Genomic DNA, 115,041 nt, shown 5'->3' on the forward strand with positions numbered 1-115,041 from the left:
GTGCGCCCGAAGAAATACCGCTCCTATCGAGGCGCTGTCGGCAAAGTGGCAGCGAATGTGCTGGAGCGCAATTTTGTCGCGCAACGGCCGAACCAGAAGTGGGTAACCGACGTTACCGAGTTCAAGGTAGCTCAACAGAAGCTCTACCTATCGCCCGTGATGGATTTGTACAACGGTGAAATCGTGGCCTACGAAATGGCCAGTCGCCCGTGCTATAGCCTGGTTGGGAACATGCTCGGCAAAGCGCTCGATTGCCTGGGAGAGAAGCCGAAGCTTGTGCTGCATTCGGATCAAGGGTGGCATTACCAGCAAGCCCAGTACCGCCGTGTGCTCAGCGAGCGCGGTGTAAAACAGGGCATGTCTCGAAAAGGCAATTGCCTGGACAACGCGGCTATGGAAAGCTTCTTCGGCACGCTCAAATCCGAGTTTTTCTACCTGAAGCGTTTCACGAACATTGATGAGCTGAGAGCGGGTCTGGATGAGTACATTCACTACTACAACCATGATCGCATCAAGCTCAGGCTCAATGGCCTGAGCCCTGTGGAGTACAGGACTCGGGCTGCAGCTTAAAACTGTCCAACTTTTGGGGGGCAGTCCAGAGACCGCGCAGCTCTTCAGGTTGCGCTTTGCCAATTTCCAGAAGTAGACGCCCGTCCTGTGGCAGGAGCTGTCATGCTCAACGTCTAAAAGCTGGCGCGGTCCCGGTGGGAGCCGGCTTGCCGGCGATGGGCCGCGAAGCGGCCCCAGGCTATCGCCGGCCTCAGGTCAGAACACGTTCAACGGATAATCGACGATCACCCGCAGTTCGTCGTTATCGCTGTTGCTGTCGATCGACGCATAGCCCTGGCCGCCGCGATGTACGGCATAGCGCACCAGTACCGACAGGTCCTTGAAGTCGCCTTCCTGGAACACGTACTTCACATCCAGGTCACGTTCCCAGTGCTGGGCGTTCTTGCCGTCGGCGCGGTAGTAGTCGTAGTGGGTGTTGTTCTGGTCAGCCTTGGACAGGTCCGCCTCGCCGCGCGAGTACGACACGCTAGTGGTCAGGCCAGGCATGCCAAGGCCGGCGAAATCATAACCGTACTGCAGCTTCCACGAACGCTCGTTGGGCGCGTTGAAGTCCGAGTACATGCGCGAGTTGTCCAGGTACACACTATCGCCCAGATTGATGTAGTCGAACGGCGTGTCGCCATTGACCCGCTGGTAGGCAGCAGTAACGCTGTGGTAGCCGGCGTTGACGGTGAAGTGCACGCTGTAGGTGTTGTTGTCGATCTTGCCCAGCAGCGCCTGGCCGGTGTCCTGGGTGTGGTAGAAGTGCACGCCCGGGTTGAGGCTGACCAGGTCGTTGACCACATAGATGTAGTCGAAATCAGCGTAGTACTGGTTCCAGATGTCCTTCAGCTCAGCGGCATAAAGGTTGGCCGTGATGTTCTCGCTACCGCTCCACGACGCGCCCGCCCAGTTCAGATGCTTGCTTTTGTCCTGCTCATCCAGCAAGCCGTAGTAGGTGTCGATGCGGCGGTGGCCGCTCTGGTTGTACGGCTTGGTGAAACTGACCTGGCCGCCTTCGAGCAGCAGGCCGTCGACGCTGGTGTTGGTCAGGCTGACGCCACGGAAGGTTTGCGGCAGCATGCGGGTTTCGCCACCGGCGATCACCGGGTTGGTCAGGAACAGGTCACCGGCTTTGAGTTCTGTGTCGAAGGCCTTGAGCTTGACCGCCGCGCCTGCGGTGGAGAACGCGTGGGGGGCAGCGCCCAGTTCACCGTTGTCCTTCACGTGCTTGGGCAGGATGCTGGTGCCGGCATGGCCGCCACCGCCATCGAGCTTAACGCCCAGCATGGCGTGCGCATCGAGGCCAAAGCCGACTACGCCGGGCGTGTAGCCCGATTCGAAGCGGACAACCGCGCCCTGGCCCCACTCGCGGGTGTCGCGCACGCCGCGGTTGTGGTTGTCGCGGTTGAAGTAGGCATTGCGAAAATGCAGGTTGAATGACGACCCTTCGATGAAGCCATCAGCCTTGTCTTCATCTGCCTGGGCGGCGAAGGGAATCGTTGCAGTCAATGCAATGAACAACGGGGTAAAACGAAACGCGGAAGGCACCGGTACTAGCTCCTTTGGTCTGACGGTGGGGCAGTTTTTATTTTTGAATGTGCAACTTTCTTGTTAGAGAAATAACGGCCGGGCTGATCGTCAACGCACATAAAAAAAGCCGCTGATCGGCAGCGGCTTTAAAAGGCTAACATATCGGCGCCGGGGGTGCCCATGGTGTAGCCGGGGGGAAACGGGAGCGGCAGTGGTGCGCGATCAGCCTTCGGCATTGGCGTCGCTGTGAACCCGGGAGGCTGTCTGTTCTGCATCTTTGCCTGCGTCGACCTTGTGCGCGACAGCCTCTTGGGCTTGCTGGTGCACAGCGGCCAGCGCTGCATTACGGGCGACGAAAGCCGGGGATTCTTCGGCCATGGCCAGGGGCGACAACAACAGGGAAGACAGAACGAAAACGCTGGCAATACCCATACTGTTGGACATGTTGAAACTACCTTCTTGCGCTGCAAGTGCTAATGGAGACAGGGCTAAAGTTAGTCGCTTCATGGCCTTGGAAACAGCGCCTGGCGCGATAAGCACTGTTGCGCAAAAGGTAACTATCCCTGCAAAAACCGTCACCCCTTCGCCGCGAAAGCCTGCAGTTTGACAGCGTTGAGAGGTTGGAGCGGGGGAGCTGGCAGCCCCACGCGATCGTGGTCGATTCATGCCTCTGGGTCCTCTAGCCCGTAAGAAGATTCTGAATCTGAAACCAGATGCTTCAAGAGTGCGGCCATGAGGAATTATCCTACGCGCTCTGTCGGATGGCGTCTGATAGTCGGGGAAATGCTTCAGCGATAACTTCGCTGTTCGCCACAACGGCGAGCGGCCGTGAGAAGCCGCAGCTGTATCCAGGATGCCATTTTTCATGGCAGCCGTGCGTGTGCGGGCTTCGGTCCGGGCCGCGGTTCCTGGACGCGGTCTTCTCACCTCGCGTACGGCTGCCACCCAATCCGTGAGAAGAACAAGGTGGTCGCTTTCCAGTAGCATCTTCAGGAAAGTCATCATGAAAAAAATCGTTCCCGATCCACCGATCGCATTCCCGATCCCTTACATCACAATAATCGCCGGCCTCCCCGCCGAGGACGCCAAGGCTCACGCTGCCACGCTGATGGACTGCTTCTGCAAAACCAGCCAGCTCTACCTCGACACCGAAGCCGAAGACCATCGCTACGCGCTGCTGGAAAACCTCGGCATCCTCACTGAACTGCTGCGTGTCCTTGTCGCCCATATGGCGATGCAGGAGATCAACCGTGAGTGATGAACTGAAATTGCGCAGCACAGCCGGTAAGGAAACATTCCTCGGGTTGTACGCCATCCAGCCGGGCATACCGCTCAATCATGCGTTCGATGAGCTGTCGGTCTTGCTCGGTTGTATCCGGCATTTGAGCGAGGAAGCCGAGATGGAGGGCAACATGATCGCTGGCAGTGCGGCACGCATTCTCAGTGCCATGGCCAAAGCATTGATCAACGACATGGAAATGGGCATGAACCGCAGCGCCTAAGCGGTTGTGGGGCCGCTTTGCGGCCCATCGCCGGCAAGCCCGGCACCCACTTGGATTGCACTGGCCTCTAGAAATTGGGCAAGACGGGCGCTTGCACAGGTAAAGCGCAGGCTTGTCAGAAGCCGATGAAGGCGTAGTACTGCGAAGGCGTGTCGCCGGCCTGCAAACCCTGCGCCTGCAGGCTGGCCAGCAGGGCTGCGTCCTGAACGTGCAAGGCCCACGGCGCACCGTGCGGTGCCGGTATATCCGCCAGCGCTGCAGCCAAGGCCCCCATGTCTGGAAGGTAGGCCGTGAAACCATTGCCCTTGAGCGCGCTGGTGGTCATGCCCAAGGCCTGGCACACGGCAACCTTGGCCGCGATGTCATCGCGATCTGCCTGCCGCGACGCCTGCACCAGTGCCTGCAGCGCCGGGTCCACCGGCAATGAACCATGAATCAGCTCAGGCCCTTGCTCCCAAGCCTCGGGCGGGCAGTCCTTGTTCTCTGGCCGGAGTGGAATGTGCGGGTTGATTTCCACCGGGTAGATGCGGCAAACCAGCGGCCGGCTCTCGTAGATGGTGCACAGGTCGTTTTCGTCCAGGTTGCGGCAGCGCCCAGGGTTGAACGCGGCAAAGGTCACCGAAACCCGCACCTCGCTGTCGCCGCAAGGCACCGGGTGCGAGCGGCGCAGCACATGCTCACGCTGGTCTGCCGGCATCCCTGGGCCGTCCTCCACAAAGGCTTCGATCAGCACCACCACCTGGCCGCCGGAGGCCGCCCACTGGCGCGCCTCGGCCAAGGTCAGTGGCACATGGTGGCCGGTGCAGCACTGGCCACAGCCGGTACAGGCAAAACGCAAAGAGTCGTTCACTTGGCGCCCAGGTTCCATTCGCTGACGAAGGCCCGCTGCTGCTGGCGGTCGTACAGGCACAGCTCGGAGCCGGTGCGTCGCTGCATGTGCTTTTGTGGATACACCCCTTCGATGACCAGGGCGCTGAAGCCCACCTGGTCATCGAACTCCGCAGGTTTGCCGCGGGCGTGGGCATCCTTGAACTGGCTGGCGGCCAGGCAGGCCTTGAGCATCTGCTGGCGTTGTTCGTTCCAGGCCTGGCTGCTGGAGGCCTGGGCAACACCGCTGAAAACGGCGCAGGCGATCAGGAGAGAGCTGAAAAACTTCATACGCTATACCGTGAAACGTTCGAGGGTGGCGAAGTATGACCGACTCATCCCTGGCAACAGGCCAGGGAGTTTGTCGCTGGATATGACAGCACGGCCTTCATCGTTCGGCAAACACTACCGTGCGCGCCGCCACCACCAGGCAATCGGTCAGCTCCGGGGAGGAGAACTTGGTGAGGATGGCATTGGCCCCGGCCAGCCTGGCCTTCTCGGCACTCATCGCGCTGTCCAGCGAGGTGTGCAGCAGCACGTAAAGGTGCTGGAAGTCCGGTGTTTCACGCAGCGTGCGGGTGAAGGCATAGCCGTCCATCTCCGACATCTCGATGTCGGACACGATGATGTTTATCTCCTGCGCAGTACCTTGCAGCTCCAGCAGCACGTTGATCGCATCCTTGGCACTGCGGGCGGTGTGGCAGTCGATGCCCAGGTTACGCAGGGTGTGCACCGACTGCTGCAGCGCCACTTGGCTGTCGTCCACCACCAGGATGTTGGCGGCGGCCAGCAGGCTGGCGTCTTCTTCGTTCAGTTTGCCCGGAGCAGGCTCCGGCTCCGGCGGGGCGATGGCGTGGATCACCTTTTCGATGTCCAGCACCTGCACCAAGGTGTTGTCGACGCGGGTCACGCCGGTGATGAACGAGCGGTTGCCCGAGCCAAAGGGCGGCGGTTTGATGTCGGTACTCAGGCAGTGGACGATGCGGCTCACTGCCTGCACATGCAGGCCCTGGCGCGAGCGGCTGATCTCGGTGACGATCAGGCAGCCACCGTCGGGGTCGGCCAGTGGGCGTTCACCGATGGCCCGCGACAGGTCGATCACCGACAGCGGGTTGCCGCGCAGGGTCGCCACGCCTTTCACGTGGGGGTGCGATTCGGGCAACTTGGTCAGCGACGGGCAAGGGATGATCTCGCTGACCTTGAGCAGGTTGATTGCCATCAGCTTGCCGCTGCGCAGGGTGAACAGCAGCAGGGACAACGCGTCCGCGCGGGCATTTTGCGTGGCCATGGTGACCTTCATGGAAGACAGGGGATAACCGGTTATCGGCCTGTTCGGGCCAGGCTTTAACTTGGCGGTAGCCTTCGCTGGCCCTATCGCCGGCTTGCCGGCGATGGCCGCGCAGCGGCCCCTAGCGCTCGCGCAAGGCTTCCTTGGCCCGGTTCAGCGGCTTGATCAGGTAATCGAGAATGGTTTTCTCACCGGTGCGGATATCCACCGTGGCAATCATCCCCGGCACGATCGCAAAGCGCTTGCCGGCCTTGTTCTGCAGGCTGTCCTGCTCGGTACGGATAAACACCCGGTAGTAATAGATTTCCGGCTTCACCTCATCCTGCAGGGTGTCCGGCGAGATGCCCACCACCTTGCCTTCCAACCCGCCATACACCGAATAGTCATAGGCACTGATCTTCACCTTGGCCGCCTGGTCGGGGTGGATGAAGGCGATGTCGCGGGGGGCGATGCGCGTCTCGATCAGCAAGCGTTCGTCCATCGGCACGATCTTCATCACCTGCCCACCAGGCTGTACCACCCCGCCCAGGGTGTTGACCTCTATGTCCTTGACGATGCCCCGCACCGGCGAGCGCAAGGTCAGGCGTGACAGCGAATCGCTGCGCCCGCGGATCACTTCCGAGAGGCTGTCGGCTTCGGCGCTGGCCTTGGCCAGTTCTTCGCGGGCGCGTACCAGATAATCGGAGCGCGCTTCATTGGCCTTGAGCTCGAGTTCCGAGCGCTGGCGGTTGAGGCGGATCACTTCGACCCGGCTGGAGGCCCCCATCTTGGCGAGGTTCTCGGTAATCTGCAGTTCGCTGCGCACCAGCCGCAGCGAGTCCTCGATACCCGCCAGGGTCTGCTCCAGGCCGCGGCGGCGGGTCTGGTACAGCGCGGTTTCGGCGTCGATCAGCTCCGGCGAGTCGCGCAGGCTGTCAGGGAAAACCAGCGGCTTGCCGGTGACCTCGGCGCGCAAGCGGGCAACGCTGGCGGTGGCCGCACGGTACTTGGCCTCACTTTCACCGACACTGGAGGCCGTCTTGGTCGGGTCGAGCTGGGCCAGCACCTGGCCGCGCTCGACCAGATCGCCTTCGGCCACGTTCATCTCGGCGACGATGCCGCCCTCGAACGACTGGATCACTTGCTCGCGCGAGCTGGGGATCACCTTGCCGGTGCCGGTAGAGACTTCGGTGACCTCGAACCAGGCAGCCCAGGCCAGGAACGCGGCCAGCATCAGTGCGCACACGGTGATCACGCGGCCGGCGCGCAGCACGGCCTGATCGTCCTGGCCATCGAGGTAGGACGCGGGGAGTTCATGGTTGCTCATGCCTGCGCTCCTTGCAGTTTGGCCAGGGCGGCGTCACGGCTGTCGTCGATGACGATGCGCCCGCCTTCGAGCACGATGATCCGCTCCACCCGTTGCAGCACGCTCAACCGGTGGGTGGCGATCACCAAGGTGCGGCCTTGGCAGAAGCGGTCGAGGTTATCGAGCAGCTTGCGTTCGGTCGTGTCGTCCAGCGAGGCGGTGGGTTCATCCAGCAGCAGTACCTGCGGCTGGCGCACCAGCAAACGTGCCAGCACCAATGCCTGGCGCTGCCCGCCGGACAGGCCCAAGCCGCCTTCCAGAATCAGGTGGTCCATACCTTTGGGCAGGCGGCGCACGAACTCCAAGGCGCCCGTGGCGGCCAGCGCGGCCACCAGCTCCTGGTCACTGGCCTGGCCGGCGCCGAGGGTGAGGTTCTCACGCAGGGTGCCGTGGAACAGCCGCGCATACTGCGCCAGCAAGCCAACGTCCCGGCGCAGGTCGGCCGGGTCCAGGTGGGCCAGGGCAATGCCGTCGAGCGTGACCTCGCCTTGCACCAGGTCCATGGCACCGCCCAGCGCCTGCAACAGCGTCGACTTGCCGGCGCCATTGCGCCCCAGCACGGCGATGCGTTCGCCCGGCCGGATGTCCAGCTGGCCGATGTTCAGCACCGGTGGTGCCTCGGGGTCGTAGCGGAAGTTGGCCTGGCGCAGCCGGTACTCCCCGCGGATGGCCGGCAGGTGTACCCGGGCTTCGCCTTCGGGGTGATCGACCGGCGCCTGCATCAGTTTGTCCAGGCCCTGTAGCGCCACCTTGGCTTGTTGCCAGCGGGTCAGCACATGGGTGAGCTGCGCCAGCGGCGCCATCATCCGCGAGGACAGCATCGAGGCGGCCACCAGGCTACCGGTGGTGAGGTCGCCGGCAATCACCATCGGCGCGCCGATGACGATGACCACGGCAAACACCGCGCCTTGCACGTTCTGGGTCCAGGTCACCAGGCCGTTGGTCAGGGTGCGTAGATGCAGGTTGGTGTGCGCGCAGGCTGCGTTGTACTGGTTCCACTGGCGCTCGAAGCGCGCTTCGGCCTGCAGTGCCTTGATTTCATCCAGGCCCTGAACGCTTTCCACCAGCATGGCGTTGCGCAGGGACGATTCGCGCATCGAGGCATTGGCCAGGCGTGCCAGCCGGCGCTGCGCCAGCAAACCAGGCAGGAGCATGGCCAGCAGCGCCAGCAGCGGGATGAACACCAGCACGCCGCCGATCAGCCAGAACACGAACAGGAACAACAGGAAGAACGGCAGGTCGGCCAGCGCGGTGGCGGTGCTGGAGGTGATCAGGTCGCGGATCGACTCCAGCTCGCGCAGTTGCGAAATGAACGAGCCGGTGGATTTCGGCCGCGCCGAGTTGCGCAGGCGCAGGGCATGGCCGTAGACCAGGTCCGACACGCGCAGGTCGGCGCGTTTGCCGAGCAGGTCGGTAACCTTCAGGCGCAGCAGGCGCATGCTGAAATCGAACACCAGCGCCAGCACCACACCGCCAAACAGCACGTACAGGGTGGGCAGCGATTCGGCGGGGATCACCCGGTCATACACCTGCATCGAGAACAGCACGCCGGCCAGGGCCAGCACGTTGGCCACCAGCGAGGCGACCATCACCTGCCCGTACGGGCGCAGGTCGCGCAGCACGATGCGGGCGAACCAATGGCGGTCGTACGGGGCGGTGTAGTCGTCGGTACGTACGTCGCGCAAAGGCCGTGCCGGGCGCATCAGTGCCACGCGGTTGATGCGCCCTTCGAGCGCTTCGCGGGGCAGGCGCGAGGTGAGGCCCTGGTCGCCGGCGAACACCACGGCCAGCTGGTTGTCCTCGGTCACGGCTTCGACCACAGCCAGCTGGCCATCGTTGAGTTCGAGCACCAGGGGGGTACGCCATTGCCGCAGGGCTTTGGCATCGAAGCGCACGAAGCGCAGGGACAGGCCGGCCTGGCGCGCCATGTGGCGCAGAATTTCATCCAGCGGCCGGGCATCTTCGACGGCCGCCAGGCGGATGCGCTGGGGCGATACATCCAACCGGTAGTGGTGGGCGACCTGCAGCATGACTTCAAGCCAAGGGCCAAGGTCCGGCCGATGGACGACAGCTGGCTCCGGGTTTTGCTGCTGCGTGGCTTGGCTCAGGTTGAGCGTATCGTTCATGGCTCGATCTCCACCCCTTGCAGGTTGCGCCCTTCAAGGCCCAAGGCCATGCGCAGGGCGCCGGTGTTGTACAGGCAGTCGACATCCAGGCGCAGCAGGTCGGAACGGGTGCCGGCAAGTTCGAAGCGCGACTGGTAGATTTCCTGCTCGGCATTGAGCAGGTCGAGCAGCGGCCGTGTGCCCAGGTCCAGGTATTGCCGGCCGTAGAGCATGCGTGCCTCCTTGATGCTGGCCTGGCGCGCCTGGAGCGAACTCAGCCGGCGGCCCAGCCCCGAGGTTTGCGCCATGGCTTCGGCCAGGCCGCGACGGGCCTGCAGGCGTGCCGCGTCTTCGGCGGAGTCGGCAGCGGTCAGGGCATACCCGGCCGCGCGGCTGCGGGCGCTGATGGCACCGCCTTGGTAGATCGGCACTTCGAGGTTCAGGTAAATGCCCGCCTGGGTGCGGTCGAGGCGGTTGTTGTCGCGGTCGTAGTCGTTGTCCAGGTAGTGGTTGACCTGCGGCTGCAGCGACAGCGTCGGGTAGGCCTCGGCCTTGGCCTGTGCCAGTTCGGCTTGGGATTGTGCGCGCAGGGCCAGGGCCATGAGCACTGCAGGCAGGCGGTCATCACCTTGCGGTGGGCGCTTGCAGGCCTGGTCGAGTTCGGGGGGCGTTTCTTCGGCAAGGGCCGGCGGTGAAACGCGGCCGAGCAGGGCGGCGAGGGTAGAGCGCCAGCGCTGGTACTGGGCCTGATACTCCTCGAGGGTCGCGCGCGCGCCTTCCACCCGGGACTCGGCCTGGACCACGTCGGAGCGCGTACTGGCGCCCATGTCGCTGCGCTGGCGCGCCATGCCGGCAATCGCGTTGACGCCGTTGATCTGCTCACGGGCAATCACCATGAGCTGCTCGTAGCGGCGGGTTTCGATCCAGGCGTAGGCGGTATCGCGGGCCAGGTCGTCGATGACCAGCAGGATGTTGGCCTGGGCCCGGGCGGCAGCGGCTTTGGCGGCGTCGACGGCGCTGTCGACCTTGCCGAAATCGTAGAGCATCTGCTTGAGCGACAGGTTCAGCGCCTGGCTGCTGCGGTCGCCGCCATACCCGCTGTCATAGCCGGTGCGGATACCGCCGGAAAGCTGCGGGTAGTAACCGGCGCGCGCCACGTTGATGCCTTCGCCTTGCTTGTACAGGTTGCCGACGGCTTCAGCGATGCTGGGGTGCCACTGCGCAGCGGCCAGCACCGCCTCGGCCAGCCCGAGCCGATCGCCATGGGTGGCGGCCTGGCCTGCCGCGGGGCGGGCAGGGATGGCATCGGGGGCATCGCGTAGCAGTGACGGGCCGATGGTGCGTAGCGAGGGGTCTATGTCATCGGCTGCCTGCGCAACCGGGTTCCAAATCAATGCCAGGAGCGCGACGGCTCCCGGCAACAGCGGTGACAGCGGACTGCTTCGCTTCACATAATTCCCTTACTGCTGATCGTCCTTGCCGCCGGGCATGGCGCCCGGCGGGTTACTGCGGCCTCAGACGACATGGATGCCGTTCTGCACCCACAGGTGGTGGCTCGGATCCTCCTGGGCCGTGTATTGGTTATAGTCGATGCCGTCGGCGCTCTGGCTGCCGGTCAGGCTCCAGTTATCGGTCATGTGCACCGAATCCTTGTCGTCACCTTTGATCAGCAGGGTGCTGCTGCCGCTTTCGGTGACGGCCACCACATCCGCCAGGCTCAGCGTCAGGGCCACTGCGCTGGTGTCGTTGAGGTCGATGATTTCGATGTCGTGGACACGCTCGGCCAGAGAGCTCAGGTCGATGCTGGCATCGCCGCCGCCCCACAGCAGGGTGTCGGTACCACTGCCGCCGTCGACGCTGGCGAAGGCCTGGTCGACCACCACGAGGGTGTCGTCGCCGGCCCCGCCTTGCAGGCTGATGTGCCCGCCCTGGCTGCCATCGAGGTGGTCATTGCCATCGCTGCCGGCAATCACCTCGGTCGATGCGGCCGTGGCCACACTGGCCAAGGCCGCCCCCTCGTCACCGCTTTCAGCCAGCAGCGAGGTGGTCGCGGTAAACCCGGTGGCGTTGTCCAGGTTGATGGTCAGCGTTGCGGTATCGGTGGTGCCGTTGGGGTGCGTCAGTTCGTAGGTGAAGGTGTCCTGTTGGCCGATCACTGCCGAGGTCAGGCCCTCCTTGAGGGTATAGGTGTAGCTGCCGTCAGCGTTCACCAGAAGCGTACCGTAGGTGCCGGCCACGCTCACGCCGTTGTAACCGGGGATGGCGTAAGTGTTGGCCGCTACCAGCACGCTGAGCACGGTCAGCGTCGAACCGAGGTTGTCGGCTCCGCCCCCGGCAGTGTCGGTCAGCAGGTTGCCGGTCACGGGGGTGTAGCCGCTGACCACGAACTCGTTGGTGTACGTGGTGGTGGTGTTGAGGCTGGTGGTGATCGAGCTGGCCAGGCCAATGCCACCTGCGCTGACACGGATCTCGTAGGTACCGGCGCCCTGGTTCTGGAAGGTGTAGGCCGAACCGCCGCCGAGCAGGCTGACCAGCGACCCACCGGGCACAGACTGCACGAGGACGTACTGGCCGGTAGCCGTGTTGAGTTTGTAAAGGCCGAGGGTGGTGCCGTTGAGCAGGCCCAGCAGGTTGGCGGAGTTGAGTACCACTTGCAGGTTGGCGGTGGTGTCAGCGGCAACGGTGGTGGTGTAGGCCGCCTGCCGCGAGCCGATCAGCGGCAGGGACAGTGTGCCCAGTGTGGCGCTGGCGGTGTCCACCCGGTTCGCCAGGCTGATGTTGGTGCTGTCGATGTCGTTGACGGCATCGACCACCGTGGCGGGCGCGCTGAGGTTGCTGTCGCTCCAGACCTCCGTGGCTTGCGGGCTGTCGATTCGCACATACAGGTTGGCGACATCGGTCAGGCCGTTGCCGTGCACCAGTTGATAGCTGAACACGTCCACCTTGCCGACGCTGGCGGGGGTGCCGTTGGGCGTGTAGGTGTAGCTGCCATCGGCGCGGATCACCAAGGTGCCATACAGGCCCTGCACTTCGGTGGCGCTGCCGGCGGTGACGTAGCTGCCGTTCTTGAGCACTTGCAGCACGGCACTGCTGTCCGGGCCACGGGCATCGGTGGTGCCGTCGACCCCGGGGTCGGTGATGACGTTGCCGGTAGTGGGGGTACCGGTGCCGGTGAACTGGGTCAGGCTGGTGGTTTCGATGTCCAGCGTGGTGGTCACGTTGGTCACCAGGCCGATCCCGCCACTGGCGACGGTCAGCCGGTACTCACCGGCTTGCAGCTCGCCGATGTCGACGCGCACCCCTTGGCCCAAAGGCAGCAGGACCAGGTCCAGCAGGCCTTGGCTGTTACCGGTCGCCACCGTGACCCAGGCCCCGGCAGCATTTTTTACCTGCAAGGTGAAGGTGGTGTTGTCGAGCAGGGCCAGGGCACTGCTTGTGGTCAGCGTCAAGGTAGGGTCAACCGTGGTGCCGGCCCCGACCGTCCAGGTGTAAGTCTTGCTGAAGCCCGCCAGCAGGGTGGTGAAACTGTCGGTGTAGGTCTGCGTGGCGACAACCGGTGCCAGGTTGACGGTGGCGCTCGCCAGGTTGTCGCTGGCGATCACCGGTGCATTGGCGTCGACGTCCGGCGCGGTGATGGTGACGTTGCCGGAGACGTTGTTGCGGGGGTCGGTGAGCGACACCGACAGGCTCTGGCCGTTGTCCTGGGCAGGTGTCAGGGTGACGGAGAAGGTGCCGTCGGGCTGCACCGTGCCGGTTTGCAGGACGGTGCCGTTGGCGCTGCGCACCGTGACCGTGGCGCCAGCCTCGCCGCTGCCGGTCAGCGTGCTGCCGTCGGCGCTGATCACCAGGTTGCTGGCCAGCGCTGGCGGGGTGAGGTCTGGAGCGGTCAGTGCGGTGCCGGTCGAAGCGTTGCCGCTGGCGTCGGTCAAGGTGACCGTCAGGGCCTGGTTGTCGATCTGCGCCGCCGCCAGGCTGACCACGAACAGGCCGTTGCTGCCGACTGTGGCGGTGCCGAGCACGGTGCCTGCCGCGTCGCGCACGGTGACGGTGCTGCCGATCTGGCCAGAGCCGCTGACCGTGGTGCCGTTGGCGTTGATGGCGGCCACTGGCGCCGCGGGTGGCGTGGTGTCGGGTGCTGTGACGCTGGCGCTGCCGGACTGGTTGCCGGCGGCATCGGACTGGCGCACGGTGAGCAACTGCCCGTCGTTCTGCGTGGTGGAGAGGTTGACGGTGAAGCTGCCATTGGGTTGCACCACCGCGCTGCCCAGCGGCCCGCCCGGGCCGGTGACGGTGACTGTCGCGCCGGGCTCGCCGACACCGGTCAGCACGGTGCCTGCGCCGCCCACGGCCAGGTTGGTCGGTGCCGCCGGCGCCTGAGTGTCCGGCGCGGTATAGCTGGTGCTGCCCGAGGCATTCGCTGCCGCGTCGACCTGCGTCACACCGAGTACCTGGCCGTTGAGCTGCGCGCTGGCCAGGTTGATGCTGAACACGCCGCCCGCGTTGACCACGCCGGTGCCGAGCACATTGCCATTGGCATCGCGCACGGTGACTGTGGCATTGGCTTCACCAGTGCCGGTCAGCACCAGGCCATTGGCGGACAGCGCAGTGACCACCGGGTTGGCCGGCGGCGTGCTGTCTGCCGCCTGCACGAACACCGGTTGCGACTCAGTGCCCGCCACCGCCTCGGCAGTGACCGACAGCGATTGGCCATTCAACTGGGCGCTGTCGAGTTGCAGACTGAAGTCGCCGTTGCCGTCCGCTGTACCAGTACCGATCACATTGCCCTCACTGTCATAGACAGTGATGGACGCCCCGCTGGTGGCGTTACCCGTGAGGGTCAGGCCGTCAGGGTCCAGCACCACGTTGGTCGGGGGCGCTGAGGGTGGAACATCCGGGGTGAGGTAGGTCTGTACTGGCGAGGGGTTGGTACCGTCGTTTTGGATCACTTCCAATGTGACGTCTGCGCCAGGTGCGGGGTCGAGGCCGATGGAGAAGTTGCCATTGGCATCGACCACGCCGGTGCCGATCACAGCGCCTTCCAGGCTGACCGTCACTGTAGCGTTGGGCTCGCCGCGCCCGGTGAGCACGTCGTAGTCGGCATTGATGGCCAGATTGGTCACCGGTGCAGGCGGCGACGTGTCGCCAGCCTGGTAAGTGGCTGGCAGCGAAGCGTTGCCCGCCTCATCAAGGGCGACCACGGTCAGCAATTGGCCGTTGTCCTGCGCCGGGCTCAACGTCACGCTGAAGGTGCCGTCTTGGTTGGCCTGGATGGTGCCGAGAATGGTGTTGTCCGGGCCGCGCACGGTGATGATGCTGTCGGGTTCGGCACTACCGGTCAGCAGCGTGCCCGTCGTGTCCAGCGCCAGGCCGGTGGGTTGCCCCGGTGGCACCAGGTCCGGGGCGGTCACTTCGAGTGGCGCGCTGGGGTTGCCGGTGGCGTCCTGAGCGACCACGGTCAGTACCTGGCCGTCGATCTGTGGGGTGGTGAGGTCAAGCACGAAGGTGCCATCAGGGTCGATCACGCCCTGGCCGACCATGTCGCCACGGTCGTTCATCACGGTGATGCGCGCCCCTGCTTCGCCGCTACCGGTGAGCTGGGTGCCGCTGTCGTTGAGCACCGCGACCACCGTGGCCGGCGGCGTGGTGTCGGCTGCGGTGGCCGAGCTGATGGGCGATACGTTGTCGCTGTCGTCTGTCAGGGTTACCTGAACCGTCTGGCCGTTGAGCTGCGCCGAGCTGAGGTCGACCACGAAGGTACCGTCGGCCCCCACGGTGGCGGTGCCGATTTCAGTGGTACCCAGGTACACCCGTACCGTGGTGCCCGCTTCGCCGACGCCGCTTAGCTGATCGCCTGCAGCATTGAAGCGCAGTTCGGTCGCCGCTGCAGGGGGCGTGAGGTCGGGGGCATCGACGGTGACCGGCGCGCTGATGTTGCCGGGTGGGTCGGCCTGCTGTACCGACAGCACTTGCTGGTTGATCTGGGCGGGCGACAGTTCTACAGAGAAGCTGCCGTCGGTGAGCACAATGGTCGTACCGAGCACTACGCCTGCGGCATTGGTCACCGTGACGGTGGCGCCTGGTTCACCCTGGCCGGTGACCACGCTGCCATCGGCATTGATGGCCACCTCTGTGAGGATGGCCGGCGGCGTGAAGTCGGGCGTTTGCAAGGTGGCGACCGCCGACACGTTGCCGGCTGCGTCGGCCTGGCTGAGGCTGAGCAGTTCGGCGTTGCCCAGTGCCGGGTTGAGCGTGACGGTGAAATTACCGCTGGCATCGACCACTGCCGTGCCGATTTCGTCGCCCTGGGCGTTGGTCACACTCACCTGTGCGCCGGGCTCGCCGCGGCCGGTGAGGGTAACCCCGTCGCTGGAAATCGCAAGCTCGGTGGGGGCGGCTGGAGGGGTGGTATCGGCTGCGGTGATGGGGCTGGGGTCGGACTGGTTGCCGGCGGCATCGGTCAGTACCACCTGCACCTGCTGGCCGTTGGCTTGTGGCGCGCTGAGCGTGACCTGGAAGGTACCGTCGGCGCGGACCACTGCGCTGCCCAGTGTACTGCCATCGGCAGCCAGCACTTTGACGGTGCTGCCGGCCTCGCCGGTACCGTTGAGCATGCTGCCGCCGCCGGCGAATGCCAGGTTGCCAGCTGCATCGGGTGCCACGCGGTCGGGCGCAGTCAGGCTGACACTGTCGGACTCGTTGCCCGCGGCGTCGGTCTGCTGTGCACTGAGCTGCTCGCCATTGATCTGGGCGGTACTCAGGCCAATGCTGAAATTACCATCGGCACCGACAACCGCGGTGCCCAGGTCGACACCGCCTTCGCCGAGCACGGTCACCGTGGCGCCCGGCTCACCTCGGCCGGTGAGCGTCAGGCCATCGGCGCTCAGCACCAGGTTGGTCAGCGCTTGTGGAGCGGTGGTGTCCGGCGCCTGCAGGGTCGCAGGCAACGAAGCACTGCCATCGGTGCCCACGGCACTGACCTGCAAGACTTCACCGTTGGCCTGAACGCTGTCGAGGTTGACCGTGAAGCTGCCGTCATTGCCCACTGGCGCAGTACCCAACAGCACGCCGTCAGGGCCATACACACTGACGGTGCTGCCAGGGGATCCATTGCCGGTAACCACCAGGCCGTCGGCTGAGAGCGTCAGGTTGTCCGGAATGTCCGGTGCCAGGTCGCCCGGCGCGGTCACGGTCTGTGCCGGCGAGGTGTTCTGCGCGGCATCGGACTGGGTCACGCTGAGGTTTTCGCCGGCTATCGCTGCAGGGCTGAGCGCGACGGTGAAATGGCCATCGCTGCCGACCGTGGCGGTCCCCAGCGAGGTGCCGTCGGGCGCGCGCACGGTGACCGTGGCGCCGGCTTCGCCAGTACCTGTCAGGCTGGCGCCGTCGGCAGCGACGGCCAGGTTGGCGACGGCGGTGGGTGGTGTGGTATCGGCTGCGGTGTAAGGCGCGGCAGGCGACACGTTGCCTGCGGCATCGGTGGCCGTAACCTGCAAGGTCTGGCCGTTGGTTTGGGCGCTGCTCAGGGTGACCTGGAAGGTGCCATTGCTGCTGGCCACGGCGGTACCCAGGACATTGCCTGCGGCATCACGCACGGTAACGGTGCTGCCTGCTTCGGCGCTGCCGCTCAGTTGCACGCCACTGCTGGCCAGGGCGAGGTCGGTTGGCGCCGCGGGTGGGGTGAGGTCCGGCGCTGTTACCGCAACGGGCGGCGAGGTGTTGTTGCCCGCGTCGGTCTGGGTCACGCTCAAGTTCTGGGCGTTGAGTTGCGCGCTGGTCAGGGTGAGGGTGAAGCTGCCGTTGGCGACCACCTGGCCGGTGCCAATGATGGTGCCATCGGGGCCGCGTACCGTCACGCTGGCACCCGCTTCACCCAAGCCGGTGAGGGTCAGGCCATTGTTGTTGAGCACCACATTGGTCAGCGGGGCTGGTGCGGTGAGGTCGGGTGTATCGAGGGTGACAGCAGGCGAGGTGTTGCCAGCTGCATCCAGCTGGCTCACACCGATCGCCTGGCCGGTTGCCTGTGGCGTATCGAATGTGACCGTGAAACGTCCATCAGCACCCACGGTCGCGGTGCCGACCACGGTGCCGGCGGCGTTGCGCACCTGCACGGTGGCGCCGGCTTCGCCACTGCCTGACAGCTGCCTGCCATCGGCGCTGAGCACGGGGTTGCCGACCGCCGCCGGGGGCGTGCGGTCCGGTGTTGCCAGGTTCGCCGGGCCAGACACATTGCCAGCGGCATCGCTGAGGGTGACCTGCAAGGCGCTGCCGGTGGTTTGCGCACTTGGCAGGGTGATCTGGAACTCGCCGCTCTGGTTGACGGTGCCGGTGGCCAGTACCGCGCCACTGGCATCGCGCACTGTCACCGTGGCGCCCGCCTCACCCTGGCCGCTGACGACGGTTGCCGCGCTGTTCAGGCTCAGGCCGGCGGGCGCATCAGGTGCTTGCAGGTCAGGCGCCTGCAAGGTTGCGGCCAGCGAGCTATTGCCCGCCGCGTCGCTCTGGGTGACGGTGAGGTTCTGGCCGTTGGCTTGCTGGGGTGTCAGTGTGACGCTGAACAAGCCGTTGCTGCCAACGATGGCGGTGCCCAGTTCGGTGCCTTGGGCATCGACCACGCGCACGGTCGCACCCACCTCGCCCTGGCCGGTGAGGGTACTGCCGCTGCCGTCGAGGGCAAGCTGGGTGGGGGCATCCGGGGCGGTATTGTCTTCGGCCACGATCGTGGCCGGTACGGAAGGTTTACCGCCGGCTGAAAGGCGTGCGCTGACCTGCAGGGTCTGGGCATTGAGCTGGGCGTCGCTGAAGAACACGCGGAAGATGCCGTCGCTGCCGACCGTCGCGGTGCCCAGCGTGGTGCCGCCGGAGGTCACGGTGATCAGCGAGCCCACGGTGCCTTGGCCGGTCAGGAGGAAGCCGTCGGCACTGATGGTCAGCGCCGTGGGTGTGGCGACCTCGGTGCCGTCTGGCCCGTCCACGTTTACTGGGGTCTCGTTGCCAGCGTCGTCCCGGACCACCACCTGCACGGTGTCGCCGGCAACCAGAGGTGGGTCGACTTCGACCACGAAGGTGCCGTCCGGCCCGGCGGTTGCGGTGCCCAGTTCAGTGGGGCCGTCGCGAACGATGATGGTGGCGCCGGGTTCGGCAGTACCCCCGATGGTCCCGCCATCCGGGCTGATCGTGATGTCGGTGGCCGCATCAGGCGGTGTGGTGTCCGGCGCGGTAACGGTCGATGCGCCAGAGTCGTTGCCGGCCCCGTCGCTGACCACCACGGTCAGGGTCTCGCCATTGGTGAGCGGGGTATCAAGCGGCACGCTGAAGCTGCCGTCACCGTTCACTGCAACGGTGGTGGAATTGCCACTGGGGTCGGTCACCGTGACCGTGCTGGCCCCGGGGGCGTTGCCGGTCACCGTGGTGCCATCCGGGCTGACGTCTACATCGGTCGGCAGCGCAGGCGGCGTGAGGTCCGGCGCAGTGGCCTGGGCAGCGAGGGAGGTGTTGCCGGCAGCATCGGTGAGGGTCACCTCGAGGCTCTGCCCATCCAGTTGCGCTGGCGACAGCGGCACGCTGAAGTTGCCGCCCACCGGCACCACGACCGTGCCCAGCAGGTCGCCGTTGGCATTGCGCACTTCAACGGTGGAGCCGACCTCACCGTTGCCTTGCAGCGTTGTGCCATCGGCACTGACTTGCACGCCGGTCGGGGTGGCTGGGCCGGTTGAATCGTCGGCGGTGAAGGTGGCCGATGGCGAGGTATTGCCCTGATCGTCGACAAGCACCACCGACAGAACTTCGCCGTTGGTCTGGGCAGGGGCGAGGGTGACGGTGAAGCTGCCGTCGGGTTGCACTTGGGCATCGCCCAGCAATTGCCCGCCAGCATCGCGCACTTCTACGGTGGCGCCTGGCTCACCTTGCCCGCTCAACACACTGCCATCGGCGCTCAGCCCCAGGCCTTGTGCAGGTTGCGGTGCTTCCAGGTCGTTGGCGGTGACGGTGCCGGCAGTGGAGGTGTTGCCCGCAGCGTCCGCCTGGGTGACGGACAGCGTCTGGCCGTTGAGCTGCGGTGGGTCGAGGGTCACCCGGAAGCTACCGTCGGCCTCCACCACGGCAGTGCCCACTACTGCGCCGCCGGTGCCGATGACGCGCACCTGCGCGCCGGGCTCGCCGCTACCGGTGAGCACGCTGCCATCGGCGGAAAGGGCCAGGCCGGTGGGGGTGTCGGGCGCCTGATTGTCCGGGGCTGGCAGGTCGACCGCTGCAGACACGTTACCGGTTGGGTCGCGTTGCTCCACGGTCAAGGCCTGGCCATTGGTCTGCGGCGGGGCAAGGGTGAGCTCGAAGGTACCGTCGCCGGCCACCTCGACGCTGCCCAGTACAGTACCGTCGGGGCTGCGCACGATCACGGTGGCACCTGGTTCGCCAGTGCCGCTGACGGTGGTGCCGCTGTCGTCGATGCTCGGGTTGCCGACGACTTGCGGTGGGGTACTGTCGGGCGCGGTGAAGTCGACCGGCCCGGCACTGTTGCCCAGATTGTCGGTGGCCTCCACGGTCAGGCTCTGGCCGTTGCGCTGTGGCGGGTCGAGGGTGACATCGAAGCGCCCGTCGGCGCCGACTGTCGCGGTGCCCAGTACGGTGCCGTCCTCCGCCCGCACCGTGACGATCGAGCCGCTCTGGCCCTGGCCGGTGAGGTGCAGGCCTGTGCTGTCGATGGCCAGCGCGGAAGGCTGCAACGGGCCGTCCAGATCCGGCGCGGCCAGGGTTGCGGTCGATGTGTTGCCGGCAGCGTCACTCAGCGCCACGTCGAGCATCTGGCCATTGGTTTGGGCCGGTGTCAGGGTGACGGTGAAGACGCCGTTCGCACCCACCACTGCCGTGCCGAGCACTGTGCCCTCGGCATCGCTGACCTGCACGGTGGCCCCGGGTTCACCGCGGCCGGTGAGGGTGACGCCATCGGCGCTCAGGTCCAGGTCACTGGCAAGGTTGGGCGCGGTGATGTCCGGTGCGCCGACCTGGGTCGGCAGCGAGCTGTTGCCGTCAGCGTCCAGGGCCACCACATCGAGCAGTTCGCCGTTGGCTTGAGGGGGGGTCAGGCCGATGGTGAAGGTGCCGTCATTGCCCGCTTGCACGCTGCCCAGCACATTGCCTTGGGCATCGCGCACTTCGACAAAGCTGCCTGCAGGCGCCGTGCCGCTGACGGACGAGCCATCGGGGGCCACCACCAGCCCGGCCGGGCCTTCCGGTACGGGCGTCTGCGGCACGGTGATGCTCAGCTCAGGCGATGCATTGCCGGCAGCGTCGGTTTGCACCAGCACGATGCTTTCGCCCGCCACCACCGGAGCATCCAGTTCGACCAGGAAGGTGCCATTGGCTGCCACCGTGCCACTGCCGATCACATTGCCGTCGGCATCCAGCACTTGCACGGTGGCACCCGCTTCACCGCGGCCCGCGATCACGACACTGCCGGCGCCCACTATCACGCCGGTGATCAGTGCCGGGGGCGTGATGTCCGGGGCGGTATACGCCAGTGGTGCGGAGCTGTTGCCAGCGGCATCTGTGACCGTGATGGCCAAAGGTTGGCCGTTGGCCTGGGCAGGGTCGAGGGTGAGGCTGAAGCGGCCATCCGGCCCGGCGATAGCGCTGCCGATCAGGTCGCCGGAGCTGTCGCGCACTTCTACCCGTGCACCGGGTTCGGCGCTGCCGGTCAGCGTTTGGCCGTCGGTGAGCGTCAGCCCGGTCGGTTGCCCAGGGGCTACCAGGTCCGGTGCCGTCAGCGGGCTTGTCGGTGATACGTTGCCAGCGGCATCGGTCAAGGTCACTTGCAGCGACGAGCCATCGGTCACGGGCGTGGTCAGTTGCAGGGTGAAGGTGCCATCAGGCTGCACCGTCCCGGTGCCCACGACCTGCCCCTGGTCGTTCGTTACGGTTACCGTTGCACCTGCTTCACCGCGCCCCGATACGGTACGGCCATCGCCGCTGATGATCAGGTCAGTGGCGGGCGCCGGCGCAGTGGTGTCACCCCCGCCGGTATCGATGTCCGGCGCGTTGACGGTGCCGGCAGTGGAGGTGTTGCCGGCGGCGTCACTGGCAGTGACTTGCAGCGCCTGCCCCTCGGTTTGTGGGGGTTGCAGGGTGACGTTGAACAGGCCGTCGGCACCTGCCACGGCGGTACCCAGCAGGGTGCCGTCAGCGGCACGCACTTGCACGGTGGACCCGGGTTCGGCACGGCCGCTGACGATCCTGCCATCGGCGCTGACAGCCAGGTCGGCCGGTTGCGCGGGCGGGGTGGTGTCAGGCGGGTTGCTAACCCCGTCATCGGGTGCGTTGATGGCTGCGGCAGGTGAGGTGTTGCCGGCAGCGTCACTGGCAGTGACTTGCAGCGCCTGTCCATCGGTTTGTGGGGGTTGCAGGGTAATGCTGAACGAGCCGTCGGCGCCTGCCACGGCGGTACCCAGCACGGTGCCGTCAGCGGCACGCACTTGCACGGTGGACCCGGGTTCGGCACGGCCGGTGAGTGTGGTTCCCTGCTCGTTCACGGCCAGTTCGGTGGGCGCCACGGGGGCGGTTGCATCCGGCGCGGTCACGTTGCCCGGCTGCGAGATGTTGCCAGCCGCGTCGGTCAAACTGACGTCCAGGCTTTCGCCATTGACCTGGGGTGGGTTCAAGGTGACGGTGAAGGTGCCGTCGGCGTCCACGGTACCGGTGCCCAACAGGTTGCCAGCGGCATCACGCACGTTCACCGTGGCGCCCGCTTCGCCGCGGCCGGTGAGGCGCAAGCCATCGGGCGATACCAGCAGGTCGATCGGTGTGGCGGGTGGCGTGGTGTCACCTGGGGCGGAGCCGCCGCTGCTACCGCCACCACCGCCGCTGCCTGCGGCGGCGGCAGCGCCGCCAACGCCCAGCAGGCTCAACCCGGCAATCGCCCAGGTTGGGGTTTCGCTGCCCGCGACGCCGATGCCGGCGACCAGGTCATCGAGCGAGTCGACTTCCTGGAAGGTGAAACCGGTGAAGGCTTCGGCATCGTAGTTGGCGTACCACAGGGTGCCGTCTTCGCCGACGAAGACCATGTCACTGCCCACACCTGCCTGGTCCACGGCAAAGAAGTTGCCGACGGTGACCTTTTCCCCAGACTTGAGGGTGACGATCAGGTCCTGACCGCGCCGGGTCACGGTTGCCACCTGGTCCGGCGCAACGGGCATCTGCACCACGCCTGGGCTGTTGAGCGTGATATTGCCCCAGGCATTCTGGGTGGCGACGGTGGTTTGCTTATCGGCAACGACGATATTGTCCATGGAGGCTCCCTGCTGATTGCGGTACACAGGGTCGGCGTAAGCGATCCTGCTGGCGCAACCGCTTGTGCAGTAGCACGCAGCCCGGTCGTCTAACGGTCCTGTTACCGGTGGTAAGGGAGATATAGCAGCCCAACGGAAAGCAACCAGAGGCTTTCTGGGTTAATCCTTTTGTACGAAACGCGTCTAGCGCAGGCCCAAGCGCCGCGCCAGGCGGTTCAAGTTGGCGCGGTCCAGGCCGAGCTCGCGGGCGGCGGCGGCCCAGTTGTCCTGATGGCGCTGCAGGCAGGCATCGATCACCTGGCGTTGGTAGCCGTCGACAGCCTCGCGCAAGCCACCTTCGGCCAGCGCCGGCGCCGGCAAGGGCGCCGGGGCGGGGGCCTGTACCACGCCCGCCTCGGTACGCAGGTCCAGGTCACTGGCTTGCAGTGTGAGAATACGTGGCCGGTCCGGGTGCTGGCCCAGTGCCTTGAGGGCTGAGCGGCCGATCAGGTGTTCCAGTTCGCGCACGTTGCCGGGCCAGCCGTAAGCCAGGAGCGACGATTGCGCGTCGTTGCTCAGGCGCAGGCTGTTCAGGCCCAGGCGTGATCGATTCTGTTCGAGGAAGTACCCCGCCAACAGCAGCACATCACGCCCACGCTCGCGTAGGGGTGGAACCTGCAGCGGGTACACGCTCAGGCGGTGGTAGAAGTCGGCGCGGTAGTTGCCGTTGCGCACCTCGGCGGCAAGGTCGCGATTGGTCGCTGCGATCAGGCGCACATCGACTGTGTGTTCGCGGTCTGAGCCCAGACGCTGCAGTTGCCCGCTTTGCAGTACCCGCAGCAGCTTCGCCTGCACCGCCAGCGGCAGTTCGCCCACTTCGTCGAGAAACAGCGTGCCGCCATTGGCCAGTTCGAACTTGCCGCGGCGCTCACCGTGGGCGCCGGTGAAGGCCCCGCGTACATGGCCGAACAGTTCACTTTCCACCAGCGTGTCGGGCAGCGCGGCGCAGTTGAGGCTGATCAGTGGCTTGTGGGCACGGTGGCTGGCCTGGTGCAGGGCCTGGGCCACCAGTTCCTTGCCCACCCCGGTTTCACCGGTGATCAGCACCGTCAGGTCGCTGCCGCCGACCAGGCGTATTTCGTCCAGCAGGCGCCTGTGCGCCGGGCTTTGGCCAATCAGCTCTTTGCCCTGGCCGCTGGCCTGGCGGTAGATCTCGGCGCGCTGGTGCTCATCCTCGGCGCGCAGGGCCAGGTGTTCGATGCGTTCGGCCACCGTGACCGTGGCGGCTGCCAGGCTGGCGAAAGCCTGCAGGGCATCCAGCTCCAGGCTCTGGAACTGGCCAGGGGTGAGGGCATCGAGCGTCACCAGGCCCCAGGGGCGCTCGTCGACCATCAGCGGGCAGCCCATGCAGTCATGCACGTGAAGGTCGACGTCGTGGGCATTGACCAGCCCGTCATAGGGGTCGGGCAACTGGGAATCGCTGGGGAAGCGCGTGGGCTCGGCGCGGCTGAGCAGCACCTGGAAGCGCGGATGCTCGCTCACTTTGAAGCGCCGGCCCAGGGTATCGGCAGACAGCCCGTCGACCGCCAGTGGCACCAGCCATTCGCCATCCAGCCGCAACAGCGCAGCGGCATCGCAGGGTAGCAGGCCGCGCATGGCTTGCAGCAGGCGGCGGTAGCGTTCCTGGTCGGGCAGGTCGCGGGACAGGTCGCTGACCAAGGGGAGCAGGGCGGTGAGCAACGGCTTTGCGGTCATAAGGACTCCTGTTGGTCTAAATGACTATACTCCGCGGCTGGTCTTTTTGACATCAAATAGTATAAGTGCTTGATCTTTATGGAATTAAAGTTTGGCACGAATACTGATACTGCACATGCAACCTTTCCAAGCCCCTGGTTCAGGAGTCGTTGCAAATGCTCAATGCCGAACAACGTGCAATCATCAAAGCCACCGTCCCGCTGCTGGAAACCGGTGGAGAAGCGCTGACTACCCACTTCTACCAGTTGATGCTCAGCGAGTACCCGCAGGTGCGCCCACTGTTCAACCAGGCCCATCAGGCCAGTGGCGACCAGCCGCGCGCCCTGGCCAATGGCGTGCTGATGTACGCCCGGCACATCGACCAGCTGGAACAGCTCGGCGGCCTGGTCGGCCAGATCATCAACAAGCACGTCGCCTTGCAGATCCTGCCGGAGCACTATCCGATCGTTGGCAGCTGCCTGTTGCGGGCCATCGAGGAAGTACTCGGTAAGGACATCGCCACTGCCGAGGTGATCGCTGCCTGGGGCGCGGCCTACGGGCAGTTGGCCGAGATCCTCATCGGCGCCGAGGAAGGCCTCTACAAACAGAAGGAAGAGGCCGTCGGTGGCTGGCGCGGTACCCGCGAATTCCGCTTGGTGCGCCGCGAGCAGGAAAGCAGCGAGATCGTTTCGTTCTACTTCGCCCCCGTGGACGGCAAACCGGTGCTCAAGGCTGAACCGGGCCAGTACATCGGCTTGCAATTGTTCATCGACGGCGCCGAGCAGCGTCGCAATTATTCGCTCTCGGCGTTGTGCGATGGCAAGCAATACCGCATCAGCGTCAAGCGTGAGGCGGGCGGCAAGGTGTCCAATTACCTGCATCATGAAATGATGGTCGGTGACACACTGCAACTGTTTCCGCCGTCCGGCGACTTCACCCTTGCCAGCAGTGACAAGCCGCTGGTGCTGATCAGTGGTGGGGTGGGCATCACGCCGACCCTGGCGATGCTGGAGGCGGCCCTTCAGACCCAGCGCCCGGTGCACTTCATCCACTGTGCACGCAATGGTGCGGTGCATGCCTTCAGCGAGTGGGTGGATGGGCTGGCCAAGCAGCATCCTCAACTCAAGCGCTTCTATTGCTATGCCGAGGATGATGGGTCGCGTGATGCCAATGCGGTTGGGCTGTTGAGCCAGGAGCTGTTGGCTGAATGGATGCCGAGTGAGCGTGATGTGGAGGCGTATTTCCTTGGGCCCAAGGGCTTCATGGCGGTGATCAAGCGCTACCTGGAAGCGCTGGGCGTGCCGCCGCAGCAGAGCCGCTATGAGTTCTTCGGGCCAGCGGCAGCCTTGGAATGATGTATTGACCGTGCTGCCCCCATCGCCGGCAAGCCGGCTCCCCCCAGGCACGCTGCTGGTCTCAGGGCCGGCGGCGTATCGTCGATTTCTCCTATAAAGGAAAGATGAACCACGCCGGCCATCTTTCATCCTTAATCGTCCTTTAATCACTGTATCCTTCACTCCCGGGTGTCGAGGGGCTTGCCTCTGCGCGGCATCCGGGCAGCAGCTTTTTTACCGGCCGGCGTTGAACCGACGGCACGCCCGCCGGTCTCAAGCCCACTCCGGATAGCCCTCGCAGTGCTGTCTTGCCGCTTCCTCGACACGCTAACGGTCAGACCTGCGTGTAGAATCGCGCCAGGCAGGTGGACCACGCTGCCCCTATCCATCGAAGGAACCGGCAATGAACGAACAAACATCGCGCCTGAATCGGGAACGGCGCTTTCTGGTGCTACTGGGGGTGATCTGTCTCGCCCTGATCGGTGGCGCTTTGTACATGCAGGTGGTGCTCGGCGAAGCGCCCTGCCCGCTGTGCATCCTGCAACGCTATGCCCTGCTGTTCATCGCCGTGTTTGCCTTCATCGCCGCCGCGATGCCCGGCCGGCGCAGCCTCACGCTGTTCGAGGGGCTGGTGGTGCTTAGCGCCATTGGCGGAATCGTTGCGGCCGGCAACCATGTGTATATACTCGCCAACCCCATGGTCAGTTGCGGTATCGACACCCTGCAGCCGATCGTCGACGACCTGCCGCTGGCCAAGCTCTGGCCGCTCGCCTTCCAGGTCGACGGGTTCTGCAGCACGCCATACCCGCCGATCCTCGGCTTGTCCCTGGCGCAATGGGCACTGATGGCGTTCGTGCTGACGGCCATCCTGGTACCGCTGGGCATCTATCGCAACAGGCGCCAGCCTTAGACATAAGTCCCGATTTTGCTGTGGTCTTTTGCACCCACAGAGAAGAGGGAAAAGTCGCCCACCGCTTGATCCAGATCAACCACAAAGCCTTGCAGGACGCGGGTTTGAGGCCTATCAAGCGGGGTGCGACAAACTGTCGCGAAGTTGAATTTCCAACCACTATTGTTACGCATTCTGTAAAAGACTGTTGCTCAATAAGTCATAGTCAAGGGTTGGCGACCTCACTACAATCGCCCCCAATTTCCGTTCGGCACTGCTTGCGAGTCGCAGGATTGAAGGAAGCCCCAGCGCTTTCTTTTGCTGACTTCGTCAAGTTTCGCCCAGCGGCGATACCGGGCGGATACCCCTCCGCGTTTTCCCGCACCAAACGGACTTGGTCTGAAGTACAGGCCTGTTGCCTACGAAACCATAAGCACCGCTAACACGCTTGAGCCAAGGTCCTGCAGTCGGGCCCCAGGCAGGAGCGTATTCGGGCGCGAAATGCCTCACTTGGCAGGACGAAGTGTTGGCTACCAAAACACAAATTGCATTGAAGCAAGCTGATCTAGAGGTCGTGAGATGAGTAAAAAGCGTTACCCCAGACTGTTTGGCATATTGCCCTTTTTAGGCATGCTTTTACTCAGCGGGTGCAACTGGACCCTGCTCGACCCGAAAGGTCAGGTCGGCATTGAGCAAAAGAACCTCATCCTCATCGCTACCGGCCTGATGCTGCTGGTGGTGATCCCGGTCATCATCATGACCGTGGCGTTCGCCTGGAAGTACCGTGCTTCCAACAAGGCGGCCACCTACACCCCAGATTGGTCGCACTCGACCAAGATCGAGGCTGCGGTGTGGATCATCCCGATCCTGATCATCATTGCCCTGGGTTATGTCACCTACAAGTCCACCCACAAGCTGGACCCCTACCGTCCACTGGATTCGGACGTGAAGCCGATTCAGATCGACGTGGTCGCACTGGACTGGAAGTGGCTGTTCATCTACCCGGAACAAGGCATCGCCACGGTCAACAAGATCGTCTTCCCGGCTAACACCCCGGTCAACTTCCGCGTCACCTCCGACGCCGTGATGAACTCGTTCTTCATCCCGGGCCTGGGCGGTCAGATCTACGCCATGGCCGGCATGACCACCAAGCTGCACCTGATCGCCAACGAAAACGGCGTGTTTGACGGTATCAGCGCCAACTACAGCGGTGCTGGCTTCACCGGCATGAAATTCAAGGCCACTGCAACCTCCCAGGAAGACTTCGACAAGTGGGTCGCCGAGGTCAAGCAGTCGCCGAAGAAGCTGGACAAGGCCGAATACGACGCCTTGGCCAAACCAAGCGAAAACAACCCAGTCGCGCTGTATAGCGAGGCCTCGCCTGACCAGTTCCAGATCATCGTCGACAAGTACGAAGGCATGAACCGCGGTCGTCCGAGCCACGAAGAAGCAGGCAGCAAAGATCTGGCCACTACCAAGGGTGTGGAATCGAGTATGCAACCAGCTGCCGGTGCAGAGGAGTAAGAGATGTTCGGTAAATTAAGCCTGGAGGCGATACCCTATCACGAGCCGATAGTCATGGTGACGCTTGCCATGATCGCGCTCGGTGGTATCGCTGTCGTCGGTCTTATCACCTATTTCCGCAAGTGGACCTACTTGTGGACCGAGTGGCTGACCACGGTCGACCACAAGAAAATCGGGGTGATGTACATCATCGTCGCGATGGTCATGCTGCTGCGCGGCTTTGCCGACGCCATCATGATGCGTACCCAGCTGGCTGCTGCTACCGGCGGCTCCGAAGGCTACCTGCCGCCTGAACACTATGACCAGATCTTCACCGCTCACGGTGTGATCATGATCATCTTCATGGCGATGCCGTTCTTCACCGGCCTGATGAACCTGGCGGTTCCTCTGCAGATCGGTGCACGTGACGTTGCCTTCCCGTTCCTGAACTCCCTGAGCTTCTACCTGCTGCTGGCAGGCGTGCTGCTGGTCAACATCTCGCTGGGCGTTGGTGAATTCGCCAAGACCGGCTGGGTTGCCTATCCGCCGCTCGCGGGCATTCAGTACAGCCCTGGGGTGGGTGTCGATTACTATATCTGGGCGCTACAGCTATCCGGATTGGGTACGACGCTTACCGGTGTGAACTTCCTCGTCACCGTGATGAAGATGCGCGCACCTGGCATGAAACTGATGGACATGCCGATCTTCACCTGGACCTGCACCTGGGCCAACGTGCTGATCGTCGCTTCCTTCCCGATCCTGACCGCTGCACTGGCACTGCTGACTGTTGACCGTTATCTGGACTTCCACATCTTCACCAACGAGCTTGGTGGGAACCCGATGATGTACGTCAACCTGTTCTGGGCGTGGGGTCACCCTGAGGTTTACATCCTGATCCTGCCGGCCTTCGGCGTGTTCTCGGAAGTGACTTCGACCTTCTCCGGCAAGCGTCTGTTCGGCCACCACTCGATGATCTACGCATCGGGCGCGATCGCCATCCTGGGCTTCGCCGTATGGCTGCACCACTTCTTCACCATGGGTGCCGGCGCCAGCGTCAACACCTTCTTCGGCCTGGCGACGATGCTGATCTCCATTCCGACCGGTGTGAAGTTGTTCAACTGGCTGTTCACCATGTACCAGGGCCGTGTGCGCTTCACCGCACCGATGATGTGGACCCTGGGCTTCATGATCACCTTCTCCATCGGTGGCATGACCGGCGTTCTGCTGGCTGTTCCAGGTGCTGACTTCGTGCTGCACAACAGCCTGTTCGTGATCGCCCACTTCCACAACGTGATCATCGGTGGTGCGGTATTCGGCTACATTGCCGGCTTCGCCTTCTGGTTCCCGAAAGCCTTCGGCTTCACCCTGAACGAGAAGTGGGGCAAAGCTGCCTTCTGGTTCTGGATCTCGGGCTTCTACGTAGCGTTCATGCCGCTGTACGCCCTGGGCTTCATGGGCATGACCCGTCGTCTGAACCACTCCGACAACCCGCTGTGGGAACCCTACCTGTACGTTGCCGTCGCCGGCGCCGTGCTGATCCTGTTCGGTATCGCTTGCCAGCTGATCCAGATCTACGTTTCGGTCCGCGACCGCAACCAGAACCTGGACGTGACCGGCGACCCATGGGGCGGCCGTACCCTGGAATGGTCGACTTCGTCGCCACCTCCGTTCTACAACTTCGCTCACATGCCTGAGAAAGTTGGTCTGGACTGCTGGCACGAAGCCAAGGAAGCCGGTGTTGCGTACAAGGCTCCGGCCAAGTACGAAGCCATCCACATGCCGAGCAACACTGCTACCGGCTTGTTCATGGGCCTGTTCCTGACCGTCTTCGGCTTCGCCTTCATCTGGCACATCTGGTGGCTGGTGGGTGCGAGCCTGGTTGCGACCATCGCTGTCTTCGTTCGCCACGCTGCGCGTGACGACCAGGGCTACATGGTTCCGGCCGAAGAAGTGGCGCGCATCGAAGGCGAGCGCATGAAAGCGCTGGCCAAAGCAGGTGCTCTGCCTGCCGGCGCACGTGTCGAATCGTTTGAGCGGGTGTAATCAATGTCCAGTCAAGTAATCCACGGCGATGCTCATGGTCACGACCATGGGCACGACGATCACCACCACGACTCGGGCCAGATGACCGTACTCGGTTTCTGGCTGTACCTGATGACCGACTGCATCCTGTTTGCGTCGCTCTTCGCCACCTACGCGGTGCTGTCCGGCAGTTTTGCCGGCGGCCCGTCGGGTCATGACATCTTCCAGCTCGATTTCGTAGCTGTAGAAACACTGTTCCTGCTGCTGTCCTCGATCACCTTCGGCTTCGCCATGCTGAAGATGTTCGACGGCAAGAAAGCAGGCGTGCTGGGCTGGTTGGCAGTGACCTTCCTGTTCGGTGCTGCGTTCATCGCGATGGAAATCTACGAGTTCCATCACCTGATCGTTGAGGGCTACGGCCCGCAGCGCAGTGGCTTCCTGTCGGGCTTCTTCGCCCTGGTAGGCACCCACGGCCTGCACGTGACCGCCGGCCTGATCTGGATGGCAATCATGATGTACCAGATCAACAAGCACGGCATCACGCCGACCGCCAAGACCCGCATGAGCTGCCTGAGCCTGTTCTGGCACTTCCTGGACGTGGTCTGGATCTGCGTATTCACCGTCGTCTACCTGCTGGGGGTTCTGTAATGGCTAACGCACACGACACTCATCACGAAGGTAACCACGGTAGCGTGAAGTCCTACATGATCGGCTTTGTACTGTCGATCATCCTGACCGCGATCCCGTTCGGCCTGGTGATGTACCCGAGCCTGCCGAAGAACCTGACCGTCCTGATCGTGGTGGCCATGGCCGTCATCCAGGTGGTAGTGCACCTCGTGTACTTCCTGCACATGGACCGCTCGAAAGAGCAGCGTTCCAACGTGTCGACGTTCCTGTTCACCACCATGGTGATTGCACTGCTGGTCGGCCTGTCGCTGTGGATCATGTTCAGCATCCACTACGAAATGATGGCCAAGTGAGGTAAGACTGCATGTCCGTTAAGCACTTTATCCAAATCACCAAACCGGGGATCATTTTCGGTAACGTGCTTTCCGTGGCAGGCGGTTTCTTCCTTGCCTCGAAGGGCCATGTAGACTTCGCCCTGTTCCTGGCGGTGGTAATAGGTACGTCCCTGGTGGTTGCGTCCGGTTGCGTGTTCAACAACTGCATCGACCGCGACATCGATATCAAGATGGAACGCACCAAGAACCGCGTCATGGTCCAGGGCGGCATGTCGCTGACCCTCGCGCTGGTCTACGCCACCCTCCTCGGGGTGGCGGGCTTCAGCCTGCTGTATGTCCAGGCCAACCCGCTGTCGGCGTTCTGCGCGCTGATCGGGTTCATCGTCTACGTCGGTTTCTACAGCCTCTGGCTGAAGCGCAAATCGGTGCACGGCACCTTGGTCGGCAGCCTGTCCGGTGCCATGCCTCCGGTGATCGGCTACTGCGCCGTCAGCAACAGCTTCGACCTGGCGGCAGTGACCCTGCTGGTGATGTTCAGCCTGTGGCAGATGCCGCACAGCTTCGCGATCGCCATCTTCCGCTTCAAGGATTACAGCGCTGCCAACATTCCGGTCCTGCCGGTGGCGCGCGGTATTCTTGCGGCCAAGAAGCAGATCGTGCTGTACGTGCTGGCCTTCGTGCTCGCTACCCTGATGCTCACCCTCGGCGGTTACGCCGGCCTCGGCTACCTGGCCGTGGCAGCAGCCATGGGCCTGTACTGGCTGTACATGGCCTGGGGTGGTTACAAGGCCGAGGACGACAGCAAGTGGGCCCGCAAGGTATTTGGCTTCTCCATCCTCACCGTCACCGCCCTGAGCGTGATGATGTCGGTGGACAGCCAGACTGCCGCGGACGTGCTGATGACCTACGCGCGCTGATACAGTCGCCTGCAACATCAAAAACCCTGGCCTTGGTGCCAGGGTTTTTTTATGGGTGTCAGTCAGTGCTGGCCTCTTTGGGGGGCAAACGGCAACCGTGTGAGTGGCTTTAGCTTGGAAGAGGGCAGTGCAAACAATGAAATCCTGGTAATTCAAAGAATAAGCCTGAAAAGTTCTAAGTAATCAGGAAATTATCCTTTACACATACGCCTGCTCGGCACTATCTTCTGAATCAGGCCGCCGCAGCGGCCAGCGTCGCTCGGACGGTTCCGGGCGCTTACGTTTCGTAGAGGAAACCATGGCCGACCAAGGTTCGCCGCGCCGCTTCGCGCGCATCGATCGTCTCCCCCCGTATGTCTTCAACATCACTGCCGAGCTCAAGATGGCTGCCCGCCGCCGTGGTGAGGACATCATCGACCTGAGCATGGGCAACCCTGATGGCGCGACGCCGCCGCACATCGTCGAGAAGCTGGTACAGGTTGCCCAGCGTGAAGACACCCACGGCTATTCCACCTCTCGCGGCATCCCGCGCCTGCGTCGGGCGATTTCCAACTGGTACAAGCAGCGCTACGAGGTCGACATCGACCCGGACAGCGAAGCCATCGTCACCATCGGCTCCAAGGAGGGCCTGGCCCACCTGATGCTCGCCACGCTCGATCAAGGCGACACGGTGCTGGTGCCCAACCCGAGCTACCCGATCCACATCTACGGCGCAGTGATCGCCGGTGCCCAGGTGCGTTCGGTACCGCTGGTGCCCGGTGTCGACTTCTTCAACGAGCTGGAGCGGGCGATCCGCGAGTCCATCCCCAAGCCGAAGATGATGATCCTGGGCTTCCCGTCCAACCCTACTGCCCAGTGCGTAGAGCTGGACTTCTTCGAGCGCGTGGTGGCCTTGGCCAAGCAGTACGACGTGCTGGTGGTGCACGACCTGGCCTACGCCGATATCGTCTACGACGGCTGGAAGGCGCCCTCGATCATGCAGGTGCCGGGGGCCAAGGACATTGCGGTGGAATTCTTCACCTTGTCCAAGAGCTACAACATGGCTGGCTGGCGGATCGGCTTCATGGTGGGCAACCCTGAGTTGGTCAGCGCCCTGGCGCGGATCAAGAGCTACCACGACTACGGCACCTTCACCCCGCTGCAGGTGGCGGCCATCGCCGCGCTGGAAGGCGACCAGCAATGCGTGCGCGACATCGCCGAACAGTACCGCCAGCGCCGCAACCTGCTGGTCAAAGGCCTGCACGAGCTGGGCTGGATGGTCGAGAACCCCAAGGCGTCGATGTATGTCTGGGCCAAGATCCCCGAGCAGTACGCCCACCTGGGGTCGCTGGAGTTTGCCAAGAAGCTGCTGGCTGAAGCCAAGGTGTGTGTCTCGCCGGGTATCGGTTTTGGCGATTACGGTGATGACCACGTGCGCTTCGCCCTGATCGAGAACCAGGACCGGATTCGCCAGGCGATCCGGGGCATCCGGCAGATGTTCCGGGCTGATGGCCTGAGCCGCAAATAGCGCAGTTTCAGGGGCCGCGATGCGGCCCCTGATGTTTGCCGGATCGGCGGCAAACTATTTTTCATTGCCCCTCTTCTCAGCCGACCTGGCTTCGATTACAAATGGCGCCGCGGGCCAGCCCCGATAACAATAACCTTCCCCTTCCGTGCCATCATGTCCGAATACAACCCTTGCCTTGACTGCGGCGCCTGCTGCGGGTACTTCCGTGTGTCCTTCTTCTGGGGCGAATGCCAGTCAGCCGGTGGCCTTGTGCCCGATGACCTGGTGGTGCAGATCAACCCAACCCGGGTAGCCATGATCGGCACCGATGCCAAGCCCTGCCGTTGCGTCAGCCTCAAGGGCGAAATCGGCAGCGAAGTGGCGTGCACCATCTACGCCAACCGTTCCAGCCCTTGCCGTGAGTTTGAAGCATCGTGGGAGGGCGGCGTGCACAACCCCAGTTGCGACGATGCACGTGCTGCTTATGGCTTGCCACCGCTGACGCCACCGGGGGCCAATGAGCCGCATTGGCCGGATGATGGGGCCGAGGTGGCTTGAGCCCTTTGCGGCGGCCTGCGGCGTAACTGCCGCAGGCCGTTGTAAGAAGTTTCTGAATCTGAAACCAAATGCTTCAGAAAGACGGGCTTGGCGAATTATCTTACGAGCCCTGTCGGATGCCGTCTGATAGGCAAGCCTGTACCTCATAGGTAACTTTTCGCGGTCGCTGTGGTTTTGCGACCGGGTGTGAGAAGCCTGTAGTTTGAGATCGCTTGCCAGATATGGCAGCTGTGCGCGTGCAGGCTTCGGTCTGGCCGTGGTGATCTCGGACACGGTCTTCTCACCTCGCGCATGGCTGCCACCCAATCTGTGAGAAGGATGTGAGTGGTTGCTTCTGAAGCCTCTACCGAGAGAAGTGACTATGAAAAAGCTCGTTCCCGATCCCCCCGACAGCTGCCCCATTCCCTACATCACGATAATCGCCGACCTTTCCCTTGAAGACGCCAAGGCTCACGCCGCCGCGCTCATGGATAGCCTTTCGAGCACCATCGAGCTCTACCTCAGCACCGTGGGCGAAGACCAACGCAGGGTGGTGCTGGACAACATGGGCATCCTCACCGATCTTCTGCGGGCCCTTTTCAGCCACATGACCACGCTGGAGAGGGAGCATGAGTGATGACCTCAAAGCGCGAACCACGGCGGGTCGAGAGACCTTTCTCGGGCTGTATGCCATCCAGCCGGGCGTGCCGCTCGATCACGCGTTTGACGAACTTTCTGTTCTGCTTGGCTGCATTCGGCATTTGAGTGAGGAAGCGGAGATGGAGGGAAACCTCGTTGCCGGCAGCGCCGCGCGCATCCTGAGTGCCATGGCCAAGGCGCTGATCAATGACATGGAGGTGGGGTTGAACCGCGGTGCCTGAAGCGTGTTGGCCAAGGGTGCTGCAGCGCTCTTGAGAGTGGGCGCCGCCCGCGCGGCGCTCAGTCTCCAGCACAGGCTGATACGCCAAGCATGCCCCAGCCCTCCCACATGACGTTAAACTGTCATCTCCCCAGCAATGGACAGGAGATGCGGCGTGACCCCACCCCGAAGTTTCCCCACCGACCTCTGCCTCGACAGCCCGCGTCTGCAGCTGCGCCCGATGCGCCACGCCGATGCCCAGCAATGGCTGACGATCATGGCCGACCCCGAGGTCATGCGTTACTGGCACCATGCCCCCTGGCAGGACCTGGCCGAGGCACAAAGCGCCTTGGCTGCCGACCGGGAGGCCTATGCCAATGGTGACCAGCTCAAGCTGGGCATGTACCGCCGTGACACTGGCGAGCTGATTGGCATGGTCCAGCTGTTCAACATCGACGACACCTCCCGCCGTGGCGAGATTGGCTACTGCCTGGCCAGCGCGGTGCAGGGCAGGGGGTACATGGACGAGGCGCTGACCTGCTTCATCGACTACCTCGCCCATACCCTGCACATGCGTCGCCTGGAGGCAGAGATCGACCCCCGCAACAATGGTTCGGCACGCACGCTGGAACGTCAGGGTTTCGTCCTTGAAGGCACATTGCGCGCACGCTGGTGCGTGGCGGGTGAGTTGTCCGACTCGGGCATTTACGGGTTGTTGCTCGAGCCACCTGTTGCATGACGGCTTTCTACGTCACGTTCAGCCTTGCCCTGTATTTGCTCGGCCTGTGTTTCGATGGCGCGCTGATGAGCGCCGGCAGGCACATGCCGGCCTTGCAGATGTTGCTGTACGGGCCTTGGGGTGTTCCGTTCGGTCTGTTCCAGTGGTTTGCCAACCCGCTGCTGGCAGTCGCAGTCCTTGCCCATCGGCGTTTTCGGCGTTTGGCGCTGGTCGCCGGGTTGGCCGCGCTGTACCTGGCGGCGAGCAGTTTTGGCATCGAACGGCTGCCGGATAACATCAGCTACGCGTTTCAGGACCGCATTGGCTTTGGTGCGGGTTTTTACCTTTGGCTGGCATCTATCGTGGTGTTCTGCGCCGGGCAGGCATGGCATGTCTGGAAGGCGCAAGGCGCACAAGACATGCCGGGTTGGCGCTGGCTGGACGTTGCGTTGATTGCAGCACTGGCACTGGCGGTGTATGCCGCCACGCAAATGCCGTCGCTGCGTTTTGTGCCGGGCAAGGTACTGATGCCTCCCGAGCAGCCGCAGGCGTTTTGAAATTGACCAGGAGAGGGTGATGAACAAGCAGTTTTTGATGGGGTTGGGCTTGGCTTGCTGCATGCCTGTGGCGATGGCCGAGGACAACTCGCCGAGCTACACCCAGTGCATGGACAAGGCTTCCAGTACGGTGGCGATGAGCAGTTGCATCCAGGCCGAGACCCAGCTGCAGGACGCGCGGTTGAACCGGGCTTACAAACAACTGATGGGCAAGCTCGAGGCGGGGCCTAAGAAGCGCTTGCGCGATGTTCAGCGCCAGTGGATCGCTTACCGGGATGGCAACTGCAAATTCCACGTGCAAGCCAGCGGCGGCACGATGGCCCAGCTGGAGGGCGGGATGTGCATGATGGACATGACCCGCGAGCGGGCGGCAGAACTGGAGCGGGTGCTAAGCCCCGGGCAATGATGTCGCTCCTGCGGGCCCCATCGCTGGCAAGCCAGCACACATGGATTGCGCCGGCTTTTAGAAATGCCTAGAAGCTGACGCGGTCCCTGTGGCCGGCTTGCCGGCGATGGGCCGCAAAGCGGCCCTAGCGATGGCGAGCCTTGAGGTACTCGCGCACCTCCACAGCATCCCCTGCAAACTCGATCCGCTGCGCCTTGGCATCACGCTGGTAGGCATACATCGGGTCGTAGTATTCCTTCAGCAACCCCTCGATCCACCCCCGGTGTAAATCGATACCCCCGGTGCGCTGCTGCTCATCCAGCGCCAGGCGCATGATCTCTGACAGGCGCTGACAGCGCTCGCCACCCAGGCGCTTGTGGATGTTGCTCATGCTTTGTAACAGGCGCTCAGCGAACAGCCGGCGCCCGAGTTCTTCGCCATGGAGCGCGACGAATTCGGCGCACAGGTTAACCACGTAGTCGCGCAGAATGCGTTCCACACGGTTTTCGAAGCTGTCCTCCAGCCATACCAATGGGTACTGCTGCATACCCTGGTACAGCTCCAGCGGCACGGTGCAGCTCCCGACGATACGGCCCTCGTCCTCCAGCACGAATTGCTCGATACCGCGGGCGCGTTTTTTCAGCACGTCGATGGCCAGCTTGTTCTCGAAATCGATCTGCGCCGGCTGCCCGGTGGCACGTTTGCCGAAGCTCGAACCTCGATGGTTGGCATGCCCTTCAAGGTCGATCACGTTGCTCAGCTGGTGCAGCACATCGGTCTTGCCAGTGCCGGTCAGGCCGCCGAGCAGAACGAAATCGCATTGCTCCACGGCCTGCTGGGTTGTTTCCAGCAGGAACGTGCGCAGGGCTTTATAGCCACCCTTGATACGCGGGTAGGCGATGCCCGCTTCGTCGCGCAGCCACTGCTGAACGATCAGCGAGCGCAGGCCGCCGCGGGCGCAGTAGAGGTAGCCATCGGGGTGGGCCTTGGCAAAGCTGGCCCAGGCGTGCAGGCGCTCGCGCTTGAGGGTGCCGCTGACCAGTTGATGGCCAAGGGTGATGGCGGCGGCCTGGCCCTGCTGCTTGTAGCAGGTACCGACCTTTTGCCGCTCCTGGTCGGTCATCAGCGGCAGATTGACCACGCCGGGGAAGGCGCCCTTGGCAAATTCGACGGGCGCACGCATGTCCATCATCGGTACATCGTTGAGGAACAACTGGCGGAAGTCGGTGCAGTCGTGGCGCATCAGTTCACCTCGACTGCGTGGCTCTGTCGCTCAGCCAGCAGGCCGATCGGCGCAAGGTCCAGGCCCAGTTCTGCGGCGACGGCAAGGAACGCCTGCTCGCCTTCGGGGGTGACCGCCACCAGCAGGCCGCCACTGGTTTGCGGGTCGCACAGCAGGTGCTTCTGATCGTCGGTCAGCGCACCGATCTTGTGCCCGTAGCTGTCGAAGTTGCGCAGGGTACCGCCGGGGATGCAGCCCTCGGCCATGTAGTGCTCGATGCCCGGCAGGCGCGGAACGGCGGCGTAGTCCAGGTGTGCGGTCAGCCCGCTGCCCTCGGCCAATTCGACCAGGTGGCCGAGCAGGCCGAAACCGGTCACGTCGGTCATCGCCTTGACACCGTCGAGCTTGCCAAAGCGGCTGCCGGGGGTGTTGAGCGTGCACATCCAGTCGCGGGCCAGGCCCTGGTCCTGTTCGCGCAGCTTGGCCTTTTTCTCGGCGGTGGTGAGGATGCCGATGCCCAAGGGCTTGGTCAGGTACAGGCGGCAACCCACTGTCGCGGTGTCATTGCGCTTGAGGTGGCGCTTGCTGACCACGCCGGTGACAGCCAGGCCGAAGATCGGCTCGGGGGCATCGATCGAATGCCCGCCGGCCAGGGGGATGCCGGCTTCGGCGCACACGGCGCGGCCACCGCGAATCACCTCGCGCGCCACTTCGGGCGGCAGCACGTTGACCGGCCAGCCGAGGATGGCGATGGCCATCAACGGGTCGCCGCCCATGGCGTAGATGTCGCTGATGGCGTTGGTGGCGGCGATGCGGCCGAAGTCGTAGGGGTCATCGACGATGGGCATGAAGAAGTCGGTGGTGGAAACCACGCCACGCTCTTCATCCAGGGCGTACACGGAGGCATCATCGCGCGATGCGTTGCCGACCCACAGGTTCTGGTCCTGGGCCTGGACGCCACTTTCGGCCAGGATCACATCCAGCACCTTGGGGGAGATCTTGCAGCCACAGCCAGCACCATGGCTGTATTGGGTCAGGCGAATCGGCTCGCTCATTACGCACCTCATTTTTCGTGATGGGCGATTGTAGCAAAGCTGGCCTTTGCGTCCGTGCCACTTATAATCCATCTCCGTCTGCCTATCGCTGGCACTTTCCCCGCTATTGAACCGGAGAATCCCATGCTCAAACGCCCTCTGGCGCTCGCCGCCGGCCTCGTGATGTCCTGCTGTGCCGTTGTAGCGCAGGCCGCTGACACCTTGCGAGTCAGTGCCATTCCCGACGAAGCGCCGACCGAGCTGCTGCGCAAGTTCGAGCCGCTGGGCAAATACCTGTCCCAGCAACTGGGCATGCAGGTGAAGTTCGTGCCGGTGGCCGACTACCCGGCAGTGGTTGAATCGCTGGCCAGCGACCGTCTGGACCTCGCCTGGCTGGGTGGTTTCACCTTCGTTCAGGTGCACCTCAAAGACCCGACCGCCACGCCTCTGGTGCAGCGTGAGCAGGATGCCCAATTCACCTCCAAGTTCATCACCGCCAACCCGCAGGTGAAGAGCCTGGCCGACCTCAAGGGCAAGTCCTTCGCCTTCGGTTCGATTTCGTCCACCTCTGGCAGCCTGATGCCGCGCTACTTCATGCTCAAGCAAGACAACATCAAGCCTGAGGGCTACTTCAGCCGCGTCGCCTACTCCGGAGCCCACGACGCAACCGTGGCCTGGGTCCAGGCCGGCAAGGTCGATGCTGGCGTGCTCAACGCCAGCGTCTGGCAGAAGCTGGTCGATGCCGGCAAGGTCGATACCAGCAAGGTCAAGGTGTTTGCGACCACCCCGACCTACTATGACTACAACTGGACCGTGCGCGGCAACATGGACCCAGCGCTCAAAGACAAGATCAAGCAAGCCTTCCTCGCCCTGGACCCTTCGAACCCGGAGCACAAGAAGATCCTCGACCTGCAGGCCGCCAGCCGTTTCATCGAAACCAAGCCTGAGAACTATCAGGGCACCGAGCAGGCGGCACGTGAGGCCGGCCTGCTCAAGTGACTATCACGCTGCTCGACGCGGGGCTGCGTCACGGCCAGGTTCGCGCGCTTGACTCGGTGTCTGTGCGTATCACCCAGGGTGAGCGTGTTGCGATCATCGGCCCTTCAGGGGCCGGCAAATCCAGCCTCCTGCACCTGATGGCCACGGCCGTACAGCCCAGCGCAGGGCGCCTGGATTTGTTGGGTGAGCAGCCTTGGGCGTTGTCGGCAAAGGCTCGCCAGCGGCTGCGCGCCAGGGTCGGCCTGGTACATCAGGCGCCGCCCTTGCCGCCTCGCCAGCGGGTGGTGACTGCGGTGCTGGCCGGGCGTCTGGGGCAGTGGGGTACGTTACGTTCGTTGCTCAACCTCGTGTACCCCACCGATGTGCAGGGGGCACGCCAGGTGCTGGCCGAACTGGGCTTGGCGGAAAAGCTGTTCGTCCAGTGCGGGCAGCTTTCCGGGGGCCAGTTGCAGCGCGTCGGCATTGCGCGCGCGCTGTATCAGCGGCCCGAGGTACTGCTGACCGATGAGCCGGTGTCAGCGATGGACCCCGTGCTGGCCGAGCACAGTCTGGCCCTGCTCAACCGCCATGCTCAAGCTCACGGCGTGACGCTGGTAGCCAGCCTGCATGCAGTGGACCTGGCCTTGGCGCATTTCCCGCGGGTTATCGGCATTCGTGAGGGCAGGGTGGCGTTCGACTGCTCTGCCGAGGCTGTGACCGAGCAGATGCTCGATGCGCTTTACGCCAACGAGCAGTTGGGGTCGCCACTGCCCCAGGCGCCGACCTTGGCTGTGCAGATTCCGCGATGCTGAAGGCCAGCGCCCGGGATCCGGCATTGGTGCCGCGCCTGTTCGTCGCCCTGGTTGCGCTGGCCCTGCTGTGGCCTGGGGCGCAGTTGAGCGAGCTGAACCCGGGTGTGCTGCTGCAAGCGGAAAACCGCCAGCAGATCGCCAGCTTCACCAGCGCCTTCTGGCCGCCGGCGCATGATGGCGAGTTCCTCAAATTGCTCTACGAGGCGACCCTGCAGACGTTGGCGGTGGCCACTGCCGGCATGGTGCTTGCGCTGCTGCTGGCAGTCCCGGCCAGCTTGCTGGCCAGCCGCGCCTTGTCGTTGCGCGCAGCCTCTCGCGGCGGCCGTTCCGGCGCTTGGTCCCGCCTGCTCAGGATGCCGGTGCGGGGGCTGTTGATTTTCCTGCGCAGTGTCCCCGAGGTCGTCTGGGCGTTGCTGTTCGTGCGCGCGGTAGGGCTGGGGCCAACGGCGGGGGTGCTGGCCATCGCCATCACCTACAGCGGCATGCTCGGTAAGGTCTATGCCGAAATTTTCGAGTCGGTCGACCAGCGCCCGGCGCATGCCCTGCTGCAAGCGGGCAGTGGCCGGCTGACCGCCTTCTTCTACGGCATCCTGCCCAGTGCTGGGACCGAGCTTGTGTCGTATACCGTTTACCGCTGGGAGTGCGCGGTGCGCGCCTCGGTGGTGATGGGTTTCGTGGGTGCGGGGGGGCTGGGCCAGCAGATCGACCTGTCGATGCGCATGTTCGCAGGCGGTGAGGTGGCGAGCATGCTGCTCGCCTTCTTTGGCCTGGTGCTGCTGGCGGACCTGCTCAGCCGCTTCCTGCGGGGGCGGTTGGCATGAGCCGCGTGATCAATCTGCTGGTGATGGCTGCCCTGGTTGGCGCGGTAGTCGCCTCGTTCAGCTACCTGGACCTGGACCTGCAGGCGCTGGTGGGTAACGGCGGGCTGGGGCAGATGGCCGAGTATGCCGGGCGTTTTCTGCAGCCGGACGTTACCCCCGAACATTTGCAAGCGGTGGCGCGCGGTGCCCTGGAAACCCTGGCCATGTCCGGGCTGGGTACGCTGCTGGCAATGGTGCTGGGCATGCTGTTGGCATTGCCCGCCGCGGGGCGTTTCGGTTGGCCGCTGCAGGCTTCGGCGCGCCTGCTGCTCAATGCCCTGCGGGCCATTCCCGAGCTGGTATGGGCGGCGCTGATGGTACTGGCCGCAGGGCTTGGCCCCAATGCCGGGACGCTTGCACTGGCACTGCACACGGCAGGTGTGCTTGGCCGGTTGTACGCCGAGGCATTGGAAAATACCCCGGCCGAGCCGGCGGCGGCGATCCGCCTGCAAGGTGGCGGGCAACTGGCGGCGTTCTGCTTCGGCACCTTGCCCAACCTGTGGCCGCAGTTGCTGGCTTACAGCCTGTACCGCTGGGAAAACAACATCCGTATGGCCAGTGTGCTTGGCCTCGTTGGCGCAGGGGGGCTGGGGCAGATGCTCTACACCACGCTGAGCCTGTTCCAGGAGGCCCAGGCTAGCACGGTGATCCTGGCCATGCTGGTCCTGGTGCTGTTGGTGGACGTATTCAGTGATGTCATGCGCCAGCGTTATGTGCGGGCCTGAACGCCTCAGCGCCTAACTCCCCGCACTGCGCTTCACGTTGCATCGACTCCAGGTTGCGCTCGATGGTCTCGCAAATGGCGTCCATCTGGATCTGGTGTTCACTGAAGCGGAACGGGCTCTGCAGGTCGGTGCCGATCCGCTCGATGGCGAGCAGCATGAACCCCACCACGGTAGACGCCAGTGGCGTGAACCAGCCCAGCGACTCGACCAGGCCCACTGGCACGATCAGGCAGAACACCGAGATGAACAGCCGCGGAAAGTACACGTAAGGGTAGGGCAGCGGCGTGTTGGCGATACGCTCCATGCCGCCTTGGGCGTTGGACAGGTCCACCAGCGTCGATTCCAGCCGCGCCAGGCGGATGCTGTCCAGCCGCCCGGCCTTGTATTCGCGGGCGAGCAGGGCCGCCGAGCCACTGAGGATATCGTTGGCGAAATTGTTCGAACGGTTGCGCCGCTCGAACTCTCCTGGGGGAATGAACGCCATCAGTTCGTCTGGGCAGGCTTCGCCTTTGAGGTGTGCTGCCAGGCAGTTCACATAAGCGATATGCCGGCGCAACAAGGTGGCCTTGACCGGGTTCAGGCCGTCGTCGGTGTCGTCGATCAGCGTCAGCGTCTGCCGGGCGAAGCTGCGTGAACTGTTCACCAGCGCGCCCCACAAGGTACGCGCCTCCCACCAGCGGTTGTAGGCGCTGCTGTTGCGAAAACTCACCAGCACCACCAGTGCCGAACCCAGCAGTGTCAGCGGGATCAATGGCAGGGTGAATTTGCTGTTCAAGAACAGCATGAAATCGATGGTGACCAGCACGTCCCAGATCAGCAGCCAGAACAGCGACCAGCCGATGTAGCCGAAGGTCTTCACCACCAGGCGATACTTGCGGGCGATGATCTCTTTCACGCGGGGAACCTCGAAAGGGGGATGCAGGATCGGACGTCGAGGGTCGAAGAAGGTTCGCGGGTGGGTGTTGCAAGACGTTTTGATCTCGCCAGCGCGACCCTTTTGCCCTCCTGCGCCTGCCGTGGCAGGCCCCTTTGCATGAGTCGTGCTGGCCTGAGTTCAGGTTCAATTCAAGGTTTGGCGGCGACCGCGACATACCCTTTGATTGCGGCAGGCGCGGTCTTGGGCTTGGTTTTATCGGCCAGGTACTGGAAGCGGCGCCATTCCTTGTCGATTTCGCTATACGACATGAACACGCTGACACGCTCTTTGTCGGCCAGGTCCGGCCGGCTGCGCGCATCGATTTCATCTTTGGCGATGAAAGCGACATTGATCCCAACAACCTTGCCGTCGTCGGCGAACACCGGGCCACCGGACATGCCTTTGACCATCGGGCCGTCGTGCACCGAATAGAACACGCTGCCTGGCGTGCCCTGCAGACGTACCAGCGAAGCCAAGGTGTGGCCCTTGCCCTGCACGGGCATCATCAGGCTGTTGAAGCCGACCGCTGTCACAGACTCGCCTGGCACGTACTGCCGCCAGAGCGGCACCTGCGCCGCCTTGTGCTTGAAGAACACCACATCACCCAGGCCTTCATGGACCACGTTGCGCAGGAAGGGGGTGTGCTTGGCGGTTACTGCGTAGTCTTCGTTCCACTGGATGGCGGTGGCCATCAGCAGCATCGGCAGCGGAGCACCGGAGGTGACCACGAACGCCTGATCGTAGACTGGGTCCGACACGTAGGACGTTGGCACTCCATTGCACCCACTGAGCAGCATCATTGCTGCCAGGCAAGGCACAGTTGATTTCATGATTGGCACAGATATCGAGAAATGGGAGCGCGACTATGGCGAAGTGCTATTACGCCATCAATACTTTCTGTGTATATCCGACGAATGACATCTTAGGTGGGGGCAAAGGTGCTGGCCAATAGATTCCAGGCATGGCTGGAGAGCCCGTGGCCATTGGGGTGGCGTCAAAAGTGCGGGTTGAAAAGGGCTTGCATTCAAAAGTGAAATGGCCTCAGCTCGTTGAGCTGGATTGAGCTGGATTGAGCTGGATTGAGCTGGATTGAGCTGGATTGAGCTGGATTGAGCTGGATTGAGCTGGATCGAGCTGGATTGAGCTGGATTGAGCTAGATTGAACTGCATTAAGCTGCATTGAGCTGTGATTAGCTGCATTTCGACGTTGCTTGGGCGGAAGACGACGCACTGGCCCAGGAGCTTTCTGGTCAAACCGCAGGCATAAAAAAACCGACCATAAGGTCGGTTTTTTCCGGATTTTGGTGCCCGAGGGAGACTCGAACCATTGCCTGCATGCTCCGTAACGAAGGGTTTAGTCGGTGATTAATCAAGACCCTACTCACAATCCTACTCACTTCATGCCGAGGCTTCGGTCCCTTCAAGTCCTAAGACGCCCTAAGCGGCTCATCAGGTCAAGTCGGGGGGGATTTTCTGTCTCGCATTGCTGTGTTATAGCCGTCTCTTCATTGGCTGAGGTGAACCTCCCACATATTCAAGTAGTATCGGTGCAAAATCACGTCGTCTTGGGTGGATGGCCATATAACTGCTGGTCACGGTTAGGAAGCAGGAATATTTTTAGCCTGAAGAGCTGAGTCAGCAGCAAGGACTTCCTCTTTAAGTTTTTCGTGCCACAAGCGGATCACTTCAATTTTTAAATCGGATTGTTCATTTGGAAAGGCTTCAAGCAATGCGATAGTTGAGATGGCCATCGATAAACTGGTGCATTGAATTGGCTCGATCAACCCCTCGTTTGAAGGCCCTGTTAACAGAAGATCTTTTTTTGATATCGAGGTTCCAAGCTTGTAGCCAATACTGTCAATGCCGGCGTGCACATACTGACAAGCAAAGTTGAAATGGTTTTTCAAGTAGCTTAACCCAACGAATTTTTCTATTTCGTAAAATTTGCTATCTACCTTATCGGTTGTAGGCTTGCCAAGAGCTTTTGTCGCCCACCCGAAACTCTGGGAGAAATAAGGCTCATATTTTTCGATTACTTCCTTTCTTTCTGCTTCAAATCTGGAAAGTTGCTCGTTAGAGAAAGCCTCGAATTGCAATTCATTATTGGAGTTATAGTGCGTGGCTACTTTAAGTCGGGAGATGTTTTGATAGTCCTTGAATCGTGTTGCTAGATCTTCGTCCCCTTCACTTATGAACTTAGTGATCACCGAGGTTTCATGTAGTGTTCGCCACCGCGAAAATGCACCATCTGCAAAGCCACCATGTAGGAGGTGGGATATTTCGTTTCCTACCTGGACGCATCGCGCGTGAAGCCTTGTGGCTATATTGAACTTATTAGTTTGTGCGCTTGGTTTTATTGAGAAGTTAGATCTTGCCTCGTCAACGATTTCCATGGAAATATACAGGAGGCTATCAAGCCTCTTTAATGGGAGTTGCCATGTGTCAAAAAGTCGGTGCCGAAATTTTCTCAAATCGTCGTAATGATCTTCAAGTATATTGTCTTTCTCTGTGTCCAGGGACATAAACCACTGATGAGCATAAGCATCATCAATATTTATCGCGGCTTTGTCGCTACTCATTGTTAGTACAGCTTCTCGGTCTGCATCTTCAGGCGTTTGATCAATAGGGTCGGAGGTCGTGTTACCTTCCATATTGGAATTTTCCATTTCGTAACATCCTGATTTTTATCGGAAAGATACAACGAGCGTGACTCGTAACCCTTGTGCGGCAAGGTCCAAGATTGTTGTATTTTTTATACCCCGCCTGCAGCACCTTCCGTTCGCAATACATTGGAGCATCATGATTGCTTGAACAAGCTAGTAAGATGCCGCCGAGGCGGTGATTTTATAAAGTCAATCAGTGTGCTTCTTATAAAGATACTCGACTCCTATGCCTCTGCCGGCAACGCTATTTATACCCCTCTCAATTCCGTGCTTAGTAATGCCGAATCTAGAAGCGTCGACACGGTTTTCTGAAGATTTGAGTTTTTGTATGTCTTTTTTCAACTGTGTTATTAGCTGTTGCGATTCTTTATCTTTTGACTGAAGGCTTTCTAGTTTGGCAAAGGTCAAGTCTACGTCTTTTGTAGCTTGCTCTAGTTCGGCTGTAACTCGATCGTGGGCTTCGATTAAGCGGCGGTTTTCATCTTCTGCATCCTTCAGTACACGGCTCAAATCTTTTGCGAAAAGTCCCATTTCGTCTGCACTGCCCGCAAGTCCGGAGAATAATCGCAGAAATATGGCTATTTGGGCATTATCTGAAAAATCTGGATACCTTACAGTATGATCTATTTCGCTCCAGCCTTCCTGGAAAATGGTTCTGACTTGTATCTCCGCGTGATAAGTAAATTTGGCGGGCTGAATTTTGACGATATAGTGAATTGATCGATAACCTCCATCATGCTCTTTCGTCAAGGCTCCACGATCGGAAATTAGCTGATGTGGCTCCTCGCCAGCGCGTACATACGCAATCACGTTTTCGGTCAGCTCCCAATAATCTCGAACGCTCTCGTCTATCTGGGCGCATTCGTCTTTAAATAGATGAAGTGCCCGAACGCCGATTAGATCTGTGACGACATTTAGATAGTTGTGGGGAGTTATATTTTTCCATTTCGCTTGCGGCTTGTTCTCAAGGTTTTTTCTGATAATTTTTTTTAAAAGATGGTCAGGGTTTTTTACGCGCCAGCGAACAGAATGAACTTTATCGAACGTCTGGATGGTCGAAGCGATCATCTTAGCTGCTGAAGTTAGGGAAGGCTGGAGCTTTACGTAATGTTCGTAAATGGCTGATAGATTTTCAATGCTGCAGCCTGACTTTAGAAATTCTGACTCGGTAACGTTTGCTGTTTCGAGTAGTGTTTTTTGATCCATACCGTTCTCCTGGAGTGTGATGGCGCTCTGCTATGGCTGATCATATCTTCGGGTGGGGCCAACTGTCTGCAATATTTCCGGAGGGCCAATGGATTTCTGGGATTAGGGTCTCAGTTGCATGAGCAAGGCACTCGGAGTCCAGGTCAATGCACAGGCATAACAGTCGCAGTCAACACGACGGGAAAGCTCGCTTACCACGCCTCCCGGGGAGGTCCTTTTCTTAGAAAAATATAAAGGCCGCGGTAGCGCAACTGAATTCCGGCCCTGGCCCACTGCGAGCTGTGGCGGCTGATCGGGCATTTCATTGGTAGCAGCGGGGTGCAAACCGATGAAAACCCACCGGGCGAGGCATAGCCTTATTACTGAAGCGCTCAGTGGTTGATTGCCTAATAGCCTCAGAAGCTGCATATGGGCCTTGGGGTGTCCTCAATTTTGAGTACACCCCTAAATATGCCTAATGCCCTGTATGTAAAGTGATCCAGGGTCACTTTTAAGCCTTGTCCTGCGCCACGATCGATGCCGAGATGATTGCCCCGCCCCAGCGGCGATGACCGATACAGATCGGCACGGGTAGGCCGCTGGCTGTGGTGTTCTTGGCACTGCCAAAGGCGTAGCTCGCCAGGTTCTCGGGCGAGCCGCTGTGGCTTAGCCCGCCGGCCTGTGGGCTCAGCATCTGAAGAACCCCTCCCGCCACGTTGGCAATGCCGGCGCCCATCAGGCCGGCAGCAAGGCCGCCTGAGGCGAATGAAGCGGCGACGATCAGCGCTGCGCCAAGAACCGTCTGCAATAATCCGCCCCGCTTGCTGCCATGAATGACGGGGACAAACCAGAGCTCCCTGGCCCCGCCCAGGTCAAGTTCGCCTTCGCTGATGTTCTTCCCATTCTTGAAGATTGCGAAGCGCAGCCCCTTCGTTTCAGAATCCGCCAGGTCACGGGCGAAGCCTGGGTAGTTGGCATCCAGGGCCTTGGTGGCCTCTCGAGCGTCGCCACGATCCAGCACGAAGTGGTGGTGCTTGCCATACTTCTTGCCCAAAAAGCCGCCCAAGCGGATTTTGGTGTTTGGTGCGTAGTCGATCACGGCCGCAGTCATCACACGGCCTCCTGTGGCATAGCCAGGTGCACGCCCAAGCGCCGAGCGAGCATCTCGCGGCACTGCAACGCTTCCAGGCGAATGGAGGCCTCTCGGGCAGGGTCAGGGTTCCAGTTGGGCGCATAGCTCGACCTGGACGCAAGAGCGCCGCGCAGGGTGCCACGCAACAAATCAGCGGATATGCGTGCCTCCTCCTCGGTAAAGAACACGCCATCGAGCTTGACCCTTTGGCCGGCCTGTACATGCTCGACTTCCCACAACAGGTAACAGGGGCCGCCTTTGTCCAGGGTGAAGGTGGCCACGTCGCAGGCTCGGGCGAAACGCTCTTGAAAGGTAGGTGGATCTGGTTGGATGATCACTGCAGGTAGCCTCCAGGTGTTAACTCGTGGGTGTTAAAGCGTTAACTTTTCGAGGTTAAAGGTGTTAACTCGGTTAACACTCAATGAGAGGCTGAACTGACCTCTACGCCGCTATGTACGTGGCTTTCAGCCTCATGCATGTTCGGCATGGTGTTAACGTCGGATTAACATTTTTTGTTAAAGGGGGAAAAAATCTGTACGTGGGGTCGATAGCGGTCTAGGTCAGCGGACCTTCCAAACTTTCGACCCGCCCCCCCCCTCAGTAGGTCGGCGCGGTGTACGGCGGCGCCGACCGGATCTGCTCCAGCGCTTCTGCTGCGCTCAGGCCGCTGGCCAACAGTCGATCGATCTCTTTGCTCAACCGCTCACGCTCCTCCATCTGGCGCAACAGGGCGCGGCTGTGGGCGATCTGGTTAAGGGCTCGTTGAACTGGCTTGGGTAGATGGGTATGGCTCATGGTCTTCTCCGTTGTGAATGAAAAGGCCCGCGGGTGCGGGCCAGTGCCGGATCACCCCAGAAAGGAAAGAAGGGCTCCGACTGCTGCGGTTAGGGGCTACGTGGCACTCACAGCTAACCCACGCTTGCGCTTACGGAGTCGGCGCACCGGTCAGCGTCACCAGGCGGGTGGCCGTAGGAGCGAACACCGCCAGGCCGGCGCGCAGCTCGGCCAGAATGGTCACCAGGTTGCGGCGGAAGTTGTCACCGTCGTGGCGGCTGGCCTCGACAGTTACCTGCTGGCGGTCCAACAGCGCGGCGGTGGTGGTGTCGAGGATCAGCGCTTTGCCCTGCGGCATGCCATTGGTGACGACAACTGGTGTACCCCACAGGCTGGGCGGCGCGGGATCGCGTGGCGTGCCGATCACATACTGGCCATCACCATCCTCGGCTCGCTCGCTCTCGATTGCGAACCAGTCACGCGGGTTCATCACGATAACGTTCGGATTCCAGCCTTCGGCCTTGAGGTCAGTGAGCGCGGCGCCGATGCGGTCAACTGGCTGGCCGGTGGTGATCCCTGCGTCGGTGGCCTGGGCGTTGAAGCCGAGGATCTCGCCATCGCCGCCAGCGCCGGTAATCAGTTCAGCCTCCAGCTTCTGACGCACACCCACGCCCAGCAGCAGATCCAATTGGCCACTGAGCTGATCGTTGTCCTGCAGCACCTGCAGGCTTGCTGGAATCCAGGTGGCGATGGTGGCGATCTCAGCGCGCACGGGTTTACCCGCTACTTCACCCTCGGCCTTCTCGTCGCCTTCTTTCTTCTGGTAGGCCGCACCGTTCAGGTAACCATCGAGACGTACGAATTCGTAGGTGGCGCTGGTCACAGGGATGACTGGCAGAACGTCGAGCAAGGTGAGGCGCGGCTGGGGAATGCCACGGATGCCAGCACCGTCACGCTGTGGTGCGGTTGGATAGCTAGTGGAATCGGCACCGCCTTTGTTCGGGTTGGTGATCGCCGCGCGGATGCCCACCTCGCAATTGATTTGGCCGGTGGATTTCTGGCGGCCATTGCGCATTTCGCCCACGCCATCTGCTTCAAGAACGCTAGCGGTGACGACGTTGCGATCAGTGACGCCACCAGGGCCCGCGCTGCCGTGGCGACCAGAAGCGAGCTTCTGCTCAGTTTCGAGCAAACGGGCGCTGAGCTCGGCCTGTTTGGTGTTGAAGCCGTCTTTGAACTCGGTGATCTGCGCACCGATCTTGGTGATGGCTTGATTCAGCTGGGTCATGTCCTGCTGATAGGGATCTGGCATGGGGTTCTCCGGGGTGTGTAAACGATGCCGTCTACCCTATGCGCGCACGCACACCCCGGTCAGCGGTTAACTTCGACGCCCTCAGTCGGTATCCGTCGCAAAGCGCACTATGTCGGCTATTTTGTAGAACCTACGGTTGCCCCGGCGCACGAACGGCAGGGGTGAACGCCCCTCAGCAGCCAGGCGGCGCAAGTAGCTGGGTGCATAACCCAGCAGGTCCGCCGTGGCTGGCTCGGGCACCAGGCCACCAATCAGCGGCGTGATGCCGGCCTGGGCTAGCCGCTCGGTAACGTCCTGTTCAACGTCCACCATGATTTACATGCTCCTCTGTGATGCATCCGGGATTTCGCTAGAGGCCGCGTGGTCTGTGGCCTGTGTCGGATTTTGTGAAATTGCGTATCTCGGGTATGTCTCGCCTGTGAGTGCGCTCAACCCGAGCCCGTCTAAATGGTCGTGCCAGCGCTCCAGGGCTTGACGCTTGAGGGCTTCGGCGGTGGTGTGGATGTAGGTCGCGTCCATGTTGCGCAGGGCGTGGTTCACCAGCATCTCGCCCACCAGGTAATCCACGCCCAGGTCCATCCAGCAGGTGCGGGCGACCTTGCGCACGTCGTGGCTGGTCCACTGGCGGTCGCTCAGTTCGGCAAACACCTGGCTGGCTGCCGTGGCGCTTAATGGTCCGCGCCGATTGGCTGGGAACAGGTAGGCGCCGTGGTAGCCCAACGCGGCCTGCTGGGCCTGATAGCGACTCAACAGTGCGCACGCCTGGCGGGTCAGCGGCAGGGTGTGGTTCTGCTTGGTCTTGGTGTCGTCAGCGGGGATGAACCACTGGCCGGCCTGCAGATCGACATTGCGCCACAGTGCGCTGCGCGTCTCGCCCAGGCGGGTACCGTGGCACAGCATCATCAGCGCCAGCATGGCTTCACCGGGGCGCGTCTCGTTCCAGTCCCAAGTGGCCAGCTTGGCCAGCAGATCGGGCAAGTCTCGCTCCCGCAGCCGTGACGACTTCGGCTTGATCCGCACTCCGACGAAGTCCCCGAAGCGCAGCGAGCCCATGGGGTTCTGCTCGATCATCCCGAGCCGGTGTGCCTTGCGCATGGCCACCGCCAGCACGTTGAACACCAGGCGCACGAATGACAGGGCATAGCGCTCTTGTAGTGGCCACATCAGGCGTTGGTCGAGCGTGGACTTGCTGACCTCGGCCAGCAGCAGGTCATGCAGCCGTGGCGCCAGGTGGCAGGTGATGGCCGACTTCGCCCCGACCTTGCGCTTGGCCGATAGGTTGCGGTCGCGCAGCATGCGATCCAGGTACCAGTCCAGCAGCTCACCGGTACGGCTCCAGGTGCTGGTCAGCGAGGTGGCCTCGGCGTCTGCGGCGCGGCGCCCCAGGATGGCCGGCAGCGCGGTCAGCATTGCCTTGGTAGTCAAGCTGGGGAAGTCGCCGGCCTTGCCCCATTTCCCCCTGATAACAACGTGCCAGGCACCCCGGGCACGGTCGACAGTGGAATAGCGGAATCGCAGCTCGGGGTAACGCGGGTCACGCAATTGGCGCACCGGCTGGCCGGCCTGCTTGCGAATCTCGGCGTCGGTGAAGGTGATGTGTTTGGTGGTCATGCTTGCTCCTCAAACCGAGGGGGGTGTTGCACCGAACGGGGCCAGATGATCCGAATCAGACCAAATGAGCCGATTCGGATCAGGGCGCCACCGTGTAGAAAGCAACACACCGTGGCGTTTCCTACACAGTGGCGAACGTCGTCGGGCCATCCGATAAGGTGGGGAAATCCCGTGTTTCGCCAAAGCGGGAGTTCACGCCCACCTCGCCGAGCGCTCGCCGATTGCTCGTTTAGATGTCCTCTGGGCATCGTCACGGGCCCACCCCCGCACCTGGCCAGCGAACACGAACATCCGCCAAGGCCTCGTCGCGGGTGATCGGCTCGCTGATCATCGTGAACGGCCGGCACCCCGGTACCAGCACCGTCCAGTTGCAGCGGCGCTCCAGGCCGTCGTTCGCAGCCAGTTCTGCCAGCAGCGCCAGCCGGTTAGCTTTGACGTATTTGCGCACATCGTCGGTCAGCTTCGAGGCGGGGGAGATCCGCACCCGCATACCTTGCTTCTTTGCGGAAAATCCACGTTCCAGCAGGTAGTCGAGCGCGGCCATCACAGGTCCTCCGCGTCATCATCCAGCGATGAAAACGACGCGCCACCCGGCAGCGGTTCTTTATGCTGATCCTCCCACTCGTGCCCATTTTCGTTACTCGTGCCCACTCCGGGGGATGGGCACGAGTGGGATTCTGAGGGCACGAGTGGTTGAAAGGGCGCGAATGAGCCACCCACTTGGGGTAATGACCAGAAGGACTTCACATCCTTTTTGTTGCCGGTTCTGGCAGTGACAACAGACAGCTTTTCCCTGGCCCGGCGAATCTGCTTTTCGGTGTAGCCATTACGCCTCATCAGGGCCTTTGCTTCATTACTTTCGAGGGGGTTGTCCTTTAAGATCCGATACAGACAGTCGCTGGGATCATCCAGGTCTTGTGCCTCCTCATCACTGGATGCCTCCGCTTCTCCCAGGATCTCCCGGGCGCTACCTTCGATGGCTGCGCCCCACACCACGCGAGTGGCTTCGATCCCATCTCCGATGTCGCATGGCTCGACGGTATAGGAGACACCTCCCTCGTCAGCGCCGATGTTCGACTTCGCTCGCGCCAGCACACGTTGGTCGGAGTCTTCCTGCTTGGCGGCTACCAGTACCGTGCGCGCCAGCGCCGAGAACGCTTGCGAGCCAATGACTCGATCAGCAGGCGACGAGCCAGCGCCACCCTTGGCGAAGTGGGAAATTCCCACCACGGCGCAAAGGTTCTGTTCGGCGAAGTCCACTACGCCTTGCAGCGCCCGGCGCACGTCATTGGCCTTGTGCATGTCGCCCTTCACTGCGCTGACGATGGGGTCGAGCATCAGAAGCGACACACCGCCAATCTCGCTGGCCGTCTCACGCAAACGGACAATGTCGTTGGCTGGGTCGAATGGATCGGCGTCGCCTCTGGCGTTGGTGAGCCCCTGGATGATGTAGACCCGGCTCATGTCAGCGCCCGCAGCGGTTAAGCGGGGGATCAGCGTATCGGCTGGATCATCCTCACTCGACCAGATGAGTGCATTACCCGGCTCGCTACAGCGGCTGCCATCGGGCCAGCGTCCACCAGTGGTGATGGTGGCGATCAGACCGATCAGCAGCGTGGTCTTCCCGGTACCGCCAGCGCCAGCGAGAATGTGCAGCTTTCCTTTGGCCAGCCAGCCAGGCCACAGCCAGCGGATGGGAACGGCCTTGATTGTCGACGCCTTAACCGCATTGACGCGCCATAGGGGGGTTACGTTTTCACGATTGATGGGGCTAAGAGGCTCGGTCCATTCTTGTGCAAAGCGATCTGTAGTCATTTGACCCCCAGGCGCTGCTTGGCGAGGTTGAAGCGCACCAGGTCGTCATCTGCCAAGCTCCCTTGCTGCTGGAGTGATTGGCCGATCCGAAACACCATGCGCTCATGTTCAACTGCAGCCTTACTTGGCCCGCGTCGTGGTTGCTTGTCGCCGGGGAACAAGTCCCGCAACTCCAGACCAATTGCTGAGACAATCTCTTTAGTTGTGCAGCCGGCCCAGCACTTGAGCAAGAGGACGCCATCCGAAGTTTCACTAATCGCCAAGCTCGGTTTTTTGTCATCGTGTGCAGGGCAGCAGGCTTTCCACTTATCGGCGCCAGCGGACTTAACTTTGTCTAATCGGTTGAGCAATTTATCCAGGCAAGCCGATCCCGTCGGCGCAAATGCACCGTTTTGAATTTTCATGATCATGCCCTCGGGAGTTTGGCTTGCAGGTGGTACTCGGCAGCTGCTTGTGTATCGACTAAGTTGCTGATGAGAGTACCCATGCTTTCAAGCATCCAGCCGACGCTAGCCACAGCGTGATCGCTCAAACCGGTTTCGCCATTCGAAGCAGTACACGCAAGCAAATTGCCTATGCCAGATATGCCGTGCGCCAGTGTGCAGGCGTATTCCTTCGTTGAGTCGGCAGTTTTCCGAAGCTCATCGACCGACATTTCTTTGATTGCTTCATGCTTGGGAAGAAGGCCGTTCCAATTGATCAAGCTCATTGGGCACCCCCGGATTTGATCTCCCCATGTGAGGCGCCTAGGTGACGGTGCTTCCAAAGGAAGTTACCGCTGAAGAAGATGATCTGTCCCAGATGCCGCGCAATGTCACACATTGGCCCTTCCTCATGGCTTGAGCACATCGGATAGAGCAGCGCGTAGAGCTTGTGGAACTCGTCTCGAGCGAAGTTCATCGAGCACATGTCGCGGGCATCGATCAATGCCTCTGGCAGAACTTCGCCTTCAAGGGGCGAGATACTTGGGAAGCAGTTCATTGCACACCCCCTTGGGCTTCGAGGGCGCGAGCTTGGTCCATGTGGTGGTTGTAGCGCTTCAAGCGGACGGACAAGGATGAGTTTGCGCGGAGAGCGCAGAGGGCCATCTTGCGGTGGGCAAGGGCGCGGATTTTGGACGGAATGAGGGTGGTCATCGGTTCAGCTCCTAACGTTGAGGAACTGCCACGGATCGTCGCCAAACGATTTAGGGTGGCAGCTGTGCGCAGGTTGGCGAACCGGGACGTTAGGCACCCGGCAGACCCGAAGGTCTCCCGCGCACAGCCGCCATAAACAGGATGTGCGGGCACAAAAAAAGCGCCTGCAATCATCAAGGGGGCGCTTGTGCGCCTAACAGTAATCGGGTCGCCAAACCCGGTCGCTGAATTTGCAGCGACTCGTGGACGATACAGCGAGTGCTGAATGGGTGCAAGTCCTACTCGTGCCCATTTTTTCCACTCGTGCCCATCCCTGTGCATGGGCACGAGTGAGAAATATGGGCACGAGTAAGGAGAAAGGGCATCAGTGGAGGCAGGGCGGGTCATCACGCCACCTCGCCACGGCTGGCTGCGATCTGCTCATCACACCAGGTGTGAATCTCGGCCTCGATCCACACGACGCACTTCGGGCCGAGCGTGACTTGCTTGGGGAAAGCGCCAGCCGCGATACGGCGGTAAATCTCGGTGCAGGACAGGCCGGTGATCGACTCTACGTCCTGGCGCTTGATGAAGCGGCGAGCGGGTGGGGTGATGTTGGTAGGGATAGCCATCGTCTGCGCCTCCTTGGGCGTGGTTGGATGGCTATGGATTTAATAGGTAACCAAACTAGTTTTCGATCCAAATTCCTACCATAAAAATGTTCCGGAATTTACTGGGAGTGAATTTATTCCGGATGTTTTGGTTAGCCAAAATCTTCCGCAGCAAAAGGCTTCAAGCCATCTATCAAGGTGCTTAGGTCTGAGGCTAGTGGTTTCACGGTTTTTCGCAGACGGTCTTCGCCGAACGTATCAGCGGAGATTGCATTTGCCATCACCCGGTCCGGGATGTGGTTGTCAGTCTCCAAAGACCACAAGTAAAGGTCTAGGTAAGGCAACAAACCGTAATCACCCCACCAGTCAAATGCTGGTTTTTTTGGGGTGCCTGCACCTTTCGGGGAATTGGTTCTTTCTGATTTCAGCCACTCTTTGAATGATTTGAGAATGGCAGCGTCCGGTGCGTTAAGGTCAACGGTGATTGCTGGGCTATGCCACTTCTCGTTAATTTTCCTATCGATTTTTATCTCGACATGTGGCGTGCGTGAGAAAAGATCGTATTTGTCTTCCCTGGACAGTAGCTCCGTCAATGTGAGGCTTTGACTTTCCTCGTCTGACTCTAAGTCGATCTCGTTTTCTGGATATGCAGACAGTTCCTCATTTTCAAGGTAATCCCATAGGGTTAGGCTTGAACTGTCCGCTTCTCCATCTTCAACCGAAAATTGATCAGATATTTTTTGGCGCAGCATGTCGTAAAGCGTGAGCGGCTTTATGGCTCGTTGATCAGCAAGGTCGTCATTGGAAATAGAGCGGCGTGCTGCATCCCAATAGAAGTTTCCAGGCAGGTAGCAATTGATGGGGTTGTCGCGAACTTGATTGAGAACGTCCACCATGTCGAGAATGTACATAGCTTCCGTAGAGCCTGATTTTCTCAGCTCTCGAAGCTTTGGTATAACCGCTGAATAATCAAGTTTGAGCATGGGCAGCATTGGGAGCATGGTTGCTCGTAACTGAATGTGAAACAACCAGTCTTTCGCCGAAAACTCAGATGTCGCCTTGTAGTTGTTCAAGTCGAACCAGGTCGGTAAATCTTTTACGTTGTCAATCTTAGCCATGTCTGATGCCTTGTCTGAAGGTTAGGCTGATCGGCCTATGCAGATAACGTTTCCATTCGCGCACAGTGCGTCGATCGCGTCAGCCCATGCCTGCATCATCACGCGGCGTTGATCTAGGTAGTGTGCATGGTTGTAGGTGTCGCGGATCGAGTCTTGATCGCCATGGGCCAGTTGCCGCTCGATCCAGTCGCGGTTGTAGCCTCGGGTGTTCAGGCTGGTACTCAGCAGATGGCGGAAACCGTGGCCAGTCTGGCGCCCCTCGTAACCCATCGAGGAAAGTGCCTTGTTCACCGTGTTCTCGCTCATTGGCCTGGCGCGGTTGTTGCGCCCAGGGAAGGCGAGGGGGTAGGTGCCGGTCAGTTCATGCAGGGCACGCAGCAGGACCACGGCCTGGCGTGGGAGCGGGACGATGTGAGGGCGTCGTGCCTTCATTCGCGCTGCTGGGATAGTCCAGGTCGCTGACTCCAGGTCGAACTCGTCCCAGGGCGCCAGCCGCAGCTCACCGGGTCGCACTGCTGTCAGCAGTAACAGGCGAATGGCGATCTTGCTGGTGATATCACACTGGGCCGCGTCCAGTTTCTCCAGCAGCTCGGGCAGTTCGCCTTCTGATACGTGCGGATGGTGGCGAGTGCGCGGGGCGTGCGCGGCTACCACGTCCAGATCGGTGGCGGGGTTGCCGGGTACCACGCCCTTGGCCAAGCCGAAACGGAATATCTGGCTCAGCCACTGGCGAACCTTGCGGGCGACGTTGAATGCCTCGCGCCGCTCGATCTTGCGCACCAGGTCAACCAGCTCAGGGCGTTGCACTTCGGCAGCGGGCCGTTTGCCAATCACCGGGAATATGTCCGACTCCAGATACTGCTTCGCCTTCGATGCGGTGGCTGGCGCCCATCGTGGCTGGTTGTAGTCGTACCATTCCCGCGCTAGCACTTCGAGCGTCAGGACCTGGGCGGCGGCAGCGGCCTTTTCCTGCTGTTTATGTGCACTTGGGTCTATGTCCTGTGCCAGCAACTTTCGCGCAGCATCCCGGCGCTCGCGGGCTTGGGCAAGTGTGACGGCGGGGTAGGCGCCCAGGCCCAGCATCTTGGCCTTGCCCTCGAAACGGTAGCGAAGGCGCCAGAGCTTCCCGCCAGCGGTCGTCACCTCAAGGCAAAGGCCCTGCGCGTCAGCGAGGCGATAGAGCTTGTCGCGGGGTTTGGCGGTGCGGATGGCGGTATCTGTGAGCGCCACGGCTATTCCCTTGCAGTGCCGAACCGCGCCGGATTGCGGTCGGTGTGTGAGTAGGATTTTGGACCGAACTCGTCCTACTCACAAATCTACTCACATACTTTGGGGCTTACAAGGGAATCACTGGGAACAATAGGCACAAAAAAACCGGCTCAGTGGCCGGTTTCTCTGGTGTTCCGGGTCTGGTAGGGACCGCTTGGAACTATGTGATGGTGCCCCGAGGGAGACTCGAACTCCCACTCCTTTCGAAAACGGATTTTGAATCCGCCGCGTCTACCAATTCCGCCATCAGGGCGTGTGGCGCGCAGTATAGAGAGCTACCTCTGGTCGGTCAATCGGCTTTCATGGTCAATTTTCACACATTGGGCTAAACTTCCCGGCCCTGCCGAACCCGAACATCATCATGCGTGTCGCCGATTTTTCCTTCGAACTCCCCGATTCCCTGATCGCCCGCCACCCGCTGGCCGAGCGCCATGGCAGCCGACTGCTGGTCCTCGATGGGCCGAGCGGGGCGCTGGCGCACAAACAATTCACCGATCTGCTCGACTACCTGCGCCCCGGCGACCTGATGGTGTTCAACAACACCCGGGTCATCCCGGCGCGGCTGTTTGGCCAGAAAGCCTCCGGCGGCAAGCTGGAAATGCTGGTCGAGCGGGTACTGGACAGCCACCGCGTGCTCGCCCATGTGCGCGCCAGCAAGGCCCCCAAAGAAGGGGCGGTGATCCTCATCGACGGCGGTGGCGAGGCCGAGATGGTTGCCCGCCACGACACGCTGTTCGAACTGCGCTTCACCGAAGAGGTGCTGCCGTTGCTCGAACGTGTCGGGCACATGCCGCTGCCGCCTTACATCGACCGCCCGGACGAGGGCGCCGACCGTGAGCGCTACCAGACCGTGTACGCCGAACGCGCTGGTGCCGTCGCCGCACCGACCGCGGGCCTGCACTTCGACGAAGCGCTGCTGGACAAGATCGCCGCCATGGGCGTGGAGCGTGCCTTCGTCACCCTGCATGTCGGCGCGGGCACCTTCCAGCCGGTGCGGGTCGACAAGATCGAAGACCACCACATGCATAAAGAGTGGCTCGAAGTGAGCCAGGATGTGGTCGATGCCATCGAGGCCTGCCGGGCCCGGGGTGGCCGTGTGGTCGCGGTCGGCACCACCAGCGTGCGCTCGCTGGAAAGCGCTGCGCGCGATGGCGTGCTCAAGGCCTTCAGCGGCGATACCGATATTTTCATCTACCCAGGCCGGCCGTTCCATGTGGTCGATGCCTTGGTCACCAACTTCCACCTGCCGGAGTCCACGCTGCTGATGCTGGTCTCGGCATTCGCCGGTTACCCCGAGACCATGGCTGCCTACACGGCGGCGGTCGAGCAGGGGTACCGCTTCTTCAGTTACGGTGATGCCATGTTCATCACCCGCAATCCGGCGCCACGCGGCCCAGAGGATCAAGCATGAGTCGCACCTGTCGAATGTCCTTCGAACTGCTGGCCACCGACGGCAAGGCCCGTCGTGGCCGCCTGACGTTCCCCCGTGGCACGGTCGAGACCCCGGCGTTCATGCCGGTGGGCACCTATGGCACGGTCAAGGGCATGCTGCCACGTGACATCGAGGCCATTGGGGCCGAGATCATCCTCGGCAACACCTTCCACCTGTGGCTGCGCCCGGGCACCGAGGTGATCAAGAAGCACAACGGCCTGCACGATTTCATGCAGTGGAAAGGCCCGATCCTGACCGATTCGGGTGGTTTCCAGGTGTTCAGCCTGGGCGCCATGCGCAAGATCAAGGAGGAGGGCGTGACCTTCGCCTCCCCAGTGGACGGCTCCAAGGTGTTCATGGGCCCTGAAGAGTCCATGCAGGTGCAGCGCGACCTGGGTTCGGACATCGTGATGATCTTCGACGAGTGCACACCGTACCCTGCAGAGCACGATGTGGCGCGCACCTCCATGGAGCTGTCGCTGCGTTGGGCGCAACGCTCGAAGAACGCCCACGGGGACAACACCGCGGCGCTGTTCGGCATCGTTCAGGGCGGCATGTACCAGGACTTGCGCATGCGCTCGCTGGAAGCGCTGGTCAATATCGACTTCGACGGCCTGGCCATCGGTGGTCTGTCGGTGGGCGAGCCCAAGCACGAAATGATCAAGGTGCTGGATTACCTGCCGGATCAGATGCCTGCTGACAAACCTCGTTACCTTATGGGGGTAGGCAAACCTGAAGATCTCGTTGAGGGTGTGCGCCGCGGCGTCGACATGTTCGACTGCGTGATGCCGACGCGTAATGCGCGCAACGGCCATCTGTTCGTCGATACAGGGGTGATCAAGATCCGCAACGCGTTCCATCGCCACGATGATTCGCCGCTGGATCCGACCTGTGATTGCTACACCTGCACAAACTTCTCCCGCGCCTATCTCCATCATCTGGACAAGTGCGGCGAAATGTTGAGCAGCATGCTGAATACCATCCACAACTTGCGCCATTACCAGCGCTTGATGGCCGGTTTACGCGAGGCTATTCAACAGGGTAAATTGGCCGCCTTCGTCGACGCCTTCTATGCCAAGCGCGGGCTACCTGTGCCGCCTTTGGACTGATTGTTCGCACCATCTAATTAAAACTTACGCAACTGGAGTGCCCAATGAGCTTCTTGATCCCCGCCGCCTATGCGGACGCTGCTGCACCCGCCGCTGGCCCAGCCGGCACCGGCTTCGAGTGGATTTTCCTGGTCGGTTTCCTGGTCATCTTCTACCTGATGATCTGGCGCCCGCAGGCCAAGCGTGCCAAAGAGCAGAAGAACCTGCTGAGCAACTTGCAAAAAGGTGATGAAGTTGTCACCAACGGCGGCATCGCTGGCAAGATCGTCAAGGTTTCCGATGATTTCGTGGTGCTGGAAGTGTCCGACACGGTCGAGCTGAAGTTCCAGAAGGGCGCCATTGCCGCGACCCTGCCAAAAGGTACGCTCAAGGCTATCTGAGTTACCGGTTTTTTTTCCAGTCGGGGCGCGCAACGCGCCCCGCGTCTTGAACGGGCGGCGTGATGCTGAACAAATACCCTCTGTGGAAATACGCACTGATCGTGATGGTACTGGCGATCGGTTTTATTTATTCCGCTCCCAACCTCTACCCGGATGACCCGGCGGTGCAGATCAGCGGTGCCAGCTCGGCGCTGCAGGTCAACCAGGCCGACCTCGACCGCGTCAGCAAGGCGCTGACCGAAGCCGGTATCACCGTCAAAGGTGCGAGCCTGGGTGAGAAGGGCAGCGCGCTGGTGCGCCTGAGCAACCAGGAAGACCAGTTGCCAGCCAAGGATGTAGTGCGCAAGGCGCTGGGCGATGATTATGTCGTGGCCCTGAACCTGGCCCAAACCACTCCGCAATGGCTGCGTAACCTGGGTGCAAGCCCGATGAAGCTGGGCCTGGACCTGTCCGGTGGTGTGCACTTCCTGCTGGAAGTGGACATGGACAAGGCCATGAGCGCCCGCCTGAAAGTCTACGAAGGCGAGGTCAAGACCTTGCTGCGCAAAGAGCGCGTCCGCTACCGCAGCCTGCCTCAGCAGGATGGCGGCATCATGCTGGGCTTCGCCGACGATGCAACCCGCGAACAGGCACGTGCCCTGATCCGCAAGAATTTCAGTGATTTCGACCTGACCACCAGCGAACGTAATGAAACCGCTGTGCTGCGTCTGGCGCTGACTCAGGCGAAAGTCGCCGAGATCCGCGAGTACTCGATCAAGCAGAACCTCACCACCGTGCGCAACCGCGTCAACGAGCTGGGCGTCGCCGAGCCGCTGGTTCAGCGCCAGGGCGCCAACCGCATCGTGGTCGAACTGCCAGGTGTGCAGGACACTGCCGAAGCCAAGCGTATCCTCGGCAAGACCGCCAACCTGGAGTTCCGCTTCGGCGCCGAGCCGGGTGCGTCCAGGGCCACTACCGAGGTCTTCGAGTTCCGTGAGGGCGGCCGCTCCGCTCAGGTCGAGCGTGGCCTGATCATCACCGGTGACCAGGTTACCGACGCCCAGGCCAGCTTCGACGAGCATGGCCGGCCGCAGGTGAACATTCGCCTGGACGGCCACGGTGGCGAGCTGATGAGCCGCGCGACCCGCAGCAATGTCGGGCGCAGCATGGCGGTGATCTTCATCGAGCAGAAGCCGGTGACCCGCTACGTCAAGCAGACTGTCAACGGCGTCGAGAAGGACGTGCCGGTACAGAGCTTCGTGGAAGAGAAGAAGATCATCAGCCTGGCGACCATCCAGTCGCCGCTGGGCAGCCAGTTCCGCATCACCGGCCTGAACGGGCAGGGCGAATCGTCCGAGCTGGCTCTGCTGCTGCGTGCTGGTGGCCTGGCCGCGCCGATGTACTTCGCTGAAGAACGTACCATCGGCCCGAGCCTGGGTGCCGACAACATCACCAAAGGTATCAATGCGTCGCTGTGGGGCATGCTGTTCGTCTCGCTGTTCATCATCGCCATCTACCGCGCGTTCGGCGTGCTGGCGACCATCGCCCTGGCGGGCAACATGGTCTTGCTGCTGGCGTTGATGTCGCTGTTGGGGGCTACCCTGACCTTGCCAGGCATCGCCGGTATCGTGCTGACCATGGGTATGGCCGTCGACGCCAACGTACTGATCTTCTCGCGTATCCGTGAAGAGCTCGCTGCCGGCATGTCGGTGCAGCGCGCGATTCATGAAGGCTTCAACCGCGCGTATTCGGCGATCGTCGATGCCAACCTGACCACCTTGCTGGTCGGCGGCATCCTCTTTGCCATGGGTACCGGCCCGGTCAAGGGCTTTGCGGTCACCATGTCCCTCGGGATTTTCACCTCGATGTTCACCGCCATCATGATGACCCGTGCGCTGGTCAACCTGACCTGTGGCGGGCGTGACATCAAGAAGCTGTGGGTTTGAGGGGGCGACGATGAAAACCATCAATTTCATGGGTGTGCGCAAGGTCGCGTTCGCCATAACCGTGCTCCTTACCGTGCTGGCACTGTTCAGCTGGTGGCAGAAGGGCCTGAACTTCGGCCTGGACTTCACCGGCGGTACGCTGATCGAGCTGACCTACGAGCGCCCGGCCGACCTCAAGGCGGTGCGTGCCGAGCTGGTCGAATCCGGTTTCCACGAGGCTGTGGTGCAGAGCTTCGGCGCTACCACCGACCTGCTGGTGCGTATGCCTGGCGATGATCCGATGCTGGGTAACAAGGTGGCCGAAGCCCTGCAGAAGGTTGGCGGTGACAACCCGGCGACGGTCAAGCGCGTCGAGTTCGTTGGCCCGCAAGTGGGTGAAGAGCTGCGCGACCAGGGTGGCCTCGGCATGCTCCTGGCGCTGGGCGGCATCCTCATCTACCTGGCTTTCCGCTTCCAGTGGAAGTTCGCCGTGGGCGCGATCATTTCGCTGATCCACGACGTGGTGGTGACGCTGGGTATCCTGTCGTTCTTCCAGATCACCTTCGACCTGACGGTACTGGCGGCGGTGCTGGCGATCATTGGTTACTCGCTCAACGACACCATCGTGGTGTTCGACCGGGTGCGTGAGAACTTCCGCGTGATGCGCAAGGCCTCGCTGATCGAGAACATCAATATCTCGACCACGCAAACCTTGCTGCGCACGGTGGCCACTTCCGTTTCGACCCTGCTGGCAATCGCTGCGCTGCTGTTCTTCGGCGGTGACAACCTGTTCGGCTTCTCCCTGGCCCTGTTCATCGGTGTTATGGCGGGTACCTACTCCTCGATCTACATCGCCAACGTGGTGCTGATCTGGCTGAACCTGAACAGCGAAGACCTCATTCCGCCGGCCAAGACCGACGGTGTGGATGACCGCCCCTAAGGCTTAGCCCTACGCCGTTCGGCGATCGAAAAGGCGCGAGTGTTGAACTCGCGCCTTTTTTTTTGCTCCAAGGCTGGGAGCAGGCGGGTTTACCCCGCGGGTATGAATCAGGAGGTTCAATGTGAACAAATCAATGCTGGTGGGTGCGGTACTGGGTGCTGTCGGTGTGACTGCCGGAGGTGCTGTGGCGACCTACAGCTTGGTGAACAAAGGCCCCGAATACGCCCAGGTCACCGACGTGCAGCCGATCAAGCAGCAGGTGAAAACCCCTCGCGAAGTGTGCAAGGACGTGGCCGTGACGCGTCAGGCGCCAGTCAAGGATCAGCATCAGATCGCCGGTACCGTGGTAGGCGCCCTGGCGGGCGGCTTGCTGGGCAATCAGATCGGTGGCGGCACCGGCAAGAAGATCGCCACCGTGGCCGGTGCTGTCGGTGGTGGCTATGCCGGTAACAAGGTGCAGGAGGGCATGCAGCAGCGTGACACCTATACCACCACGCAAACCCGTTGCAACACGGTCAATGATGTCAGTGAGAAGGTCGTTGGGTACACCGTGACCTATTCAATCGATGGCCAGGTGGGCAGGGTGAAGATGGATCGCGAGCCGGGCTCGACCATCCCGCTGGACAAGAACGGCAAGCTGATCCTGAGTGACGCCGGGCAGCAATAAGATTGCAGGCACAAAAAAAGCACCTCGCGGTGCTTTTTTTGTGCCTGCAATCTGCGCTTAGCGCTTCATGTGCTCTGGCAGGTGCGGCTGGATAGCGGTCAGCACGGCCTTGAAGCACTTGATGTTGCCGGCAACGATGTGGCCTTTGTCGAGGAAGTCGTGGCCACCGTTGAAGTCGCTCACCAGGCCGCCCGCTTCCTGGATCAGCAGCACGCCTGCTGCCATGTCCCACTCGGACAGGCCCGACTCCCAGAAGGCGTCGAAGCGGCCAGCCGCCACGTAGGCCAGGTCCAGGCTGGCGGAGCCGGCGCGGCGGATGCCGGCGGTCTGGCCAGTCAGGGCGCGGAACATGCCCAGGTAGTTGTCCATGTCAGCCATCTGGTTGTCACGGAACGGGAAGCCGGTGCCCAGCAGGGCGCCGTCCAGGCTGGTGCGCGAGCTGACGCGCAGGCGGCGGCCATTGAGCTGGGCGCCACGGCCACGGCTGGCGGTGAATTCTTCCTGGCGTACCGGGTCGACGATCACGGCGTGCTCGAGGCGGCCACGGTATTTGCAGGCGATGCTGACGGCGAAGTGCGGGATGCCACGCAGGAAGTTGGTGGTGCCGTCCAGTGGGTCGATGACCCAAAGGTAGTCTTTGCCTTCTTCGCCGGAGCCCGCGTGCAGGCCGGTTTCCTCACCCTGGATGGAGTGGTTCGGATAAGCCTTGCGCAGGGCGTTGACGATGCTCTGCTCGGCGGCGCGATCAACCTCGGAAACGTAGTCCTTAGCCTCTTTCTCGTCCACCTTGATGCTATCCAGGCGTTCGATGGAGCGGAAAATCAGTTCACTGGCGCTGCGAGCGGCGCGCAGGGCGATATTCAGCATAGGCTGCATGGGCGGGTCACCTGGAGATGTTAAAGAAGAAAGCCGAACATTCTAGCAGAAAAGTTTGGCGGCAGAAGTGTCACATTTGCTTTCATAGCGTTACGCTGGTCGGTTCTGTAAGATCGGATCCCCCAAAACCCGCATCTGTGAGCACAACACCTTGCTGCAAAATATTCGTGTTGTTCTGGTCAATACCAGCCACCCCGGCAACATCGGCGGCGCTGCGCGAGCCATGAAAAACATGGGCTTGTCGCGTCTGGTGCTGGTGCAGCCAAAAGAATTCCCCGCCGCGGACGCCAGTGCGCGGGCCTCCGGTGCCGACGATGTGCTGGCCGGTGCCCAGGTGGTCGACAGCCTCGAGCAGGCACTGGTCGGCTGCAGCCTGGTCATGGGCACCAGCGCCCGTGAGCGCAGTATTCCCTGGCCGTTGATCGACCCCCGTGAATGCGGGGCCAGGGCCGTGGAGCATGCCGTCGGGGGAGAGGAGATCGCCTTGGTGTTCGGGCGTGAGCACGCCGGCCTGACCAACGAAGAACTGCAGCGATGTCACTTCCACGTGCACATTCCCTCGAACCCCGACTTCAGCTCGCTGAATCTGGCCGCAGCGGTCCAGGTGCTCTCTTATGAGGTGCGCATGGCCTGGCTGGCGGTTGAAGGCACGGCGCAGAAAGTCGAAAAGGTCGACGCCAGCGAGCTGGCGACCATGGACGAAATGGAGCTGTTCTATGAACACCTGGAGAAAACCCTGGTGGACATCGGCTTCCTTGACCCCGCAAAGCCCAAGCACCTGATGGCGCGCCTGCGCCGGCTGTATGGGCGCAGCTCGGTGGAGCGTCCGGAGATGAGCATTTTGCGCGGTATCCTCACCGAGACCCAGAAGGTCGCGCGGGGCGAGCCGCATAAAAGGAAGGACTGACAGATGTTCGAACGTCTGCGTGAAGATATTCAAAGCGTTTTCCATCGGGACCCGGCGGCGCGCAATGCCTTCGAGGTGCTGACCTGCTACCCGGGCATGCATGCCATCTGGCTGCATCGCCTGGGCAATGCCTTGTGGAGGCGCGATTTCAAGTGGCTGGCTCGCCTGGTGTCGAATTTCGGCCGCTGGATGACCGGTATCGAGATCCATCCCGGCGCCACCATCGGCAGGCGCTTCTTCATCGATCACGGCATGGGTATCGTGATCGGCGAAACCGCCGAGATCGGTGACGACGTCACGCTTTACCAGGGCGTGACCCTGGGTGGCACCAGCTGGAACAAAGGCAAGCGCCATCCGACCTTGGAAAACGGCGTGGTGGTGGGTGCAGGGGCCAAGGTGCTCGGCCCGTTCACCGTCGGTGCCGGGGCCAAGATCGGCTCCAACGCGGTGGTGACCAAGGCGGTGCCGGCAGGTGCCACGGCGGTCGGCATCCCGGGGCGGATCATCGTCAAGCGCGAAGACAGCGAAGTCGAGGCCAAACGCAAGGCCATGGCTGAAAAGATCGGCTTCGATGCCTACGGCGTCAGTGGCGACATGCCTGACCCGGTGGCGCGCGCCATCGGCCAGATGCTCGACCACCTGCAGGCTGTCGACGAGCGCCTGGAAGGGATGTGCGGCGCGCTGACCAAGATGGGCAGTGACTACTGCGCCAAGGAGCTGCCGGCCCTTCCTGAAGACGACTTCAGCGAGACTGCGGCAGCGGCCCCACGCGACGCTCGGTCGCATTGATCGCGCCACAGTGACGGCAGGTTGGCATAAGGGGGCGTGTGCTCACGCCCCTTTGCTGCTACAATCGCGCCCGCCTCCCAGATGCAAACCCGACTAAAGCAGTAGGTCTAATAGTTGACTTAAATGCTCGGGAATCGCATACTCGCTCACATCCTGTAACTCTCGTGGTATCCATTTAGCCATGCGACTGACTACCAAAGGCCGATACGCCGTGACAGCCATGCTTGACCTGGCGTTGCACGCGCAGCATGGGCCTGTGTCTTTGGCCGACATTTCCGAGCGCCAGGGCATTTCCCTCTCTTATCTGGAGCAGCTGTTCGCCAAGCTGCGCCGCAGCAGCCTGGTATCCAGCGTGCGCGGCCCGGGCGGTGGTTACCAGCTGTCTCGTGGCATGGAAACCATCCAGGTGGCCCAGGTCATCGACGCGGTCAACGAATCGGTCGATGCCACCCGTTGCCAGGGGCTTGGGGATTGTCATGCCGGTGACACCTGCCTGACCCACCACTTGTGGTGCGACCTCAGCCAGCAGATCCACGAATTCCTCAGCGGCATCAGCCTGGCTGACCTCGTCATGCGCCGTGAGGTGCAGGAAGTCGCCCAGCGCCAGGACCTGCGTCGTGTCGCAGGCCGTTCTGCCCAGCTGGACAAGATTGAGACGTCCGCCGTCGACTGACCTTTAACAGTGACGAGCGACGCCACCGCCTGATAGGAGATACTCAATGAAGTTGCCGATCTACCTCGATTACTCCGCGACCACCCCGGTCGATCCCCGTGTCGCCCAGAAGATGGCCGACTGCCTGCTGGTCGACGGTAACTTCGGTAACCCGGCTTCGCGCTCCCACGTGTTCGGCTGGAAAGCCGAGGAAGCGGTCGAAAACGGCCGTCGCCAGGTTGCTGAGCTGATCAACGCCGACCCCCGCGAGATCGTCTGGACCAGCGGTGCAACCGAGTCCGACAACCTCGCCCTCAAAGGCGTGGCGCACTTCTATCAGACCAAGGGCAAGCACATCATCACCTCCAAGATCGAGCACAAGGCGGTCCTGGACACCGCTCGCCAGCTCGAGCGTGAAGGTTTCGAAGTCACTTACCTGGAGCCCGGTGAAGACGGCATCGTCACCCCGGCCCAGGTCGAAGCGGTGCTGCGCGACGACACCATTCTGGTCTCGCTGATGCACGTCAACAACGAAGTCGGCTCGATCAACGACATCGCCGCCATCGGTGAACTGACCCGCTCGCGCGGCGTGCTGTTCCACGTTGACGCCGCCCAGTCGGCCGGCAAGGTCGAAATCGACCTGCAGAAGCTGAAAGTCGACCTGATGTCGTTCTCCGCGCACAAGGTCTACGGCCCGAAGGGCATTGGCGCGCTGTATGTCAGCCGCAAGCCTCGCGTGCGTCTGGAAGCGATCATTCACGGCGGTGGCCATGAGCGCGGCATGCGTTCGGGCACCCTGCCGACCCACCAGATCGTCGGCATGGGCGAAGCATTCGCCATCGCCAAGCAGGAAATGGCCGCGGAAAACCAGCGCATCAAGGCCCTGAGCGACCGCTTCTTCAAGCAGGTCTCGGACCTCGAAGAGCTGTATGTCAACGGCAGCCAGACTGCCCGCGTACCGCACAACCTGAACCTGAGCTTCAACTATGTCGAAGGCGAGTCGCTGCTGATGTCGCTCAAGGACATCGCGGTATCGTCCGGTTCGGCTTGCACCTCCGCTTCGCTCGAGCCGTCGTATGTACTGCGCGCTCTGGGCCGCAACGACGAGCTGGCGCACAGCTCGATCCGCTTCTCCTTCGGCCGCTTCACCACCGAGGAAGAAGTCGACTACGCCGCGCAGAAAGTCTGCGAGGCTGTAAACAAACTGCGTGAGCTGTCGCCGCTGTGGGACATGTACAAAGACGGCGTTGACATCTCCAAGATCGAGTGGGCCGCCCACTAAGCAGTCGCCAGTAAGAGCGGCTCCCTGATGAGGAAGGAATTGCACCATGGCATACAGTGAAAAGGTCATCGACCACTACGAAAACCCACGTAACGTCGGCAAGATGAATGCCGAGGACCCGGATGTCGGTACCGGCATGGTCGGCGCCCCGGCGTGCGGTGACGTGATGCGTCTGCAGATCAAGGTCAACGAGCAAGGCATCATCGAAGATGCCAAGTTCAAGACGTACGGCTGCGGTTCGGCCATCGCTTCCAGCTCCCTCGCCACCGAGTGGATGAAGGGCAAGACCCTGGACGAAGCCGAAACCATCAAGAACACCCAGCTGGCGGAAGAACTGGCGTTGCCGCCGGTCAAGATCCACTGCTCGGTACTCGCCGAAGATGCCATCAAGGCAGCCGTTCGCGATTACAAGCAGAAGAAAGGCTTGATCTAAGTCGCCTGTTGCGAAGTACCGACGTTGAGGAATAAGTACCGATGGCTATCAGCATGACAGAAGCCGCCGCCAACCACGTGCGGCGTTCCCTCGAAGGGCGCGGCAAGGGCGAGGGCATCCGCCTGGGCGTGCGCACCACCGGTTGCTCGGGCCTGGCCTACGTGCTGGAGTTCGTCGATGAACTGGCGGACGAGGACACCGTGTTCGAAAACCATGGCGTCAAGGTGATCATCGATCCCAAGAGCCTGGTTTACCTTGACGGCACTGAGCTGGACTTCGTCAAGGAAGGGTTGAACGAAGGCTTCAAGTTCAACAACCCCAACGTACGCGGTGAGTGTGGCTGCGGCGAAAGCTTCAACGTCTGAGGCTGGCTGTGGGTACTCCTTGTCATTTCGCTCTGTTCGACCTCCAGCCGTGCTTCCGGTTGGACCTCGACAAGCTGGCCACTCGCTATCGCGAGCTGGCCCGCGAGGTTCATCCTGACCGCTTCGCCGACGCTTCCGAGCGAGAGCAGCGGGTAGCGCTGGAAAAATCCGCCGCCCTCAACGACGCCTACCAGACGTTGCGCAGTGCCCCGCGCCGTGCCCGCTATTTGCTGGCCATCGGTGGCCACGAGGTGCCTCAGGAAGTCACGGTCCACGACCCTGACTTCCTGCTGCAGCAGATGCAGTGGCGCGAGGAACTCGAAGAGCTGCAGGACGAAGCCGACCTCGACGGTGTCGCCGTGTTCAAGAAGCGCCTGAAGGCTGCCCAGGACACGCTCAACGAGGATTTCGCCGCCTGCTGGGATGTGCCTGCCGAGCGCGACAAGGCCGAGCGCCTGATGCGCCGCATGCAGTTCCTCGACAAGCTCGCCCAGGAAGTGCGCCAACTAGAAGAGCGCCTCGACGATTAACCCGGCGTTGCCCGTGATGACGCCTAAGGTATTCAGATAAGCATGGCCCTACTGCAGATCGCCGAACCCGGTCAAACCCCCCAGCCGCACCAGCGTCGCCTGGCGGTGGGCATTGACCTGGGTACTACCAATTCTCTGGTCGCTGCCGTGCGCAGCGGTCGCAGCGAACCCCTGCCCGATGCGCAGGGCAACGTCATTCTGCCCTCCGCAGTGCGCTATCTGGCTGGCCACAATGAGGTTGGCCTGGCAGCGCGAGAAGCTGCCGCCAGCGACCCACTGAACACCGTGCTTTCGGTCAAGCGCCTGATGGGGCGTGGCCTGGCCGACGTCAAGCAACTCGGTGAGCAGCTGCCGTATCGCTTCATTGGCGGCGAGTCGCACATGCCGTTCATCGAGACTGTCCAGGGGCCCAAGAGCCCGGTGGAAGTATCCGCCGATATCCTCAAGGTGCTGCGCGAGCGCGCCGAAGCGACCTTGGGTGGCGAGTTGGTGGGCGCGGTGATCACCGTGCCGGCTTATTTCGACGACGCCCAACGCCAGGCGACCAAGGATGCCGCCAAACTGGCTGGCCTCAACGTGCTGCGCCTGCTCAATGAGCCGACCGCCGCTGCCGTTGCCTATGGCCTGGACCAGAATGCCGAAGGCCTGGTGGCCATCTATGACTTGGGCGGCGGTACGTTCGATATTTCCATCCTGCGCCTGACCGCAGGTGTGTTCGAAGTGCTTGCCACCGGTGGTGACACGGCCCTTGGCGGGGACGACTTCGATCACGCCATTGCCAGCTGGATCATCGAGCAGGCCGGGCTGTCCGCCGACCTCGACCCGGCTACCCAGCGCCAGCTGCTTCAGGCTGCCTGCGCCGCCAAGGAAGCCCTGACCGACGCCGACCTGGTCAGCGTCAGCCATGGCGCCTGGCAGGGCGAGCTCAGCCGCGCCGCTTTCGAAGCCATGATCGAACCGCTGATTGCCCGTAGCCTCAAGGCCTGCCGCCGCGCCGTGCGCGACAGTGGCGTCGAACTGGAGGAGGTGGGTGCGGTGGTCATGGTCGGTGGTTCGACCCGCGTACCGCGTGTCCGTGAAGCGGTAGGCACGCTGTTCGGCCGTACCCCGCTGACCTCGATCGACCCCGACCAGGTGGTCGCCATCGGCGCCGCCATTCAGGCTGACACCCTGGCCGGCAACCGCCGCGAAGGCGGTGAGCTGCTGCTGCTCGACGTCATTCCGCTGTCCCTTGGTCTTGAGACCATGGGCGGGCTGATGGAAAAGGTGATCCCGCGCAATACCACCATCCCAGTGGCCCGCGCGCAGGAATTCACGACGTACAAAGATGGCCAGTCGGCCATGATGATTCACGTTCTGCAGGGTGAGCGCGAGCTGATTAGCGACTGCCGTTCGCTGGCGCGCTTCGAGCTGCGTGGTATTCCGGCCATGGTTGCCGGCGCGGCGAAAATCCGCGTGACCTTCCAGGTCGATGCCGATGGTTTGCTCAGCGTCGCGGCGCGTGAGCTGGGCTCTGGCGTAGAGGCAAGCATCCAGGTCAAACCATCCTACGGCCTGACCGACGGCGAGATCGCGCGCATGCTCAAGGACTCCTTCGAGCATGCCGGCTCCGACAAACAGGCGCGTCAGCTTCGTGAACACCAGGTTGACGGCGAGCGCCTGCTTGAAGCTGTGCAGGGCGCCCTGGACGCTGATGGCGAGCGACTGCTCAGCCGTGAAGAGCGCGAAGCCATCGAATTCCAGATGCAAGAACTACGTGATTTGCTGAACGGCACCGATGGCCCTGCCATCGAGCAACAGACCAAGCGTCTGTCGCAGGTGACCGATGCATTTGCCGCCCGTCGCCTTGATTCGACGGTCAAAGCCGCACTGGCCGGGCGCAACCTGAATGAGATCGAGGAGTAACCGATGCCGCTGGTGACATTCCTGCCGCATGAGAAGTTCTGCCCAGAGGGGCTGAGCGTGGAGGTCGAGCCCGGGACCAATATCCTGGAGCTGGCCCACGACCATCACATCGAGATGGAAAGCGCTTGCGGTGGCGTGAAGGCCTGCACCACCTGCCACTGCATCGTGCGCAAGGGTTTCGATTCGCTTGAAGAAGCCGACGAACTCGAAGAGGACATGCTGGACAAGGCCTGGGGCCTGGAGGCGCAATCGCGTCTCGGCTGCCAGGTGGTCGTCGGTGATCAGGACCTGACCATCGAGATCCCGAAATATTCGCTCAACCACGCTGCCGAAGCGCCCCACTGAGGATTTTTCAATGAGTCTGAAATGGGTTGATGTACTTGAGATCGCTATCCAGCTTGCAGAAAGCAAGCCGGACGTCGATCCTCGTTATGTGAATTTCGTCGATCTGCATCGCTGGGTGCTGGCCTTGCCGGAATTCAGCGACGATCCGTCACGCGGCGGTGAGAAAGTGCTCGAGGCCATCCAGGCGGCCTGGATAGACGAAGCCGACTAAGCGTGACGCTGCAGGTTAGGCAATCCCCTGGAACCCGCGTATAATTCGCGGGTTTAATTTTTCGCAACACTCATATTCTGGAGTTTTCCATGGCTGTTCAACGTACTTTCTCGATCATCAAGCCTGACGCAGTTGCCAAAAACGTCATCGGCAAGATCACCACTCGCTTTGAAGAAGCCGGCCTGAAAATCGTTGCTTCGAAAATCAAGCAACTGTCCAAAGCCGAAGCCGAAGGTTTCTACGCTGAGCACCGCGAGCGCGGCTTCTTCGGTGACCTGGTTGCCTTCATGACTTCCGGCCCGGTTGTCGTTCAGGTTCTGGAAGGCGAAAACGCCATCGCGCTGAACCGTGAGCTGATGGGCGCTACCAACCCTAAAGAAGCTGCTGCCGGCACCATCCGTGCTGACTTCGCCGAGTCGATCGACGCCAACGCCGTTCACGGTTCGGACTCCGAAGCTGCTGCTGCTCGCGAAATCGCTTACTTCTTCGCTGCTACCGAGGTAACCACTCGCTAAGCGAAAGCTTACGGGTGAGGGTGAATCCATGACGACATCTACTGGCAAAATCAACCTGTTGGGCCTGACCCAGCCGGAAATGGAACAATTCTTCGACTCTATCGGGGAGAAGCGCTTCCGTGCCGGCCAGGTGATGAAATGGATTCACCATTTTGGCGTCGATGATTTCGCCGCCATGACGAACGTCGGCAAGGCCTTGCGCGAAAAGCTCGAGGCCGTTGCCGAAATTCGTCCTCCGGAAGTGGTCAGTGAAGACATTTCCGCAGACGGCACCCGTAAATGGGTGATCCGCGTTGCTTCCGGCAGCTGCGTCGAGACCGTCTACATCCCAACCGACGATCGCGGCACGCTCTGCGTGTCGTCGCAAGCCGGCTGTGCCCTGGACTGCAGTTTCTGCTCCACCGGCAAGCAAGGCTTCAACAGCAACCTCACCGCCGCCGAAGTGATCGGCCAGGTGTGGCTTGCCAACAAATCCTTCGGGACCGTCCCGGCCAAGATCGACCGCGCCATTACCAACGTGGTCATGATGGGCATGGGCGAGCCTCTGCTGAATTTCGACAATGTCATCGCTGCCATGAAGATCATGATGGATGATCTGGGCTATGGCATTTCCAAGCGTCGCGTCACCTTGTCCACCTCCGGGGTGGTACCGATGATCGACGAACTGGCCAAGCACATCGACGTGTCCCTGGCCCTGTCGCTGCATGCGCCAAACGACGCGCTGCGCAACCAGCTGGTGCCGATCAACAAGAAGTACCCGCTGAAGATGCTGCTGGAGTCGTGCATGGGCTATATGGCCACCTTGGGTGGCAAGCGCGTGCTGACGGTCGAGTACACCCTGCTCAAGGACGTCAACGACCAGCCAGAGCATGCCGCGCAGATGATCGAACTGCTGCGCGATGTACCGTGCAAGATCAACCTGATCCCGTTCAACCCGTTCCCCCATTCCGGTTACGAGCGCCCTAGCAACAACGCTATCCGCCGCTTCCAGGACCTGCTGCACCATGGTGGCTTCAACGTCACCACCCGTACCACCCGTGGCGATGACATCGATGCCGCCTGTGGCCAGCTGGTCGGCCAGGTCAATGACCGTACCCGCCGCAGCGAGCGCTACATCGCCGTACGTCAGCTGTCTGCCGACGCCGAGCTGCAAGACAGCGCTGTGCGCCACTGAGTCCGGGCCCGCCATGAGCCTGCGCGCCGCGCTGTCGATCCTTGCACTTTCGCTGCTGGCCGGCTGCGTGTCGGGTGGTGCGAGCGACCCACTGGCCACGCACCAGGGGCGAGTGGAGGCGGGGCGCGCTTATGTGCAGCTCGGGCTTGGTTATCTGCAACAAGGTTTGACCGAGCAGGCCAAGGCGCCGTTGGCCAGGGCACTGGCGCTGGATGCCAAGGATGCCGATGCGCACGCGGCGTTGGCGCTGGTGTTTCAGGCCCAAGGTGAAGCTCCGCTGGCCGAGCAACACTTCCAGAAAGCGTTGTCGGCACGCCCCGGTGACACGCGAATTCGCAACAATTACGGCAGTTTCCTATATGCTCAGCAGCGTTTCGCCGAAGCCGAGCAGATGTTTCGCCTCGCCAGCGCCGATACCCTGTATCCTGAACGTTCGCGCGTTTACGAGAACCTCGGCCTGACAGCCCTGAAGCTCGGCGACCGTGACCAGGCGCAGGCGTACCTGGGCAAGGCTCTGCAACTCAATCAGCGGCAACCCAGGGCGTTGCTGGAAATGGCTGAGTTGTCCTACGAAAACAGGCATTATGTGCCGGCCCGGGGTTTCTACGATCGTTTCAGCCAGTTGAGCGATCACAATGCCCGTAGTCTCCTGCTGGGCAGCCGTCTTGCCCGGGTGTTCGACGAGCAGGGCACACAGGCCGAACTGGGCCAGCAACTACAACGACTTTATCCCGGTACGCCGGAATATCAGCAATACCTGTCGGAGCAACGATGAAAGCCGCGCATCCCGAAGTAGCAGCAGCGACTGGCCAGAACCCCGGTGAATTGTTGCGCCAGGCCCGCGAAAGACGGGAGTGGTCGCAAGCCGAGGTGGCCCGCAAGCTCAACCTCACCGTCAGTTCGCTGAACCACGTGGAAACCGGTGCCTTCGACAAGTTGCCAGGGCATACCTTCGCCCGTGGCTATATCCGTGCCTATGCCAAGCTGATGGACATGGACCAGGCGCCGCTGGTCGAGGCCTTCGACCAGTACACCGGCACCCATGCCAAGGGCAGCGACGTGCACTCACTGGGCCGCATCGAAGAGCCGGTGCGCCTTTCGCACAACATTCTGCGCGGCGTCAGCCTGTTGCTGCTGCTTGTGGTGGTCGGTGGCAGCTTCCTGTGGTGGCAGGACCAGGGCAGCCTGCGCGGCAAGGACCTGGCCAAGATTGCCCTGGAGCACGTCGAGGTCGAAAGCGCCGACGGTACCACCCAGATCCACCCGCTGGACGAGCCTGAAGACCAGGCCGTTACCTTGGGCCAGCAGGGCGAAAGCGCGCCGCTGCCGCTGGAGCAGGCAGCTGCCGAGCCGGTGGCCGGGGCCGCCCCCGAGGCCGCCAGTGCCGCCGCCCCTGACGCCGCAGCACCCGCACCGGCCCAGCAGGCACCTGCCCAAGCTGCAGCGCCAGCGCCGACAACGGCAGCCGCACCGGCTGCATCGGCCTCGCCAACCGCACCCGTAGCCCAGGCCGCCCCCGTTGCGCCCGAGGCCAGCGTGCCGGCCAGTACCGCCGAGCCTGCCGCCGTACCTGCCGGCAGCGCCAAGGTAGCCATCCAGTTCACCGCCGATTGCTGGACCCAGGTGTCCGATGGCAACGGCAAGGTGCTGTTCAGCGCCATCAAGCGCAAGGGCGACAACCTCGAGTTGACCGGCAAGCCGCCGTTCGCGGTACGCCTGGGCTTTGCCCGCGGCGCCCAGGTCAGCTACAACGGCCAAGCCGTCGATGTCGCCCCGTTCACCAGTGGCGAAACCGCTCGCCTGAAGTTGGGACAGTAAGTCATGCACGGCGAATCTCCGATCAAACGTCGCGAATCCCGCAAAATCTGGGTCGGCAATGTACCGGTGGGTGGTGATGCCCCCATTGCGGTGCAGAGCATGACCAACACCGACACCAATGATGTCGCCGCCACAGTGGGCCAGATCCAGCGCCTGGTCGATGCCGGTGTCGACATCGTCCGTGTTTCGGTGCCGGACATGGACGCCGCCGAGGCGTTCGGCAAAATCAAGCAACTGGTCAGCGTACCGCTGGTCGCTGACATCCACTTCGACTACAAGATCGCGTTGCGCGTGGCCGAACTGGGCGTCGACTGCCTGCGTATCAACCCGGGCAACATCGGCCGTGAGGACCGTGTTCGTGCTGTGGTCGATGCTGCTCGTGACCGTGGCATTCCGATCCGTATCGGTGTCAACGCAGGCTCCCTGGAAAAGGACCTGCAGAAGAAATACGGCGAGCCGACCCCGGCGGCGTTGGTCGAATCGGCCCTGCGCCATGTGGAGCACCTCGATCGCCTGGATTTCCAGGACTTCAAGGTCAGCGTCAAGGCCTCCGACGTGTTCATGGCCGTCGACGCCTATCGCTTGCTGGCCAAGCAGATCATCCAGCCGCTGCACCTGGGCATCACCGAGGCCGGTGGGCTGCGCTCCGGCACGGTGAAATCCGCCGTCGGCCTCGGTATGCTGCTGGCCGAAGGCATCGGCGATACCATCCGCATTTCGCTGGCGGCCGACCCGGTCGAGGAAGTGAAGGTCGGCTACGACATCCTCAAGTCGCTGCACCTGCGTTCGCGTGGCATCAACTTCATCGCCTGCCCGAGCTGCTCGCGGCAGAACTTCGATGTGGTCAAGACCATGAACGAACTGGAAGGGCGCCTGGAAGACCTGCTGGTACCGCTGGATGTGGCGGTGATCGGTTGTGTGGTCAACGGCCCTGGCGAAGCGAAGGAAGCCCACGTTGGCCTGACCGGCGGCACGCCCAACCTGATTTACATCGATGGCAAGCCGGCGCAGAAACTGACCAATGACAACCTGGTCGATGAGCTGGAAAAGCTCATCCGCCAGAAAGCGGCCGAAAAGGTCGAGGCCGACGCGGCGCTGATCGCCCGCGGCTGACACACAGATTCGTAAGGACTTTTCGTGAGCAAATCGCTGCAAGCCATCCGTGGCATGAACGACATCCTGCCAGAGCAGTCGCCGCTGTGGCGCTACTTCGAAGGCACCGTCGCCGGGCTGCTGGACACCTATGGGTACAGCCAGATCCGCACGCCGATCGTCGAGTTCACCGAGCTGTTCAAGCGCTCCATCGGTGAAGTCACCGACATCGTCGAAAAAGAGATGTACACCTTCGAGGACCGCAACGGCGATTCGCTGACCCTGCGCCCCGAAGGCACGGCTGCCTGCGTACGTGCCGTGCTCGAGCACGGCATCACCGGCAACGGCCAGGTGCAGAAACTGTGGTACATCGGCCAGATGTTCCGCCACGAGCGCCCGCAGAAGGGCCGCTACCGCCAGTTCCACCAGATTGGCGTCGAGGTGTTCAACCTGGACGGCCCGGACATCGATGCCGAGCTGATCATGCTGACCTGGCGTTTGTGGGGCCTGCTGGGCATCCAGGATGCGGTCAAGCTCGAGCTGAACAGCCTGGGCACCAGCGAGGCCCGCGCCCGCTACCGTGACGCGCTGGTCGAGTTCCTCTCGGCGCGCCTGGAGCAACTCGACGAAGACAGCCAGCGCCGCCTCAAGAGCAATCCGCTGCGCATCCTCGACAGCAAAAACCCTGATACTCAGGCGGTGCTGGTCGGCGCGCCGAAGCTGGAAGACTACCTCGACGAAGACTCCCGGGTGCACTTCGAGGGCCTCAAGGCCCGTCTGGATGCTGCCGGTATTCCGTTCGTGATCAACACCAAGCTGGTGCGTGGCCTGGACTACTACAGCAAGACCGTGTTCGAGTGGGTCACCGACAAGCTTGGCGCCCAGGGCACTGTCTGCGCAGGCGGCCGCTACGATGGCCTGGTAGAGCAGATGGGTGGAAAGCCGACCACCGGCGTTGGTTTCGCCATGGGTATCGAGCGCCTGATCCTGCTGCTGGAGACCCTGGGCAAGGTCCCGGAATCCATCAACCGCCAGATCGATGTGTACCTGTGCGCCTTTGGCGAACAGGCGGAGCTGGCTGGCCTGCGCTTGTCCGAAAGCCTGCGCGACCGTCTGCCGGGCCTGCGCCTGGCGGTCAACGCCGGTGGCGGCAGCTTCAAGAGCCAGTTCAAGAAAGCTGACAAGAGCGGCGCGTTGTTTGCCCTGATCCTGGGTGACGACGAGCTGGCCAAGCAAGAGATTGGCCTCAAGCCCCTGCGTGGTCAGGGCGAACAACAGAACATTGCCTGGGATGCTCTGGCTGAGCACCTGGAAACCGCGATCGCTCAGGCGTAACGCGGTTCAACAAGCGAATAGGCGAAAAGGAGTATTGGGGTGTCGAGTACCGATGATGATGACCTGGCAGGGTTCAAGGACTGGTGGAGCCGCAACGGCAAGCCACTGCTGACCGGTGCACTGCTGGCGGGCGTGGTGGTTTTGGGTTGGAACGCGTGGCACAAGTACCAGGACAACCAGTCGCAAGGCGCATCGCAGCTGTATCAGGCCCTGCTTGAAACCAGCCTGACGCCGAGCGGGCAGCCGGACGCGGCCAAGGTCGCTGAGTTGGCCGGCAAGCTCAAGAGCGAGTTTGGTGGTACCGCCTACGCCCAGTACGGCAGCCTGTTCGTGGCCAAGGTCGCGGTCGAGAGCGGCAAGCTCGACGACGCCGCTGCCGAGCTGAAGAATGTGCTCGACAAGCCTGCTGACGACACCCTGGGCGAAATTTCGCGCCAGCGCCTGGCACGCGTGCTCGCGGCTCAGAACAAGGCCGAAGATGCGCTCAAGCTGCTCGACGGTGACGCTGACAAGGCGTTTCTGGCCAGCCGTGAAGAATTGAAGGGCGACCTGCTGGTGCAGTTGGGTCGTGCCGACGATGCTCACAGCGCTTATGAAAAAGCCAAGGCCGCGCTGTCCGATGAGGCGGCGGTCGGTGGCTTGCAACTGAAGCTGGATGACTTGGCCAAAGGGGACGCGTGACGTGATCGGTTGGAAACAAGCAGCAGTGCTGACCCTGGCCGTACTGGCCGCAGGGTGCAGCAGCAACAGCAAGAAGGAACTGCCTCCGGCCGAGCTGACCAAGTTCACCGAAGAAGTGGTACTGAAAAAACAGTGGAGCCGTTCGATCGGTGACGGCCAGGGCGAGACTTACAATACCCTGGTACCCGCCATCGAGAACGACCGCATCTACGCCAGCGACGTCAATGGCGAAGTCTTCGCCCTCGACCGCATCACGGGCGACGTCGTGTGGAAGAAGGACCTGGAGCTGCCGGTTTCCGGCGCCGTCGGCGTTGGCTATGGCCTGGTCATGCTCGGCACGCTCAAGGGTGAAGTGATTGCCCTGGACTCCAGCACCGGTGAAGAGCGCTGGCGCTCCCGCGTCACCAGTGAAGTGCTGGCGCCGCCTGCCAACAACGGTGACGTTGTGGTGGTGCAGACCCAGGACGACCGCCTGATCGGGCTCGATGCCGCTACCGGCGACCGCCGCTGGATCTACGAGAGCACTCCGGCTGTCCTGACCCTGCGGGGCACCGGTGCGCCGATCGTCACCAACCGTCTGGCCGTCGCCGGCCTTTCCACCGGTAAAGTGGTGGCGGTCGACATCAACAACGGCGTGCCAGTGTGGGAGAGCCGTGTGGCCATCCCGCAGGGCCGTTCCGAGCTGGACCGTGTGGTCGACATCGACGGCGGCCTGCTGCTGTCCGGTGGCACGCTGTACGTCAGCACCTACCAGGGCCGCGTAGCGGGCCTGGACCTGGAGAGCGGCCGTGTGCTGTGGCAGCGTGATGCGTCGAGCTACGTGGGTGTCGCCCAAGGTTTCGGCAACGTCTATGTCAGCGAGGCCTCAGGCAGTGTCGAAGGTGTCGACGAGCGCTCTTCCAGCGCCCTGTGGACCAACGACTCGATGGCCCGCCGTCAATTGTCGGCGCCGGAAGTGTTCTCCAGTTACGTGGCTGTAGGTGACTTCGAAGGTTACCTGCACCTGCTCAGCCAGGTCGACGGCCGTTTCGTCGGCCGTGAGCGTATCGACAGCGATGGCCTGCGCGCCCGGCCCCTGGTGGTCGGCGACACCATCTATGTCTTTGGCAACAGCGGCAAGCTCGAGGCACTGACCATCCGCTGAAGCTATGCTCAAGACCACGACAGGTCTTGAGTTGCGGCGTAGGACACGCCGCCCGAACTCCGGCCGCTGCCTTGCAGCGGCCTTTGCATTTTCAAGAATTCAAGAGTGGAGAGCCGCATGGTTCCCGTAATCGCCCTGGTGGGACGGCCGAACGTCGGCAAATCCACCATGTTCAACCGCCTGACCAAAACCCGCGATGCCATCGTGGGTGACCTGTCGGGTCTGACCCGTGACCGCCAGTATGGTGATGCCAGCTGGCAGGGTCGCTCCTTCATCCTGATCGACACCGGTGGTATCACCGGTGACGAAGTGGGCATGGACGAGAAGATGGCCGAGCAGTCGTTGATGGCTATCGAAGAAGCCGACTACGTGCTGTTCCTGGTCGACGCCCGCGCCGGTATGACTGCCGCCGACCAGATGATCGCCGAGCACCTGCGCAAGCGGAACAAGTCGGCCATCCTGGTGGCCAACAAGATCGACAACATCGACGCCGACGTCGCCCGCGCCGAGTTTTCGCCGCTGGGTATGGGCAATGCCATTCCGGTGGCGGGCTCCCAGGGCCGTGGCATCAATCAGCTGATGGAGTCGGTGCTGGGCCACATTCCTCGCGATGCGGAGGAAGAAGCCCTCGACCAGGAGGTTGCCGAAGGCGAGGAAGCGGTACGCATCCCCGGCCCGAGCGAAAAGGATGGCATCAAGATCGCCATCATCGGCCGCCCCAACGTGGGCAAGTCGACCCTGGTCAACCGCATGCTCGGCGAAGAGCGCGTGGTGGTCTACGACCAGCCGGGTACCACCCGTGACAGTATCTATATCCCGTTCGAGCGCGATAACGAGAAGTACACCTTCATCGACACCGCGGGTGTACGCAAGCGCGGCAAGATCCACGAGGAAGTCGAAAAGTTCTCGGTGGTGAAGACGCTGCAGGCGATCAAGGACGCCAACGTGGTGATCTTCGTCATGGATGCCCGCGAGGGGGTGGTCGACCACGACCTCAACCTGCTGGGCTTCGCCCTGGAGGCGGGCCGCGCCATCGTCATCGCCCTGAACAAGTGGGACGGCATGGAGCCGGGTGAGCGCGACTACGTCAAGACCGAGCTGGAGCGCCGGCTGTTCTTCGTCGACTTTGCCGACATCCACTTCATCTCGGCGCTGCACGGCACCGGCGTGGGTCACCTGTACAAGTCGGTGCAGGCCGCGTTCAAATCGGCGGTCACCCGCTGGCCAACCAGCCGTCTGACGCAGATCCTCGAAGACGCCGTCAGTGAGCACCAGCCTCCGCTGGTCAATGGCCGCCGCATCAAGCTGCGCTATGCCCACCTCGGGGGTGCCAACCCGCCGCTGATCGTGATCCACGGCAACCAGACCGAGAAGATCCCCAAGTCGTACTCGCGTTACCTGGAAAACACCTACCGCCGCGTGCTGAAACTGGTCGGTACGCCGATCCGCATCGAGTACAAGGGCGGTGAGAACCCGTACGAGGGCAAGAAGAACACCCTCACCGACCGCCAGGTCAACAAGAAGCGCCGCTTGATGTCGCACCACAAGAAGGCCGAGAAGAAGCGCCGCGACAAGCGCTGACAAGCGGCAGACTTCAAGTCGCAAGCCACAAGAATGAGCGGACGCTGATACATGTCGCTTTTTCTTGTGGCTTGGAGCTTGTAGCTTATAGCTCTCCGTCCCGCAGGAAAGAGGGCTCCATGATCCGCAGCAAACTGCCGAACGTCGGCACGACCATCTTCACCACCATGTCCCAGCTCGCTGTGCAGACGGGCGCGCTCAACCTGTCCCAGGGCTTCCCTGACTTCAATGGCCCGCAGGCCCTGCTCGATGCAGTGGGCCGGCACGTGGCTGCCGGGCACAACCAGTATTCGCCAATGACCGGCCTGCCGGCCTTGCGCCAGCAGGTGGCTGCCAAGGTGGCGCGGCTGTACGGCGCACAGGTGGATGCCGACCAGGAAGTGACCATCACCCCCGGTGCCACCGAGGCGATTTTCTGTGCCATCCAGGCAGTGGTGCATGCGGGTGACGAGGTGATTGTCTTCGACCCGTGTTACGACAGCTATGAGCCTTCGGTGGCGCTGGCCGGTGGTCGCTGCGTGCATGTGCAACTGAGCGACGGCGACTTCCGTATCGACTGGCAGAAGTTCAGCGATGCCCTGAGCCCGCGCACCCGCATGGTCATCCTCAATTCGCCGCACAACCCCAGTGGCGCGCTGATCACCCGCGAAGACCTTGAGCAGTTGGCAACGCTGGTTGCCGAGCGCGATATCTACCTGATCAGCGACGAAGTCTACGAGCACCTGGTTTACGACGGCGTCCGCCACGCCAGCGTGCTGGCCCACGAACAGCTGTATCAACGTGCCTTTGTGGTCAGCTCGTTCGGCAAGACTTACCACGTCACTGGCTGGAAGACCGGCTACGTGATCGCGCCTGCGGCGTTGAGTGCAGAGCTGCGCAAGGTGCACCAGTACGTCAACTTCTGTGGCGTGACGCCGCTGCAGTGCGCCCTGGCCGACTTCATGGCCGAGCACCCCGAGCATATCGACGAGTTGCCGGCCTTCTACCAGGGCAAACGTGACGTGTTCTGCGGTTTGCTGGAGGGTTCGCGTTTCAACTTTACCCGCACGGCGGGCACTTATTTCCAGCTGGTGGACTATTCGCAGATCCGGCCAGACCTGAACGACGTCGACATGGCCCTTTGGCTCACCCGTGAACACGGCGTTGCGACCATTCCGGTGTCGGTGTTCTACCAGCGACCCATCCCCGAGCAACGCCTGATACGCCTGTGCTTTGCCAAACGTGAGGAGACGCTGCGTCAGGCAGCGGAAAAACTATGCGCGATCTGAGTGCACTGCCCAACCTGAAAATCGCCTTGGTGCAAACGGCCCTGGCCTGGCACGACCGCGAGGCCAATTACGCTCATTTCGCGGTTTTGCTCGATCAGGCTGGAGATGCCGACCTGGTGATCCTCCCCGAGATGTTCACCACGGGTTTTTCCATGGAATCGGAAAGCCTGGCCGAGCCTGAGAACGGCCCGACCTACAAATGGCTCAAGGCGCAGGCCAAGCGCATCAACGCCGTGGTTACCGGCAGCGTGATCATCCAGGCCGCCGATGGCAGCCACCGCAACCGCTTGCTGTGGGCGCGGCCGGACGGCGAGATCCTGTTCTACGACAAGCGCCACCTGTTCCGCATGGCCGGTGAACACAAGCATTACACCCCGGGTGAGCGTCAGGTGCAGTTCGAGATCAAGGGCTGGCGGGTACGCCCGCTGATCTGCTACGACCTGCGGTTCCCCGTGTGGAGCCGCGATGCCCAGGATACCGACCTGCTGTTGTACACCGCGAACTGGCCGGCCGCGCGCCGCCAGCACTGGAACCGGCTGCTGCCGGCGCGGGGTATCGAAAACCTGTGCTTTGTGGCCGCGGTGAACCGGGTGGGCACCGATGGCAAGGGTTTCGCGTATTCAGGCGACAGCCAGGTGCTGGATTTTCAGGGTGAAAGCCTGCTCAGCGCGGGTGAGGCTGATGGCGTGTTCACGGTGGTGCTGCGGGCAGCGGAGCTCGCCAACTACCGCACCCGCTTCCCGGCCAACCTGGATGCCGATACCTTCGAGCTGCACTGAGTCTGCACGGCCAATCGCCGGCAAGCCGGCTCCCACCGGTGCGGCGCAGGCTTCAAGATAGTGGACTGCCCCAAGACATTGGATTGCTGTCCAACTTCTTGGAGGCAGTCCACATTAGAGTGGGAGCCGGCTTGCCGGCGATGGGGCCGGTGCTGGCGGCATCAACCCCTGATCAGTAAACATCCCGCCGATAACGCCCATCTTCGATCAACTGCTCGACAACCGCTTCGCCGAGCATGCCTTTGAGCACCGCATCGACACCGGCCGCCATCCCTTGCAGGCTGCCGCAGACATACACATAAGCCCCATCGGCAACCCAGCGCTTGAACGCTTCGGCCTGCTGCAGCAATACATCCTGTACATACACCTTCTCGGCCTGATCGCGCGAGAACGCCAGGTCCAGCCGCGCCAGGTCGCCGTTAGCCAGCCAGCCTTGCAGCTCATCGCCACAGAGCAGGTCATGCGCGCGGTTACGCTCGCCGAACAACAGCCAGTTGCGCTGCTCGCCGGCATTGACCCGCGCCCGCAGCAGGCTGCGCAGGCCCGCAATGCCAGTGCCGTTGCCGATCAGGATCATCGGCGCGGCGCCTTCGGGCAAATGGAAACCACTGTTGCGGCGCAGGCGCAGGCCAAGGGTGCCAGCGACTGGCAGGTATTCGGTCAGCCAGCCAGAGCCCAGGCCAAGGGTGCCATCGGGGTGACGCTCTTGGCGTACGATCAGTTCCAGCACACCATCGCTGGCGATCGAGGCGATGGAATATTCGCGGCTGCCGATCGGTACCAGCGCATCGATCAGGGCTTGTGGCTGCAAGCCGATCAGGTGCTCCCGCTGGGTGGGTAGCTGGCGGCCTGCCAGGGCCTGTGCGAGGGTTTCGTTCAGGCCGTGAAGCTGCACGGTAGCGTTGGCGTCGACGGCCAGGCCGCTGAGGAATGCCTCCACGCGTGGCTGGCCATTGAGCGGCAGAATTTCAACCAGGTCACCGGCCTCCCAGCTGGCGGGCGCTTCGCAGCGCAGGCCGATCAGGTAGACCGGTTGCCCTTGGCTGCCAGGGTTGAGCCGTTCGCGGCTGACCAAGGTCCAGTTGCCGAAACTTGGCGGTTGCCAGGCAGCGACGGGCTGGGCGCCAGTCAGCTGCGCCAGCTCCTGTTGCCATTGTTGCAGGGCCGCCTGGTCGGCGTTGTCCACCTCCACCGGGCTGAACGCCGTGCTGGCACCGCGCTCGCCGAGCCATGCCTGCAGGCGCCGGGCAAAGCCGCAGAAGTGCGGGTACTGGCGATCACCGAGCGCCAGCACGGCATAGCTGAGGCCGTTCAGTGCCCAAGGCTGGCCCAGCACCTTGCGCTCGAAGGCTCGGGCGCTGTCAGGCGCCTCGCCGTCACCGAACGTACTGACGACGAACAGCGCGCGGCGCGTCTGGCGCAGGTCCTCTTCGCCCAGATCGGCAAGCGCACGTACTTGCACCGGCAAGCCTGCCGCCTGCAGCTGGCCGGCGCTCTGCCAGGCCAATTGCTCGGCGAAACCGCTCTGGCTGGCAAAGCCGATCAACCAGCTGTCGCCGCTGCTGGCAGTGCTGTCGACACTGCCACGGGCGGCGCGGACCTGGCGTTTTTTGCGGCGGCGATCGAGGTACAGCAGCCAACCGGTGACGAAGAACAGCGGCATGGTCAGGCTGGCGAGGGTGACGATGATCCGCCCCGGCAGGCCGAAGTATTCACCCACGTGCAAGGCATAGACACTTTGCAACAGCTGGGCCTTGAAGGACTTTTCGCTGTAGCGGTCGTGGCTTTTCACCTGGCCGGTGGCCGGGTCCAGGGTCAGGGTATCGAAGGCGCGTGGGTGCGCAGCGCTGTCGAGCAGGTAGAACAGGCTGGCGGGCTGGCCCCCAGCAGGCGGCAGACGCAGGTTATACATGGCAAGGCGTGGGCCGGCAGCGTTTTTCAGGCTGGCCCAGATGGCGTCGTAGTCGACCACCAGCGGCGGCGCGTTCTTGTCCACCTTCTGCGGCCCATGGCGGCCACGGCCTTCGCCGCGCTTGTGCTGCTGCCCTGCGGCAGGGGCGTCGGCCAGCAGCCTGTTCAGGCCTTCGCGGTACCATTCGTAGGACCAAAACAGCCCGGTCAGCGCGAACAGAAGGTAGAACAGCAGGCACCAGGTGCCTGCAACGGCGTGCAGGTCCCAATTGAAGGCGCGGCCTTTTTTGGCCCATTCCAAGGTCAGCCAGGTGCGCCAGTTCAGGGCTTTGCGCGGCCAGCGCAGGTACAGGCCGGAGAGGCAGAAAAACACCAGCATCAGGGTGCAGGCGCCCGTGATTTGCCGGCCCGTGTCACCCATGGCGAGGAACCGGTGCAGGGTGAGCATCAGTTTGAAGAAGTCTTGCCCTGCGGCCTGGCCCTTGAGCTCACCGGTATAGGGGTCGGCATAGCGCAGCTCACCGCGGCGCTCGCCCGGTGGTGGTGTGAAGAACACCCGTGCGGCGTTGCCTTCGCGTACATCTACCCACAGCATCGACACTTTGTCGCCTTGAGCGGCCTCGACCCGGCGCACCAGCTCAGCCGGAGGCAGCACACCCTCGGCGCGGACCTCGACGTTCAAGACCTCGGCGTTGAAGGCACGCAGGAGTTCTTCCTGGAACGAATAGAGGGCCCCGGTAATGCCCATCAAGGCCAGCACCAGGCCGGCGGTGATGCCAAAGAACCAGTGCAATTGAAACAGTGTCTTCTTCACCACATCGATCACCTTGTATTGCTGCCGCGCCTGGCGCGGCGTGCATTATGCCTTGATACGCAAAAGCCCCGCTCACAGGAATGAACGGGGCTCCGGGCTGTTGCTTCAGAAGTGGACGCTGGTGGTCAGCAATGCGGTCCGGCCCGCCGCCTGGTTGGCGAAGTGGGTGGAAAACGCCTTGTCGTAGTACACCTCATTGGTGAGGTTCTGCACGTTCAGTTGCAGGTCGATGTGCTTGGTCAGCTTGTAGGCGGCCATGGCGTCGTAACGTACATAGCTGTCGACCATGGTGGTGTTGGCCACGTTGCCGTAGACGTCATCCACATAGAACGCGCCGCCGCCGACCGTCAGTTTCGGGGTGATCGAGTATGTGGTCCACAGGCTGGCGCTGTTGTTCGGCGTGTTGGGCAACTGGTTGCCGTCGTTGGCCTTGCCCAGCGGGCCGCCGTCGACCTGGCGGGCCTGCAGGTAGGTGTAGCCGGCGAACACTTGCCACTTGTCGGTAAGCTTGCCGCTGGCCGACAGTTCGATGCCTTGCACACGGGTTTCGCCGACGTTTTCGTAGGTGGTGGTGTCCACCTGCACACGGGCGTTTTCCTTTTCGGTGCGGAACAACGCGGCGGCCAGGGACAGGCGCTCGTCGAGCAGATCCCACTTGGTGCCGATTTCGTAGTTGGTGGTTTCTTCCGGCTCCATGTCGCTGGCCAGGATGTTGCCACCACGGTCGGTGGTGCCCGACAGCGGGTTGCCTTCGGTTCCCTCGCCGAGCATCGCCCCGGGCGGGGTGGCGGAAGTGGCATAGGAAACGTAGATGCTGCCGTTCTCAGCCGGTTTCCAGACCAGGCCCAGCTGGCCGGTGAAGAACTCGCTGGTGTCGCGGCCTTTGGTCTGAACGCCGTTCTTGTTCACCACTGTCGCGCCCGAGGCATCGTACGTGCGGAACTTGGTATCAAAGTGGTCGTAACGCAGGCCCATGTTCAACAGCCACTCAGGCGTCAGTTCCAGCGTGTCGAAGGCGTAGATTGCACGGGTCTTGCTGCTGGTTTTGGTGCCGGCGTAGTTGCGCGAGATAGTGCCATCCCAGACATCGTCGGGGTTCGGGTCGCTCAGCGATGTACAGCTGCCACCATTGCTCGGGCCGGTGCAGGTGAGCTTGCTGTTTGGCGACACCGCGTAGCTCTGGCGGTCCGAGTCCTCCTTGCTGAACTCGACCCCTGTGGAGAAGCTGTTCTTGAAACCGCCCACGAAGAACTCACCGAACAGGTCGGTCTGGTTGGTGGTGGTGGCCGTGTTGCCCACACGGGTGTTGGCACGCCGCCATACGCCGTTGTTGTTGACGTTGCCAATGCTGTCGTCTGGCTGGGTCAGGATGTAGTCCTGCATGCTGTTGCCATGACGCAGGGTGTTCTTGATGGTCAACGATTCGCTCAGGTCGTGTTCCACGGCGATAGTGGCGATGTCCACACGGGTCTTGCGGAAGTCGCGACCGGTCAGGCCATAGAAGTTGCCGCTGTCGCCGCCGTCGATCGGCTTGCTCGGGTGCGCCGAGGTACGTGCGCCGCTGCCTCCGGTCGGGATGCTGTACGGGATGCCCGAATCCGGCAGGTCGTCGCTTTCCAGGTGGTAGTAGTCGAGGTTGACGCGGGTTGGCGTGCCCAGGCCGAAGGCCAGGGAGGGGGCGATACCCCAGCGGTCATAGTTGACCTTGTCACGGCCGGCGACGTTGCTCTCGTGGGTCATCAGGTTGAGCCGGCCGGCAGCGGTGTCGCTGAACTGGTAGTTGCCGTCGAAGGTGTAGCGTTGGGTCTGGTCGCTGCCCCAGGTCCAGGCACCGTCCAGGGAGTTGCCCAGGTGTGCACGCTTGCTCACCAGGTTGATGGTGCCGCCTGCCGCGCCGCGGCCACCGATGGCCGAGTTGGGGCCTTTGGCCACTTCCACCGATTCGATGGCGAAGATTTCACGGGTTTGCGCGCCGGTGTCGCGGACACCGTCCAGGTAGGTGTCACCCTGGGCGTCGAAACCACGAATGAACGGGCGGTCGCCTTGCGGGTTGCCGCCTTCGCCTGCACCAAAGGTGATGCCCGGTACAGTGCGCAGGGCATCCTGCAGGCTCAAGGCGTTGGTGTCCTTGATGACTTGCTGGGGGATGACGGTAACCGAGCGCGGGGTGTCCACCAACGGTGCGGTGTACTTCTGCGAGGAGGCCTTCTCGACCTTGTAATCGGTGCTGGCCTGTTCGGCCTTGCCGTTGACGCTGGTGGCATCGAGGGTAATGGCGCTGCTGGTAGCGGGATCGGCGGCGTAGGCGGACGAAGCGCTCAGGGCGACGCCGATGGCGGACACGATCAGGCGTGGCGAACTCACTGCAGATGGCACGTATTGACGCATTGTTATGGACCTTCCCCAAGGTGTGAAGGCCGCGGATCATAATGCAAGTGATTGTAGGTCACAATTGAGAGTCGTTACCATTCACTGCGAATTTACAATCTTTACAAATTTTCTTTACGGTTCAAGGAAGCTGAAACGTCTCGGGTGAAGAAAGGGCTTGTGTGGCGTAAAAGGGAATCAATATCATTGACTTCTTTACAATTCGTTACGGTGCTGCCGCCATGCTGCTTCATATTCCCGGCCTGTTCGACGCCGACGAGCTTGCCCGCATTCGCGCGGCACTGGAGCAGGCTGATTGGGCCGATGGCAAGGTCACGGCCGGCTATCAGTCGGCCAAGGCCAAGCACAACTTGCAACTGCCAGAAGGCCACGCGCTGGCGAAGGAAATCGGTAGCGCGCTGATCGACCGCCTGTGGAAAACGCCGCGGTTCATGTCGGCGGCGCTGCCGCATAAAGTCTTCCCGCCGCTGATCAACTGCTACCGTGAGGGTGGCAACTTCGGCTTCCACATCGACAATGCCCTGCGCCAGCCCAAAGGCAGCCCGGAGCGGGTGCGCACTGACCTGTCCTCTACGCTTTTTCTCAGCGATCCGGACAGCTATGACGGTGGCGAGTTGGTGATTCAACACACCTATGGCGAGCAACAGGTCAAGCTGGCGGCCGGTGACCTGGTGCTGTACCCGGGCACGAGCCTGCACAAGGTCAACCCGGTGACGCGCGGCGTGCGTTATGCGGCGTTCTTCTGGACCCAGAGCCTGGTGCGGGAGGACAGCCAGCGTGCGTTGCTGTTCGAGATGGACAATGCCATCCAGCAACTGACTGCCGATGTGCCGGAGCACCCCTCGTTGCTGCAATTGACTGGCACCTACCATAACCTGCTGCGCCGCTGGGCAGAGGTCTGAGCCGTGTCCTATCCGTTGCGCCGTGAAGAAGTGGTGGATGTCGCCGGCCTGAAGGCCATGCTTGAAGATAGCCCGGGCAAAGCCGCCCAGGCCATTCTCGCGGCGGCAGGGCAGGGCGTGATCGAGGCGCAGTTGCTGCTCGGGCAGATCCTGCTCGACGGCCGCGGCATCGAAGCGGATGCCGGAGTGGCCCGGCGCTGGTTCGGTATTGCCGCCCAGGGTGGCAGCGCCATGGCGCACAATATGCTCGGGCGGTGCCTGGAGCATGGTTGGGGTGGCGAGGTAAATGTGGCGCAGGCTGCGGTTCACTATGCCCGCGCGGCCGATGCCGGGCTGGATTGGGGCCTGTATAACCTGGGCAACCTGCTGGCTACCGGGCGTGGGGTGCCGGCCAATCAGGCGCAGGCATTGATGTGCTACGAGAAGGCTGCGCAGCTGGGGCATGCCAAGTCGATGAACCTGTATGGGCGTTACCTGGAGCAGGGTATCGCTACGGCGCCAAGTCCGGTGCGGGCGGTGCGCTGGTATCGGCGATCGGCCGAGGCGGGGGATTTTCGTGGGATGTTCAGTTTGGCGATGGTGCTGGCCGAGCGTGGCCAGATGGCCGAAGTGGGGCCATGGCTGGAGCGGGCGCGGGTTGAGGGCAACCTGAATTTTTTGCGCAGTGCGTTGGTGACCTTGCAGGCGGCTGGGCCAGGGTTGATGGCCTTTGCGGCGCGGTATGCCGCTGAGATAGAACAGCGCCAGGTGTGATGGTGTCGGCGATGGGGCGAAGCCAGGCACCAATGAAAACGGGGCCTTTCGGCCCCGTTCTGCATTACAGGTAGTAGGCCTTCAGCGGCGGGAAGCCGTTGAATTCCACTGCGCTGTAGCTGGTGGTGTAGGCACCGGTCGATAGCCAGTAGAGGCGGTCACCGATCGCCAGGTTCAGCGGCAGGCCGTACTTGTAGTGCTCGTACATGATGTCGGCGCTGTCGCAGGTCGGGCCGGCGATGACCACTTCTTCCATCTCGCCTTTCTTTTCGGTCCAGATCGGGAACTTGATGGACTCGTCCATGGTTTCGATCAGGCCGGAGAATTTGCCCACATCGGTGTACACCCAGCGCTCGACAGCGGTACGCGATTTGCGCGCAACCAGCACGACTTCGCTGACCAGGATACCGGCGTTGGCGATCAGCGAGCGGCCTGGCTCAAGGATGATTTCCGGCAGGTCGTCACCGAAGTCTTCCTTCAGGAAGCGGATGATCTCTTCAGCGTAGGTTTCCAGGCTGTTGGTGCGGGTGATGTAGTTGGCCGGGAAGCCGCCACCCATGTTGATCAGCTTCAGCTCGATGCCGTCTTCTTCCTTCAGGCGCTCGAAGATCACTTTGACCTTGGCGATCGCGGCGTCCCACACACTGATGTCGCGCTGTTGCGAACCCACGTGGAAGGAAATGCCGTATGGCACCAGGCCCAGGTCGCGGGCCAGGATCAGCAGGTCCATGGCCATGTCGGTCTGGCAGCCGAACTTGCGCGACAGCGGCCAGTCGGCGGTGGTGGAACCTTCAGTCAGGATGCGTACGTAGACCTTGGAGCCCGGGGCGGCCTTGGCGATGTTGCGCAGGTCGGCTTCTGAATCGGTGGCGTACAGGCGCACACCTTTTTCAAAGAAGTAACGGATGTCCTTGGACTTCTTGATGGTGTTGCCGTAGCTGATGCGGTCGGCGCTGACGCCACGGCCCATGACCTTGTCCAGCTCATAGATCGAGGCGATGTCGAAGCTCGAGCCTTTCTCTTTGAGCAGGTCGATGATCTCGACCGCCGGGTTGGCCTTGACCGCGTAGTAGACCTTGGCGAACTCGAAACCGGCGCGCAGGTCGTCGTAGGCCTGGCTGATCATCTGGGTATCGATGAGTACGAACGGGGTTTCCTGCTTGTCGGCGAACGCCTTCATTTTCTGGAAGGTGTCACGCGCGAAATAGTCTTCGACCTGGATCGACATGCTCAGGGACTCCATGGGCAAACTGAAAAGATAAGTGGCTGCAAACTGAACGTCCTCCGTATCCCCACTTTGGTTCGCCTACTCAGTACTTGAGCCGGATGGATCGTTTCCAGCATGGACGTTCGGCGCGCACTTTAGGGCGTGAAGAACCCAAGATCAACAGGCAATCGGGGCGTGTCGACCCACGATCGACGCGCTGCCACTTGAATAACCGACTCGTGTGACCAGCAGATGTTCCCTGAACCCTGGCAGGCGTAAAAAATTGTGGAATAGACCGTCTTTGGCCCATTTCGGGCAAGCCCGTTTCCATAGGCTTGGCGGGCTTTCTGCAAAGTGGCCTGGCCTGCAAAAAAAAGCGGAGGTGTTCATATTAATGGCCACGGTCATGGCTATTGCAGTGCCTGAAATTCCCCATAAATTTTTTGTTACCGACTGGCGGATTTCCTGCGTTTTATGAGGTGCACTACTAATTTTCGCCATTGGCTACGGACCGAAGATGGTCAACCTGAGATTGGCGGCGGGGGTGAAGCACTTCTTTGACAAGCCTTTGGGCAGGGCGGTTTAGGTTTCCGATGTCACTATTCCCCCAATCGCCGGCAAGCCGGCGATTGGGGCACGAAGCGCCCCCTTCGATCAGGAAACCGCCGCCTCGGCCGGTGACACGATGCTGGTCTTGGCCCCGCGCGATCTCCCCGAGCTCAGGTAAGCCGCGATCGACTCCTGCGTCACCTCGCCCAGGAACACCTGCTCGGCATCCAGCACCGGCAACCACGCGCGGTTGAACTCGTACATCCGCGACAGCAGGATGCGCAGGTGCTCATCGTGCGAAGCCGTTGCATTGAACTGGCGCAGGAAGTCTGCACAGGTACCTTGCTGGCGGTGCATGTCGCGCCGGCGTACATACCCCAGTGCCTTGTTCTGCGCATCGGTGACCACCACATAGCGGCGATCGTGCTCGTCCAGCAGCTCCAGCGCATCGCCCACCGGCGTTTGTGGGCTCACCGAAGGGGCGTTGTCCGCCGCATCTTCGGCGCGCACCAGCAACAGGCGTTTCAAGGTGCTGTCCTGGCCGACGAAGTTGCTGACGAAGTCATCGACCGGGTGGGCCAGCAAGGTGTCCGGGTGGTCCAGCTGCAGCAACTTGCCGGCGCGGAAGATGGCAATCTTGTCGGCCAGCTTGATCGCTTCGTCGATGTCGTGGCTGACCATGATCACGGTCTTGTTCAGCGCCCGCTGCATCTCGAAGAACTCGTTCTGGATCATTTCGCGGTTGATCGGGTCGACGGCGCCGAACGGCTCGTCCATCAACAGCACCGGCGCGTCTGCGGCCAGCGCACGGATCACCCCGATGCGCTGTTGCTGGCCACCGGACAGTTCACGCGGGTAGCGTTGCAGATACTGCTTGGGCTCGAGCTTGATCATGTGCATCAGCTCGCGGGCGCGGTCGTGGCACTTTTGCTTGTCCCAGCCGAGCAGGCGCGGGACCACAGTGATGTTTTCCTCGATGGTCATGTTGGGGAACAGGCCGATCTGCTGGATCACATAGCCGATGTGGCGGCGCAAGGTCACTTCGTCCAGGCCGTTGGTGTCTTCGCCATTGATGAACACCTGCCCGGAGGTTGGCGTGATCAGGCGGTTGATCATCTTCAGCGTGGTGCTCTTGCCACAGCCCGAGGGGCCGAGGAACACGCAGATTTCGCCTTCGTTGACGGTCAGGCTGACCGCCTCGACGGCTTTGACGTCCTTGCCGTTGACGTTGAAGGTTTTGCTGAGGTTCTTGAGTTCGATCATGAGCGCAGTCCTTCTGGAGTCAGGGCACGTTGCAGGGTTTGCAGGAGCAGGTCGGCGATGATTGCCAGCAGGCTGACCAGTACGGCGCCAACCAGCAGCATCGACATGTCGCTGCGGCTGATGGAGGTGAGGATGAGCACGCCCAGGCCACCGGCACCGATGGTCGCGGCGATGGTCATCACGCCGATGTTCATCACCACGGCAGTGCGCACGCCGGCGAGGATGACGGGTACGGCAATCGGTAGCTCGACCATGCGCAGGCGCTGGCCGAAGGTCATGCCGATACCGCGCGCGGCCTCACGGATGCCGGGCTCGACGTTGGTCAGGGCCAGGTAGGTGTTGCGCAGGATGGGCAGCAGTGAATAAAGGAACACCGCGGTGATCGCAGGCAATGGCCCCAGGCCCTGGCCGAACTTGGAGTAGAACGGCAGCAGCAGGCCGAACAGGGCAATCGACGGGATGGTCAGCAGCACTGTGGCACTGGCCTGCAGTGGGCCGGCCACCACCGGGAAGCGGGTCATCAGGATGCCCAGCGGCACGCCGACCAGGATTGCCAGGCCAACGGCAATGCCGACCAGCATGATGTGCTGCCAGGTCAGTTGCAGCACCAGGGCCCAGTCGAGGTGGGCGAACGTATCGAGCAGGCTCATGGCTGCACCTCCTTGAGTGGGTGCTCACGCAGGAATGCTGCCGCCACGGCCGTCGGGCTCTGGTGTTCGACGTCGACCTTGGCATTGAGCTGGCGCATGGTCTGGTCATCGAGCTGCTCGGCCAGTGGCTTGAGCAGGGCGACCAGTTGCGGGTTGGCGTCGAGCACGGCCTTGCGCACCACCGGGGCAGCGGTGTAGTCGGGGAAGTAGTGCTTGTCGTCTTCCAGCAGCTTGAGGTTGAACGCACTCAGGCGGCCGTCCGTGGTGTAGACCAGGCCTGCGAACACCTGGTTGTTGTGCATGGCGGTATAGACCAGGCCGGCATCCATCTGCCTGATGTTGGCACGGCCGACTTGCAGGTCGTACATCTCCTTCAGGCCGACCAGGCCGTCGGGGCGGTTGGCGAACTCGGTGTCCAGGGCGATCAGGTGGTTGCGCTCGCGTTCGTCGCGCAGCACCTGATTGAGGTCACTGATCGTGTTGATCTGTGGGTAGGCCTCGGCGACCTGTTCAGGCAGGCCCAGGGCGTAGGTGTTGCTGAACTTGGTCGGGGTCAGCCAGATCAGGTCTTTCTTGGCGTCCAGCGCCTTGACCTTGGCGTAGGTGGCTTCGGCACTGGGCATGCGCTCCTCGATGTGGTTGTAGGACACCAGCGACACGCCGGTGTACTCCCACATCAAGTCCAGCTGGCCAGTCTCCTGGGCCTGGCGCGCGAGGCTGCTGCCAAGGCCGCCGGTGACGCGCACATCGAAGCCATTGGCGCGCAGGTATTGGGCGGTGATTTCGGCGAGTACGGTCTGTTCGGTGAACACCCGTGCGCCGATGCGCACCACGGGTTTTTCCGCCGCCTGGGCAAAGCCTGCGAACAGCAGGGCCGCGCCCAGCAGCAAGGCGATTCTCTTCTTCATACGTTCCCTCTTTTTATTGGGCCAGGCCACGTTCCAGCCAGCGCTTGCTGGAGAAACTCACCGCGGCATCCAGCGCCAGGGCCAGCAACGCCGTGCAGGCCGCGCCCAGCAGCAGCTGTGGCTGGTTGTTCAGGGCAATGCCGGGGAAGATCAGGCTGCCGAGGCTGTTGGCACCGATCAGGAACGCCAGGGGCGCTGTGCCCACGTTCAGCGCCAGAGCCACACGCACTCCACCGACGATGATCGGTACCGCATTGGGCAGTTCCACTTGCCAGAGTCGCTGGCGCGGGGTCATGCCGATGCCGGTGGCGGCTTCCTTGAGCGAGGCGGGGACGTTTTTCAGGCCTTCGTAGGTGTTGCGTACGATTGGCAGGAGGGAGGCGAGGAACAGCGCGAAGATCGCGGGCCCGGCGCCGATGCCCAGGACACTGAGCGCGATGGCCAGAACGGCCAGAGGGGGAATGGTGTTGCCAACGTTGAAGAACTGCATGAAGCGCTCGGCTTTGTCGACCCGGTGCGGTCGACTCAAGGCAATGCCGGCGGGGATGCCCACGGCCAACGCCGCCGCCATCGAAGCCAGCACCAATACCAGGTGCGCTTGCAGGTAGAACCCAAGATCGTCGCGATAACGCGCGATCGTGTCGATGCCGATCCAGTGGATCAGCAGGGCCAGGATGACGAGCACGGCGGCCCATCCCAACAGCCCTTTTCCGTAGCGTGTAGCCACAGGTGGACTCCTTGTGTTGTCGGCGAGCACACTCTTTTTATGGCCGGCCATGGCTGGCGGCGAGTGGTGTGTTCGCGATTAGCAGCGTGACGCTTGCGCAAGGCAGCAATCAGACCATGAGCCGAACCCCGTCGGGCCCGAAAATGCTGATCAAACCAGTCCCCAAGCGAAGCGGGTTGCAGGGGAGTGGACGTCTCCGAGGGCGTAAAGGTTCCCATCTGGGGCGGCATTTGGCCAGTGTTAATCACTGGGGCGAGTGTTTTTTCGTACTAAAAAACAACGTGAATCCTGCCTAAAGGCGTTGGTTTACCTGCTATCTGCCCCACCTGTGACGCTGGACAACTTTTCTGACCAGCAGGCGAATCGCGCCCGATCGAGCATCGTTGACCAACGGCGGGGATCAGATTTTGGTCCCTGCCCAACATCAGGTATGATATCGCCCCTTTTTGAATCCCCCAGTCAGGCGATTTCCCATGACCAACCAGGCCGCCGAAGTCGCGAAGCGCCGCACTTTCGCAATCATTTCCCACCCCGACGCCGGTAAGACCACCATCACCGAGAAACTCCTGCTGATGGGCAAGGCCATTGCCGTCGCCGGTACCGTGAAGTCGCGCAAGTCCGACCGCCACGCCACCTCCGACTGGATGGAAATGGAGAAGCAGCGCGGTATTTCCATCACCACCTCGGTGATGCAGTTCCCGTACCGCGAGCACATGATCAACCTGCTCGACACCCCCGGCCACGAAGACTTCTCGGAAGACACCTACCGCACGCTGACTGCAGTGGACTCGGCGCTGATGGTGCTCGACGGCGGTAAAGGTGTAGAGCCGCGGACCATCGCCCTGATGGATGTCTGCCGCCTGCGCGACACGCCCATCGTCAGCTTCATCAACAAACTCGACCGTGACATCCGCGACCCGATCGAACTGCTCGACGAGATCGAAGCGGTACTGAAGATCAAGGCGGCGCCGATCACCTGGCCGATCGGTTGCTATCGCGACTTCAAGGGTGTGTACCACCTTGCCGGCGACTACATCATTGTCTACACCCCGGGCCACGGCCATGAGCGTACCGAGGCGAAGATCATCGAGAAACTCGACTCTGATGAAGCCCGTGCTCATCTGGGTGACGAGTATGACCGCTTCCTGGAGCAGCTCGAGTTGGTGCAGGGCGCCTGCCATGAGTTCGATCAGGACGAGTTCATCAGTGGCCAGCTGACGCCGGTGTTCTTCGGTACCGCACTGGGTAACTTCGGTGTCGACCATGTACTTGACGCCGTTGTCGACTGGGCGCCGCGCCCGCTGGCCCGTGTAGCCCACGAGCGGACCGTGGAGCCGGTCGAGGAGAAGTTCACCGGCTTCGTGTTCAAGATCCAGGCGAACATGGACCCGAAACACCGCGACCGTATCGCCTTCATGCGCATTTGCTCGGGCAAGTACGAGAAGGGCATGAAGATGCGTCACGTGCGTACCGGCAAGGACTTGCGTATCGGTGACGCGCTGACCTTCTTCTCGTCCGAGCGCGAGCAGCTCGAAGAAGCCTATGCCGGCGACATCATCGGCTTGCACAACCATGGCACCATCCAGATCGGCGACACCTTCAGCGAAGGCGAGGTGCTGGGCTTCACCGGTATCCCGCACTTCGCCCCGGAACTGTTCCGCCGCGTGCGCCTGAAGGACCCGCTGAAATCCAAGCAGCTGCGCCAGGGCCTGCAACAGCTGGCCGAAGAAGGTGCGACCCAGGTGTTCTTCCCTGAGCGCAGCAACGACATCATCCTCGGTGCGGTCGGTGTGCTGCAGTTCGACGTGGTCGCCAGCCGCCTGAAGGAAGAGTACAAGGTCGAGTGCGCCTACGAGCCTATCACCGTGTGGTCGGCACGCTGGATCAGCTGCGACGACAAGAAGAAGCTCGAAGACTTCCAGGTCAAGGCCATGGAAAACCTGGCGATCGACGGTGGCGGTCACCTGACCTACCTGGCCCCGACCCGGGTCAACCTGTCGCTGATGGAAGAGCGCTGGCCGGACGTCAAGTTCCGCGCCACTCGCGAGCACCACTAAGGGCAGCGGCAAGCTTCAAGCTTCAAGCTGCAAGAGGAAGCGAGCCTGCGTTGGCCCGCTTTTCTTGCCGCTTGCCGCTTGCCGCTTGCCGCTGCCGTCAGTTCCCGGCCTTGATGCTGGTCCAGATCCGCGTACGAATGCGGTCGATCTTTGCCGGCATCGCCTCCAGCGCGTACAGCTTGCCCATCATCTCTTCGCTCGGATAAATCATGGTATTGCCCTTGAGGCTCGGGTCCACCAGGGCGTCGGCCTTGAGGTTGCCGTTGGCGTACTGCACATGGTTACTGATGTTGGCCATCACCTGCGGCTGCAACAGGTAATTCATGTAGGCATAGCCCGCCTTCTCATCCGGTGCATCGGCTGGCATGGCAACCATGTCGAACCACATCGGCGCGCCCTCCTTGGGGATCGAATAGCCGACTTTCACCCCATTCTTGGCTTCATCGGCGCGGTTCTTCGCCTGCAGCACATCACCCGAGAACCCTACAACCACGCAGATATCGCCATTGGCCAGGTCACCGGTGTACTTGGAGGAATGGAAGTAGCTGATGTACGGGCGCACCGTCATCAGCAGGTCCTTGGCCTTCTGGTAGTCCTTCGGGTCTTTGCTGTGGTGCGGCAGCCCCAGGTAGTGCAGGGCGATGGGTAGCAGTTCAGGGCCGTTGTCGAGCACGGCAACCCCACAGCTCTTGAGCTTGCTCATGTACTCGGGCTTGAAGATCAGGTCCCACGAATCCACCGGGGCGTTGTCACCGAGCACGGCTTTGACCTTGTCGATGTTGTAGCCGATCCCGGTACTGCCCCACAGGTACGGAAAACCGTACTGGTTGCCAGGGTCGTTGACCTCCAGCGCCTTGAGCAGCACCGGGTTGAGGTTTTTCCAGTCGGGGAGCTGCGACTTGTCCAGCTTCTTCAGCGCCTTGCCCTGAATCTGTCGGGCCATGAAGTGGTTGGAGGGAAACACCACGTCGTAGCCGGAGTTACCGGTCATCAGCTTGCCGTCGAGGGTTTCGTTGCTGTCGTACACGTCGTAGGTCGGGGTGATGCCGGTGGTTTGCTGGAATTTCTGCAAGGTGTCGGGGGCCACGTAGCTGGACCAGTTGTAGATTTTTACCGAGTCGGCGGCATTGGCCACGCTGGCGGCCAGCATCAGTGGAGCGAGGAGGAGGGTGCGCATGTCGGGAGTACCTTGCTTTGTCTGTTGTTTTCGAAGGCAGGCGATCAGCGGATCAGAAGATGAGTACGTAGGTCTTGCGCACGGTTTCCTGGATATCCCAGATGCCCATGCTGTTGGCCGGTAGCATCAGTGCGTCTCCGGCTTCTATCTGAAGGGGTTGGCCGCCGTCGGGGGTGAACGTGCAGCGGCCCTTGATGAAGTGGCAGAACTCCTGTTGCGCGATCTGCCGCCGCCAGCGCCCGGGCGTGCATTCCCAGATGCCGGTTTCCACGCCATCGCTGCGCTCCACGCAGGTGACCGAGGTCACTGCCACGGGTTCGCCAAGCGGCACCGCAACCGGGTTGGAGCTGTCCAGCACGGCGCTTTCGGTGTGTTTGAACTGGGTGATGCTCATTACCGTTGGATCCTGTGTGGGTGAAAGGAAAGTCAGCGCATGAAGCCTTCCATGAAGTCCGCCAGCGAGCTGGCCAGGCGCCGCCGCCATGGCACTGTGGCGGGGTTGGCGAGGGTTCGGTCTTCATGCACGAAGCTCTGGATGATTGCGTTGTAGCCCAGCCAGCGGCAGGGTTCGGGCGGCCAGCTGGCCAGGCTCGACAGCGGACGGTTGTCGAGTACCCAGGGTTGTGCGGTCAGCTCGTTGTGCTGGTTGAGGATCAGCGCGGCCAAGGTGCGCCCACCGAGGTTGGTGGCGCCGACACCTTCTCCGCCATAACCGCCGGACAGGGCAATGCCGCGCTGGCGGTCACACAGCATGTGCGGGCGGAAGCGCCGGGCCATGCCCAGGTTGCCACCCCACGAATGGGTGATACGCACATGCTTGAGTTGTGGGAACAGCTCGCTGAACAGGTAGCGGCGCAGTTCGACTTCGGCCTCAGTCAGGGTGAAGTCTTCACGCAGCCTGCCACCGAAGCGGTAGCCACCGCGGGCGCCGAATACCAGGCGGTTGTCGGCGGTACGCTGGCCGTAGGTGACCTGGCGGCTGCTTTCGCTGAAGGCCTGGCCCTGGGACAGGCCGATCTGCTCCCAGGTCGATTCGGGCAAGGGCTCGGTGGCCACCAGCAGGCTCTGCACCGGCAGTTGATGCTTGCCCAGCGGTGGTAGGCTGGCAGCGTAGCCCTCCACAGCAGGGACCATCCACTGGCAGCGGATGCGCGCCAGGGGGGCACGGACCTCACCGGGCTGCCAGTCGACGGCGGGGGTGTTTTCGTAGATCGGCACGCCCAGCGCTTCCACCGCCCGGGCCAGGCCACGCACCAGCTTGGCCGGTTGGATGGTCGCGGTATGCGGGCTGTAGATCGCGCCGTAGGCGTTGCTCACGCGCAGCTGTAGGTCCAGTTGCTCGGGGCGCAGCCAGCGGTAGTCATCCTCGGTCATGCCTTGGCGGTAAAGGTCATCGAGGTACGCACGTAGGCTGCGCTCCTGTTCCGGGTAGCGCGCCGCACAGTACAGCACGCCGCCTTTGCGGTAGTCGCAATCGATGCCTTCGCGTTGCAGCACGCTGTGGACTTCGTCGGGGATGCCATGCAGCAGGTCGATGCTGGCGCGGCGTTGTTGCGGCGACAGGGTGGCAAGCAGGCGGTCTTCACCGAGCATGTTGCCCATCAGCCAGCCGCCATTGCGCCCAGAGGCGCCAAAGCCGGCAATGTTGGCCTCGATCACGGCGATGTTCAGCTGTGGCGCCTGGCGCTTGAGGTAGTAGGCGGTCCACAGCCCGGTGTAGCCCGCGCCGATGATGCACACATCGACGTCGAGGTCTTCGCGCAGGGCGGGGCGGGCGCACAGCGGCTCTTCGAGCTGGTCCATCCACAGGCTGAGCGTGCGCAAAGGTTGCATCGGGTTCGGCTCCACATCCGTCAAGGTCTGTGGGCGATCCTAGTGGCGTTGGGGGATGGCTGTCTTACGTGCGTGCACGCAGGGAAATTTGCTTCAGATAGGCCTTGGGCGTAAGCCCGGTATGTTCGCGGAAGCACTTGTAGAACGCCGACAGGGAGTTGAAGCCCGCGCTGAACGCCAGGTCGTCGATCGGCGCCTCGACGCTTGCGTCATCCAGGCTGGCCAACAGGTGCTGGAGCCGGGCCTGGTTGACGTAGCGGTAGAAGCTTTGCCCCAGCACCTGGTTGAGCAGGTAGGAGATCTGGTTGCGGCTGTAGCCGCTGGCGTCGGCGACCTGTTGCAGGTCCAGGTCCGGGTCAAGGTAGGGGCGCTGGCGCTGGAAGTAGTGCTCCAAGTCCTGGGCCATGGTCGACAGCTGTCGCGGTGACAGGCCCAGGCGGCTGGTCGCCGGGCGCGGACCATGGCTGACCGTGGCTGCGTTGCCATGGCGCACCAGGGTGGCGTACTCATTGACCCGCCAGATCAGCCCGTCCTTGACCGTGATCGCTTCGCTGGACTGAAAGGCCACCAAGCCTTCACCGCCCTGCACCGTGACCTGGTACTGGATGAATGCCGTGCTGCCGTCTACGCGGATGCGGTCACCATGGACGATGTCCTCGCCAGCTTCGTGCGGCAGGCTGGCGCGGACGTAGTCACGCAACGCGTCGTAACCGAGTACGCGGTTCTGGAAAAAGTCGTGGTACTGCACGTCCGGGTGATACAGCGCAATCACCCCGTCGAGGTCGCGGTGCTTCCAGCACAGGTGGTAGCGCAGGACGGTTTCGGCGGTGATGGGCGTTTGCTCAGGGCCGTCGGCAAGGAGGATTGGGGTCATGGGTCGATAGTGCCGGGGAGGGGGCAAGCAGGCAAGCCTGTGGGGCCTGGGATGCGTGGGGCCGGTCTTCGCGAGCGTTGCATAAACCCTGAGTCGCGTGCCTCGATTCGGGTGTTTTGCACGGTCCTAGGACGCGCGCTTGAGCTAAGCCATTGATTTGGCTACATGTCATTTTTTGACACAACTGGCACAGCCGCTGCAATGGTTAATGCGCGAATGGAATTTTCGCTAACAACATAAAGGCGCACACATCATGATCACCCCTGCCGACTATCCCGTTGTAGATACGCAAAGCCGCTCAGGTGTTTCCTGGGCGGCGATCTTCGCTGGCGCGGCCGCCGCTGCGTCGGTGTCCCTGATACTTGTGGTACTGGGCGCCGGCCTTGGCTTTGCGGCCACCTCGCCGTGGGCTGACGAAGGCGCGAGTGCAAAAGCGCTGGGCGTTTCGACCATCGTCTGGCTGCTGGTGACCCAGATCATTGCTTCAGGCCTCGGCGGTTACATCGCGGGTCGGCTGCGTGTGAAGTGGGCAAACTTGCACGGCGATGAAGTGTACTTCCGTGATACCGCCCATGGCTTCCTATCCTGGGCGGTGGCCACTTTGGTAGCAGCGATGCTGATACTGGGTGCTGCCGGTAACCTGGTGGGCGCAGGTGCCAGTGCGGCTTCCCAGGCGGCCACCGTATCTGCCGCCGCAGGTGCTTCGTCGGCCAACAGTAGCGACAATGACTCGATGGGCTACTTCGTCGATAGCCTGTTCCGTGGCGACGGCCCGGCGCCGGTCAGCGAGGATGCTGCGAATGGCGTAGCGGCCCGCATTCTGGCTAAGGGTATTGCAGGAGACGGCGCGCTGCCCGCCGAGGACCGCGCTTACCTGGCGCAGTTGGTCGCACAGCGTACCCGCCTGAGCCAGGCCGAAGCTGAAGCGCGCGTGGACCAGGTGATGGCCCAAGTACAACAACTGAAGACCGATGCCAAACAAGCAGCCGACACCGCTGCCAAGGTCGCTGCCTGGACAGCGCTGTGGACCTTCGTCGCGCTGCTGTGTGGGGCCTTCTTCGCCAGCTTGGCTGCCTTGTATGGCGGTCGTCTGCGTGACCGGGTGCAGTGGGTTGAGGGCGACTACGTTCCACACCGCACCGTTCAACGTTAAACAAGGAGAATTACCATGCGCTCGATACTGCTGTGGATGCTTGGGGTACCGATTCCGGTGATCATTCTGATCGCGATATTCATGCATTGAGGCATTAGGGGCCGCAGTGCGGCCCATCGCCGGCAAGCCAGCTCCAGGTTCAGCGCTGTTGAAGAAGCAGTGCACTATCTGGAGCTGGCTTGCCGGCGATGGAGGCTAAGCCCCTTTAAAGAAACTGCTCGGCGTAGTGACACGCCACCTGCCGGCTCCCCACCTGCCGAAACGCTGGCTCTTCCTTGCCACACCGCTCGGTCGCATACGGGCAGCGTTTGTGAAATGCGCACCCATCCGGGGGATTGAGCGGATTGGGCAGCTCACCGGCAATGCGGATCTTCGGCTTCAACGGGTCCGGGTGAATCGCCGGTGTCGCGGAAAGCAGTGCCTGGGTGTAGGGGTGCAGCGGTTTTTCGTAGATATCTTCCTTCGGCCCCATCTCTGCCGGCCGCCCCAGGTACATCACCAGCACCTGATCCGCCACATGCCGCACCACCGCCAGGTTGTGCGAGATGAAGACGTAGGCGGTGTTGAACTCCTTCTGCAGGTCCATGAACAAGTTCAACACCTGCGCCTGGATCGATACGTCCAGCGCAGAGGTCGGTTCGTCGGCCACCAGCACCTTGGGTTGCAGCATCATCGCCCGGGCCAGGGCGATGCGCTGGCGCTGGCCGCCCGAGAACATGTGCGGGTAGCGCTGGTAGTGCTCAGGCCGCAAGCCCACCTGCTCCATCATCTTCTGCACTTTTTCGCGGCGCTCGGCCTTGCTCAACGAGGTGTTGATCAGCAGCGGCTCGGCCAACTGATCGCCGATTTTCTGCCGTGGGTTGAGCGAGGCATAGGGGCTCTGGAACACCATCTGGACGTCGCGGCGTAACTGCTTTCGCTCGCTTTTGCTGGCACCTTTGACCTCGGTGCCGTCGATCTGCAACGAGCCGGAGGAGGGCTCTTCGATCAATGTCAGTGCGCGCGCCAGCGTGGACTTGCCACAACCGGACTCACCCACCACGGCCAGCGTCTTGCCGGCTTCCAGTTCGAATGACACACCATTGAGTGCGCGTACCAGGGCGTGGCCTTTGAATAGCCCGCGGGACACTTCGTAATGCCGGGTCAGCTCCCGAGCGGTTAGAACGACGCTCATCACGCCACCTCCTGGTTCAGCGGGTAGAAGCAACGCACCAGGCTATGGGCCTGAGGGTCAAGGGGCGGGCGTTGGCGCCGGCAGTTGTCCTGCACGTATGGGCAGCGTGGCGACAGCAGGCAGCCGGCCGGGCGGTCGTAACGGCCGGGGACGATGCCGGGCAGCGTGGCCAGGCGTTCGGCGCCGATGCTGTGTTCAGGGATCGCCGCCAGCAGCGCTTCGCTGTACGGGTGCGCGGGCACGTCGAACAGCTCAGGCACCTGGCCCACTTCCACGGCTTGGCCGGCGTACATGACGCAGACGCGCTTGGCGGTTTCGGCGACCACGGCCAGGTCATGGGTGATCAGGATGAGCGCCATGTTGCGCTCTTGCTGCAGGTTGACCAGCAGTTCCATGATCTGCGCCTGGATGGTCACGTCCAGCGCCGTGGTCGGCTCGTCGGCGATCAGCAGCTTGGGTTCGCCGGCAATGGCCATGGCAATCGCCACCCGCTGGCTCATGCCACCGGACAGTTGGTGCGGGTAAGCGTCCAGGCGGCTTTCGGCGGCCGGGATCTCGACCTTCTTCAAAAGCTCCAGCGCACGCTGGCGCGCAGCCTTGCCCTTCAGGCCCAGGTGCTGTCGCAGCACTTCCTCGATCTGGAAGCCTACGGTGTAGCTGGGGTTAAGCGCGGTCATCGGGTCCTGGAAGACCATGGCGATGTCCTTGCCCACCACCTTGCGCCGCTGACGGCCGCTGAGCTTGAGCATGTCGGTGCCGTCGAATGTCAGGGCGTCGGCGGTGATGCGCCCGGGGGCCTCGATCAGGCCCATCAGGGCCATCATGGTGACCGATTTGCCCGAGCCGGACTCACCGACGATCGCCAGGATTTCGCCGGCGTCGACCATCAGGTCAAGGCCGTCCACCACGGGCACCGCATTGGCATCGCCGAAGCGCACGTTGAGGTTGTCGATTTGTAAAAGTGGCATGGCGTTCTCCTCAGGCGGCGTTCTTGAGTTTTGGGTCCAGCGCATCGCGCAGGCCGTCGCCCATCAGGTTGATTGCCAGCACACTGAGCAGGATGGTCAGGCCAGGCAGGCTCACGACCCACCAGGCGCGCTCGATGTAGTCCCGGGCCGAAGCCAGCATGGTGCCCCACTCCGGGGTCGGGGGTTGTACACCCAGGCCCAGGAAGCCCAGCGCAGCGGCGTCGAGGATGGCCGAGGAAAAGCTCAAGGTCGCCTGCACGATCAGCGGCGCCATGCAGTTGGGCAGCACGGTGACGAACATCAGCCGTGGCAACCCTGCGCCAGCCAGGCGCGCGGCGGTCACGTAGTCGCGGTTCAGTTCGCCCATCACGGCAGCACGGGTCAGGCGCACGTAGGACGGCAGCGAGACGATGGCGATGGCGATCACGGTGTTGATCAGGCCAGGGCCGAGGATGGCGACGATCGCCACGGCCAGCAGCAGCGACGGCAGGGCCAGCATCACGTCCATCAGGCGCATGATCGACGGGCCGAGCAAGCGCGGGAAGAAGCCGGCAAACAGGCCCAGCAGGATGCCCGGGATCAGCGACATCACCACCGACGACAGGCCGATCAGCAACGACAGCCGGGCGCCCTGGATCAGCCGCGAGAGCATGTCACGGCCCAGTTCGTCGGTGCCGAGGATGAATTGCCAGGTACCACCTTCGAGCCATACCGGCGGGGTCAGCAGGAAGTCACGGTACTGTTCGCTCGGGTCATGCGGCGCTACCCACGGCGCGAACAGCGCGCAGAACACCACCACACACATGAAGGCCAGTCCCATCACCGCACCTTTGTTGCGCGAGAAGGCATGCCAGAATTCTTTGTAGGGCGAGGGGTAGAGCAAGCTTTGGTCCACCGGGCTGGCCGGTGTCACGGAATTGGGAATCGGGCTAGTCATGACGAAGGCCTCAGCGCTGATGACGGATGCGTGGGTTGGCCAGGCCGTAGAGGATGTCCACGACGAAGTTGACCAGGATCACCAGGCAGGCGATCAACAAGATGCCGTTCTGGACCACGGGATAGTCACGGGCGCCGATGGCTTCGATCAGCCACTTGCCGATGCCCGGCCAGGAAAAGATGGTTTCGGTCAGCACCGCACCGGCCAGCAGCGTGCCCACCTGCAGGCCGAACACGGTCAGCACCGGGATCAGCGCATTGCGCAGGCCGTGCACGAACACCACCCGGGCTGGCGACAGGCCTTTGGCGCGCGCGGTGCGGATGTAGTCTTCGCGCAGCACTTCGAGCATGGACGAGCGGGTCATGCGGGCGATCACCGCCAAGGGGATGGTGCCGAGGACGATGGCTGGCAGGATCAGGTGCATCACCGCATCCTTGAACGCGCCTTCTTCGTCACTGAGCAGGGTGTCGATGAGCATGAAGCCGGTTTTCGGCTCGATGTCGTACAGCAGGTCGATACGCCCGGAGACCGGCGTCCAGCCCAGGCTCACCGAGAAGAACATGATCAGGATCAGGCCCCACCAGAAAATCGGCATCGAATAGCCGGCCAGGGAGATACCCATGACCCCGTGATCGAACAGCGAGCCCCGCTTGAGCGCAGCGATCACGCCGGCCAGCAGGCCAACGATGCCGGCGAACAGCAGCGCGGCGAAGGCCAGCTCCAGGGTGGCGGGGAACAGGGTGAGGAACTCGCGCCATACGCTTTCACGGGTGCGCAGCGACTCGCCAAGGTCCCCCTGGGCGAGCTTGCCCACGTAATCCAGGTACTGAGCGGGCAGTGGCTTGTTCAGGCCCAGGCGCTCCATGGCCTGGGCATGCATTTCGGGGTCGACTCTGCGCTCGCCCATCATCACTTCCACCGGGTCGCCGGGGATCAGGCGTATGAGCGCGAAGGTCAGCAAGGTGATGCCGAAAAACGTCGGTATCAGCAGGCCCAGGCGCCGGGCAATAAAACTCAACATTGTCAGGGTTACCTCATCAGCCGTTGTACGGCGGTGCCGCCGGTGCCCGTGTGGGTTGCCGGCGGTCGTTGTTGTTCTACTTCACCTTGGTGGTGGCGAAGTTGTTGTTGGTCAGAGGGTTGATCACATAACCCTCCACGTTGTCACGCATGGCAGTGAACATCTTCGGGTGCGCCATGCTGATCCAGGGCTGATCGTCATCGTACACCTTCAATGCCTCGGCATAGAGCCTGGCACGCTCGTCGTTGTCGATCACCTCACGGGCACGGGTGATCAGGTTCTGAAACTTCGAGTTGCACCAGCGGGCGTAGTTCTCGCCACTTTTGGCAGCCTCGCAGCTGAGCAGGGGGCTGAGGAAATTGTCCGGGTCGCCGTTGTCGCCGGCCCAGCCAGTGGAGACCAGGTCGGCCTCGCCGTTTTTCGCACGGCGCAGCATCTCGGCCCACTCCATCACACGGATGTCCAGCTTCAGGCCGATTTTGGCGAGGTCGGACTGGAGCATTTCCGCCGACAGCCGCGGGTTGGGGTTGGTCGGGCCGCCGCCGTTGCGGGTGAACAGGGTGATGACCGTGCCTTGCGGCACGCCGGCTTGCTGCAGCAATTCACGGGCCTTGGCCAGGTCACGGGGTGGGTTCTGGTTGTCATTGTTGTAGCCGATCATGGTCGGCGGGTAAGGGTTTACGCTCACCAGCGCATTGCCCTTGCCGAACAGCTGGTCGACGTGGGTCTGGCGGTCGAAGGCCATGTTGATGGCTTTGCGCACGCGCACGTCGCTGAGGTATTTGTGTTCGGTGTTCATGGCGATGTAGCCGGTGACCAGGGCCTCGATCTCGGCGACCTTCAGCGCGGGGTCCGCCTTGATCGATGGCACGTCGTCCGGCTTCGGGTAAAGGGCCACCTGGCATTCGTTGGCGCGCAGCTTCTGCAGGCGCACGTTGTTGTCGGTGGCGATGGCGAAGATCAGCGTGTCGGCCGGCGGTTTGCCGCGGAAGTAGTCCGGGTTGGCCTTGAAGCGCACCTGGGCGTCCTTGTTGTAGCGCTGGAAGATGAACGCGCCAGTGCCGATCGGCTTGCTGTTGAGGTCGCCGGTCTTGCCGGCCTTGAGCAACTGGTCGCCGTATTCGGCGGAGTAGATCGAGGTGAAGGCCATGGCCATGTCACGCAGGAACGGTGCTTGCGGGCGGGTCAGGGTGATGACCACGGTGTGGTCGTCGGTCTTGTCCACCGATTTGAGCAGGTCCTTGAAGGCCATGCTCTCGAAATACGGGTAGCCGACGCTGGTCTTGTCGTGCCACGGGTGGTTGGGGTCGAGCTGACGGCGCAGGCTCCACAGCACGTCGTCGGCATTGAAATCGCGGGTAGGTTTGAAGTAGTCGGTGGTGTGGAACTTCACCCCTTGGCGCAGGTGGAAGGTGTAGGTCAGGCCATCGGCCGAGATGTCCCAGCGTTCGGCCAGGGCTGGCTGGATGTCGGTGGTGCCGGGCTTGAAGTCGACCAGGCGGTTGAACACCGTCTCAGCCGAGGCATCGGCAGTGACCGCCGTGGTGTATTGAACGATGTCGAAGCCTTCCGGGCTGGCTTCGGTGCACACCACCAGCGGCTTGGCCGCCAGGTTGCCGGCGGCGCCCAGGATGACTGCTGCCAGGGCAGCGCGGAGCGGTAGCGATGTCATGTGTCCTCCTTGCTTGCAATGATTCCAGCGTAGCCGCCCGGGCCCGCGCTGACGCGGGCCTGGGCGCACGTGGTCAGAGAATGTTGAACGGAATGGTGGTCACCACGCGCAACTCGTCCAGGCTGCCATCGGCCTGTGCCTTGCTGGCGCGATGCGCGGTGTAGGTAGCGCGGATGCTGGTGTCTTTCAGCGGCCCGCTCTGCACCGCGTAGCTGGTGCCGATACCCCACTCATAGTGGGTTTCGCCATCCAGGCCGTTCACGTCATAGGCCGTGCCGCGGTAGTGGGTGCCATCGATGCCCCAGCCGCGGGCGTTGTACAGGTTGAACTTCAGGCCCGGCACGCCGTACGGCGCCATGTTCAGCACGTAGGAAATCTGCAGGGATTTCTCGTTCGGGCCGTTGAAGTCCGAGAGCAGGGAGTTGGCCAGGTAGATGCCGTTGGTTTCGTGCAGGTAGTCGAAGTACTCGTTACCGTTGACCTGCTGCCACGAAGCGCTGAGGGTGTGGGCCTGGTGGGTCAGGCCGAACGACAGGCTGTAGGTGTCGTTGTCGATATCGCCCATCTTCTGGCTGCCTGCGTCCACGGTCTTGTAGTAGTTCAGGCCGGTGGTCAGGCTCAGCACCGCGCTATCGCCCAGCACGTGGCTGGCGCCGAAGTAGTACTGGTTCCAGAAGTCGTCGACCTTGGTGGCGTACAGGCTGGTGGTCAGGCTCTTGAGCGGCTGGTAATTGACCCCCGCGGTACTGGCACGGTCGGTTTCCACGCCAGCGGCGCCATACTCGCTGCGAAACTTGCTCAGGCTCTGTTCGGTTCGCGGCGAGACGCGGTCGAAGGTGCCCAGGTCGAATGACAGGTTGTCGAACTCGGCACTGTGCAGGAATGCGCCCTGGAAGCTTGAGGGCAGGGCGCGGTTGCCGATGTAAGCGATCATGGGCGTGTCCACCGACTGGCGGCCGACGGTGAGGGTGGTGTTGGACACCCGGGCCTTGACGTTGGCCAGGCCCATCTTGCTCCACTGCCCGATGGGGTCGCCATCGCTATGGGTCAGGGTACGGTTGTTCGGCCCGGCGACTGCGGCACGGCCTTGCTCCAGGGCGATGGCGTTGTAGCCGGCTGCTTCCACGGCAAAGCCTACGGTGCCTTGGGTGAAGCCCGAGCTGTAGTTGAGGATGGTGCCCTGCAGCCAGTTGTCGCGGCTGTGGCTGTCATGGCGTGTGCCGTCGCTTTTGTAGTACTTGAACAACGGCGCGCGGGTGGCGCGTTCGCGGGCGTACCAGTTGCGGGTACTGCCGGACAGGCTCTGGCCGTCGATGAAACCTTTGGCGTCATCCTGTTCGCTGGTGTCTTTGAGGCTGAACGGTACGTAGTCCTGGCTTTGGGTGTCGGCCTGGGCCACGGCGCTGAAGGTGGCGATGGATAACGCCAGTGCGGTAAGCGTGAATAGTCTCAAGTTGAAAGCTCCCTTTCTGTTCTTTTAGTTATTGCCTGGCCTTGTGGGCCGGGTTGTTACGGTGTTGCCTGGGTTGCCCGGGGTTGCCGGGCCAATCGGGTGGAGCTGTGTGGCCAGTGCTGGCCCGTAAGCCGGCAAGCCGGATCCCACGGGGATCACTACAGATCCCCGGCCTGGTGCAATGTGTGTGGGGGCCGACTTGCCGGCCAACGGGCCGTTACGGGCTAGCGTTCAATCGACGCTCACTCCGGAAAAGTCGTTGCGGCCAAAGGGGCTCACCTTGAACCCGGCCACCTTGACGCTGAGCGGCTGGTTCACGGTGGAGTGCGCCACCGGGGTGATCGGCACCTGCTGTTTGAGGCGTTGCTGGGCTTGCTGGTACAGCACCGTGCGCTGCTCGCGGTCGGTTACCTGCTTGGCCTGCCTGACCAGGCTGTCGTACTGCGGGTCGCACCACTGCGAGTAGTTGTTGCTGCCGATGGCATCGCAGCTGTAGAGGGTGCCCAGCCAGTTATCCGGGTCGCCGTTGTCTCCGGTCCAGCCGATCAGGGCGATGTCGTGCTCGCCGCTTTTCATGCGCTTGATGTACTCGCCCCATTCATAACTGACGATGCGCACCTTCAAGCCGAGCTTGCTCCAGTCGGCCTGAAGCATCTCGGCCATGAGCTTGGCGTTGGGGTTGTACGGGCGCTGCACAGGCATCGCCCACAGGGTGACTTCGGTGCCTTCCTTGACCCCGGCCTGCTTGAGCAACTGGCGGGCTTTTTCAGGGTCGTAGGGGGCGTCCTTGACGCTGTCGTCGTAAGACCATTGGGTCGGTGGCATGGCATTGACTGCGCGTTGGCCGGACTCCTGATACACCGCTTGCAGGATTTCTTGCTTGTTCACTGCCATGTCCAGGGCCTGGCGTACCTCCAGGCGATCGAACGGTGGGTGCTGGGTGTTGTAAGCGATATAGCCGAGGTTGAAACCTGGTTGTTGCAGCACCTGCAGCTTGCTGTCGTGCTTGAGTGCTGGCAGGTCGGCCGGGCGTGGGTGCAGGGTGACCTGGCATTCGCCTCGGCGCAGCTTCTGGATGCGCACCGAGGGGTCGGTGTTGATCGAAAACACCAGGTTGTCGAGCTTCACCTCATCCGGGGCCCAGTAGTGCTTGTTGCCTTTGAAACGGATCTGCGAATCCTTCTGGTAGCGCTGGAACACGAACGGGCCGGTGCCGATGGGCTGCTGGTTGATGTCGCTGGGGCGCCCGCTCGCCAAAAGATACTCGGCATATTCAGCCGAAAGCACCGACGCGAAGCTCATCGCCAGGTTCTGCACGAAAGCGGCATCGACCTTGTTCAGGGTGAACACCACGGTCATCGGGCCGGTCTTTTCGATGCCGGCGATGTTCTTGTCCAGGCCCATGCTGACGAAGTAGGGGAACTCGGTGGGGTAGGCCTGGCGGAACGGGTGCTCGCGGTCGAGCATGCGGTTGAAGGTGAACAGCACGTCATCGGCGTTGAAGTCGCGGCTGGGTGTGAATGCCTTGTTGGCGTGGAATTTCACCCCTTCGCGCAGGTGGAAGGTGTAGCGCAGGCCGTCATCGGATACTTCCCACTTGGTTGCCAAGGCGGGGTGCACAGCGGTACCGCCGCGTTCGAATTCCACCAGGCGGTTGTAGATCGGTTCTGCCGCATCGTTGTCGGTGGCAGTGGTGTATTGAGCGGTGTCGAACCCAGCCGGGCTGCCCTCGGAGCAGAACACCAGGTTAGCGGCCTGAAGGGCCGGCGCCTGGCTTAGCAGGCCCAAGGCGAGCAGTGTGGAAACCAGTGAGGTATGGCGCATGGCAAATCCTTTTTTCCGTCTGTTTTTGCCGCTTCGGGATACCAAATGCGGCAACAGGCCCCCAACCCCGGCGCGGGTAGCGCCGGGGTGAGTGTGAACAGTAGAAGTGGGCGAGGGTGCTGCGAGTGCCCGGCGCTATTTCTCCACGCTGACGCCGTAGAAGGAGTTCAGTGCGAACGGGCTGATCTTGAAGTCCTTAACCTTGGCACTCATCGGCTGGTAGACCGTGGAGTGGGCGATCGGCGTGATCGGCACCTGCGCTTTGAGGATATGTTGCGCTTTCTGATACAGCTCGGTGCGCTTGGCCTGGTCAGGCGTGGCCTTGGCCTGCTTGATCAGGTCGTCGTAGGGCTTGTAGCACCACTTGGAGAAGTTGTTGCCGTCGACCGCATCGCAGCCATACAGGGTGCCTAGCCAGTTGTCCGGGTCACCGTTGTCGCCGCTCCAGCCGATCAGCATGGCGCCTTGTTCGCCGCCTTTGGAGCGCTTGATGTACTCGCCCCATTCGTAACTGACGATTTTCGCCTTGATGCCGACCTTGCTCCAGTCAGCCTGCAGCATCTCGGCCATCAGCTTGGCGTTGGGGTTGTACGGGCGCTGCACCGGCATGGCCCACAGGCTGATTTCGGTACCTTCCTTGATCCCGGCTTCCTTGAGCAGTTGCTTGGCCTTTTCCGGGTCGTACGGTACGTCTTTGATGCTGTCGTCGTAGGACCACTGGGTCGGCGGCATGGCATTGACGGCGAGCTGACCGGCGCCTTGGTACACCGACTCGATGATCTTTTGTTTGTCGACGGCCATGTCCAGTGCCTGGCGCACCTTCAGTTGAGCCAGCGGGTTGGGTTGGTCACTGCCCTTGAGCTTGTCCATCACGTTGTAGGCGATGTACCCCAGGTTGAACCCGGCCTGGTGCGGCATCTGCAGCTTATCGTTGGCCTTGAGCGGCTCGATATCGGCAGGGCGCGGGAACAAGGTCACCTGGCACTCGTTCTTCTTCAGCTTCTGCATGCGCACCGAGGCGTCGGTGGTGATGGCGAAGATCAGGTTGTCGATCTTCACGTCTTCTGGTTTCCAGTAGTCCTTGTTGCCCTTGAAGCGGATCTGGGCGTCTTTCTGGTACTTGCTGAACACGAAGGGGCCGGTGCCGATCGGTTTCTGGTTGATGTCTGCAGCCTTGCCTTCTTTGAGCAACTGGTCGGCGTACTCGGCCGACTGCACGGAGGCAAAGCTCATGGCCAGGTTCTGGATGAACGCGGCATCCACCTGGTTGAGGGTGAACTTGACGGTGTGTTCATCGAGTTTCTCCACCTTGGCGATGTTGTTGTCCATGCCCATGTCGGTGAAGTAGGGGAATTCAGTGGGGTAGGCCTTACGGAAGGGGTGGTTCTTGTCGAGCATGCGGTTGAAGGTGAACAGCACGTCGTCTGCGTTGAATTCGCGGCTTGGCTTGAAGTAGTCGGTGGTGTGGAATTTGACCCCTTCGCGCAGGTGGAAGGTGTAGGTCTTGCCGTCGTCGGACACTTCCCATTTGGTTGCCAGGCCCGGGATGACAGCGGTACCGCCACGTTCGAACTGGGTCAGGCGGTTGAACACGGTCTCGGCCGAGGCGTCGAAGTCGGTTCCGGTGGTGTATTGCCCCGGGTCGAAGCCGGCAGGGCTGCCTTCGGAGCAGAACACCAGGTTGGACGCGGCGTGGGCGAGCGGAGCGCCGGTCAGCAAGCCTGCGCCGAGCAGGAACGGAATGACTGCGTGTTTGAGCATGGTGGCCTCATTGTTGTCATTTTTCTGGTTCGAGGTGGCCTCGTGAGCCGACCTGCGGATACTTATGCAGGGTGTGTTCCCAATGCAACACTGCTAAGGATAGTTGGCGTCAGAAAAGTAGTACGAGCGTACATGGATGTCGCATATGTATAACTTTCGATGAAGTTGAACGTTTGCGAGGGCAAAATGATGGCTTTTTGCAGGATGTTTCGCGGGAGGGAATTTGTAGGAGGCACTATTTCAGTGCGTAGGAAATGTCTCTAATGGTGCTGCTGGGGCGCCAAGCGCCCCGTGAATCGCCAGCCTCGATCAAGGCATCTGCACTTCGATCAGGCCGTCAGCGTTCATGCTGACTTCGCTGGTACCTGCCTCGATATCCGGCGCCGGTGCTGCTTCGTCGGCACCCATGGCTTTCATGGCCATCGGCGCACTGCGCAGATAGGGGCGTGGGTAGCCACTGCTGTTGAGGTTCAGGCTGACCACCTTATAGCCCTTGCCACCCAAGGCTTCGGTCGCCAGTTGCGCGCGCGCCTTGAAGGCGTTGACCGCATCCTTGAGCAAGGCGTCTTCGCTGGCCTTGCGCGTGGCTGGGGCGATAGAGAAGTCCATGCCGCCCATCTTCAGGTCCTGCAGCAGGTCGGCGCTGAGCTGAGAGAGGGCCGGGAAGTCGGCGCTTTCCAGGCGCACTTCGGCACGCTCGCGCCAGCCGGTGATCTTCTGCCCCTTGCTGTCATAGACCGGGTAGCTGTTACGGCTGCCCTGGCTGATCTTCACGTCCTTGACCTGGCGGGCCTGCTGCACGGCCTTGTTCATGGTTTCGGTGATCTGTTTGGCAAGCTTGCCCGGGTCGGTGTTTTGCGCTTCGCTATAAAGGGTCACGACCATCAGGTCGCGCGGCACTTCCTTGCTGACTTCGGCACGCAGCGATACCTGATTGTAGCGCGGCTCATCAGCCGCCAGCGCCGGCAGGCTGGCAAGCAGGCCGCAGGAAAGGATCAGGGCAGCGCCGCGACGAGGGTTAGGCATGTGATACTCCTTGGCAATGAAAGGCGTGGGTTTGGCCATCCATCCCACGCATGGCCCATGAGACCGGGATCAGTGTAGTGGGTTCAAAAGTGCCATCATGAACCTGTGACAAACTGTGGCGCTTTGCCGCATCGCTGCAGCTCGGCGCCTGGCTTCGGTATACTCCAGCCGATTGTCCTGGAGCACTCATCAGGAGAGCTCATGCTCGCCGCCGCACAACCGTTGTCCGCTACCCGCCAGAACCTCTGGCGCCTGACTGTCATTCGCGTTCTGGTCCTGGCCGCTCAGGCAGGCTCGGTGGGCGTCGCCTACTGGACCGAACTGCTGCCGCTGCCGTGGTTTTCCCTGGCTGCGACCCTGGCCCTGTCGTCCCTGCTGTGCGCCTTCACCGCCTTGCGCTTGCGCCTGTCGCTGCCGGTCAC

104 protein-coding genes and 1 tRNA gene (1 of these 105 only partly in view) are annotated in these 115,041 nt (G+C 62.2%); 53 read left to right on the top strand and 52 right to left on the bottom strand.

Annotated features, from left to right (window positions below):
• The coding region (locus tag JNA92_RS07605) for an IS3 family transposase (protein WP_241804131.1) at positions 1-570 on the top strand (570 nt) is incomplete at its 5' end.
• A gap of 195 nt (positions 571-765) precedes the next feature.
• Here JNA92_RS07605 and JNA92_RS07610 read toward each other — a convergent pair.
• Both JNA92_RS07610 and JNA92_RS07615 read right to left on the bottom strand, forming a co-directional pair.
• On the bottom strand, positions 766-2,100 hold the full coding sequence (locus tag JNA92_RS07610) for an OprD family porin (RefSeq protein ID WP_241804132.1): 1,335 nt from the start codon (positions 2,098-2,100) through the stop codon (positions 766-768).
• Between the two features lie 204 nt (positions 2,101-2,304).
• Positions 2,305-2,526: a hypothetical protein gene (locus JNA92_RS07615; RefSeq protein WP_241804133.1), complete on the bottom strand. Its 222-nt coding sequence runs from the start codon at positions 2,524-2,526 to the stop codon at positions 2,305-2,307.
• Between the two features lie 559 nt (positions 2,527-3,085).
• On the opposite strand from JNA92_RS07615, the gene JNA92_RS07620 reads away from it, so the two are divergent.
• Together JNA92_RS07620 and JNA92_RS07625 are read left to right on the top strand one after the other, a co-directional pair.
• Positions 3,086-3,340, top strand: a complete 255-nt coding sequence (locus JNA92_RS07620) for a hypothetical protein (RefSeq protein ID WP_241804134.1) — start codon at positions 3,086-3,088, stop codon at positions 3,338-3,340.
• On the top strand, positions 3,333-3,584 hold the full coding sequence (locus tag JNA92_RS07625; protein ID WP_241804135.1) for a DUF3077 domain-containing protein: 252 nt from the start codon (positions 3,333-3,335) through the stop codon (positions 3,582-3,584). The genes JNA92_RS07620 and JNA92_RS07625 overlap by 8 nt, the downstream gene beginning before the upstream one ends.
• A 115-nt stretch (positions 3,585-3,699) precedes the next feature.
• Here the strand turns inward: JNA92_RS07625 and JNA92_RS07630 are convergent, their stop codons facing one another.
• The 8 genes from JNA92_RS07630 to norR form a co-directional block, all read right to left on the bottom strand.
• Positions 3,700-4,434, bottom strand: a complete 735-nt coding sequence (locus tag JNA92_RS07630; protein WP_241804136.1) for a YkgJ family cysteine cluster protein — start codon at positions 4,432-4,434, stop codon at positions 3,700-3,702.
• Positions 4,431-4,742, bottom strand: a complete 312-nt coding sequence (locus tag JNA92_RS07635; protein WP_241804137.1) for a hypothetical protein — start codon at positions 4,740-4,742, stop codon at positions 4,431-4,433. The genes JNA92_RS07630 and JNA92_RS07635 overlap by 4 nt, the downstream gene beginning before the upstream one ends.
• A 97-nt stretch (positions 4,743-4,839) precedes the next feature.
• Complete coding sequence (locus JNA92_RS07640; protein WP_241804138.1) at positions 4,840-5,739, bottom strand: chemotaxis protein; 900 nt, start codon at positions 5,737-5,739, stop codon at positions 4,840-4,842.
• Between the two features lie 121 nt (positions 5,740-5,860).
• Positions 5,861-7,045: an HlyD family type I secretion periplasmic adaptor subunit gene (locus JNA92_RS07645; RefSeq protein WP_241804139.1), complete on the bottom strand. Its 1,185-nt coding sequence runs from the start codon at positions 7,043-7,045 to the stop codon at positions 5,861-5,863.
• Positions 7,042-9,210, bottom strand: coding sequence for a type I secretion system permease/ATPase (locus JNA92_RS07650; protein WP_241804140.1), 2,169 nt, complete (start codon positions 9,208-9,210; stop codon positions 7,042-7,044). Before JNA92_RS07650 ends, JNA92_RS07645 begins: the two co-directional genes overlap by 4 nt.
• Entirely contained in the window at positions 9,207-10,640 is a 1,434-nt protein-coding gene (locus JNA92_RS07655) for a TolC family outer membrane protein (protein WP_241804141.1), read from the bottom strand. The genes JNA92_RS07650 and JNA92_RS07655 overlap by 4 nt, the downstream gene beginning before the upstream one ends.
• Before the next feature lie 63 nt (positions 10,641-10,703).
• Positions 10,704-22,469, bottom strand: a complete 11,766-nt coding sequence (locus JNA92_RS07660) for a BapA/Bap/LapF family large adhesin (protein WP_431312456.1) — start codon at positions 22,467-22,469, stop codon at positions 10,704-10,706.
• A 183-nt stretch (positions 22,470-22,652) separates the two neighbouring features.
• The gene (norR, locus tag JNA92_RS07665; RefSeq protein ID WP_241804142.1) at positions 22,653-24,203 is read right to left on the bottom strand and encodes a nitric oxide reductase transcriptional regulator NorR; all 1,551 of its coding nucleotides are present in this window, start codon (positions 24,201-24,203) and stop codon (positions 22,653-22,655) included.
• Positions 24,204-24,358: 155 nt separating this feature from the next.
• Between norR and hmpA the strand changes: the two genes are divergently transcribed.
• The 14 genes from hmpA (at position 24,359) to JNA92_RS07735 (ending at position 36,372) form a co-directional block, all read left to right on the top strand.
• Positions 24,359-25,537 carry an NO-inducible flavohemoprotein gene (hmpA, locus tag JNA92_RS07670; protein ID WP_241804143.1) on the top strand — a complete coding sequence of 393 codons (1,179 nt, stop codon included), beginning with the start codon at positions 24,359-24,361 and terminating at the stop codon, positions 25,535-25,537.
• A gap of 382 nt (positions 25,538-25,919) precedes the next feature.
• Complete coding sequence (locus JNA92_RS07675) at positions 25,920-26,426, top strand: disulfide bond formation protein B (RefSeq protein ID WP_039601973.1); 507 nt, start codon at positions 25,920-25,922, stop codon at positions 26,424-26,426.
• 558 nt (positions 26,427-26,984) lie between these two features.
• Positions 26,985-27,929, top strand: a complete 945-nt coding sequence (cyoA, locus tag JNA92_RS07680; RefSeq protein ID WP_241804144.1) for a ubiquinol oxidase subunit II — start codon at positions 26,985-26,987, stop codon at positions 27,927-27,929.
• Positions 27,930-27,932: 3 nt separating this feature from the next.
• Positions 27,933-29,951 carry a cytochrome o ubiquinol oxidase subunit I gene (gene cyoB / locus JNA92_RS07685; protein WP_241804145.1) on the top strand — a complete coding sequence of 673 codons (2,019 nt, stop codon included), beginning with the start codon at positions 27,933-27,935 and terminating at the stop codon, positions 29,949-29,951.
• A 3-nt stretch (positions 29,952-29,954) separates the two neighbouring features.
• Positions 29,955-30,578: a cytochrome o ubiquinol oxidase subunit III gene (gene cyoC, locus JNA92_RS07690; RefSeq protein WP_241804146.1), complete on the top strand. Its 624-nt coding sequence runs from the start codon at positions 29,955-29,957 to the stop codon at positions 30,576-30,578.
• Complete coding sequence (cyoD, locus tag JNA92_RS07695) at positions 30,578-30,910, top strand: cytochrome o ubiquinol oxidase subunit IV (RefSeq protein ID WP_012316180.1); 333 nt, start codon at positions 30,578-30,580, stop codon at positions 30,908-30,910. The genes cyoC and cyoD overlap by 1 nt, the downstream gene beginning before the upstream one ends.
• 11 nt (positions 30,911-30,921) lie before the next feature.
• The gene (cyoE, locus tag JNA92_RS07700; RefSeq protein ID WP_241804147.1) at positions 30,922-31,809 is read left to right on the top strand and encodes a heme o synthase; all 888 of its coding nucleotides are present in this window, start codon (positions 30,922-30,924) and stop codon (positions 31,807-31,809) included.
• 298 nt (positions 31,810-32,107) lie between these two features.
• Positions 32,108-33,316 carry an alanine transaminase gene (gene alaC, locus JNA92_RS07705; RefSeq protein WP_241804148.1) on the top strand — a complete coding sequence of 403 codons (1,209 nt, stop codon included), beginning with the start codon at positions 32,108-32,110 and terminating at the stop codon, positions 33,314-33,316.
• Positions 33,317-33,469: 153 nt separating this feature from the next.
• On the top strand, positions 33,470-33,853 hold the full coding sequence (locus tag JNA92_RS07710) for a YkgJ family cysteine cluster protein (protein WP_241804149.1): 384 nt from the start codon (positions 33,470-33,472) through the stop codon (positions 33,851-33,853).
• Between the two features lie 361 nt (positions 33,854-34,214).
• Entirely contained in the window at positions 34,215-34,469 is a 255-nt protein-coding gene (locus JNA92_RS07715) for a hypothetical protein (RefSeq protein ID WP_241804150.1), read from the top strand.
• A complete protein-coding gene (locus JNA92_RS07720) occupies positions 34,462-34,713 on the top strand; it encodes a DUF3077 domain-containing protein (protein WP_241804151.1) in 252 nt (83 codons plus the stop codon). Before JNA92_RS07715 ends, JNA92_RS07720 begins: the two co-directional genes overlap by 8 nt.
• A gap of 153 nt (positions 34,714-34,866) precedes the next feature.
• A complete protein-coding gene (locus JNA92_RS07725; protein ID WP_012316174.1) occupies positions 34,867-35,430 on the top strand; it encodes a GNAT family N-acetyltransferase in 564 nt (187 codons plus the stop codon).
• Positions 35,427-35,966 (top strand): hypothetical protein, encoded by a 540-nt coding sequence (locus JNA92_RS07730; protein ID WP_241804152.1) that lies wholly within the window; start codon positions 35,427-35,429, stop codon positions 35,964-35,966. The genes JNA92_RS07725 and JNA92_RS07730 overlap by 4 nt, the downstream gene beginning before the upstream one ends.
• 19 nt (positions 35,967-35,985) lie before the next feature.
• Positions 35,986-36,372 (top strand): lysozyme inhibitor LprI family protein, encoded by a 387-nt coding sequence (locus tag JNA92_RS07735; RefSeq protein WP_241804153.1) that lies wholly within the window; start codon positions 35,986-35,988, stop codon positions 36,370-36,372.
• Between the two features lie 124 nt (positions 36,373-36,496).
• Here the strand turns inward: JNA92_RS07735 and mnmH are convergent, their stop codons facing one another.
• Both mnmH and selD read right to left on the bottom strand, forming a co-directional pair.
• Positions 36,497-37,594: a tRNA 2-selenouridine(34) synthase MnmH gene (gene mnmH, locus JNA92_RS07740; RefSeq protein ID WP_241804154.1), complete on the bottom strand. Its 1,098-nt coding sequence runs from the start codon at positions 37,592-37,594 to the stop codon at positions 36,497-36,499.
• Positions 37,594-38,628 (bottom strand): selenide, water dikinase SelD, encoded by a 1,035-nt coding sequence (gene selD / locus JNA92_RS07745; RefSeq protein ID WP_241804155.1) that lies wholly within the window; start codon positions 38,626-38,628, stop codon positions 37,594-37,596. The genes mnmH and selD overlap by 1 nt, the downstream gene beginning before the upstream one ends.
• 123 nt (positions 38,629-38,751) lie before the next feature.
• Between selD and JNA92_RS07750 the strand changes: the two genes are divergently transcribed.
• The 4 genes from JNA92_RS07750 to phnE are packed head-to-tail and all read left to right on the top strand — an operon-like array spanning position 38,752 to position 41,982.
• On the top strand, positions 38,752-39,606 hold the full coding sequence (locus JNA92_RS07750) for a putative selenate ABC transporter substrate-binding protein (protein WP_241804156.1): 855 nt from the start codon (positions 38,752-38,754) through the stop codon (positions 39,604-39,606).
• On the top strand, positions 39,603-40,397 hold the full coding sequence (locus JNA92_RS07755) for a phosphonate ABC transporter ATP-binding protein (RefSeq protein ID WP_241804157.1): 795 nt from the start codon (positions 39,603-39,605) through the stop codon (positions 40,395-40,397). The genes JNA92_RS07750 and JNA92_RS07755 overlap by 4 nt, the downstream gene beginning before the upstream one ends.
• Positions 40,391-41,218, top strand: a complete 828-nt coding sequence (locus JNA92_RS07760; RefSeq protein ID WP_241804158.1) for a PhnE/PtxC family ABC transporter permease — start codon at positions 40,391-40,393, stop codon at positions 41,216-41,218. The genes JNA92_RS07755 and JNA92_RS07760 overlap by 7 nt, the downstream gene beginning before the upstream one ends.
• A complete protein-coding gene (phnE, locus tag JNA92_RS07765; RefSeq protein WP_241804159.1) occupies positions 41,215-41,982 on the top strand; it encodes a phosphonate ABC transporter, permease protein PhnE in 768 nt (255 codons plus the stop codon). Before JNA92_RS07760 ends, phnE begins: the two co-directional genes overlap by 4 nt.
• On the opposite strand, the gene JNA92_RS07770 is transcribed toward phnE, so the two are convergent.
• From JNA92_RS07770 to JNA92_RS07860, 19 genes are all read right to left on the bottom strand, one after another.
• Entirely contained in the window at positions 41,954-42,877 is a 924-nt protein-coding gene (locus JNA92_RS07770; RefSeq protein WP_241804160.1) for a bestrophin family protein, read from the bottom strand. The genes phnE and JNA92_RS07770 overlap by 29 nt on opposite strands.
• 170 nt (positions 42,878-43,047) lie before the next feature.
• A complete protein-coding gene (locus tag JNA92_RS07775; protein ID WP_241804433.1) occupies positions 43,048-43,695 on the bottom strand; it encodes a trypsin-like peptidase domain-containing protein in 648 nt (215 codons plus the stop codon).
• An 801-nt stretch (positions 43,696-44,496) separates the two neighbouring features.
• Positions 44,497-45,564 (bottom strand): DUF5677 domain-containing protein, encoded by a 1,068-nt coding sequence (locus JNA92_RS07780; RefSeq protein WP_241804161.1) that lies wholly within the window; start codon positions 45,562-45,564, stop codon positions 44,497-44,499.
• 186 nt (positions 45,565-45,750) lie between these two features.
• Positions 45,751-46,767: a RelA/SpoT domain-containing protein gene (locus JNA92_RS07785; protein WP_241804162.1), complete on the bottom strand. Its 1,017-nt coding sequence runs from the start codon at positions 46,765-46,767 to the stop codon at positions 45,751-45,753.
• Between the two features lie 490 nt (positions 46,768-47,257).
• Positions 47,258-47,857, bottom strand: coding sequence for a tail assembly protein (locus tag JNA92_RS07790; protein WP_241804163.1), 600 nt, complete (start codon positions 47,855-47,857; stop codon positions 47,258-47,260).
• On the bottom strand, positions 47,857-48,216 hold the full coding sequence (locus tag JNA92_RS07795; protein WP_241804164.1) for a hypothetical protein: 360 nt from the start codon (positions 48,214-48,216) through the stop codon (positions 47,857-47,859). Before JNA92_RS07795 ends, JNA92_RS07790 begins: the two co-directional genes overlap by 1 nt.
• Positions 48,217-48,475: 259 nt before the next feature.
• Positions 48,476-48,673, bottom strand: coding sequence for a hypothetical protein (locus JNA92_RS07800; RefSeq protein WP_241804165.1), 198 nt, complete (start codon positions 48,671-48,673; stop codon positions 48,476-48,478).
• Positions 48,674-48,803: 130 nt separating this feature from the next.
• Positions 48,804-49,964, bottom strand: a complete 1,161-nt coding sequence (locus tag JNA92_RS07805; protein ID WP_241804166.1) for a phage major capsid protein — start codon at positions 49,962-49,964, stop codon at positions 48,804-48,806.
• A gap of 81 nt (positions 49,965-50,045) precedes the next feature.
• Positions 50,046-50,276, bottom strand: a complete 231-nt coding sequence (locus JNA92_RS07810; protein ID WP_081874717.1) for a helix-turn-helix domain-containing protein — start codon at positions 50,274-50,276, stop codon at positions 50,046-50,048.
• Between the two features lie 3 nt (positions 50,277-50,279).
• Entirely contained in the window at positions 50,280-51,575 is a 1,296-nt protein-coding gene (locus JNA92_RS07815) for a tyrosine-type recombinase/integrase (protein WP_241804167.1), read from the bottom strand.
• A 250-nt stretch (positions 51,576-51,825) separates the two neighbouring features.
• Positions 51,826-52,119, bottom strand: a complete 294-nt coding sequence (locus tag JNA92_RS07820; RefSeq protein ID WP_241804168.1) for a hypothetical protein — start codon at positions 52,117-52,119, stop codon at positions 51,826-51,828.
• Positions 52,119-53,390: an AAA family ATPase gene (locus JNA92_RS07825; RefSeq protein ID WP_182139107.1), complete on the bottom strand. Its 1,272-nt coding sequence runs from the start codon at positions 53,388-53,390 to the stop codon at positions 52,119-52,121. The genes JNA92_RS07820 and JNA92_RS07825 overlap by 1 nt, the downstream gene beginning before the upstream one ends.
• Positions 53,387-53,794, bottom strand: a complete 408-nt coding sequence (locus tag JNA92_RS07830; RefSeq protein ID WP_241804169.1) for a virulence-associated protein E — start codon at positions 53,792-53,794, stop codon at positions 53,387-53,389. The genes JNA92_RS07825 and JNA92_RS07830 overlap by 4 nt, the downstream gene beginning before the upstream one ends.
• Positions 53,795-53,796: 2 nt before the next feature.
• Positions 53,797-54,099 carry a hypothetical protein gene (locus JNA92_RS07835; RefSeq protein ID WP_241804170.1) on the bottom strand — a complete coding sequence of 101 codons (303 nt, stop codon included), beginning with the start codon at positions 54,097-54,099 and terminating at the stop codon, positions 53,797-53,799.
• Positions 54,096-54,371, bottom strand: a complete 276-nt coding sequence (locus tag JNA92_RS07840) for a hypothetical protein (RefSeq protein WP_241804171.1) — start codon at positions 54,369-54,371, stop codon at positions 54,096-54,098. The genes JNA92_RS07835 and JNA92_RS07840 overlap by 4 nt, the downstream gene beginning before the upstream one ends.
• A gap of 541 nt (positions 54,372-54,912) precedes the next feature.
• On the bottom strand, positions 54,913-55,137 hold the full coding sequence (locus tag JNA92_RS07845; RefSeq protein WP_182139103.1) for a helix-turn-helix transcriptional regulator: 225 nt from the start codon (positions 55,135-55,137) through the stop codon (positions 54,913-54,915).
• Between the two features lie 131 nt (positions 55,138-55,268).
• Complete coding sequence (locus tag JNA92_RS07850) at positions 55,269-56,234, bottom strand: DUF6387 family protein (protein ID WP_241804172.1); 966 nt, start codon at positions 56,232-56,234, stop codon at positions 55,269-55,271.
• 21 nt (positions 56,235-56,255) lie between these two features.
• Positions 56,256-57,464, bottom strand: a complete 1,209-nt coding sequence (locus JNA92_RS07855; protein ID WP_241804173.1) for a tyrosine-type recombinase/integrase — start codon at positions 57,462-57,464, stop codon at positions 56,256-56,258.
• 207 nt (positions 57,465-57,671) lie between these two features.
• Positions 57,672-57,756 (bottom strand) — tRNA-Leu (locus tag JNA92_RS07860).
• A 108-nt stretch (positions 57,757-57,864) separates the two neighbouring features.
• Here JNA92_RS07860 and queA point away from each other — a divergent pair.
• The 6 genes from queA (at position 57,865) to JNA92_RS07890 (ending at position 63,935) form a co-directional block, all read left to right on the top strand.
• Entirely contained in the window at positions 57,865-58,914 is a 1,050-nt protein-coding gene (queA, locus tag JNA92_RS07865; protein ID WP_241804174.1) for a tRNA preQ1(34) S-adenosylmethionine ribosyltransferase-isomerase QueA, read from the top strand.
• Between the two features lie 14 nt (positions 58,915-58,928).
• A complete protein-coding gene (tgt, locus tag JNA92_RS07870; RefSeq protein ID WP_241804434.1) occupies positions 58,929-60,044 on the top strand; it encodes a tRNA guanosine(34) transglycosylase Tgt in 1,116 nt (371 codons plus the stop codon).
• 44 nt (positions 60,045-60,088) lie between these two features.
• On the top strand, positions 60,089-60,424 hold the full coding sequence (yajC, locus tag JNA92_RS07875) for a preprotein translocase subunit YajC (RefSeq protein ID WP_008092587.1): 336 nt from the start codon (positions 60,089-60,091) through the stop codon (positions 60,422-60,424).
• Between the two features lie 62 nt (positions 60,425-60,486).
• Complete coding sequence (secD, locus tag JNA92_RS07880; protein WP_241804175.1) at positions 60,487-62,349, top strand: protein translocase subunit SecD; 1,863 nt, start codon at positions 60,487-60,489, stop codon at positions 62,347-62,349.
• 10 nt (positions 62,350-62,359) lie between these two features.
• On the top strand, positions 62,360-63,268 hold the full coding sequence (secF, locus tag JNA92_RS07885) for a protein translocase subunit SecF (protein ID WP_241804176.1): 909 nt from the start codon (positions 62,360-62,362) through the stop codon (positions 63,266-63,268).
• A gap of 121 nt (positions 63,269-63,389) precedes the next feature.
• The gene (locus JNA92_RS07890; RefSeq protein ID WP_241804177.1) at positions 63,390-63,935 is read left to right on the top strand and encodes a glycine zipper 2TM domain-containing protein; all 546 of its coding nucleotides are present in this window, start codon (positions 63,390-63,392) and stop codon (positions 63,933-63,935) included.
• Positions 63,936-63,992: 57 nt separating this feature from the next.
• Here the strand turns inward: JNA92_RS07890 and suhB are convergent, their stop codons facing one another.
• Positions 63,993-64,811, bottom strand: coding sequence for an inositol monophosphatase family protein (gene suhB / locus JNA92_RS07895; protein ID WP_241804178.1), 819 nt, complete (start codon positions 64,809-64,811; stop codon positions 63,993-63,995).
• 151 nt (positions 64,812-64,962) lie between these two features.
• Here suhB and trmJ point away from each other — a divergent pair, with 151 nt between their 5' ends.
• From trmJ to JNA92_RS08000, 21 genes are all read left to right on the top strand, one after another.
• Entirely contained in the window at positions 64,963-65,718 is a 756-nt protein-coding gene (gene trmJ / locus JNA92_RS07900; protein WP_241804179.1) for a tRNA (cytosine(32)/uridine(32)-2'-O)-methyltransferase TrmJ, read from the top strand.
• A gap of 3 nt (positions 65,719-65,721) precedes the next feature.
• A complete protein-coding gene (cysE, locus tag JNA92_RS07905) occupies positions 65,722-66,507 on the top strand; it encodes a serine O-acetyltransferase (RefSeq protein WP_241804180.1) in 786 nt (261 codons plus the stop codon).
• Positions 66,508-66,688: 181 nt separating this feature from the next.
• The gene (gene iscR / locus JNA92_RS07910; protein ID WP_042111731.1) at positions 66,689-67,180 is read left to right on the top strand and encodes a Fe-S cluster assembly transcriptional regulator IscR; all 492 of its coding nucleotides are present in this window, start codon (positions 66,689-66,691) and stop codon (positions 67,178-67,180) included.
• A 46-nt stretch (positions 67,181-67,226) separates the two neighbouring features.
• A complete protein-coding gene (locus JNA92_RS07915) occupies positions 67,227-68,441 on the top strand; it encodes an IscS subfamily cysteine desulfurase (RefSeq protein WP_241804181.1) in 1,215 nt (404 codons plus the stop codon).
• A gap of 46 nt (positions 68,442-68,487) precedes the next feature.
• Positions 68,488-68,874 (top strand): Fe-S cluster assembly scaffold IscU, encoded by a 387-nt coding sequence (iscU, locus tag JNA92_RS07920; protein ID WP_007929523.1) that lies wholly within the window; start codon positions 68,488-68,490, stop codon positions 68,872-68,874.
• Between the two features lie 41 nt (positions 68,875-68,915).
• A complete protein-coding gene (iscA, locus tag JNA92_RS07925; RefSeq protein ID WP_008092567.1) occupies positions 68,916-69,239 on the top strand; it encodes an iron-sulfur cluster assembly protein IscA in 324 nt (107 codons plus the stop codon).
• Positions 69,240-69,247: 8 nt separating this feature from the next.
• Positions 69,248-69,769: a co-chaperone HscB gene (gene hscB, locus JNA92_RS07930; RefSeq protein WP_027920280.1), complete on the top strand. Its 522-nt coding sequence runs from the start codon at positions 69,248-69,250 to the stop codon at positions 69,767-69,769.
• A gap of 42 nt (positions 69,770-69,811) precedes the next feature.
• On the top strand, positions 69,812-71,674 hold the full coding sequence (hscA, locus tag JNA92_RS07935) for a Fe-S protein assembly chaperone HscA (protein WP_241804182.1): 1,863 nt from the start codon (positions 69,812-69,814) through the stop codon (positions 71,672-71,674).
• A 3-nt stretch (positions 71,675-71,677) separates the two neighbouring features.
• Positions 71,678-72,019: an ISC system 2Fe-2S type ferredoxin gene (gene fdx, locus JNA92_RS07940; protein WP_039604293.1), complete on the top strand. Its 342-nt coding sequence runs from the start codon at positions 71,678-71,680 to the stop codon at positions 72,017-72,019.
• 10 nt (positions 72,020-72,029) lie between these two features.
• A complete protein-coding gene (gene iscX / locus JNA92_RS07945) occupies positions 72,030-72,230 on the top strand; it encodes a Fe-S cluster assembly protein IscX (RefSeq protein ID WP_024762959.1) in 201 nt (66 codons plus the stop codon).
• An 89-nt stretch (positions 72,231-72,319) separates the two neighbouring features.
• Positions 72,320-72,745, top strand: coding sequence for a nucleoside-diphosphate kinase (gene ndk / locus JNA92_RS07950; RefSeq protein ID WP_241804183.1), 426 nt, complete (start codon positions 72,320-72,322; stop codon positions 72,743-72,745).
• Between the two features lie 28 nt (positions 72,746-72,773).
• Positions 72,774-73,919 carry a 23S rRNA (adenine(2503)-C(2))-methyltransferase RlmN gene (rlmN, locus tag JNA92_RS07955; RefSeq protein ID WP_241804184.1) on the top strand — a complete coding sequence of 382 codons (1,146 nt, stop codon included), beginning with the start codon at positions 72,774-72,776 and terminating at the stop codon, positions 73,917-73,919.
• A 13-nt stretch (positions 73,920-73,932) separates the two neighbouring features.
• Positions 73,933-74,694 (top strand): type IV pilus biogenesis/stability protein PilW, encoded by a 762-nt coding sequence (gene pilW, locus JNA92_RS07960; protein ID WP_241804185.1) that lies wholly within the window; start codon positions 73,933-73,935, stop codon positions 74,692-74,694.
• Positions 74,691-75,737 (top strand): RodZ domain-containing protein, encoded by a 1,047-nt coding sequence (locus tag JNA92_RS07965; RefSeq protein WP_241804186.1) that lies wholly within the window; start codon positions 74,691-74,693, stop codon positions 75,735-75,737. The genes pilW and JNA92_RS07965 overlap by 4 nt, the downstream gene beginning before the upstream one ends.
• Before the next feature lie 3 nt (positions 75,738-75,740).
• Entirely contained in the window at positions 75,741-76,850 is a 1,110-nt protein-coding gene (gene ispG / locus JNA92_RS07970; protein ID WP_241804187.1) for a flavodoxin-dependent (E)-4-hydroxy-3-methylbut-2-enyl-diphosphate synthase, read from the top strand.
• Between the two features lie 24 nt (positions 76,851-76,874).
• Entirely contained in the window at positions 76,875-78,164 is a 1,290-nt protein-coding gene (gene hisS, locus JNA92_RS07975) for a histidine--tRNA ligase (RefSeq protein WP_241804188.1), read from the top strand.
• Between the two features lie 39 nt (positions 78,165-78,203).
• A complete protein-coding gene (locus JNA92_RS07980; RefSeq protein WP_241804189.1) occupies positions 78,204-78,845 on the top strand; it encodes a tetratricopeptide repeat protein in 642 nt (213 codons plus the stop codon).
• A gap of 1 nt (position 78,846) precedes the next feature.
• Entirely contained in the window at positions 78,847-79,989 is a 1,143-nt protein-coding gene (gene bamB, locus JNA92_RS07985; RefSeq protein WP_241804190.1) for an outer membrane protein assembly factor BamB, read from the top strand.
• A gap of 117 nt (positions 79,990-80,106) precedes the next feature.
• A complete protein-coding gene (gene der, locus JNA92_RS07990) occupies positions 80,107-81,570 on the top strand; it encodes a ribosome biogenesis GTPase Der (RefSeq protein ID WP_241804191.1) in 1,464 nt (487 codons plus the stop codon).
• 119 nt (positions 81,571-81,689) lie between these two features.
• Positions 81,690-82,838 (top strand): pyridoxal phosphate-dependent aminotransferase, encoded by a 1,149-nt coding sequence (locus tag JNA92_RS07995; RefSeq protein ID WP_241804192.1) that lies wholly within the window; start codon positions 81,690-81,692, stop codon positions 82,836-82,838.
• Positions 82,826-83,617, top strand: coding sequence for an amidohydrolase (locus JNA92_RS08000; protein WP_241804193.1), 792 nt, complete (start codon positions 82,826-82,828; stop codon positions 83,615-83,617). The genes JNA92_RS07995 and JNA92_RS08000 overlap by 13 nt, the downstream gene beginning before the upstream one ends.
• Positions 83,618-83,789: 172 nt before the next feature.
• Here JNA92_RS08000 and JNA92_RS08005 read toward each other — a convergent pair whose 3' ends face one another.
• Positions 83,790-86,345 (bottom strand): PepSY domain-containing protein, encoded by a 2,556-nt coding sequence (locus tag JNA92_RS08005; RefSeq protein WP_241804194.1) that lies wholly within the window; start codon positions 86,343-86,345, stop codon positions 83,790-83,792.
• A 102-nt stretch (positions 86,346-86,447) separates the two neighbouring features.
• Positions 86,448-88,730: a TonB-dependent receptor gene (locus tag JNA92_RS08010; RefSeq protein WP_241804195.1), complete on the bottom strand. Its 2,283-nt coding sequence runs from the start codon at positions 88,728-88,730 to the stop codon at positions 86,448-86,450.
• Between the two features lie 221 nt (positions 88,731-88,951).
• On the opposite strand from JNA92_RS08010, the gene JNA92_RS08015 reads away from it, so the two are divergent.
• Positions 88,952-89,632 (top strand): Fe2+-dependent dioxygenase, encoded by a 681-nt coding sequence (locus tag JNA92_RS08015; RefSeq protein WP_241804196.1) that lies wholly within the window; start codon positions 88,952-88,954, stop codon positions 89,630-89,632.
• A gap of 3 nt (positions 89,633-89,635) precedes the next feature.
• Positions 89,636-90,385 (top strand): tetratricopeptide repeat protein, encoded by a 750-nt coding sequence (locus JNA92_RS08020; protein WP_241804197.1) that lies wholly within the window; start codon positions 89,636-89,638, stop codon positions 90,383-90,385.
• A 64-nt stretch (positions 90,386-90,449) separates the two neighbouring features.
• On the opposite strand, the gene JNA92_RS08025 is transcribed toward JNA92_RS08020, so the two are convergent.
• The 5 genes from JNA92_RS08025 to JNA92_RS08045 all read right to left on the bottom strand — a co-directional run bounded on the left by JNA92_RS08025 (position 90,450) and on the right by JNA92_RS08045 (position 95,689).
• The gene (locus JNA92_RS08025; RefSeq protein ID WP_012316125.1) at positions 90,450-91,613 is read right to left on the bottom strand and encodes a type III PLP-dependent enzyme; all 1,164 of its coding nucleotides are present in this window, start codon (positions 91,611-91,613) and stop codon (positions 90,450-90,452) included.
• Positions 91,614-92,246: 633 nt separating this feature from the next.
• A complete protein-coding gene (locus JNA92_RS08030) occupies positions 92,247-93,404 on the bottom strand; it encodes an osmoprotectant ABC transporter ATP-binding protein OsmV (protein WP_241804198.1) in 1,158 nt (385 codons plus the stop codon).
• Positions 93,401-94,054 carry an ABC transporter permease gene (locus JNA92_RS08035; RefSeq protein ID WP_012316120.1) on the bottom strand — a complete coding sequence of 218 codons (654 nt, stop codon included), beginning with the start codon at positions 94,052-94,054 and terminating at the stop codon, positions 93,401-93,403. Before JNA92_RS08035 ends, JNA92_RS08030 begins: the two co-directional genes overlap by 4 nt.
• Positions 94,051-94,962, bottom strand: a complete 912-nt coding sequence (locus JNA92_RS08040; RefSeq protein WP_241804199.1) for a glycine betaine ABC transporter substrate-binding protein — start codon at positions 94,960-94,962, stop codon at positions 94,051-94,053. The genes JNA92_RS08035 and JNA92_RS08040 overlap by 4 nt, the downstream gene beginning before the upstream one ends.
• Positions 94,963-94,975: 13 nt before the next feature.
• On the bottom strand, positions 94,976-95,689 hold the full coding sequence (locus tag JNA92_RS08045; protein ID WP_241804200.1) for an ABC transporter permease: 714 nt from the start codon (positions 95,687-95,689) through the stop codon (positions 94,976-94,978).
• Between the two features lie 473 nt (positions 95,690-96,162).
• On the opposite strand from JNA92_RS08045, the gene JNA92_RS08050 reads away from it, so the two are divergent.
• Complete coding sequence (locus tag JNA92_RS08050) at positions 96,163-97,746, top strand: peptide chain release factor 3 (protein WP_241804201.1); 1,584 nt, start codon at positions 96,163-96,165, stop codon at positions 97,744-97,746.
• Positions 97,747-97,843: 97 nt separating this feature from the next.
• Here the strand turns inward: JNA92_RS08050 and JNA92_RS08055 are convergent, their stop codons facing one another.
• From JNA92_RS08055 to JNA92_RS08070, 4 genes are all read right to left on the bottom strand, one after another.
• Positions 97,844-98,923, bottom strand: a complete 1,080-nt coding sequence (locus JNA92_RS08055; RefSeq protein WP_241804202.1) for a polyamine ABC transporter substrate-binding protein — start codon at positions 98,921-98,923, stop codon at positions 97,844-97,846.
• Positions 98,924-98,975: 52 nt separating this feature from the next.
• Positions 98,976-99,317: a cupin domain-containing protein gene (locus JNA92_RS08060; protein WP_241804203.1), complete on the bottom strand. Its 342-nt coding sequence runs from the start codon at positions 99,315-99,317 to the stop codon at positions 98,976-98,978.
• 32 nt (positions 99,318-99,349) lie between these two features.
• A complete protein-coding gene (locus JNA92_RS08065; protein WP_241804204.1) occupies positions 99,350-100,756 on the bottom strand; it encodes an NAD(P)/FAD-dependent oxidoreductase in 1,407 nt (468 codons plus the stop codon).
• A 64-nt stretch (positions 100,757-100,820) separates the two neighbouring features.
• Positions 100,821-101,630, bottom strand: a complete 810-nt coding sequence (locus tag JNA92_RS08070; protein WP_241804205.1) for an AraC family transcriptional regulator — start codon at positions 101,628-101,630, stop codon at positions 100,821-100,823.
• 253 nt (positions 101,631-101,883) lie between these two features.
• On the opposite strand from JNA92_RS08070, the gene JNA92_RS08075 reads away from it, so the two are divergent.
• Positions 101,884-102,783, top strand: coding sequence for a hypothetical protein (locus JNA92_RS08075; RefSeq protein WP_241804206.1), 900 nt, complete (start codon positions 101,884-101,886; stop codon positions 102,781-102,783).
• Between the two features lie 205 nt (positions 102,784-102,988).
• On the opposite strand, the gene JNA92_RS08080 is transcribed toward JNA92_RS08075, so the two are convergent.
• The 9 genes from JNA92_RS08080 to JNA92_RS08120 all read right to left on the bottom strand — a co-directional run bounded on the left by JNA92_RS08080 (position 102,989) and on the right by JNA92_RS08120 (position 114,619).
• Positions 102,989-103,957, bottom strand: a complete 969-nt coding sequence (locus JNA92_RS08080) for a peptide ABC transporter ATP-binding protein (protein ID WP_039603794.1) — start codon at positions 103,955-103,957, stop codon at positions 102,989-102,991.
• Positions 103,957-104,925, bottom strand: coding sequence for an ABC transporter ATP-binding protein (locus JNA92_RS08085; RefSeq protein ID WP_241804207.1), 969 nt, complete (start codon positions 104,923-104,925; stop codon positions 103,957-103,959). The genes JNA92_RS08080 and JNA92_RS08085 overlap by 1 nt, the downstream gene beginning before the upstream one ends.
• Before the next feature lie 10 nt (positions 104,926-104,935).
• Positions 104,936-105,862, bottom strand: coding sequence for an ABC transporter permease subunit (locus JNA92_RS08090; protein ID WP_241804208.1), 927 nt, complete (start codon positions 105,860-105,862; stop codon positions 104,936-104,938).
• Positions 105,863-105,872: 10 nt separating this feature from the next.
• The gene (locus JNA92_RS08095; RefSeq protein ID WP_241804209.1) at positions 105,873-106,883 is read right to left on the bottom strand and encodes an ABC transporter permease subunit; all 1,011 of its coding nucleotides are present in this window, start codon (positions 106,881-106,883) and stop codon (positions 105,873-105,875) included.
• Between the two features lie 76 nt (positions 106,884-106,959).
• A complete protein-coding gene (locus tag JNA92_RS08100) occupies positions 106,960-108,555 on the bottom strand; it encodes an ABC transporter substrate-binding protein (protein WP_241804210.1) in 1,596 nt (531 codons plus the stop codon).
• Positions 108,556-108,628: 73 nt separating this feature from the next.
• Positions 108,629-110,008, bottom strand: coding sequence for an OprD family porin (locus JNA92_RS08105; protein WP_241804211.1), 1,380 nt, complete (start codon positions 110,006-110,008; stop codon positions 108,629-108,631).
• A gap of 231 nt (positions 110,009-110,239) precedes the next feature.
• On the bottom strand, positions 110,240-111,832 hold the full coding sequence (locus JNA92_RS08110; protein WP_241804212.1) for an ABC transporter substrate-binding protein: 1,593 nt from the start codon (positions 111,830-111,832) through the stop codon (positions 110,240-110,242).
• 135 nt (positions 111,833-111,967) lie between these two features.
• Entirely contained in the window at positions 111,968-113,593 is a 1,626-nt protein-coding gene (locus JNA92_RS08115) for an ABC transporter substrate-binding protein (RefSeq protein ID WP_241804213.1), read from the bottom strand.
• Between the two features lie 309 nt (positions 113,594-113,902).
• Positions 113,903-114,619 carry an SIMPL domain-containing protein gene (locus JNA92_RS08120; protein ID WP_241804214.1) on the bottom strand — a complete coding sequence of 239 codons (717 nt, stop codon included), beginning with the start codon at positions 114,617-114,619 and terminating at the stop codon, positions 113,903-113,905.
• Between the two features lie 201 nt (positions 114,620-114,820).
• Here JNA92_RS08120 and JNA92_RS08125 point away from each other — a divergent pair, with 201 nt between their 5' ends.
• Positions 114,821-115,041 carry the start of an ATP-binding protein gene (locus JNA92_RS08125; protein ID WP_241804215.1) on the top strand. It continues 1,036 nt past the right edge of the window, so only the first 221 of its 1,257 coding nucleotides appear in the window; its start codon is at positions 114,821-114,823; its stop codon lies off the right edge, out of view.

The organism is Pseudomonas putida (genome assembly GCF_022627325.1).
GTDB classification, from domain to species: Bacteria; Pseudomonadota; Gammaproteobacteria; order Pseudomonadales; family Pseudomonadaceae; genus Aquipseudomonas; species Aquipseudomonas putida_X.

Coding starts and splice junctions, on each gene's coding strand:
- norR (WP_241804142.1), bottom strand. CDS start 24,203: ATGACCGCAAAGCCGTTGCTCACCGCCCTGCTCCCCTTGGTCAGCGAC.
- cyoE (WP_241804147.1), top strand. CDS start 30,922: ATGTCCGTTAAGCACTTTATCCAAATCACCAAACCGGGGATCATTTTC.
- tgt (WP_241804434.1), top strand. CDS start 58,929: ATGTCCTTCGAACTGCTGGCCACCGACGGCAAGGCCCGTCGTGGCCGC.
- JNA92_RS07805 (WP_241804166.1), bottom strand. CDS start 49,964: ATGCCAGATCCCTATCAGCAGGACATGACCCAGCTGAATCAAGCCATC.
- JNA92_RS07965 (WP_241804186.1), top strand. CDS start 74,691: ATGAAAGCCGCGCATCCCGAAGTAGCAGCAGCGACTGGCCAGAACCCC.
- JNA92_RS07720 (WP_241804151.1), top strand. CDS start 34,462: ATGAGTGATGACCTCAAAGCGCGAACCACGGCGGGTCGAGAGACCTTT.
- fdx (WP_039604293.1), top strand. CDS start 71,678: ATGCCGCTGGTGACATTCCTGCCGCATGAGAAGTTCTGCCCAGAGGGG.
- secD (WP_241804175.1), top strand. CDS start 60,487: ATGCTGAACAAATACCCTCTGTGGAAATACGCACTGATCGTGATGGTA.
- JNA92_RS07835 (WP_241804170.1), bottom strand. CDS start 54,099: ATGAGCTTGATCAATTGGAACGGCCTTCTTCCCAAGCATGAAGCAATC.
- JNA92_RS07660 (WP_431312456.1), bottom strand. CDS start 22,469: ATGGACAATATCGTCGTTGCCGATAAGCAAACCACCGTCGCCACCCAG.
- JNA92_RS07735 (WP_241804153.1), top strand. CDS start 35,986: ATGAACAAGCAGTTTTTGATGGGGTTGGGCTTGGCTTGCTGCATGCCT.
- JNA92_RS07820 (WP_241804168.1), bottom strand. CDS start 52,119: ATGGCCGCGCTCGACTACCTGCTGGAACGTGGATTTTCCGCAAAGAAG.
- JNA92_RS07780 (WP_241804161.1), bottom strand. CDS start 45,564: ATGGAAAATTCCAATATGGAAGGTAACACGACCTCCGACCCTATTGAT.
- JNA92_RS07785 (WP_241804162.1), bottom strand. CDS start 46,767: ATGGATCAAAAAACACTACTCGAAACAGCAAACGTTACCGAGTCAGAA.
- JNA92_RS07715 (WP_241804150.1), top strand. CDS start 34,215: ATGAAAAAGCTCGTTCCCGATCCCCCCGACAGCTGCCCCATTCCCTAC.
- cyoB (WP_241804145.1), top strand. CDS start 27,933: ATGTTCGGTAAATTAAGCCTGGAGGCGATACCCTATCACGAGCCGATA.
- JNA92_RS08010 (WP_241804195.1), bottom strand. CDS start 88,730: ATGCGTCAATACGTGCCATCTGCAGTGAGTTCGCCACGCCTGATCGTG.
- JNA92_RS08040 (WP_241804199.1), bottom strand. CDS start 94,962: ATGAAGAAGAGAATCGCCTTGCTGCTGGGCGCGGCCCTGCTGTTCGCA.
- ndk (WP_241804183.1), top strand. CDS start 72,320: ATGGCTGTTCAACGTACTTTCTCGATCATCAAGCCTGACGCAGTTGCC.
- pilW (WP_241804185.1), top strand. CDS start 73,933: ATGAGCCTGCGCGCCGCGCTGTCGATCCTTGCACTTTCGCTGCTGGCC.
- JNA92_RS07775 (WP_241804433.1), bottom strand. CDS start 43,695: ATGCTGCTCAGTGGGTGCAATGGAGTGCCAACGTCCTACGTGTCGGAC.
- iscX (WP_024762959.1), top strand. CDS start 72,030: ATGAGTCTGAAATGGGTTGATGTACTTGAGATCGCTATCCAGCTTGCA.
- JNA92_RS08090 (WP_241804208.1), bottom strand. CDS start 105,862: ATGACTAGCCCGATTCCCAATTCCGTGACACCGGCCAGCCCGGTGGAC.
- JNA92_RS07810 (WP_081874717.1), bottom strand. CDS start 50,276: ATGGTGGACGTTGAACAGGACGTTACCGAGCGGCTAGCCCAGGCCGGC.
- JNA92_RS07850 (WP_241804172.1), bottom strand. CDS start 56,234: ATGGCTAAGATTGACAACGTAAAAGATTTACCGACCTGGTTCGACTTG.
- JNA92_RS07750 (WP_241804156.1), top strand. CDS start 38,752: ATGCTCAAACGCCCTCTGGCGCTCGCCGCCGGCCTCGTGATGTCCTGC.
- der (WP_241804191.1), top strand. CDS start 80,107: ATGGTTCCCGTAATCGCCCTGGTGGGACGGCCGAACGTCGGCAAATCC.
- iscA (WP_008092567.1), top strand. CDS start 68,916: ATGGCTATCAGCATGACAGAAGCCGCCGCCAACCACGTGCGGCGTTCC.
- iscR (WP_042111731.1), top strand. CDS start 66,689: ATGCGACTGACTACCAAAGGCCGATACGCCGTGACAGCCATGCTTGAC.
- secF (WP_241804176.1), top strand. CDS start 62,360: ATGAAAACCATCAATTTCATGGGTGTGCGCAAGGTCGCGTTCGCCATA.
- JNA92_RS07845 (WP_182139103.1), bottom strand. CDS start 55,137: ATGGCTATCCCTACCAACATCACCCCACCCGCTCGCCGCTTCATCAAG.
- JNA92_RS07710 (WP_241804149.1), top strand. CDS start 33,470: ATGTCCGAATACAACCCTTGCCTTGACTGCGGCGCCTGCTGCGGGTAC.
- JNA92_RS08075 (WP_241804206.1), top strand. CDS start 101,884: ATGATCACCCCTGCCGACTATCCCGTTGTAGATACGCAAAGCCGCTCA.
- ispG (WP_241804187.1), top strand. CDS start 75,741: ATGCACGGCGAATCTCCGATCAAACGTCGCGAATCCCGCAAAATCTGG.
- JNA92_RS07640 (WP_241804138.1), bottom strand. CDS start 5,739: ATGGCCACGCAAAATGCCCGCGCGGACGCGTTGTCCCTGCTGCTGTTC.
- JNA92_RS08100 (WP_241804210.1), bottom strand. CDS start 108,555: ATGACATCGCTACCGCTCCGCGCTGCCCTGGCAGCAGTCATCCTGGGC.
- JNA92_RS07675 (WP_039601973.1), top strand. CDS start 25,920: ATGAACGAACAAACATCGCGCCTGAATCGGGAACGGCGCTTTCTGGTG.
- cyoC (WP_241804146.1), top strand. CDS start 29,955: ATGTCCAGTCAAGTAATCCACGGCGATGCTCATGGTCACGACCATGGG.
- alaC (WP_241804148.1), top strand. CDS start 32,108: ATGGCCGACCAAGGTTCGCCGCGCCGCTTCGCGCGCATCGATCGTCTC.
- JNA92_RS08120 (WP_241804214.1), bottom strand. CDS start 114,619: ATGCCTAACCCTCGTCGCGGCGCTGCCCTGATCCTTTCCTGCGGCCTG.
- phnE (WP_241804159.1), top strand. CDS start 41,215: ATGAGCCGCGTGATCAATCTGCTGGTGATGGCTGCCCTGGTTGGCGCG.
- JNA92_RS08095 (WP_241804209.1), bottom strand. CDS start 106,883: ATGTTGAGTTTTATTGCCCGGCGCCTGGGCCTGCTGATACCGACGTTT.
- JNA92_RS08065 (WP_241804204.1), bottom strand. CDS start 100,756: ATGCAACCTTTGCGCACGCTCAGCCTGTGGATGGACCAGCTCGAAGAG.
- JNA92_RS07760 (WP_241804158.1), top strand. CDS start 40,391: ATGCTGAAGGCCAGCGCCCGGGATCCGGCATTGGTGCCGCGCCTGTTC.
- JNA92_RS07730 (WP_241804152.1), top strand. CDS start 35,427: ATGACGGCTTTCTACGTCACGTTCAGCCTTGCCCTGTATTTGCTCGGC.
- JNA92_RS08025 (WP_012316125.1), bottom strand. CDS start 91,613: ATGTCGATCCAGGTCGAAGACTATTTCGCGCGTGACACCTTCCAGAAA.
- suhB (WP_241804178.1), bottom strand. CDS start 64,811: ATGCAGCCTATGCTGAATATCGCCCTGCGCGCCGCTCGCAGCGCCAGT.
- cyoA (WP_241804144.1), top strand. CDS start 26,985: ATGAGTAAAAAGCGTTACCCCAGACTGTTTGGCATATTGCCCTTTTTA.
- JNA92_RS08000 (WP_241804193.1), top strand. CDS start 82,826: ATGCGCGATCTGAGTGCACTGCCCAACCTGAAAATCGCCTTGGTGCAA.
- JNA92_RS08015 (WP_241804196.1), top strand. CDS start 88,952: ATGCTGCTTCATATTCCCGGCCTGTTCGACGCCGACGAGCTTGCCCGC.
- JNA92_RS07645 (WP_241804139.1), bottom strand. CDS start 7,045: ATGAGCAACCATGAACTCCCCGCGTCCTACCTCGATGGCCAGGACGAT.
- hscA (WP_241804182.1), top strand. CDS start 69,812: ATGGCCCTACTGCAGATCGCCGAACCCGGTCAAACCCCCCAGCCGCAC.
- JNA92_RS07915 (WP_241804181.1), top strand. CDS start 67,227: ATGAAGTTGCCGATCTACCTCGATTACTCCGCGACCACCCCGGTCGAT.
- JNA92_RS07800 (WP_241804165.1), bottom strand. CDS start 48,673: ATGAGCCATACCCATCTACCCAAGCCAGTTCAACGAGCCCTTAACCAG.
- cysE (WP_241804180.1), top strand. CDS start 65,722: ATGTTCGAACGTCTGCGTGAAGATATTCAAAGCGTTTTCCATCGGGAC.
- JNA92_RS07620 (WP_241804134.1), top strand. CDS start 3,086: ATGAAAAAAATCGTTCCCGATCCACCGATCGCATTCCCGATCCCTTAC.
- JNA92_RS08110 (WP_241804212.1), bottom strand. CDS start 111,832: ATGCGCCATACCTCACTGGTTTCCACACTGCTCGCCTTGGGCCTGCTA.
- JNA92_RS07650 (WP_241804140.1), bottom strand. CDS start 9,210: ATGAACGATACGCTCAACCTGAGCCAAGCCACGCAGCAGCAAAACCCG.
- hmpA (WP_241804143.1), top strand. CDS start 24,359: ATGCTCAATGCCGAACAACGTGCAATCATCAAAGCCACCGTCCCGCTG.
- mnmH (WP_241804154.1), bottom strand. CDS start 37,594: ATGCGCCACGACTGCACCGACTTCCGCCAGTTGTTCCTCAACGATGTA.
- iscU (WP_007929523.1), top strand. CDS start 68,488: ATGGCATACAGTGAAAAGGTCATCGACCACTACGAAAACCCACGTAAC.
- JNA92_RS08115 (WP_241804213.1), bottom strand. CDS start 113,593: ATGCTCAAACACGCAGTCATTCCGTTCCTGCTCGGCGCAGGCTTGCTG.
- JNA92_RS07995 (WP_241804192.1), top strand. CDS start 81,690: ATGATCCGCAGCAAACTGCCGAACGTCGGCACGACCATCTTCACCACC.
- JNA92_RS07830 (WP_241804169.1), bottom strand. CDS start 53,794: ATGAAAATTCAAAACGGTGCATTTGCGCCGACGGGATCGGCTTGCCTG.
- JNA92_RS08055 (WP_241804202.1), bottom strand. CDS start 98,923: ATGCGCACCCTCCTCCTCGCTCCACTGATGCTGGCCGCCAGCGTGGCC.
- JNA92_RS08070 (WP_241804205.1), bottom strand. CDS start 101,630: ATGACCCCAATCCTCCTTGCCGACGGCCCTGAGCAAACGCCCATCACC.
- cyoD (WP_012316180.1), top strand. CDS start 30,578: ATGGCTAACGCACACGACACTCATCACGAAGGTAACCACGGTAGCGTG.
- rlmN (WP_241804184.1), top strand. CDS start 72,774: ATGACGACATCTACTGGCAAAATCAACCTGTTGGGCCTGACCCAGCCG.
- JNA92_RS08035 (WP_012316120.1), bottom strand. CDS start 94,054: ATGAGCCTGCTCGATACGTTCGCCCACCTCGACTGGGCCCTGGTGCTG.
- JNA92_RS07815 (WP_241804167.1), bottom strand. CDS start 51,575: ATGACCACCAAACACATCACCTTCACCGACGCCGAGATTCGCAAGCAG.
- JNA92_RS08080 (WP_039603794.1), bottom strand. CDS start 103,957: ATGAGCGTCGTTCTAACCGCTCGGGAGCTGACCCGGCATTACGAAGTG.
- JNA92_RS08085 (WP_241804207.1), bottom strand. CDS start 104,925: ATGCCACTTTTACAAATCGACAACCTCAACGTGCGCTTCGGCGATGCC.
- JNA92_RS07635 (WP_241804137.1), bottom strand. CDS start 4,742: ATGAAGTTTTTCAGCTCTCTCCTGATCGCCTGCGCCGTTTTCAGCGGT.
- JNA92_RS08050 (WP_241804201.1), top strand. CDS start 96,163: ATGACCAACCAGGCCGCCGAAGTCGCGAAGCGCCGCACTTTCGCAATC.
- queA (WP_241804174.1), top strand. CDS start 57,865: ATGCGTGTCGCCGATTTTTCCTTCGAACTCCCCGATTCCCTGATCGCC.
- JNA92_RS08030 (WP_241804198.1), bottom strand. CDS start 93,404: ATGATCGAACTCAAGAACCTCAGCAAAACCTTCAACGTCAACGGCAAG.
- JNA92_RS07615 (WP_241804133.1), bottom strand. CDS start 2,526: ATGTCCAACAGTATGGGTATTGCCAGCGTTTTCGTTCTGTCTTCCCTG.
- JNA92_RS07790 (WP_241804163.1), bottom strand. CDS start 47,857: ATGACTGCGGCCGTGATCGACTACGCACCAAACACCAAAATCCGCTTG.
- yajC (WP_008092587.1), top strand. CDS start 60,089: ATGAGCTTCTTGATCCCCGCCGCCTATGCGGACGCTGCTGCACCCGCC.
- selD (WP_241804155.1), bottom strand. CDS start 38,628: ATGAGCGAGCCGATTCGCCTGACCCAATACAGCCATGGTGCTGGCTGT.
- JNA92_RS07825 (WP_182139107.1), bottom strand. CDS start 53,390: ATGACTACAGATCGCTTTGCACAAGAATGGACCGAGCCTCTTAGCCCC.
- JNA92_RS08060 (WP_241804203.1), bottom strand. CDS start 99,317: ATGAGCATCACCCAGTTCAAACACACCGAAAGCGCCGTGCTGGACAGC.
- JNA92_RS07840 (WP_241804171.1), bottom strand. CDS start 54,371: ATGAACTGCTTCCCAAGTATCTCGCCCCTTGAAGGCGAAGTTCTGCCA.